The 115,343-nt window shown below is 64.7% G+C and carries 93 protein-coding genes and 2 pseudogenes (1 of these 95 only partly in view); 42 read left to right on the plus strand and 53 right to left on the minus strand.

Annotated elements, in window-relative coordinates; genetic code table 11:
• The first annotated feature begins 13 nt into the window (after positions 1 to 13).
• The 7 genes and pseudogenes from urtC (at position 14) to HAP41_RS45520 (ending at position 8,849) form a co-directional block, all read left to right on the plus strand.
• Positions 14 to 1,114 (plus strand): annotated as a pseudogene (gene urtC / locus HAP41_RS45490) (urea ABC transporter permease subunit UrtC).
• Between the two features lie 64 nt (positions 1,115 to 1,178).
• Positions 1,179 to 1,934, plus strand: a complete 756-nt coding sequence (urtD, locus tag HAP41_RS45495; protein ID WP_085404023.1) for an urea ABC transporter ATP-binding protein UrtD — start codon at positions 1,179 to 1,181, stop codon at positions 1,932 to 1,934.
• 12 nt (positions 1,935 to 1,946) lie between these two features.
• Positions 1,947 to 2,636 (plus strand): urea ABC transporter ATP-binding subunit UrtE, encoded by a 690-nt coding sequence (gene urtE, locus HAP41_RS45500; RefSeq protein ID WP_166071789.1) that lies wholly within the window; start codon positions 1,947 to 1,949, stop codon positions 2,634 to 2,636.
• A 28-nt stretch (positions 2,637 to 2,664) separates the two neighbouring features.
• Entirely contained in the window at positions 2,665 to 3,894 is a 1,230-nt protein-coding gene (gene fmdA / locus HAP41_RS45505; RefSeq protein ID WP_166071782.1) for a formamidase, read from the plus strand.
• Positions 3,895 to 3,988: 94 nt separating this feature from the next.
• Positions 3,989 to 4,366, plus strand: coding sequence for an FmdB family zinc ribbon protein (locus HAP41_RS45510; RefSeq protein WP_085404020.1), 378 nt, complete (start codon positions 3,989 to 3,991; stop codon positions 4,364 to 4,366).
• Positions 4,367 to 4,421: 55 nt separating this feature from the next.
• Positions 4,422 to 5,462 (plus strand): aliphatic amidase, encoded by a 1,041-nt coding sequence (locus HAP41_RS45515; RefSeq protein WP_063979998.1) that lies wholly within the window; start codon positions 4,422 to 4,424, stop codon positions 5,460 to 5,462.
• A gap of 393 nt (positions 5,463 to 5,855) precedes the next feature.
• Entirely contained in the window at positions 5,856 to 8,849 is a 2,994-nt protein-coding gene (locus tag HAP41_RS45520; protein WP_166071755.1) for an autotransporter outer membrane beta-barrel domain-containing protein, read from the plus strand.
• Positions 8,850 to 8,852: 3 nt separating this feature from the next.
• Here the strand turns inward: HAP41_RS45520 and HAP41_RS45525 are convergent, their stop codons facing one another.
• The 5 genes from HAP41_RS45525 to HAP41_RS45545 form a co-directional block, all read right to left on the minus strand.
• Positions 8,853 to 9,683, minus strand: a complete 831-nt coding sequence (locus tag HAP41_RS45525; protein WP_166071699.1) for an MlaD family protein — start codon at positions 9,681 to 9,683, stop codon at positions 8,853 to 8,855.
• A 144-nt stretch (positions 9,684 to 9,827) separates the two neighbouring features.
• Positions 9,828 to 12,047 (minus strand): acetate--CoA ligase family protein, encoded by a 2,220-nt coding sequence (locus HAP41_RS45530; protein WP_166071679.1) that lies wholly within the window; start codon positions 12,045 to 12,047, stop codon positions 9,828 to 9,830.
• A 209-nt stretch (positions 12,048 to 12,256) separates the two neighbouring features.
• Positions 12,257 to 13,249, minus strand: coding sequence for a glycosyltransferase family 2 protein (locus HAP41_RS45535; protein ID WP_166071627.1), 993 nt, complete (start codon positions 13,247 to 13,249; stop codon positions 12,257 to 12,259).
• 153 nt (positions 13,250 to 13,402) lie between these two features.
• Complete coding sequence (locus tag HAP41_RS45540) at positions 13,403 to 13,972, minus strand: class GN sortase (RefSeq protein ID WP_166071612.1); 570 nt, start codon at positions 13,970 to 13,972, stop codon at positions 13,403 to 13,405.
• Between the two features lie 181 nt (positions 13,973 to 14,153).
• Positions 14,154 to 16,418 (minus strand): marine proteobacterial sortase target protein, encoded by a 2,265-nt coding sequence (locus tag HAP41_RS45545; protein WP_166071588.1) that lies wholly within the window; start codon positions 16,416 to 16,418, stop codon positions 14,154 to 14,156.
• Positions 16,419 to 16,605: 187 nt separating this feature from the next.
• On the opposite strand from HAP41_RS45545, the gene HAP41_RS45550 reads away from it, so the two are divergent.
• The gene (locus tag HAP41_RS45550) at positions 16,606 to 17,376 is read left to right on the plus strand and encodes a helix-turn-helix transcriptional regulator (protein ID WP_166071581.1); all 771 of its coding nucleotides are present in this window, start codon (positions 16,606 to 16,608) and stop codon (positions 17,374 to 17,376) included.
• Between the two features lie 48 nt (positions 17,377 to 17,424).
• The gene (locus tag HAP41_RS45555; RefSeq protein WP_166071569.1) at positions 17,425 to 18,915 is read left to right on the plus strand and encodes a glycosyltransferase family 2 protein; all 1,491 of its coding nucleotides are present in this window, start codon (positions 17,425 to 17,427) and stop codon (positions 18,913 to 18,915) included.
• Here the strand turns inward: HAP41_RS45555 and HAP41_RS45560 are convergent.
• Entirely contained in the window at positions 18,912 to 20,132 is a 1,221-nt protein-coding gene (locus HAP41_RS45560; protein ID WP_166071544.1) for an ABC transporter substrate-binding protein, read from the minus strand. The two genes, HAP41_RS45555 and HAP41_RS45560, sit on opposite strands and share 4 nt — an antisense overlap.
• A gap of 88 nt (positions 20,133 to 20,220) precedes the next feature.
• Positions 20,221 to 21,771, minus strand: a complete 1,551-nt coding sequence (locus tag HAP41_RS45565) for an acyl-CoA synthetase (RefSeq protein WP_166071542.1) — start codon at positions 21,769 to 21,771, stop codon at positions 20,221 to 20,223.
• 267 nt (positions 21,772 to 22,038) lie between these two features.
• Here HAP41_RS45565 and HAP41_RS45570 point away from each other — a divergent pair, with 267 nt between their 5' ends.
• The 8 genes from HAP41_RS45570 (at position 22,039) to HAP41_RS45605 (ending at position 31,947) form a co-directional block, all read left to right on the plus strand.
• Positions 22,039 to 23,175 carry an acyl-CoA dehydrogenase family protein gene (locus HAP41_RS45570; protein ID WP_166071535.1) on the plus strand — a complete coding sequence of 379 codons (1,137 nt, stop codon included), beginning with the start codon at positions 22,039 to 22,041 and terminating at the stop codon, positions 23,173 to 23,175.
• Positions 23,176 to 23,308: 133 nt separating this feature from the next.
• Positions 23,309 to 24,472, plus strand: a complete 1,164-nt coding sequence (locus tag HAP41_RS45575; RefSeq protein WP_166071512.1) for an acyl-CoA dehydrogenase family protein — start codon at positions 23,309 to 23,311, stop codon at positions 24,470 to 24,472.
• Entirely contained in the window at positions 24,472 to 25,128 is a 657-nt protein-coding gene (locus HAP41_RS45580) for a glutathione S-transferase family protein (RefSeq protein WP_166071508.1), read from the plus strand. Before HAP41_RS45575 ends, HAP41_RS45580 begins: the two co-directional genes overlap by 1 nt.
• 175 nt (positions 25,129 to 25,303) lie before the next feature.
• A complete protein-coding gene (locus tag HAP41_RS45585) occupies positions 25,304 to 26,104 on the plus strand; it encodes a helix-turn-helix domain-containing protein (protein ID WP_166071478.1) in 801 nt (266 codons plus the stop codon).
• 193 nt (positions 26,105 to 26,297) lie between these two features.
• Positions 26,298 to 27,164 carry a beta-keto acid cleavage family enzyme gene (locus HAP41_RS45590; protein ID WP_166071472.1) on the plus strand — a complete coding sequence of 289 codons (867 nt, stop codon included), beginning with the start codon at positions 26,298 to 26,300 and terminating at the stop codon, positions 27,162 to 27,164.
• Between the two features lie 114 nt (positions 27,165 to 27,278).
• Positions 27,279 to 28,895 carry an acyl-CoA carboxylase subunit beta gene (locus tag HAP41_RS45595; RefSeq protein ID WP_166071465.1) on the plus strand — a complete coding sequence of 539 codons (1,617 nt, stop codon included), beginning with the start codon at positions 27,279 to 27,281 and terminating at the stop codon, positions 28,893 to 28,895.
• The gene (locus HAP41_RS45600) at positions 28,892 to 30,868 is read left to right on the plus strand and encodes an acetyl/propionyl/methylcrotonyl-CoA carboxylase subunit alpha (protein WP_166071449.1); all 1,977 of its coding nucleotides are present in this window, start codon (positions 28,892 to 28,894) and stop codon (positions 30,866 to 30,868) included. The genes HAP41_RS45595 and HAP41_RS45600 overlap by 4 nt, the downstream gene beginning before the upstream one ends.
• Positions 30,869 to 31,134: 266 nt before the next feature.
• Positions 31,135 to 31,947 (plus strand): hypothetical protein, encoded by an 813-nt coding sequence (locus HAP41_RS45605; protein WP_166071437.1) that lies wholly within the window; start codon positions 31,135 to 31,137, stop codon positions 31,945 to 31,947.
• Here the strand turns inward: HAP41_RS45605 and HAP41_RS45610 are convergent.
• The 8 genes from HAP41_RS45610 to HAP41_RS45645 form a co-directional block, all read right to left on the minus strand.
• A complete protein-coding gene (locus HAP41_RS45610; RefSeq protein ID WP_166071397.1) occupies positions 31,919 to 32,905 on the minus strand; it encodes an ABC transporter ATP-binding protein in 987 nt (328 codons plus the stop codon). The genes HAP41_RS45605 and HAP41_RS45610 overlap by 29 nt on opposite strands.
• The gene (locus HAP41_RS45615; RefSeq protein WP_166071369.1) at positions 32,902 to 33,909 is read right to left on the minus strand and encodes an ABC transporter ATP-binding protein; all 1,008 of its coding nucleotides are present in this window, start codon (positions 33,907 to 33,909) and stop codon (positions 32,902 to 32,904) included. Before HAP41_RS45615 ends, HAP41_RS45610 begins: the two co-directional genes overlap by 4 nt.
• Complete coding sequence (locus tag HAP41_RS45620) at positions 33,909 to 34,802, minus strand: ABC transporter permease (RefSeq protein WP_063979980.1); 894 nt, start codon at positions 34,800 to 34,802, stop codon at positions 33,909 to 33,911. Before HAP41_RS45620 ends, HAP41_RS45615 begins: the two co-directional genes overlap by 1 nt.
• Before the next feature lie 9 nt (positions 34,803 to 34,811).
• Positions 34,812 to 35,759: an ABC transporter permease gene (locus tag HAP41_RS45625; RefSeq protein WP_166071321.1), complete on the minus strand. Its 948-nt coding sequence runs from the start codon at positions 35,757 to 35,759 to the stop codon at positions 34,812 to 34,814.
• 35 nt (positions 35,760 to 35,794) lie between these two features.
• A complete protein-coding gene (locus tag HAP41_RS45630; protein WP_166071280.1) occupies positions 35,795 to 37,393 on the minus strand; it encodes an ABC transporter substrate-binding protein in 1,599 nt (532 codons plus the stop codon).
• Between the two features lie 264 nt (positions 37,394 to 37,657).
• Positions 37,658 to 38,590 carry an IS110 family RNA-guided transposase gene (locus HAP41_RS45635; protein WP_166065194.1) on the minus strand — a complete coding sequence of 311 codons (933 nt, stop codon included), beginning with the start codon at positions 38,588 to 38,590 and terminating at the stop codon, positions 37,658 to 37,660.
• A 284-nt stretch (positions 38,591 to 38,874) separates the two neighbouring features.
• Positions 38,875 to 40,425: an AMP-binding protein gene (locus tag HAP41_RS45640; RefSeq protein ID WP_166071251.1), complete on the minus strand. Its 1,551-nt coding sequence runs from the start codon at positions 40,423 to 40,425 to the stop codon at positions 38,875 to 38,877.
• 18 nt (positions 40,426 to 40,443) lie between these two features.
• The gene (locus HAP41_RS45645) at positions 40,444 to 41,598 is read right to left on the minus strand and encodes an iron-containing alcohol dehydrogenase (RefSeq protein WP_166071230.1); all 1,155 of its coding nucleotides are present in this window, start codon (positions 41,596 to 41,598) and stop codon (positions 40,444 to 40,446) included.
• Positions 41,599 to 42,095: 497 nt separating this feature from the next.
• On the opposite strand from HAP41_RS45645, the gene HAP41_RS45650 reads away from it, so the two are divergent.
• The 3 genes from HAP41_RS45650 to HAP41_RS45660 all read left to right on the plus strand — a co-directional run bounded on the left by HAP41_RS45650 (position 42,096) and on the right by HAP41_RS45660 (position 47,960).
• On the plus strand, positions 42,096 to 43,307 hold the full coding sequence (locus HAP41_RS45650; RefSeq protein WP_166071220.1) for an efflux RND transporter periplasmic adaptor subunit: 1,212 nt from the start codon (positions 42,096 to 42,098) through the stop codon (positions 43,305 to 43,307).
• The gene (locus HAP41_RS45655) at positions 43,304 to 46,474 is read left to right on the plus strand and encodes an efflux RND transporter permease subunit (RefSeq protein WP_166071217.1); all 3,171 of its coding nucleotides are present in this window, start codon (positions 43,304 to 43,306) and stop codon (positions 46,472 to 46,474) included. The genes HAP41_RS45650 and HAP41_RS45655 overlap by 4 nt, the downstream gene beginning before the upstream one ends.
• A gap of 292 nt (positions 46,475 to 46,766) precedes the next feature.
• Positions 46,767 to 47,960, plus strand: a complete 1,194-nt coding sequence (locus HAP41_RS45660; protein WP_071909074.1) for an ABC transporter substrate-binding protein — start codon at positions 46,767 to 46,769, stop codon at positions 47,958 to 47,960.
• Between the two features lie 235 nt (positions 47,961 to 48,195).
• Here the strand turns inward: HAP41_RS45660 and HAP41_RS45665 are convergent, their stop codons facing one another.
• The 4 genes from HAP41_RS45665 to HAP41_RS45680 are packed head-to-tail and all read right to left on the minus strand — an operon-like array spanning position 48,196 to position 52,794.
• A complete protein-coding gene (locus tag HAP41_RS45665; protein WP_166071156.1) occupies positions 48,196 to 48,582 on the minus strand; it encodes an MAPEG family protein in 387 nt (128 codons plus the stop codon).
• A gap of 27 nt (positions 48,583 to 48,609) precedes the next feature.
• Positions 48,610 to 49,692 carry a lipocalin-like domain-containing protein gene (locus HAP41_RS45670; protein ID WP_166071123.1) on the minus strand — a complete coding sequence of 361 codons (1,083 nt, stop codon included), beginning with the start codon at positions 49,690 to 49,692 and terminating at the stop codon, positions 48,610 to 48,612.
• Positions 49,682 to 52,144: an FtsX-like permease family protein gene (locus tag HAP41_RS45675; RefSeq protein ID WP_166071099.1), complete on the minus strand. Its 2,463-nt coding sequence runs from the start codon at positions 52,142 to 52,144 to the stop codon at positions 49,682 to 49,684. The genes HAP41_RS45670 and HAP41_RS45675 overlap by 11 nt, the downstream gene beginning before the upstream one ends.
• The gene (locus HAP41_RS45680; protein WP_166071076.1) at positions 52,141 to 52,794 is read right to left on the minus strand and encodes an ABC transporter ATP-binding protein; all 654 of its coding nucleotides are present in this window, start codon (positions 52,792 to 52,794) and stop codon (positions 52,141 to 52,143) included. Before HAP41_RS45680 ends, HAP41_RS45675 begins: the two co-directional genes overlap by 4 nt.
• 146 nt (positions 52,795 to 52,940) lie before the next feature.
• On the opposite strand from HAP41_RS45680, the gene HAP41_RS45685 reads away from it, so the two are divergent.
• Entirely contained in the window at positions 52,941 to 54,278 is a 1,338-nt protein-coding gene (locus HAP41_RS45685) for an MFS transporter (RefSeq protein WP_166071069.1), read from the plus strand.
• A gap of 201 nt (positions 54,279 to 54,479) precedes the next feature.
• On the opposite strand, the gene HAP41_RS45690 is transcribed toward HAP41_RS45685, so the two are convergent.
• The 11 genes from HAP41_RS45690 to soxX all read right to left on the minus strand — a co-directional run bounded on the left by HAP41_RS45690 (position 54,480) and on the right by soxX (position 63,929).
• Entirely contained in the window at positions 54,480 to 56,198 is a 1,719-nt protein-coding gene (locus HAP41_RS45690) for an N-acyl-D-amino-acid deacylase family protein (RefSeq protein ID WP_166071064.1), read from the minus strand.
• 188 nt (positions 56,199 to 56,386) lie between these two features.
• Complete coding sequence (locus tag HAP41_RS45695) at positions 56,387 to 57,595, minus strand: MFS transporter (protein WP_166071045.1); 1,209 nt, start codon at positions 57,593 to 57,595, stop codon at positions 56,387 to 56,389.
• Between the two features lie 172 nt (positions 57,596 to 57,767).
• Positions 57,768 to 57,935 (minus strand): hypothetical protein, encoded by a 168-nt coding sequence (locus HAP41_RS45700; protein WP_166071036.1) that lies wholly within the window; start codon positions 57,933 to 57,935, stop codon positions 57,768 to 57,770.
• A gap of 81 nt (positions 57,936 to 58,016) precedes the next feature.
• Positions 58,017 to 59,054: an MBL fold metallo-hydrolase gene (locus HAP41_RS45705; protein WP_166071018.1), complete on the minus strand. Its 1,038-nt coding sequence runs from the start codon at positions 59,052 to 59,054 to the stop codon at positions 58,017 to 58,019.
• Between the two features lie 248 nt (positions 59,055 to 59,302).
• Positions 59,303 to 59,761 (minus strand): DsrE family protein, encoded by a 459-nt coding sequence (locus HAP41_RS45710; RefSeq protein WP_166070981.1) that lies wholly within the window; start codon positions 59,759 to 59,761, stop codon positions 59,303 to 59,305.
• Positions 59,758 to 61,509 (minus strand): thiosulfohydrolase SoxB, encoded by a 1,752-nt coding sequence (gene soxB / locus HAP41_RS45715; RefSeq protein WP_166070960.1) that lies wholly within the window; start codon positions 61,507 to 61,509, stop codon positions 59,758 to 59,760. Before soxB ends, HAP41_RS45710 begins: the two co-directional genes overlap by 4 nt.
• Positions 61,510 to 61,565: 56 nt before the next feature.
• A complete protein-coding gene (locus HAP41_RS45720; RefSeq protein WP_028151965.1) occupies positions 61,566 to 61,871 on the minus strand; it encodes a hypothetical protein in 306 nt (101 codons plus the stop codon).
• Complete coding sequence (gene soxA, locus HAP41_RS45725; RefSeq protein WP_166070898.1) at positions 61,868 to 62,728, minus strand: sulfur oxidation c-type cytochrome SoxA; 861 nt, start codon at positions 62,726 to 62,728, stop codon at positions 61,868 to 61,870. Before soxA ends, HAP41_RS45720 begins: the two co-directional genes overlap by 4 nt.
• Complete coding sequence (gene soxZ, locus HAP41_RS45730) at positions 62,728 to 63,039, minus strand: thiosulfate oxidation carrier complex protein SoxZ (protein WP_166070872.1); 312 nt, start codon at positions 63,037 to 63,039, stop codon at positions 62,728 to 62,730. Before soxZ ends, soxA begins: the two co-directional genes overlap by 1 nt.
• Positions 63,040 to 63,049: 10 nt before the next feature.
• Positions 63,050 to 63,535, minus strand: coding sequence for a thiosulfate oxidation carrier protein SoxY (soxY, locus tag HAP41_RS45735; protein ID WP_166070850.1), 486 nt, complete (start codon positions 63,533 to 63,535; stop codon positions 63,050 to 63,052).
• A gap of 37 nt (positions 63,536 to 63,572) precedes the next feature.
• On the minus strand, positions 63,573 to 63,929 hold the full coding sequence (soxX, locus tag HAP41_RS45740) for a sulfur oxidation c-type cytochrome SoxX (RefSeq protein ID WP_166070841.1): 357 nt from the start codon (positions 63,927 to 63,929) through the stop codon (positions 63,573 to 63,575).
• Between the two features lie 246 nt (positions 63,930 to 64,175).
• Here soxX and HAP41_RS45745 point away from each other — a divergent pair, with 246 nt between their 5' ends.
• On the plus strand, positions 64,176 to 64,850 hold the full coding sequence (locus HAP41_RS45745) for a DUF938 domain-containing protein (RefSeq protein WP_085403988.1): 675 nt from the start codon (positions 64,176 to 64,178) through the stop codon (positions 64,848 to 64,850).
• A 121-nt stretch (positions 64,851 to 64,971) separates the two neighbouring features.
• Here the strand turns inward: HAP41_RS45745 and HAP41_RS45750 are convergent, their stop codons facing one another.
• Positions 64,972 to 67,038 carry a prolyl oligopeptidase family serine peptidase gene (locus tag HAP41_RS45750; RefSeq protein ID WP_166070807.1) on the minus strand — a complete coding sequence of 689 codons (2,067 nt, stop codon included), beginning with the start codon at positions 67,036 to 67,038 and terminating at the stop codon, positions 64,972 to 64,974.
• Positions 67,039 to 67,224: 186 nt separating this feature from the next.
• On the opposite strand from HAP41_RS45750, the gene HAP41_RS45755 reads away from it, so the two are divergent.
• Complete coding sequence (locus HAP41_RS45755) at positions 67,225 to 68,472, plus strand: MFS transporter (RefSeq protein ID WP_038942180.1); 1,248 nt, start codon at positions 67,225 to 67,227, stop codon at positions 68,470 to 68,472.
• A 176-nt stretch (positions 68,473 to 68,648) separates the two neighbouring features.
• Positions 68,649 to 69,884: an MFS transporter gene (locus HAP41_RS45760; protein ID WP_166070803.1), complete on the plus strand. Its 1,236-nt coding sequence runs from the start codon at positions 68,649 to 68,651 to the stop codon at positions 69,882 to 69,884.
• A gap of 129 nt (positions 69,885 to 70,013) precedes the next feature.
• On the opposite strand, the gene HAP41_RS45765 is transcribed toward HAP41_RS45760, so the two are convergent.
• On the minus strand, positions 70,014 to 70,508 hold the full coding sequence (locus HAP41_RS45765) for a VOC family protein (RefSeq protein ID WP_166070760.1): 495 nt from the start codon (positions 70,506 to 70,508) through the stop codon (positions 70,014 to 70,016).
• Between the two features lie 90 nt (positions 70,509 to 70,598).
• Positions 70,599 to 71,144 (minus strand): carboxymuconolactone decarboxylase family protein, encoded by a 546-nt coding sequence (locus HAP41_RS45770; protein ID WP_166070722.1) that lies wholly within the window; start codon positions 71,142 to 71,144, stop codon positions 70,599 to 70,601.
• A gap of 137 nt (positions 71,145 to 71,281) precedes the next feature.
• Between HAP41_RS45770 and HAP41_RS45775 the strand changes: the two genes are divergently transcribed.
• From HAP41_RS45775 to HAP41_RS45785, 3 genes are all read left to right on the plus strand, one after another.
• A complete protein-coding gene (locus tag HAP41_RS45775) occupies positions 71,282 to 72,481 on the plus strand; it encodes an acyl-CoA dehydrogenase family protein (protein WP_166070708.1) in 1,200 nt (399 codons plus the stop codon).
• Between the two features lie 204 nt (positions 72,482 to 72,685).
• On the plus strand, positions 72,686 to 73,825 hold the full coding sequence (locus HAP41_RS45780; protein WP_166070706.1) for an acyl-CoA dehydrogenase family protein: 1,140 nt from the start codon (positions 72,686 to 72,688) through the stop codon (positions 73,823 to 73,825).
• A 435-nt stretch (positions 73,826 to 74,260) separates the two neighbouring features.
• A protein-coding gene (locus tag HAP41_RS45785) for an IS630 family transposase (RefSeq protein ID WP_166055883.1) occupies positions 74,261 to 75,207 on the plus strand; the annotation gives its coding sequence in 2 pieces (ribosomal slippage) (positions 74,261 to 74,600 and positions 74,600 to 75,207; 948 coding nt in all).
• A gap of 112 nt (positions 75,208 to 75,319) precedes the next feature.
• Here the strand turns inward: HAP41_RS45785 and HAP41_RS45790 are convergent.
• The 10 genes and pseudogenes from HAP41_RS45790 to HAP41_RS45835 form a co-directional block, all read right to left on the minus strand.
• Complete coding sequence (locus HAP41_RS45790) at positions 75,320 to 76,357, minus strand: amino acid ABC transporter substrate-binding protein (protein WP_166070697.1); 1,038 nt, start codon at positions 76,355 to 76,357, stop codon at positions 75,320 to 75,322.
• Between the two features lie 55 nt (positions 76,358 to 76,412).
• Positions 76,413 to 77,006, minus strand: a complete 594-nt coding sequence (locus tag HAP41_RS45795; RefSeq protein ID WP_028151979.1) for a L,D-transpeptidase — start codon at positions 77,004 to 77,006, stop codon at positions 76,413 to 76,415.
• Positions 77,007 to 77,317: 311 nt separating this feature from the next.
• Positions 77,318 to 78,292, minus strand: a complete 975-nt coding sequence (locus HAP41_RS45800; protein WP_166070678.1) for a hypothetical protein — start codon at positions 78,290 to 78,292, stop codon at positions 77,318 to 77,320.
• An 84-nt stretch (positions 78,293 to 78,376) separates the two neighbouring features.
• A complete protein-coding gene (locus HAP41_RS45805) occupies positions 78,377 to 78,940 on the minus strand; it encodes a thioredoxin family protein (protein WP_166070651.1) in 564 nt (187 codons plus the stop codon).
• Positions 78,941 to 78,971: 31 nt separating this feature from the next.
• Entirely contained in the window at positions 78,972 to 79,670 is a 699-nt protein-coding gene (locus HAP41_RS45810) for a cytochrome c biogenesis CcdA family protein (RefSeq protein ID WP_166070586.1), read from the minus strand.
• A 552-nt stretch (positions 79,671 to 80,222) separates the two neighbouring features.
• On the minus strand, positions 80,223 to 80,834 hold the full coding sequence (locus HAP41_RS45815) for a sigma-70 family RNA polymerase sigma factor (protein WP_028151983.1): 612 nt from the start codon (positions 80,832 to 80,834) through the stop codon (positions 80,223 to 80,225).
• Positions 80,835 to 81,156: 322 nt separating this feature from the next.
• A complete protein-coding gene (locus HAP41_RS45820; RefSeq protein ID WP_028151984.1) occupies positions 81,157 to 81,888 on the minus strand; it encodes a response regulator in 732 nt (243 codons plus the stop codon).
• Positions 81,889 to 81,912: 24 nt separating this feature from the next.
• Positions 81,913 to 83,658, minus strand: a complete 1,746-nt coding sequence (locus HAP41_RS45825; RefSeq protein WP_166070568.1) for an ATP-binding response regulator — start codon at positions 83,656 to 83,658, stop codon at positions 81,913 to 81,915.
• A complete protein-coding gene (locus tag HAP41_RS45830) occupies positions 83,628 to 85,628 on the minus strand; it encodes a sensor histidine kinase (protein ID WP_224580972.1) in 2,001 nt (666 codons plus the stop codon). The genes HAP41_RS45825 and HAP41_RS45830 overlap by 31 nt, the downstream gene beginning before the upstream one ends.
• Before the next feature lie 83 nt (positions 85,629 to 85,711).
• A pseudogene (locus HAP41_RS45835) lies at positions 85,712 to 86,708 on the minus strand (TRAP transporter substrate-binding protein).
• 255 nt (positions 86,709 to 86,963) lie between these two features.
• On the opposite strand from HAP41_RS45835, the gene ugpB reads away from it, so the two are divergent.
• From ugpB to HAP41_RS45885, 10 genes are all read left to right on the plus strand, one after another.
• Positions 86,964 to 88,235, plus strand: a complete 1,272-nt coding sequence (gene ugpB / locus HAP41_RS45840) for a sn-glycerol-3-phosphate ABC transporter substrate-binding protein UgpB (RefSeq protein WP_248577256.1) — start codon at positions 86,964 to 86,966, stop codon at positions 88,233 to 88,235.
• A 137-nt stretch (positions 88,236 to 88,372) separates the two neighbouring features.
• A complete protein-coding gene (locus tag HAP41_RS45845) occupies positions 88,373 to 89,335 on the plus strand; it encodes an aminoglycoside phosphotransferase family protein (RefSeq protein WP_414643275.1) in 963 nt (320 codons plus the stop codon).
• 259 nt (positions 89,336 to 89,594) lie between these two features.
• Positions 89,595 to 91,217 carry an ABC transporter substrate-binding protein gene (locus tag HAP41_RS45850; protein ID WP_166070544.1) on the plus strand — a complete coding sequence of 541 codons (1,623 nt, stop codon included), beginning with the start codon at positions 89,595 to 89,597 and terminating at the stop codon, positions 91,215 to 91,217.
• A 236-nt stretch (positions 91,218 to 91,453) separates the two neighbouring features.
• Positions 91,454 to 92,467, plus strand: coding sequence for an ABC transporter permease (locus tag HAP41_RS45855; RefSeq protein ID WP_166070493.1), 1,014 nt, complete (start codon positions 91,454 to 91,456; stop codon positions 92,465 to 92,467).
• A 3-nt stretch (positions 92,468 to 92,470) separates the two neighbouring features.
• Entirely contained in the window at positions 92,471 to 93,370 is a 900-nt protein-coding gene (locus HAP41_RS45860) for an ABC transporter permease (RefSeq protein WP_166070490.1), read from the plus strand.
• Between the two features lie 289 nt (positions 93,371 to 93,659).
• Positions 93,660 to 95,390, plus strand: coding sequence for a dipeptide ABC transporter ATP-binding protein (locus tag HAP41_RS45865; protein ID WP_166070437.1), 1,731 nt, complete (start codon positions 93,660 to 93,662; stop codon positions 95,388 to 95,390).
• 19 nt (positions 95,391 to 95,409) lie between these two features.
• On the plus strand, positions 95,410 to 95,589 hold the full coding sequence (locus tag HAP41_RS45870) for a DUF4089 domain-containing protein (protein ID WP_028148078.1): 180 nt from the start codon (positions 95,410 to 95,412) through the stop codon (positions 95,587 to 95,589).
• 7 nt (positions 95,590 to 95,596) lie between these two features.
• The gene (locus HAP41_RS45875) at positions 95,597 to 96,991 is read left to right on the plus strand and encodes an AtzE family amidohydrolase (protein ID WP_166070406.1); all 1,395 of its coding nucleotides are present in this window, start codon (positions 95,597 to 95,599) and stop codon (positions 96,989 to 96,991) included.
• Between the two features lie 11 nt (positions 96,992 to 97,002).
• Entirely contained in the window at positions 97,003 to 97,395 is a 393-nt protein-coding gene (hpxZ, locus tag HAP41_RS45880) for an oxalurate catabolism protein HpxZ (RefSeq protein ID WP_166070373.1), read from the plus strand.
• Positions 97,396 to 97,399: 4 nt separating this feature from the next.
• Positions 97,400 to 98,122, plus strand: a complete 723-nt coding sequence (locus HAP41_RS45885; RefSeq protein WP_014491242.1) for a GntR family transcriptional regulator — start codon at positions 97,400 to 97,402, stop codon at positions 98,120 to 98,122.
• 111 nt (positions 98,123 to 98,233) lie between these two features.
• Here HAP41_RS45885 and atzF read toward each other — a convergent pair whose 3' ends face one another.
• Complete coding sequence (gene atzF / locus HAP41_RS45890) at positions 98,234 to 100,039, minus strand: allophanate hydrolase (protein ID WP_166070295.1); 1,806 nt, start codon at positions 100,037 to 100,039, stop codon at positions 98,234 to 98,236.
• A gap of 192 nt (positions 100,040 to 100,231) precedes the next feature.
• Complete coding sequence (locus HAP41_RS45895) at positions 100,232 to 100,738, minus strand: MarR family winged helix-turn-helix transcriptional regulator (RefSeq protein ID WP_166070234.1); 507 nt, start codon at positions 100,736 to 100,738, stop codon at positions 100,232 to 100,234.
• A 148-nt stretch (positions 100,739 to 100,886) separates the two neighbouring features.
• Here HAP41_RS45895 and HAP41_RS45900 point away from each other — a divergent pair, with 148 nt between their 5' ends.
• Complete coding sequence (locus tag HAP41_RS45900) at positions 100,887 to 102,737, plus strand: feruloyl-CoA synthase (protein WP_166070221.1); 1,851 nt, start codon at positions 100,887 to 100,889, stop codon at positions 102,735 to 102,737.
• Positions 102,738 to 103,089: 352 nt separating this feature from the next.
• On the opposite strand, the gene HAP41_RS45905 is transcribed toward HAP41_RS45900, so the two are convergent.
• Positions 103,090 to 103,596 (minus strand): MarR family winged helix-turn-helix transcriptional regulator, encoded by a 507-nt coding sequence (locus HAP41_RS45905; protein WP_166070191.1) that lies wholly within the window; start codon positions 103,594 to 103,596, stop codon positions 103,090 to 103,092.
• An 83-nt stretch (positions 103,597 to 103,679) separates the two neighbouring features.
• On the opposite strand from HAP41_RS45905, the gene HAP41_RS45910 reads away from it, so the two are divergent.
• From HAP41_RS45910 to HAP41_RS45920, 3 genes are read left to right on the plus strand one after another with little or no spacing between them, the layout of a single operon-like run.
• Positions 103,680 to 104,888 carry a cytochrome P450 gene (locus HAP41_RS45910; protein WP_166070186.1) on the plus strand — a complete coding sequence of 403 codons (1,209 nt, stop codon included), beginning with the start codon at positions 103,680 to 103,682 and terminating at the stop codon, positions 104,886 to 104,888.
• Positions 104,889 to 104,900: 12 nt separating this feature from the next.
• Positions 104,901 to 105,224 (plus strand): 2Fe-2S iron-sulfur cluster-binding protein, encoded by a 324-nt coding sequence (locus HAP41_RS45915; RefSeq protein WP_166070176.1) that lies wholly within the window; start codon positions 104,901 to 104,903, stop codon positions 105,222 to 105,224.
• A gap of 51 nt (positions 105,225 to 105,275) precedes the next feature.
• The gene (locus HAP41_RS45920; RefSeq protein WP_166070172.1) at positions 105,276 to 106,487 is read left to right on the plus strand and encodes an ABC transporter substrate-binding protein; all 1,212 of its coding nucleotides are present in this window, start codon (positions 105,276 to 105,278) and stop codon (positions 106,485 to 106,487) included.
• 164 nt (positions 106,488 to 106,651) lie between these two features.
• Here HAP41_RS45920 and HAP41_RS45925 read toward each other — a convergent pair whose 3' ends face one another.
• Positions 106,652 to 107,914: an NAD(P)/FAD-dependent oxidoreductase gene (locus tag HAP41_RS45925; RefSeq protein ID WP_166070130.1), complete on the minus strand. Its 1,263-nt coding sequence runs from the start codon at positions 107,912 to 107,914 to the stop codon at positions 106,652 to 106,654.
• 299 nt (positions 107,915 to 108,213) lie between these two features.
• On the opposite strand from HAP41_RS45925, the gene HAP41_RS45930 reads away from it, so the two are divergent.
• Entirely contained in the window at positions 108,214 to 109,386 is a 1,173-nt protein-coding gene (locus HAP41_RS45930) for an ABC transporter substrate-binding protein (protein WP_166070126.1), read from the plus strand.
• A gap of 288 nt (positions 109,387 to 109,674) precedes the next feature.
• On the opposite strand, the gene HAP41_RS45935 is transcribed toward HAP41_RS45930, so the two are convergent.
• The 6 genes from HAP41_RS45935 to HAP41_RS45960 all read right to left on the minus strand — a co-directional run.
• On the minus strand, positions 109,675 to 111,546 hold the full coding sequence (locus HAP41_RS45935) for a bifunctional sugar phosphate isomerase/epimerase/4-hydroxyphenylpyruvate dioxygenase family protein (RefSeq protein WP_166070110.1): 1,872 nt from the start codon (positions 111,544 to 111,546) through the stop codon (positions 109,675 to 109,677).
• Positions 111,543 to 112,280: an ABC transporter ATP-binding protein gene (locus HAP41_RS45940; RefSeq protein ID WP_166070028.1), complete on the minus strand. Its 738-nt coding sequence runs from the start codon at positions 112,278 to 112,280 to the stop codon at positions 111,543 to 111,545. Before HAP41_RS45940 ends, HAP41_RS45935 begins: the two co-directional genes overlap by 4 nt.
• Positions 112,281 to 112,289: 9 nt before the next feature.
• Positions 112,290 to 113,033 carry an ABC transporter ATP-binding protein gene (locus HAP41_RS45945; protein ID WP_166069992.1) on the minus strand — a complete coding sequence of 248 codons (744 nt, stop codon included), beginning with the start codon at positions 113,031 to 113,033 and terminating at the stop codon, positions 112,290 to 112,292.
• On the minus strand, positions 113,030 to 114,028 hold the full coding sequence (locus HAP41_RS45950) for a branched-chain amino acid ABC transporter permease (RefSeq protein ID WP_166069982.1): 999 nt from the start codon (positions 114,026 to 114,028) through the stop codon (positions 113,030 to 113,032). Before HAP41_RS45950 ends, HAP41_RS45945 begins: the two co-directional genes overlap by 4 nt.
• Positions 114,025 to 114,900, minus strand: a complete 876-nt coding sequence (locus HAP41_RS45955; RefSeq protein ID WP_063979909.1) for a branched-chain amino acid ABC transporter permease — start codon at positions 114,898 to 114,900, stop codon at positions 114,025 to 114,027. Before HAP41_RS45955 ends, HAP41_RS45950 begins: the two co-directional genes overlap by 4 nt.
• A 231-nt stretch (positions 114,901 to 115,131) precedes the next feature.
• On the minus strand, positions 115,132 to 115,343 hold the 3' portion of the coding sequence (locus HAP41_RS45960; protein WP_166069916.1) for an ABC transporter substrate-binding protein. 919 nt of this gene lie beyond the right edge of the window; only the last 212 of its 1,131 coding nucleotides appear in the window; its start codon lies beyond the right edge, outside the window; it ends in the stop codon at positions 115,132 to 115,134.

The following is a 115,343-nucleotide window of genomic DNA, read 5'->3' on the forward strand; positions in this document are numbered from 1 at the left end:
TGGGGCTGATGCAATGACCGACAATCGCTTCTTCAATCGATCGGAGTTCATCGGAATTCTGGTGCTCGCGGTCTTCCTGGTGGTAGTTCTGCCGCTTACGCTCGACGTCTTCAGGCTCAATCTGGTCGCGAAATACCTGACCTATGCCTTCGTCGCGCTGGGGCTGGTGATCTGCTGGGGTTATGGCGGCATTCTGAGCCTCGGTCAGGGCGTGTTCTTCGGGCTCGGCGGCTACTGCATGGCGATGTTCCTCAAGCTCGAGGCATCGAGCGTGGAGAACACCAAGATCCAGTCGACGCCGGGTATCCCCGATTTCATGGACTGGAATCAGATCACCGCGCTGCCGCTGTTCTGGAAGCCATTCAGCAGCCTCACCTTCACGATCGCCGCCATCATTCTCGTGCCTGGCATCTTCGCCCTCATCATCGGCACCGCGATGTTCAAGCGCCGGGTCGGCGGCACCTACTTCGCCATCATCACCCAGGCGGTCGCGGCCATCCTCACGATTCTGATCGTGGGACAGCAGGGCTATACCGGCGGCATCAACGGCATGACCGATCTGCGGACGTTGAAGGGCTGGACATCCGGCCCGACCATGCCAAGATCGTGCTGTACTTCTTCGAAGTGGGACTGCTGTTCGTCTGCATCATGATCGCGCAGTTCGTCCGGCACTCCAAGCTCGGGCGCATCCTGGTCGCGATGCGCGAGAAGGAGGACCGGGTCCGTTTCTCTCGCTGCCGTGTTCGCCGCGATCGGCGGCGCCATGTTCGCGCTCAATGTCGGTTTCATGTCGCCGTCCTTCGTCGGCATCGTGCCGTCGATCGAAATGGTGATCTACACCGCGGTCGGCGGCCGACTTTCGATCCTTGGCGCGGTCTACGGCACGCTGCTGGTCAACTTCGCCAAGACCAGCCTGTCGGAAACTTTTCCCGAATTGTGGCTGTTCGGCCTCGGCGGGTTGTTCATCGCCGTGGTCCTGGCCTTCCCGAACGGTCTCGCCGGGATCTGGGGCGACTACGTGCAGCCGCGCATCGATCGCCTGATCTCGTCGCGCAAACCGAAACCTGAAGGGTGGACCGACAGCTCGGTCGCCGACGGCGCCCCGGCGGAGTGAGGAGATCATCATGCTCGTAGGTCACCACGATGCCGATGCCACGCTGGCAGTGAGGAGATAGATCATGCTCGTCGGTCATCAGCCCAAGGAATTCCTGCTCGCCGTTGAGGCGCTGACCGTGTCGTTCGACGGGTTCAAGGCGGTCAACGATCTCTCGTTCTACGTCGACGAGAACGAGATCCGCGTCATCATCGGCCCCAACGGCGCCGGCAAGACCACCGTGCTCGACCTGATCTGCGGCAAGACCAAAGCAACGTCGGGTTCGATCCAGTTCCGTGGCAAGGAGCTGACGCGGATGAAGGAGAACGAGATCGTCAAGACGGGCGTCGGCCGCAAATTCCAGAACCCCTCGATCTACGACGATCTCACGGTGTTCGAGAATCTGGAGATCTCCTATCCGCGCGGCCGCTCGGTATTCGGCGCACTGACCTTCACCCGCGACGCCGCCGTGCGCGACCGGGTGCACGAAGTCGCCGAAATGATCTTCCTGAAGGACCGGCTCAACGTGAACGCCGATCTGCTCAGCCACGGCCAGAAGCAGTGGCTCGAGATCGGCATGCTGCTGATCCAGGATCCGGATCTGCTGATGCTGGACGAGCCCGTCGCCGGCATGAGCGTGTCCGAGCGTACCAAGACCGCCGAGCTGCTCAACCGTATCATCAAGAACCGCTCGGTGCTGGTGATCGAGCACGACATGAAGTTCGTCGAGGACATCGCGCACAAGGTCACCGTGCTTCACCAGGGCCAGATCCTCTCGGAGGGCACCATGGAGAAGGTGAAGAACGACCCCAAGGTCGTCGAAGTCTATCTGGGCCATTAAGGAGACGCGACGATGCTGGCTATTTCCGATCTTCACGTCGCCTACGGCCAGAGCGAGGTGCTGCACGGGCTCAACGTCAAGGTCGCGCCCAACGAGATCGTTGCGATCATGGGCCGCAACGGCATGGGCAAGACCACGCTGATGAAGTCGCTGATGGGCATCCTCCCCGCCAAAAGCGGCTCGGTGACCATGGACGGTGCCGAGCTCGGCGGCTTGCCGAGCTACGAGCGCGTCGCCAAGGGCCTCTCCTATGTGCCGCAGGGCCGCATGATCTTCTCGACCATGACGGTGAAGGAGAACATCGAGACCGGCCTCGTCGTCTCCGGCGGGACCGAAGTGCCGGCCGACATCTACGAATTGTTCCCGGTGCTGCTGGAAATGAAGGGCCGCCGCGGCGGCAATCTCTCCGGCGGCCAGCAGCAACAGCTCGCCATCGCCCGCGCGCTCGCGACCAAGCCGAAGGTGTTGCTGCTGGACGAACCGACCGAAGGCATCCAGCCGTCGATCATCAAGGACATGGCGCGCACCCTGAAGCGCATCCGCGACGAAAAGGGGCTCTCGATCGTGGTGTCGGAGCAGGTCTTGAGCTTCGCGCTCGACATCGCCGACCGCGTGCTGGTGATCGAGAACGGCGAGATCGTGCGCGACGATCCGCGCGACGCCGTCGATGCCGCGCAAGTCTCGAAATATCTGTCCGTCTAACCAACCGCAGTAAAAGGGGAGCATCTCGATGCCAGAGACACTGATCAAGGTCGATCTCACCAAATCGGCTTACGATAATGACATGGTGCACAACCGCTGGCACCCCGACATCCCGATCGTGGCCTGGGTCAATCCCGGCGACGACTTCATCATCGAGACCTATGACTGGACCGGCGGCTTCATCAAGAACAACGATTCCGCCGACGACGTGCGCGACATCGATCTCTCGATCGTGCATTTCCTGTCCGGCCCGATCGGTGTCAAGGGCGCCGAGCCCGGTGATCTCCTCGTCGTCGATCTGCTCGACGTCGGCCCGATGAAGGAGAACCTGTGGGGCTTCAACGGCTTCTTCTCCAAACAGAACGGCGGCGGCTTCCTGACCGATCATTTCCCGCTGGCGCAGAAGTCGATCTGGGACATCAAGGGTCTCTACACCTCGTCGCGTCACGTGCCCGGCGTCAACTTCGCCGGCCTGATCCATCCCGGCCTGATCGGCTGTCTGCCCGATCCGAAGATGCTGGAGACCTGGAACAAGCGTGAGGCCGAGCTGATCTCGACCAACCCGACCCGCGTGCCGGGCCTCGCCAATCCGCCATTCGCGCCGACCGCTCATGGCGGCCGCGCCAAGGGCGACGTCAAAGCCAAGATCGGCGCCGAAGGCGCGCGCACCGTGCCGCCGCGCGAACACGGCGGCAACTGCGACATCAAGGACCTCTCGCGCGGTTCGAAAATCTACTTCCCTGTCTACGTGCCGGGCGCCGGCCTCTCGATGGGTGACCTGCACTTCAGCCAGGGCGACGGCGAGATCACCTTCTGTGGCGCCATCGAGATGGCCGGCTGGCTGCATCTGAAGGTCGAGGTGATCAAGGACGGCATGGCGAAGTACGGCATCAAGAACCCGATCTTCAAGCCGTCGCCGATCACGCCGAACTACAAGGACTATCTGATCTTCGAGGGCATCTCGGTCGACGAGCAGGGCAAGCAGCACTATCTCGACGTCCACATCGCCTATCGCCAGGCCTGCCTCAACGCGATCGAGTATCTGAAGAAGTTCGGCTACTCCGGCGCCCAGGCCTATTCGATCCTCGGCACCGCGCCGTGCCAGGGCCACATCTCCGGCGTGGTCGACGTTCCCAATGCCTGCGCCACGCTATGGCTGCCGACCGAGATCTTCGACTTCGACGTGAAGCCGTCGGCGGCAGGACCCATCAAGCACATCACCGGCGATATCCAGATGCCGATCTCGCCGGACAAATAGTCTCCCTGCGCGACGGGATGCGGGACGGCGCGACTTTGCCGCCCCGCATCCGCCGCGGGAATTCTCTCACAGGCAACAGCGTAGGGATGATGCGATGCCGGTCTATGAATATCTCTGTGACGATTGCGGGCCGTTCAAGGACCTGCGCCCGATGGCGGAATGCGATGATCCGCAAAGCTGTCCGCACTGCGAGACGATGGCGCCGCGGGTGATCCTGACCGCGCCGAATTTCTTCTGCATGCCCGCGGAGAAGCGCAAGGCTCACGCCGTCAACGAGCGCAGCACGCATGCGCCGCAGACGCTCGCGCAATACAAGGCCTCGCACGGTCCCGGCTGCGGCTGCTGTTCGTCGGGCAAGACCGTGAAGGACAAGAGCTCGACGGACAAGACAAAGCCCGCGCGGCTGATGACCAAGACCAGGAGCGGCGCCAAGGGCTTTCCGACCGCGCGGCCCTGGATGATCAGCCACTGACTCAGTCGCTTGATCGGTCGAAACCTCAAACAAATAAAAGTCAGGAGCGCTCAACATGCTTCACGGTGACATTTCCAGCAGCAACGACACCGTCGGCGTCGCGGTGGTCAACTACAAGATGCCCCGCCTGCACACCAAGGCCGAGGTGCTCGACAACGCGCGCAAGATCGCGGACATGCTGGTGGGCATGAAGGCCGGCCTGCCCGGCATGGACCTGGTGATCTTCCCGGAATACTCGACCCAGGGCATCATGTACGACTCCAAGGAGATGTACGAGACGGCCTCGGCGGTGCCCGGTGAAGAGACCGCGATCTTCGCGGAGGCCTGCCGCAAGGCCAAGGTCTGGGGCGTGTTCTCGCTGACCGGTGAACGCCACGAGGAGCATCCGCACAAGGCGCCCTACAACACCTTGATCCTGATGAACGACAAGGGTGAGATCGTCCAGAAGTACCGCAAGATCATGCCATGGGTGCCGATCGAGGGCTGGTATCCCGGCAATTGCACCTATGTCTCCGACGGCCCGAAAGGGATGAAGGTCAGCCTGATCATCTGCGACGACGGCAATTTTCCGGAGATCTGGCGCGACTGCGCCATGAAGGGCGCCGAGCTGATCGTGCGCTGCCAGGGCTACATGTATCCGGCCAAGGAGCAGCAGGTCATGATCTCCAAGGCGATGGCGTGGGCCAACAACGTCTATGTCGCCGTCGCCAACGCCGCCGGATTCGACGGCGTCTATTCCTATTTCGGTCACTCCGCGATCATCGGCTTCGACGGCCGGACGCTCGGCGAGTGCGGCGAGGAGGACTACGGCATCCAATATGCCCAGCTGTCGAAACATCTGATCCGCGATGCGCGCCGCAACGGCCAGTCGCAGAACCATCTCTACAAGCTGGTCCACCGCGGCTACACCGGCATGATCAATTCCGGCGAAAGCCCGCGCGGCGTGGCGGCCTGCCCCTATGATTTCTACAAGAACTGGATCGCCGATCCGGAAGGGACGCGGGACATGGTCGAGGCGATGACCCGCTCGACGCCGGGGACGGAGGAATGTCCGATCGACGGCATCCCGAATGGGTCGGCGGCGAGCAATTACTGAGCTATTGCGGACGGCGCGCTTGCCATTCATGCGAATGCGCCGAGGAATGGGGGCACGGGGCGCGGCCCTGGATGATCAGCCAAGATGTGAACAGCTGTACATGGAACGGACATTCTGACGCATGGGCGCATGCGCGGGGTAGGAATTGAGCCCGGCAAAACCGTGGCTCGGTTGCAACATGAGTTGTTGAATCTGCCCAAGTTGCGGTCCCGTTGGCTGATTCTCGAGGAACCGTAGTTCTACCGGCCAGCCTCATGGCCTAAGTTCCTCGCGGCGCCGCTGGGGAGCGCCGCGGGTGAGGGGAAGAGCGTGGGGGCTTGGTTGCCATCGAGCGGGCGGGGTTGCTCGCGTCGTGCCACCGCTGTTCGCGCGGCATTCTGGATCGGCCTCGCCTTGAGCGCGGCGGCGGCGGCGAGCCCCGCAGCAGCGCAGCAAATCTTCAACGGGTCGCAGACCACGCCGAACGGCGCCGTCAACGGCGGAGGCGGCGTCTGGGACGCCACCACCACGAATTGGACGGACGTCTTCGGTTCGACCAGCACTGCTTACGATCCCTCGTCAGTCGGCACGGTGTTCGGCTACTCGGGAGTCTCGACGCCGGCAAGCGGTGGCACGGTGACGGTTACGCCAGGCGGCGTGCAGCTCACCAGCCTCGTGGGCTTCGACCTCACCGGCGACGGTTCTGTCTACACCATTCAGGGCGGCGATCTCAGGCTAGCCTCCGGGGGGACGACGTTCTTCACCAACGATGTCACCGGCACGACAGACCCATCGGCCGTCATCGCCTCGCGCATCACCGGCAGTGGTGGCATCTCCGTGCAGGGACCCGGCATCCTGGCGCTGCTCGGCGCCAACACCTATACCGGCGACACTTTCATCTGTTCGTGCGCAGCGCTGCAACTCGGTGACGCCACCCACACCGCGAGCATCATTGGCGCCGTCAACAACGAGGGCCTCTTCAATATCGTCAATGCCGATACGTCGGGAATTACATCGCTCCTGAACGCTGTCTCCGGCACGACGATGTTCCTCAACGCGACCTCCGCCAGCTCTATGGTGATCACCAATAACGGCCAGCTGCTGTTCGGTGATCCGTTGGGGAGCGGGACCGACACTGCCACCGCCGGCCGGGCGACCATCACCAATGATGGGGGCTTGATCGGCTTCTTTGGCCGAACCAATGCTGGCTCCGCCACCATCACCAACCAGAACGGCGGCATCACCGCGTTCATCGATCAAGCCTCGGCCGGCTCAGCGACCATCGTCAACAAAGATTTTGGCGGCACCACGTTTGGCGCGTTTGGCGGAAGCACCGCGACCGCCGAAAACGCAACAATTATCAACGAGGCCGACGGCCAGACCGCTTTCGGCTCGTTCACGACCGCGGGCAACGCCACGATCATCACCAAGGATGGCGGCGAGACCAAGTTCGCCGACAATTCCACTGGCGGCAACGCACGCTTCATCACCACAGGGACAGGCATCGTCGATTTCGGGGGCGGTACCGGCCCGGCCGGCGATGGCCGCATTACCGCCGGTTCGATCGAAGGCAGCGGCACCTATTATATTGGTGGCGGCAACACACTCGTCGTTGGCGGTAACAATTTGTCGACGGAGGTCAGTGGTGTCATCGGCGACTATGATCCCTGCGGTTGCGGCGCAATCGGCTCCGGCTCGCTGGAAAAGGTCGGCAGCGGAACGCTGATCCTCTCCGGCACAAACACTTACACCGGTACGACGAAGGTGAATGGCGGCATCCTGCGGGTTGATGGCGACATCTCGCAATCGAGCCTGACCACCGTGAATGCCGGCGGTGCGTTGTTCGGCGCCGGGATTGTCGGCAACACCGTTATCGCCACCGGTGGCATCTATGCGCCCGGCGACGGCGGCCCGGGCTCAAGCATGCAGGTCCAGGGCGATCTCACCTTGCAGCCCGGTTCGGTCTATGTTGTGCAGGCCGGTAGTGGATTCAGCACGAGCCATGCGCTCGTCAGCGGCAACGTCACGCTGGACGGGACCGTGGGTGTCGCGCTGTATCCCGGCAGCAAGATAATGCAGCACTACTCGATCATGCAGTTTTTCGGCAGCGCCACCGGTAATTTCGCCGGCGTTGCCGCGCCGGGTGGCCTAGTCGGCACCACGACGGTCGGGTCAAACGAAGTGCTCCTCGATTTCACGCTGAACTATGGCGCGAAATACGCGCTCAACATCAACCAGCAGAACGTCGCCACGACGCTTCAGAATTTCTTCAACGCCAATGGCTTCCTTCAAGCCGAATTCGCGGGCCTCGGCCCCAACGGCCTCACCCAGGCCTCCGGCGAACCGGCAACGGGTTCGCAGCAGACGACCTTCAATGCGATGAACCTGTTCCTTGGCCTCTTGACCGATGTGTTCGGCTCGGGACGCAGCGGCACATCAGGTGCGACGCCCTATGCCGACGAGCCGGGCGCGAATGCCTATGCCGCGACCGGCAAGGGCGGGCGTGACAAGAACGCGCGCGACGCCTTCGCCTCGATCTACCGCAAGGCACCGGCCGCAACCTTCGAGCAGCGCTGGGATGTGTGGGCGGCCGGCTATGGCGGCTCGCAGACCACCGACGGCAATGTCGGTCTCGGTTCGAACAACACCACCAGCAGCGTCTATGGCACCGCCGTCGGCCTCGACTATCGCTTCTCGCCGTCGACGATCGCCGGCTTTGCGCTTGCCGGCGGTGGGACCGGCTTCAACGTCAACGGGCTCGGCTGGGGCCGCTCCGACCTGTTCCAGGCCGGCGCCTTCGTTCGTCACACGGCAGGACCTGCCTACATCACCGCTGCGCTGGCCTATGGCTGGCAGGACGTCACGACCAACCGCATCGTCACGGCCGCCGGCGTCGATCAGCTGCGGGCGCAGTTCAACGCCAACGCGCTCTCGGGCCGTGTCGAGGGCGGTTACCGCTACGCTACGCAGTGGATCGGCCTCACGCCCTATGCGGCGGCCCAGGCCACCATGTTCAGCCTTCCGAACTATTCGGAGTTCGCGGTGGTCGGCAACAGCACCTTCGCGCTCAACTACGCCGCCAAGGACGTGACCAGCACCCGTACCGAGCTCGGCCTGCGCGCCGACAAATCATTCGCCGCGGCCGGTGGCCTGATGACCCTGCGCGGCCGCGTCGCCTGGGCGCATGATTACAATCCGGACCGCACCGTCGGCGCGGTGTTCCAGACCCTGCCGGGCTCGGCCTTCGTCGTGAACGGTGCAGCGCTGGCGCGCGATTCCGCGCTGACCACGGCGGCGGTGCAGATGAACTGGATGAACGGCTGGTCTGCGTCGGCGACCTTCGAGGGCGAGTTCTCGAACGTCACCCGCTCCTACGCCGGCAAGGGCGTCGTGCGCTACGCGTGGTAGGCTCTACTGCTTCTTCTGCGGAGGCTTGTGCGGCGGGCGCGGGGCGGCGGCGGGCGAGGGTGTGCCAGCCATCTTGCTGGCGGCTTCGCTGACGTCGAGCAGCGAGCGGCGGATGTCCTCGACGTAAGCAGCCGACTTCTTCTTCATGGCATCGGCGAGCTCGTGCAGTCCCCTGATCTTCTCGAACAGCTCGTCGGCCTTGCCGTCGACGAAGCCGGGGACCACGCCTTCGATCTTGGTGACCGCCTTGTCGAAGCCTGCGAAGGCGCTGTCGACCTTGGCCATGACGGAGTCGATTTCGCCGCCCTTGCTTCTGAGATCGGCGGTGTAGTTCTCGAACGTGCGCAGGCCGTCCTTGATCGCAGGGGCATTGCTGACGATCGTGCGATCGACGCTGTGCAGGGTGTCGACGATGGATTCGGCGTCGCTGAGATCGGCGATCAGCATAGGGACGCCGTCCGTATCCAGCGGTACCGGCGGCGCGGAGGGCGCGCCGCCGATCAACGAGATCGCGGCAACGCCGGTGAGACCCAGGAACTCGATGCCCGCAACCGTGTCCTTGCGGATCGGCGCGCTGTTGTCGAGCATCACCAGCGCCACGATCTTGCGCGGATTATCCAACTTGATCGACAGGATCTGGCCCGCGGGAACACCGTCGAAATTGACCGGCCCGCCGCGGCGCAGGCCGCTGGCGGAGCCGCCCTCGAACACCACGCGCAACTGGCTCCGGCTCTGGGCGGTGCGCCATTTCTGCACGCCGAGCACGCCGCCGAACGCCACGGCGATGACCGCCAGCGTCGCCGTTCCGATTACGAGGTTGCTCGCGCGTGCCATGCAGGGCGATTTTACGGCCAAAGCGGGATGGTTGGAAGGACGATGCTGCGGCCGCAATACTAGAGCGGGCGGGTTAACGACTTGTCCGCCGTAGCTCGAAGAGCGAAGGCGGAAGCGTAACCCGCCAATCCGCCTTACGCGACATCAATGCCCGGCCGCGCGTTTTGCCGCAGCATTGTTCAATACGATCAGGGCGTCGACGGCGACGCCCGTTTTGGTGTTGATCAGGAACGGGTTGACGTCGATCGAAGCGATCCGGTCGCCGGCATCTGCGATCAAATTGGACAGGCCGACCAGCGCTTTCACCGCGGAGGCCTCGTGCAAGGCCGGCTTGCCGCGATAGCCGCGCATCTTGATGCCGGCCTTGGTGCGGCCGATCAGGAGCCGGGCCTCGGCCTCGTCGAGCGGTGCGCCGGCGAGTGCGACGTCCTTCATCAGCTCGATGTCGATGCCGCCGGTGCCGAACAGCACGACCGGGCCCATCTCGGCATCGAGCGAGGCGCCGACCACGAGCTCGAGATCGGCCTTGACCTGCTGCGCGATCAGGATGCCGTCGAGCTTCGGCTTGCCCTTCAGCTTCGCCACCCGCGCGGTGATGTCGGCGAATGCCTTCTTCACCTCCGCTGCGCTGGCGAGGTTCAGCACCACGCCGCCGATGTCGGATTTGTGCAGGATCTCGGCGCTGACGACTTTTGCAACGACCGGGAAACCGATCTGCTTCGCGATCTTCGCGGCGTCCGTCGCCGTCTGTGCGATCGCCTCCTTCGAGGTCGGGATGCCATAGGCCTTCAGCAGCTTCTTCGAGGCGACCTCGTCGAGCGCGGCACCGCTCGCCGATTTCAGAGCCTTCTCCAGCACGGCGCGGGCGGCAAGCTTCGAGCTCGAGGCGATGTCGGGCACTGCCTTGCGCAGCTTCGCATAGTCGAGCAGCGACTTGATCGCGGTCACCGCGCGGTCCATGCCCTGCATGACCGCGAGATGCGGCAGCGATTTGCGCAAGCCTTTGGTGAATTCGGTGAAGCCGACCGACATCGCGCTGATGTAGATCACCGGCTTGCCGGCCCGGCTCGCCATCCCATCGACGATGCGCAGATTGCGCTCGCGCAACTCGTGCGGCGCCTTGGGCAGTTCGGCATCGATGATGACGATGTCGATATCGGGGTCGTCGATCATCAGCTCGATCGACTTCATGTAGACGGAGGGATCGACCACCGCGGCAAAGCCGGCATCGAGCGGATTGCCCACGATCGAGCCCGGCCCAAGCATCTTCGCCAGTTCGGAGCCGACGTGCGGGCTCAGCGGCGCAAAGTTCAGGCCTTCGGCATAGAAGGCGTCAAGCAGCACGCCACGCTTGCCGCCTGATAGTGTGACCGCGGCGAGCCGGTCGCCCTTGGGCACGGCCGCGTGAACGAAGCATTCGGTGGTCTCGATCAGTTCGTCGAGTCCGCCAACCCGGATCACGCCTTCACGGGTCGCGATGGCGTCGAACGTCTCGATTGAGCCCGCGAGCGCACCGGTATGCGCCATCGCCGCCGCGCGGCCGCCCTCGGACGAACCGAGCTTGAGCGCGATCACCGGCTTGCTTGCGGCGCGCGCGGCCTTGCAGGCGTCGCGAAACGCCTTCGTGTTGCGCACGCCTTCGAGGTAGACCACGATCACCTTGATGCTCGGATCCTCGGCGAAATAGCGCATCAGGTCCGGCGTCTCGAGCCCGGCCTCGTTGCCGGTCGTCACCATGTAGCCGACCCCGACGCCGCGATCGTCCAGCGCCTGCCGGATCGCCATCACGATGGCGCCGGATTGCCCGGCGATCGCCACCGCACCCTGTTCCATGGTGACGACGCGGTCGTCGATATTGGTGAAGAGCTTTTCGCCCGCGCTCAGATTGCCGAGGCAGTTCGGGCCGGTGACGGCGAGCCCCGTTTCGCGTATCGCGGCTTGCAATTCGGCAGCGAGCTTCTGGCTCTCCTCATCCTGCAACTCGCTGAAGCCCGAGGTGACGATGGTGGCCGAGCGCGCGCCGGCCGCGGCGGCGTCGCGGATCACCTGCACGGCAAAGCGCGCGGGCACCAGCACCAGCACGTGATCGGGCTTTTCCGGGAGGCTCGCGAAATCCTTGTAGCAGGGCACGCCCCAGACGGTGTCGCGCTTGGCGTTGACCGGATAGAGCCCGCCCTCGTAGCCGTACTTGACGAGGTTGTTCCAGATGCGCTCGGCATAATTGCCGGGCTTGTCGGTCGCGCCCACCAGCACGATGTTGTGCGGGTGCAGCATGGCGTGGATGCCCTTGACGACATCGCTGGCATCGGGCGCTGAAGACCATGGACGCGGAGAAATAGACGCAGCAGGTACCTGGGCTTCCATGGCGCTTTACCTCTTGTTGCAGCGCCCTGTCTTGCGCCGGCGTCTGGTGGGGCTGATCGTGATGGCTCCATGCCGCGTGGCGGAATGGTGCGTGCTTCGCGACAAGGCTAGCATCACCAGACTTTTGGCGAAAGTGCGAACGATCGGACGACGTGCCACGACTGCGTGACGCGCATTCTTTCAAATGGTGATCACGCCTCTGCTATCGTTCAGTAACGCAGCAGGCGCAGCTTGTAGGCGTAGTGATAGCCCAATTGCTTCGCGAGATAGGAAGCGATGGCGCGCCGGATCTGCATCTGCGTCGGATCGAAGCCGAGAACGCGGCGCCGCAGGATGCCCATCTCCCTGACGCCGAGCGCGTAGGTCGAAGCCGTCTTCTGTGCATCGTGGATGCGGAAGCAGGCGAGAAATCGCGGCAGGCGCACGAATTTGAATTCCGCGGCTTGCGCCCGCAGGATGAAATCCCAATCCATCGCGTAGTGGAGGCTCTCGTCGATGGGCCCGATCCTGTCCCACACGCGCTTGCGCCAGAACATCGTCTCCTGCGGGATGTAGTCGGCATATTGCAAAGCCTTGCCGTCATGCGGCGGCAGCACAGCGCGTCCAACCTCGAGCCCCTCGCGGTCGACGAAGACGCGATGGCCGTAGACGACGTCGACATCGGGATGCGCCATGAAGTAGTCGGCGACATAGGCGAGCGCTCCGGGCAGCAGCATGTCATCGCTGTTGAGATAGGCCATGATCTCGCAATCGGCACCGGCGAAGCCGAGATTGATGGCGTTCGACTGCCCCTTGTCCGGCTCGCTCGCCCAGCTGATGCTCTCACCTCGGCTCTTCAGGAGATCGATCGTGCCGTCGATCGAGGCGCCGTCCTGCACGTGATAAGTCAGCTTCGGATAGTTCTGACTGACGATGCTCTCGATCGTGGCGCCGAGATATTGCGCGTGATTGTAGCTCGGCGTGACCATCGTGATCCGCGGCGCATTCGCCGGGATCGCGGGCGCAGGCGGGAAGGCAGTCAGGTTGAGCAGGCGCGGCGGATATTGCTCGAAGGTCCACATCGGCGGGCGTCGCCAGAGGCTCCGCAGCGAGGATCGTCTCTGTCCGGCAGCAATGAGGTCCTGATTCCGTTCAAGGAGCGCGACACGATTTTCGAGTTGCTCCAGCCGCTGTTCGAGGCGCTGCCTGAACTCGTCGTCCATTACAGGTTGTCCTGAAAATTACAGCGTCAAAAGATCAATCGGCTGTTCTTACAGGTCTATAGGAGACGACGCCAGTTCAGCGGCCCGATCAAGCGCGGTTCCCCGGCTGTTCGGCGCGGTCTCTATCGATCCCGGATGGCCGATTGCGAACCGCTATTCACCTGTTTCGATCAAGGTGGCATGCAGGGTGTAGCGCTCGGGTCCGGGCGTGACGGCGTCGAAGGGCCAGCAGGTTGTGAGCACCAGTTCGACATCTTGCGCCGCGGGATCGATGCCGGACTCATCGAAGCGAACCACAGCGGAGGAATCCGCCCGATAGCGAAAGTGCTTTCCGTCACGGCGTGTGACATCGATTACGTCACCAATGGCGACATTCCGCAGGAAGCGGAAATGTGTATCGCGGTGCGCAGCATATACGGCAATGCCGCGCTCGCCGGCATCAGCCGTTTGGTGGATATGGCCGGGTCCGAACGCGAGGGCCTGGCCGCTGGTGCCTTCCAGCACGATCGCGCTGGCGCCGATCCGCTTCACCTCGATCCGCGCGACCGGCCAGGTGTCGGCCCATGACCACGGCTTGACCGGCTCGCCGGTCGCAACGCTCCTGTCGAACGCGCGCTCCAGCAGCACCTGCGCGAGCCATGCCTTGGCATGGATGTAGGCGCCGTCACCGAACAGGATGAGGCCGACAAGTGCAAGAGCGAGAGGAGAGATGAAGCGGGGCATGATGGTCCTTCCCCCGTCATTGCGAGCGAAGCGAAGCAATCCAGATTGTCTCCGTGGCGGCAGTCTGGATTGATTCGTCGCTTCGCTCCTCGCAATGACGGCTGATAAAAAGGCGCGCGCGGCCGTTGGTATGGGACGGGCAGCCGCGCGCGCTAACAGAGGAGTTCGGGGGGCTCCTCTCTCAAACGGCGTCAGTGAGCAAGGGCTGACGCCGGTTGAACACGTACAGGATCAGGGCGAGCACGATCAGGATGAAACCTGCGATCATCTTGAGCTCGGCTGAGGTCGCGGTCTTCGGTAGGCGGATCGCATCCGGCGCGGCGGGCGTCGGCCGCCTCGTCGTCGGCTGGTTGCGCGCATCTGCATGGCGTTCGCGCAATTGTGTGGGCGTCAGGTGCGGTCGCTCACCAAAGACCTTCTCGAAATCCCAGCCGGCCGGCAGGTTGAGCGGCAGCTCGCTGAGCTTGAGCGGCGCGCCCTCGGGGCGGCTCGGCGTCTTGTCGACCGCGACGAGGCTGGTGAGCCGCGTGACGATCTGGTGGTCGAGCGCCAGCGCCAGGATCGCCTTGTCGGAGTCTTCGGGCGTCATCTCGCGCATGGTGCGCGCAACTTCGGCGTCGCCGATCTTGCGCTTGGCCCAGAGTTTTGACAGGCCCTTGCCTTCGGCGGCGTTTTGCAGCGGCAGCGTCACCGACCACGGGCGGTCGCCGACGCGTCCCTTGATCTCGAGCGAGCCGGCGAGCTTGTCGAGCTTTGCCGCCAGCACCAGCGGCTCGTCGCGATAGACGTCAGGAATGATCGCAGGCGTCACGTCCGCCTTGGCGTCGGAGAACTTTACGCTGAGGCCGGTCACGGCCGGGTTTTCCAGCTTGGCGAACAGGCCGCGCATGCGCTCCTCGACCTGCTCGACGGAGCCGATATGGGTGAAGGCGCCGCGGCCGAGCTCGGCGGCGCGCGTCATCAGATAGGTATTGGGCGCGGATCCGATGCCGACCATGAACACGCGGGAGCGGCCCCTCATCGCAGTGATCGTTTCGAACAATTGCTGCTCGTTGCCGATCGCGCCGTCGGTCAGGAACACCACCTGGCGGACCATGCTGGTGTCGCCAGCCTTGTCGGTCAGAGCCGCGCGCATCGCCGGCACCATCTCGGTGCCGCCGCGGGCCTGCAAGGCACTGACGAACGACGTGGCTTCACCGACATGCGTGGCGTCGGCCGGCACGGAGGCCGGGAACAGCACGTCCATGGTGTCGTCGAAGCGGATGACGTTGAAGCGGTCGCTCGGTTGAAGGCGAGAGAGCGCGTAAGTCAGGCTGGCCTTGGCCTGAACGATCGACGTACCGCCCATCGAGCCCGAATTGTCGATCACGAACACGACCTCGCGCGGCAGCGGCTTTTGCGTCGCCTGCTCGGCACCGGGCGGGGTGACGAAGGCGAGCAAATAATCGGCATCGCCGATACGCTCGCGGAACAGCCCAACGGACGGTGCCTTCTCCGCAGCCGGCTTCCAGGTCAGCTCGAAATCGCGGTCGGCGGCCACGGCGCCGTCAGCGAGCGTGACGATTCGCGTCGCATTGTCCGGGCTCTCGACCTTGACGTTATGGTGGTGACTCCTGACCTCGCCGAGCGCGAAGCCTGCCTTCAGGCGCACGGTGATGCTGGTCGGATTGACCGGCGCGTTCCTGGCGGGATCCAGCACCGGCGGCGAGATGCGGTCGCGGTCCGGCACCGGCTCCGAATTGGTCACGCCCCAGCCCGAGCCGTCCTTGCGGAAGTCGACGCTCTGCACGATCGGCGCCGGATTGTAGCGCGGCCCGACCACCAGCGGCAGCCGCAGCGAATACTCATTGCCGGATTGATGCACCGGCTCCTGATATTCGATCTGCACCAGCACGGTTTCGCCGGGACCGATATTGGCGACCGAATTGGTGAAGATGTTCGGCCGCTCCTGCTCCGTGAGCGCAGCCTTCTGGCCGGCGCGCTTCGCCTGCTCGTAGATCACGCGTGCCTGCTGCCGCTCCTTGATGTCGCCGATGATGACGCGGTCGCCGACCACCATCTTCAGCGTGTCGACGGCGCCGCCGGCGGGAAGCGGATAAACGTAGGTCGCCTCGACCCAGTCCTTGGTCGGATTGCGGAAGACCTGGGTAACGCGGGCGTGCAGCGTCGGGCCTGATACCGTGATGTCGACGTCGATGCCGAGGCGGATCGCCTCCGTGGTGGCACCGTCCTCCTTCAGGAGAAGGGTGCCGGATTTGGCATCGCCGGGCTGGAGCAGGCTGGCCTGCTCCGTCGTCGCCGACCATCCGGGCTCAAGACTCACGAGCAGGGCCACGAAGGCGACCAGCATCACCGCGATGCCCTGCACCAGAAGAAACAATCCGAGCTTGATCAGCCGCCCCAGCATGGGGTGCTCGTCGCTGTCGGCTGTGTCGTAGCTATCCATTTCGCCTGCTCCCGAAGGGTGTTCGCTGGCTCGGAGCATCCGTCGGGAGCGCCTGAATGCGCGAGCAGAATGATCGGCAATGTTCCGCCGCGGCCGGCCCCGGCAGGCCAAGGCCGGGATCGCCATGTACGGTTTTGTGCTGGCTTGTCCGCCCTGCTAGACTTGCGTCCGTGGAGCAGGGTTGACGATGCAGACGCAGGATAAAGTCACCGACAGGCAGCTTTCGGACGAGCAGAGCCGCGAGATCGCGGAGACCATTCGCGAGGAACTCGCCAGGCGCCGGATTTCCCGGCAAGCGTTGGCCGAGCAGGCCAAGCTCAGCCTGTCGACGCTGGAGAAGGTGCTCGGTGGCCGGCGGCCGTTCACGCTGGCAACGACCGTGCGACTGGAGCAGGCGCTGGGCGTCTCCTTGCGTAAAAGCGCCGCCGTGGTGACGCCTCCGGCCGCAAACGATGTCGCGCCCGACAGCCTCGGCTCTTATGCGCATCGCGCGGTGACCTGGCTCGAGGACGTCTACATCACGCTGCGGCCGTCCTTCGGCGACAAGGATGCGATCTTCGCTTATCGCACCGAGATCGTCTGGGAGCCGAAGGTGTCTTCGCTGGTGTTCCGTGAGGGCGAGCGGACCGATGCCGCCTATGAGCACACCGGCGAGGTTGCGGTGCCGCATCAGTCCGGCTTCATCTATCTCGTCATCATCAAGCACGGCCAGCACCGCGTGATCACGGTGTCGCGGCCGACGGTTGCCGGCGAGATGTACGGCATCATCTCGACGCTCCGCGCCGGACCCGGCTCGCAATTGACGCCGATCGCAGCGCCGATCGCCTATGTGCCGCTCCGCAACGTCGCGAAGCCGTCCCTGGGACGGGTCGGCCCCGACGATGCCAACCACGCATTGTATGGAAAGCATCTGCGCCGAACGGTGGAGGAATCGTTCGCGTTGTTTCTGTCGGTATAGTCCGCGAGAAAGAGTCCGGAATGGCGTCGCGTGCGTCTATAAGGGAACATGCAGGACGTGCCCGCACCATACGGCGGTGAATTTCCGCTGTTCTCCATCATCATCCCGCTGGAACATCACCGCGGGCAGTGGGAGCTGTCCTGGCTCGGCTGGACGTCGCAGACCGCCGACAAATCGCTTTACGAAATCATCCTGGTGGTGCCGCCTGATTTCGAGGCACTCAACGAGCTGAAGGCGCTGGCCGGCGGCAAAGCGCGCCTCGAATTCACCAATTCGGACCATGACATCGGGCTCTGCGCCTTCGGCGCCGCCAAGGCCCGCGGCAAATATCTGTTCTTTACGGAGTCGCATTGCCGGCCCGAGCCTGACGTGATGGAGGCCTGCATCCGCGCGATCGGCGCGCGTCCCGACTGGGCTGGGTTCTCCTGTCAGTCGGTGCCGATCTGCCATAACCGGCTGTCCGTGGCGGAGGCCGCCATGTACCAGGCCGACATCGAGTTCGGCATGAAGCAGCATCCCTGGCGCAAGGTGCTGGACCAGTGCTTCGTGACGCGGCGCGACGCCTATTGGGAATGCGGCGGCCTGCGTGAGGAGCTCGGTCATTTCGCCGAATGGGTGCTCGCCGCCGCGTATCACGCGAGGGGCCATACGATCGGCTATCTCGAGGAGGCGCGCTTCCATCACTACTATATCGGCGAAATCGGCGAGCTGAAGACATTCACGCTCGATTTCGTGCGGGGCGAGATCCGCTATCTCAGCGAAGCGCGCAACGATCCCGGCAGCGAGCTGCTCGAAACTCCGGTCGAGTGGAGCAGCCGCGGCGATTTCAAAGTCGCGCTGGCGCGCAGCGCCCTTGGTGCACGGATGCGCGCCGGCCGCGTGACAAGCGAAGGCCTGCAGGCGATCGGGCGTTGGGGCGCGATCGCACTGGCCGGCGACCGCCTTGCGCTTGGTCTTGCACGTTTGGCGGCAGGCTATGCGCGCTGCAGCCTGACCCTGCTCACCATGGGCGGCTCTCGCGGCAGCATCGCGCGCTGGCTGAAGCGTTATATCGCCGCGCTGATCCACTATCAGCGCCTCCATTCTATCCGTGGCATTCGGGGGAGCCTTGGCGGAGCTGCGCAGAGTCTCGGCGATCAGATGGTCGCACAGGCCGGCTTCCATGCCTGGGAGGTCTGGCAGAGCCGCAGCTTCCGCTGGAGCGAGCCGGAAGCCGCCTTGCGGATCGAGGCGCCGCCTGGGCGCACCATCATTCGCATCGCGTCGCCGGAGATTCGCGGGCCGCTGGATCGGATCGGCGTGCAGTTCTATCTCGACGGCGTGCGCGTTGCGGATACCGCGACCGCGATCGACGCGGGTGCCTTCGTTCTTCAGCTCGATCTGCCGCCATCGGGCAGGGCGATCCTGGCATGGGCCTGTCCGCGCTTTGCGGCCATCGATGACCCGCGCCGGCTCGGCCTGCCGGTCGCGGGGATCGACGTCAGTGCAGGCGAAGACGTCAGCTGCACGTCTCCGCCCGTTGCTGCGATGCGTGGCTAGCCGCCCGTTTCGGCGCTGATGATGTCGCCGAACAGCTCCCACTGGCCCTTCTTGAACCGCCACATCTTGAGCTGCTCGATCGGCGCGAAGTCGGTAGATGAGGTGTTGATCTTGATCCCCGGGATCAGCGTATCAGGGACGAAGTCCTTCAGGCTCGCGGCCTGCTTCATCACGTTCTCACGGGTCAGATTATCGCCCGACTGCTTCAGCACCTGCACCATCGTTTGGGCTGCGGCATAGGCGTACACCAGATTGGCGTCCGAGATGTTCGCACCGGGCATGTACTTGTCGATGAAGGTCATGAACTTCTTCATGCCCTCGTCGTCCTTCCACTGCGGATCCGACGCATCCTTCAGATAACCGGCCGACAACACGCCTTCGGATGCCTCGAGGCCGGCCGGCTTCATCACCGCGCCGATCGAGACCGAGACGTCGGTCATCAGGTGCATCGGCTTCCACTCCAGCTCGGCGATCTTCTTGATGGCCTGGGCCGCGAATTTCGGGGTCGCGATGTTCACGAAGACATCGGCACCGGTGCCCTTGAGCTTGACGATGTGGGCATCGATCGACGGCTCCGAGGTCTCGTAGCTCTCTTCGGCCACGATCAGCTTCGACGCCTTTTCGCCGAACACGTCCTTGATGCCGGCGAGGTAGTCTTTGCCGAAATCGTCGTTGGCATAGAAGATCGCGACCTTCGCGTCCGGCTTCTCCTTCAGAATGTATTTTGCGAAGATTTGTGCCTCGACCCGGTAGCTGGGCTGGAAGCCCATGGTCCAGGGAAAGTTCTTCGGGTCGTTCCACTTGCTGGCGCCGGTGGCGAGGAAGAGCTGCGGCACCTTCTTTGAATTGTGATACTTCTGCACGGCGGTCTGGGTCGGCGTGCCCAGCGCGTTGAACACCAGGAAAACCTCGTCGCTCTCGATCAGCTTGCGGATCTGCTCCACGGTCTTCGGCGGCGAGTAGCCGTCATCATAGGAAATCCAGTTGATCTTGCGGCCGTTGATGCCGCCCTGGTCGTTGATCATCTTGAAATAGGCTTCCTCGGTCTTGCCGATGATGCCGTAGGCGGACGCGGGACCGGAATAGGCCTCGACATTGCCGATCCTGATCTCGGTGTCGGTGACGCCGGTGTCGTACGCCTTCTGCGCATATGCGGACGGGGTCGCAAGCAGCGTCAACGCCGTTGCTGCGGCAAGCAGGGAGAGTTTCTTGTTCATGAAAATTCCTTGGGGTTTTCTTTGCGGTTTCTTCTGGGTTGGAGCAGGCACGTCAGAAACGAAGAAGCGCCCGCAAGGGGCGCTTTGATCAGGCGTTGGCGACTTTCTTGTCGACTTCGGACGCCACCGAGAATTCTTTCCGCAAGGTCGGCTTGTGGATCTTGCCGGTGGCGTTGCGCGGCAGCGCATCGACGAAGCGCACCTGTCGCGGGCATTTGAAGCGCGCGAGATTGGCCGCGCAGTGCGCAAAGACATCCGCCTCGGTCAGCCGCTGACCGGGCTTGGCTGCGACGATGGCGAGCCCTACTTCGCCCCATTGCGGATCGGGAATGCCGATCACGGCGGCTTCCGCGATCGCGGTGAGCTGATGCAGGACGTTCTCGACCTCGGCCGGATAGACGTTCTCGCCGCCCGAGATGTACATGTCCTTCCAGCGGTCGACGATATAGTAGAAGCCTTCCTCGTCGACGCGCGTCGCATCGCCCGTGTGGAGCCAGCCGTCGGTGAAGGACGTCTTGTTCGCCTCCGGCCGGTTCCAGTAGCCCGGCGTGATGTTGGGTCCCTTCACCCAGAGCTCGCCGAGCTCACCGATAGCGGCATCGCTGCCGTCGGGGCGCACGATCCGCACCTCGGTGTGCAGCACCGGCTTGCCGGCCGAACCCGCCTTGCGTGCCGCATCCTCGCGATCCAGCACCAGCACGGCCGGCGAGGTCTCGGTCATGCCGTAGCCCTGCTGCAGCGCGACGCCGCGCGCCTCCCAGACTTTGAGCAGCGGCACCGGCATCGGTGCGCCGCCGACACCGCAGACGATCAACCGGGTCAGGTCGGTCGTCGCGAAGGCCGGATGCTGTGCCATGAACTGGTAGATCGCGGGCACACCGAAGAACACGTTGATGCCCTGCGCGGGATCGTTGATCAGGCAGAGCGCCGTGCCGGGATCGAAGGCGCGCATGATCATCACGGTGCCGCCGGCATGCAGCACCGGGTTGGTGTAGCAATTGAGCCCGCCGGTGTGGAACAGCGGCAATACGGTCAGCAGCACCGAGGCCGGCCCGATGCAGGCCGGGCCGCCGAGATTGACGCAATTCCAGAAGGTCATGCCATGGGTGATGGTCGCGCCCTTGGGATGGCCCGTGGTGCCCGACGTGTACATGATGGTCGAGACGTCATCGAGCGTGACCTCCTCGGCGCGGGCGAGCGGCTTGGCGGACGCGATGCCGGTCTCGTAAGCGCCGCCGGGGCCGAGCAGCAGGCTGGTCGCGACGTTGCAGAGCTTTGCGACGGCGAGCGCGGTCTCGGCGAGATCAGTGTCGTGGATCATCACCTTCGGCGCGCAATCGTCGGTGATGAACTGGAGCTCGGGAACGGTGAGGCGGGTGTTCAGCGGCACGAAGACCGCGCCGAGCCGCCCGCAGGCGAACTGCACCTCCAGCGTATCGGTCGTGTTCAGCGCCAGCACCGCGACGCGGTCGCCGCGCGACACCTTGAGCGCGTCACGGAGAAATCCGGCCAGGCGCGAGACGCGGGCATCGAGCTGTGAATAGGTGAAGCGGCGCTCGCTCGCGAGGTCGATGACCGCGACCTTGTCAGGCGTACGGCGGCCGTGATGGACGATCCAGTCGTAATAACGAACGGCCAAAAATCCCTCCCTCGGCGGTCTTGTGCCGCCTGTGTCCCTATTTGCCGGGCACCATGCCCGGCGTGGCCCTGGGGCCAGCCGGAGTTTGTGCGCCACGTCTTTTTTTGCCCCGGAGTTGGCCTGCGAGCGGCGAAAATCGTCTTGCGTTGAGTTGCTAGGCCTTAGGCTGCGTGGAGCGGTTCCCCCGGTCAGCCACTCTGCGCAAGTGAGCGGCAGATGTTCCGGCCATGGTGGACAACACGAATCCGCCAGCAGGGCGAGACGACGATGACGAGTCCGTTCTATACCGCCGAGCATGACGCCTTCCGCGAGGTGATGCGCCGCTTTGTCGAGAAGGAGATCACGCCCTTTGCCCATGAATGGGACGAGGCTGGCGAATTTCCCCGTGTGCTCTATCGCAAGGCGGCCGAGATTGGCCTGTTGGGGCTCGGATTCCCCGAGGAATATGGCGGGATCGCCGCCGACCAGTTCATGAAGATCGTGGCGAGCCAGGAATTGGCGCGCGCCGGCGCCGGCGGGGTCAGCGCCAGCCTGATGAGCCACACCATCGGCTCGCCGCCGATCGCGCGGGCGGCGCGCCCGGAGGTCAAGGCACGCGTGCTGCCGCAAGTGCTGTCGGGCGAGAAGATCTCCGCGTTGGCGATTACCGAGCCGGGTGGCGGCTCGGATGTGGCGAACCTCCGCACCAGGGCGCGGCGCGATGGCGATCACTACGTCGTGACCGGCGAGAAGACCTTCATCACCTCGGGCGTGCGCGCCGATTATCTGACCGTTGCGGTGCGTACAGGCGGCGAGGGCGCCGGCGGCGTCAGCCTGCTCCTGATCGAGGGTGACACGCCCGGCCTGTCGCGCACAAAACTGAAGAAGATGGGATGGTGGGCCTCCGACACCGCGACGCTGCATTTCGACGACTGCCGCGTGCCGGCCGAAAATCTGATCGGCGAGGAAGGCCAGGGCTTCAAGATCATCATGCGGAATTTCAACAGCGAGCGCATGGGCATGGCGGCGGGCTGCACCGCCTTCGCGCGGGTCTGCCTCGACGAAGCGATCGCCTATGCCAAGGAGCGCAAGACTTTTGGCAAGCCGCTCGCCCAGCACCAGGTCATCCGTCACAAGATCGTCGACATGGCGCAGAAGGTCGCGGCATCCCAGTCGATGCTGGAATTACTGGCCTGGCGGCTGGAGCAGGGCGAGAGCCCGGTCGCCGAGATCTGCATGATGAAGAACCAGGCCACGCAAACCATGGCGTTCTGCGCCTCGGAAGCCGTACAGATCTTCGGCGGGGCCGGCTTCATGCGCGGCATCAAGGCCGAGCGCATCTACCGCGAGGTCAAGGTCAACGCCATCGGCGGCGGGACGGAGGAGATCATGAAGGATCTGGCGTCGCGGCAGATGGGATTATAGCCGCTTTCTCCGTCATGCCCGGGCTCGTCCCGGGCATCCACGTTCTTGCTGCCGGGTGACGAAGACGTGGATGGCCGGGACAAGCCCGGCCATGACGAGCACATTAGAGATACCGAGAGCTGAGCTGACAAAAATGCCATTCACCGCCGACCACGACGACATCCGCCGTTCCCTGCAAAAATTCATCGCCAACGAGATCAATCCTCATGTCGATGACTGGGAGAAGGCCGACATTTTCCCGGCGCATGAGCTGTTCAAGAAGATGGGCAGCCTCGGCTTCCTCGGCTTGAACAAGCCGGTCGCGTTCGGCGGCTCCGGCCTCGACTATTCCTACGCCCTGATGATGGCGGAGGAGCTTGGCGCCATCACCTGCGGCGGCGTGCCGATGGCGATCGGGGTGCAGACCGACATGGCGACGCCGGCGCTGGCGCGGTTCGGCTCGGACGAGGTGCGGCGCGAATTCCTCAGCCCCTCGATATCAGGCGATTACGTCGCCTGCATCGGCGTTTCCGAGCCCGGCGCGGGTTCGGACGTTGCCTCGATCAAGACCAATGCGCGCTCTGACGGCGACGACTACGTCATCAATGGCGGCAAGATGTGGATCACCAACGGCACCCAGGCCGACTGGATCTGTCTGCTCGCCAACACCGGCGATGGGCCGGTTCACCGCAACAAGTCGCTGATCTGCGTGCCCATGAAGAGCAGGGGCGTCACGGTGGCGCGAAAGCTCGACAAGATGGGCATGCGCTCGTCAGACACCGCGCAGATCTTCTTCGACAATGTCCGCGTGCCCAAGCGCAATCGGATCGGCGAGGAGGGCAAGGGCTTTACCTACCAGATGATCCAGTTCCAGGAGGAGCGGCTCTGGGGCGCGGCGGCCTGCCTGAAGGCGCATGAATACATCATCAACGAAACCATCGAGTACACCCGCAACCGCAAGGCCTTCGGGAAGCCGATCCTCGACAACCAGGTCGTGCACTTCAAGCTCGCAGAGATGCAGACCGAAGTCGAGCTGTTGCGCGCGCTGATCTATCGCGCAGCCGAGCAGCTCGTGGCCGGCGAGGACGTGACCAAGCTTGCGACCATGGCCAAGCTCAAAGCCGGCCGGCTCGGCCGCGAGCTCACCGACGCCTGCTTGCAATATTGGGGCGGAATGGGCTTTACCAACGAGACGCCGGTCAGCCGTGCCTATCGCGACAGCCGCCTGACCTCGATCGGCGGCGGTGCCGACGAGGTCATGCTGATGGTCCTGTGCAAGATGATGGGCACGCTGCCCGGCAGTAAAGGTATTTCCTGATGATCACGCTCTATCACTGCGACGCCGCGCGCTCGTTCCGTCCGCTCTGGATGCTGGAGGAGATGGAGCTTCCGTATGAATTGAAGATGCTGCCGTTCCCGCCGCGGGTCTTCGCCAAGGAGTACCTTGCGCTCAATCCGCTCGGCACCATTCCCTTCATGGTCGACGGCGAGACGAAGATGACCGAGTCCTCCGGCATCTGCCATTACCTCGGCATCAAGCACGGGCCGACGCCGTTGATGGTCGGACCCGAAGATCCCGCCTATGGCGCCTTCCTGAACTGGATGTATTTCAGCGATGCCACGTTAACCTTCCCGCAGACGCTGGTGCTCCGGTACACCCAGCTCGAGCCGGAGGAGCGCCGCAATCCGCAGGTCGCCGGGGACTATGCAAAATGGTTCTTGGGGCGCCTGCGCGCGGTCGAGGCGGCGACGGCCAATGCCGAAACATTGTGCGCAGGCCGCTTCACCGCCGCTGACATTGTCATCGGCTACGCGCTCCGCCTCGCCAACAACGTCGGGCTCGCCAAGGATTTCGGGCCAAATGTCGCAGCGTATTGGGCGCGTTTGCAGCAACGCGACGGATTCAAGCGCGCGGTTGCTGCGGAGCAGAAGGCCGGCGTCGAGCAGAATGTTGCGCCGCGCGTGAGGGCGTAAGCATTCCGTAGGATGGGACTGCGGTCTCATCGCGGTTCCGGGACGACTGATCATCGTCCCGGAATGGTAATCTTTTGCGCGCCATGACAGCGCTATCGCGCCGTGACAGCGCCCAAATTTCCGCTAAGGTGACCTCCGTCCGCAGCGGCCAAAGAGCCGCGCGAGGAGGATCCCAATGGAAGATAACGGTCGCGAATCCGACCATCTGATGCTGATCACGCCGGAGCGGGTATTCTATGCCGGCCTGCTCGGCCGCCCCCGCAAGCGCACCCCCGGCTGCTGCCACGTCTATGTCGCGGTGAAGGGCAGCCTGCATCTGACGATCGACGACGTTCTCGCCACCGGCGAGCTGTTCGTGACCCTGCCGAACCAGCGGCATTCCATCGCCAGCGACTACCGCACTGCAATCAGCGTGACGCTCGAGCCGGAAAGCATGCCGGACGGCGTAATCGAGGCCCTGGCCGAGCGGCTGACCGGACCTGACCGGGCCGTCTATGCCCGCAAGATCCTCGCCGCCTACACGCTGCTGCGCCAGCGCCGCTATGGCGACATCACCACCGCCGAATTCGACGAGATGTGCTTTGGCGAGGCGTTGCCGCGTCGCGTGCTCGATCCGCGCGTGATGCGCGCCGTCGCCCGCATCGGCCGCTTCTCCGGCGAGCCGGTGACGGCGGATACGTGCGCCGCCGAAGCGGGGCTCTCGGCCTCGCGCTTCCTGCATCTGTTCAAGGAGGAGACCGGCATCTCGTTCCGCTCCTTCCGCGCCTGGAAGCGCGCACGGCATTTGCTGCACTTCGCCAACCAGGACCTCAACCTCGCCCATCTCGCGCAGGACATCGGCTATCCCGACTCGACCCATTTCAGCCATTCGATCCGTCGCTTCTATGGCTTGAAGCCGCGCGCGATCTTCGTCGGCTCGCGCGACCTCGCGATCTACCGCAGCACCGAGACGGTGAGGCTCGGGGAGGCGAGCTAGTTCTTCGTAGGGTGGATTAGCCGAAGGCGTAATCCACCATTTCTGTCTCCGCGGAAGCTAAAGAGGTGGGTTACGCCTTCGGCTAACCCACCCTACGGCATCTCGCCTTCCAGCTTCTCCGCGCAAGAAGCCGCATGCCCGCGCGTCCCATGATCGCAAGCGTTGAATTCTCAACGTGCGAGACAATAGTGGCATGAGCGACAAGGCCGTCATCACCTGCGCGCTGAACGGCGTGCTCACCGACCCGAAGCAGCACAACGTGCCTGTGACGCCCGAGCAGATGGCACGCGAAGCCAAGGCTGCGTTCGATGCCGGCGCCAGCATCATGCACATCCATCTGCGCCAGCAGGCGCCGGACAAGGGACATCTGCCGTCCTGGGACGTGAGTGTCAGCAAGGAGATTCAGCAGGCCATCCGCGAGGCCTGCCCCGGCGTCATCATCAATCACACCTCGGGCGTCTCAGGGCCGAACTACAGCGGCGCGCTCGATTGCATCCGCGAGACCAGGCCCGAGATCGCGGCCTGCAACGCCGGCTCGCTGAACTATCTGAAGGTGAAAGCTGACAACACCTGGGCCTGGCCGCCGATGATGTTCGACAACGCGGTCGAGAAGGTGAAGGACTATCTCGACGTCATGAACGCGGTCGGCACCATCCCCGAGTTCGAATGTTTCGACGTCGGCATCGTCCGCTGCGTCGGCATGTACCATCAGGTCGGCATGTACAAAGGTCCGCTCGAATATAACTTCGTGATGGGCGTTGCCTCCGGCATGCCGTCCGATCCTGATCTGCTGCCGATCCTGATCAAGCTGAAACGGCCCGAGGCGCATTTCCAGGTCACCGCGATCGGTCGCGAAGAGATCTGGCCGCTGCACCAGCGCTGTGCCGAACTCGGCGGCCATCTCCGCACCGGTCTGGAGGACGCCTTCTATCTCGCCGACGGCAAGAAGGTGACGTCGAACGGCCAGTTGATCGAGGCCATCGCCGCCTGCGCCCGCCGTGTGGGCCGCGAGATCGCAAGCCCCGCCGAGGCGCGGAAGATCTTTGGGACGAATAGGTAAGGTATCGCCTCAACCGTCATTGCGAGCGAAGCGAAGCAATCCAGGGTCTTTCCGCGGTGACGGTCTGGATTGCTTCGTCGCTTCGCTCCTCGCAATGACGAGCAGGATAGAGTTATGTCCATTCTCGACAACACCATTTCCCCCGGCAGCGCCGCCTACCACGCCAACCGCGACGGCATGCTCGCGCTGATCGACCGCATGCGCGCGCTGGAAGAGCGCACGCGTGCGGCGTCGGCGGCGGCAAAGGATCGCTTCCACAAGCGCGGCCAGCTGCTGCCGCGCGAACGCGTCGCGCTGGTGCTCGATCCCGGCGCGCCCTTCATCGAGCTGTCGACGCTCGCCGGCTACATGTTCGACGTATCAGATGCGAACAAGAGCGTGCCCGGCGGCGGCGTCATCTCCGGCATCGGCTTCGTCTCCGGCGTCCGCTGCATGGTCAGCGCCAATGACGCCGGCATCGATGCGGGCGCGCTCCAGCCTTACGGTCTCGACAAGACGCTGCGGGTGCAGGAGCTTGCGCTGGAGAACAAGCTGCCTTACGTCCAGCTCGTCGAAAGCGCCGGGGCCAATCTGCTGCGCTACCGCGTCGAGGACTTTGTCCGTGGCGGCAACATCTTTCGCAATCTCGCGCGGCTTTCGGCGGCGGGGCTGCCGGTCGTCACCGTCACGCACGGTTCGTCGACCGCGGGCGGCGCCTACCAGACCGGCCTGTCCGACTACATCGTCATGGTGCGCGGCCGCACCCGCGCCTTCCTTGCCGGGCCGCCGCTGCTGAAGGCGGCGACAGGCGAGATCGCGACCGAGGAAGAACTCGGCGGCGCCGAGATGCACACGCAGGTCTCCGGCCTTGGCGATTACCTCGCGGAGGACGACCGCGATGCGTTGCGCATCGCGCGCGAGATCATGGCGGCGCTGGAATGGGAGCGGCCGGGCCGAGCGGATTCACAGTTCAAACCGCCACGCTACGACCAGGACGAGCTGCTCGGCATCATGCCAATGGACCACAAGCGCACCGTCGACATGAAGCAGGTGATCGCGCGCATCGTCGACGATTCCGACTTCACCGAGATGGCGCCCAATTACGGCCCCGCCACCGTCTGCGGTCACGCCCGCATCGAGGGCCAGGCGATCGGCATCATCACCAACAACGGTCCGCTTGATCCCGCCGGCGCCAACAAGGCGACGCATTTCATCCAGGCCTGCTGCCAGACCCGTACGCCGATTCTCTATCTCAACAACACCACCGGCTACATGGTCGGCAAGGCCTATGAAGAAGCCGGCATGATCAAGCACGGCTCAAAGATGATCCAGGCGGTGACGTCGGCGACGGTGCCGCAGATCACCATCTATTGCGGTGCCTCGTTCGGCGCTGGCAATTACGGCATGTGTGGACGCGGCTTCCATCCGCGCTTCTGCTTCTCCTGGCCCAACGCCAAGACCGCCGTGATGGGTGGCGAGCAGGCCGCCGAGACCATGGCGATCGTGACCGAGGCCGCCGCCGCGCGCCGCGGCAAGCCGGTCGAGAAAGAAAAGCTCGACGCGATGAAGGCGCAAATCATCGGCGTGTTCGACGGCCAGATGGACGTGTTCTCGACCAGCGCGCGCGTGCTCGACGACGGTGTGATCGATCCGCGCGACACCCGTGCGGTGCTGTCCGAGGTGCTCGCGATCTGCCGCGAGGGCGATGCGCGCACGCCCCAGCGCATGCAGTTTTCGGTGGCCCGCCCATGAGGAACGGATCAGTGCAGCACCGGCCGTTCTTCAAGGTTTTGGTTGCCAATCGCGGCGAGATCGCGCTGCGGGTGATGCGCAGCGCGCGGCAGCTCGGCCTCGGCGTCGTTGCGGTCTATTCGGATGCCGATCGCGATGCGCTCCATGTGCGGCAGGCGGACCAGGCCGTGCGCATCGGCGAAGCCCTGCCGGCGCAATCCTATCTCAACATTCCCGCGATCATCGCCGCGGCCAAGGTGAGCGGCGCGGATGCCGTCCATCCCGGCTACGGCTTCCTCGCCGAGAACGAGGACTTTGCGCAGGCCTGCAAGGAGGCCGGCCTCGTCTTCATTGGCCCCTCGCCGCAGGCGATCGAGGCCATGGGCAACAAGGCCGGCGCCAAGGAGATCATGAAGAAGGCCGGCGTGCCCTGCGTGCCCGGCTATCAATGTGCCGACCAGGGCGACGAGGTCATGCTCACGGAAGCCAGGAAGATCGGCTTCCCCGTGATGATCAAGGCGGTTGCGGGCGGCGGCGGACGCGGCATGCGGCTCGTCACCGATGCCGCATCCTTCCCCGACGCGCTGCGCAGCGCGCGGTCGGAGGCGAACGCCGCGTTCGGAGATCCCACGGTCATCCTCGAACGCGCCATCCAGAATCCCCGCCACATCGAGATCCAGGTGTTCGGCGACAGCCACGGCAACGCCATCCATCTCGGCGAGCGCGACTGCTCGGTGCAGCGGCGACATCAAAAGCTGATCGAGGAGGCGCCATCGCCGGCGGTCACGCCGGAGCTGCGCGCGAAAATGGGCGAGGTCGCTGTCGCCGCGGTGAGGGCATTGCGTTACGAGGGCGCCGGCACGCTGGAATTCCTGCTCGACGCCAGCGGCGAGTTCTACTTCATGGAGATGAACACGCGCCTCCAGGTCGAGCATCCCGTCACCGAAGCCATCACCGGGCTCGATCTCGTCGAGCTGCAGCTGCGTGTCGCCCGTGGCGAGCCTCTGCCGGTGAAGCAGCAGGACATCAAATTCTCAGGCCACGCCATCGAGGTGCGGCTGTGCTCAGAAGATGCCGCGCAGGATTTCATGCCGCAGTCCGGCCGCATGGCGCGCTGGCAGGTACCTGACAGCATCCGCGTCGAGCACGCGCTGCGATCGGGTGCGGAGATTCCGCCGTTCTACGATTCCATGATCGCCAAGGTGATCAGCCATGGCGCGACACGGGAGGAGGCGAGGGGGCGGCTGATCGTCGGCCTGGAGCAACTCACTGCATTTGGCGTGACCACCAATCAGGCGTTCCTGATGTCCTGCCTGCGCCATCCCGGATTTGCCAGGGGCGAGGCGACGACAGCCTTCATCGGCGCACATCGCGACGAACTGTTGGCGCCTCCGGCGAATGCTGCATTCGATACGGCGCTGGCTGGCCTGCTGCTCTATGTCACCAATCCGCGCGCGCCGTCATGGCAAGGTGGCCGAAGCTTGGCGGCAACATTCCCGCTGCCGGCGAAAGTCGAGATCGCCGGCCACACCCACGAGCTCGAAGTCACGCGTGAGCGCGATGGCGGCTACATCGTCGCCGCAGACGGCCGTCAGGACAAGTTCGAGATCGACCAGCTCGATCCTGACGCCATCCGCTTCCGCCACGACGGCGTGATGGACAGCGCAAAATTCCTGCGCGATGGCGACCGGCTTTACCTCCAGCATCGCGGCATCCCGCTTGCTGTCACCGATCTCACCCTCGCCGCGCCAAAGGCGGCTGCGAGCAATGGCGGCGATGGCAAAGTCCGCGCCGCCATGAACGGCCGCATCGTCGCCGTGCTGGTCAAGCCCGGCGATCGCGTCACCGCCGGTCAACCAGTGATGACCTTGGAAGCAATGAAGATGGAGCACGTCCACAAGGCCGGCATCGACGGCGTGGTCGCCGCGATCGACGTCGCCGAAGGCGAGCAGGTCACGACGGGCAGGATCGTCGCGGAGATCGCGGCGGGTTAGCCTCTCTCCGTCATTGCGAGCGAAGCGAAGCAATCCAGTCTGCATCCGCAGAAGCACTCTGGATTGCTTCGCTGCGCTCGCAATGACGATGGGGAGAGATGCCGTCTCAAACTCGACTCGCCGCCGTGGCAGCACGCGGGCGTCCGAATAAATCCAAATAATTCCAATATGATATTGCCTGTTTGATCTCGCTCACGATTATTATTGAACATTGTTCAATCCTGGGCTACTAATAATGAGCGATGTCAAATCATGTGGAGGCCTGCATGTTGCGCGCAAATCACCACGCCCGAGAGACCGATGCCCTGCTGCCGTCAGTGTCCCGCCGGTTCTCGTTCGCGCCGCCGCAAGTTCGCGAAAAATATCTGATCGGCGCACTCTTCGTCCTGACGCTCGTGGCGCTCCTCGCGCCGGCGTTGCCCGCCTCCGCCTGGCACATCCCGCAATTCGTCGACACTCGCACCTGGCTGGGCGTGCCCAACGCCGGCGACGTGCTGAGCAATCTTGCCTTCCTGGCGATGGGCGCTTGGGGCTTGCTGCGCCTGCGTGCCCACCCTGATGCGCCCGCGGGTGCAGGTTGCCTCTTCGTGGGTCTGATCCTCACTTGCATAGGATCGTGCATCTATCATCTGGATCCCGACGCGCCGCAGCGGCTGGTGGCCGATCGTCTCGGTATGGCGGTGGCGTTCGCGGGCTTTCTGGGCATCGCGGCCAGCGAGCGCATCAGCGTGCGTGCCGGTCAGGCGGTGGTGGTGCTGGTGACGGTTGCGGGCCTGCTCGCGGCCTGGGTGGCACGCGAGAATCTCACGCCATGGGTGGTCGTGCAGTTCGGCGGCATGGCGTTGGCCGTGGGACTGGCGTTGACACGGCCCCGGCCCGGTGCGCTTGGCGTGTCTCTGGGCGGCGTGATCTTCTTTTACGCGCTGGCCAAGCTTTTCGAGCTGGGTGACGTGACCATATTTGAAGCGACAGGCCACATTGTCTCGGGCCACACGCTCAAGCATCTGGCCGCCGCGCTGGCGGCGTGGCCGGTGATCCGGGCGTTGCGGCCTACTGGCTCCGTCCCGTCCCCTCGTTGAGCAGGCACGCCACCTGATGTCCGCCGCCTGCGTCCACCAGCGCCGGCCGCTCCGTCTTGCACCGCTCGATCGCAAACCGGCAGCGGGTGTGAAATGCGCAGCCGGAGGGCGGATTGACCGGACTCGGCACGTCGCCGTCGACCAGCGGCGCGAGCTTCTTGGCAAACGGGTTTGCAACCGGCACTGACGCGAGCAGGGCCTGCGTGTAGGGATGGCGCGGATTGCGGAACAGCTCGTCCTTGCCGGCGATCTCGACGATGCGGCCGAGATACATCACGGCGACGCGGTGGCTGATATGGGCGACCACGGCGAGGTCATGCGCGATGAAGAGATAGGAGAAGCCGTGCGCCTTCTGCAGGTCGATCAGGAGATTGATCACCTGCGCCTGGATCGAGACGTCGAGCGCGGAGACCGGCTCGTCGCAGACGATCAGGCGTGGACCCAGCGCAAGCGCCCGTGCGATGCAGATGCGCTGGCGCTGGCCGCCGGAGAATTGATGCGGGAAGTTGCGCATCTGATCGGGCCGCAGGCCCACCTGCTCGAACAGTCTTGCGGTACGCGCTTCCAGCTCCTTGCCGCTTGCGAGCCCATGCACGGCGAGCGGCTCGCCGACGATGTCGCCGGCGGTCATGCGCGGATTGAGCGAAGCAAAGGGATCTTGAAACACGATCTGCATTGAGCGGCGATGCGGCCGCAGCGCGGTCTTGGAGAGACGGGTGATGTCCTCTCCATCAAGGCGGATCTGACCCGAGGTCGGCTCGACCAGCCGCAGCACGCTGCGCGCCACCGTCGACTTGCCGCAGCCGGATTCACCGACCAGGCCGAGCGTCTCGCCGGTATGAACCGAGAACGAGACGCCGTCGACCGCATGCACGGTGCCGACCTGCCGCCGCAACACGCCGGCGCGCACCGCGTAGTGCTTCTTGAGATCGGTGACTTCGAGCAGCGCTTCGGTCATGCCACCTCCGCCACTTCGGCCGCGCGCCAGCACGCCGCGAGATGGCCGCCGCCCCAGTCCTCCAGCGGCGGATATTCGGCCTCGCAACGCTTGATCGCGAGCTTGCAGCGCGGCGCGAAGGCGCAGCCTTTCGGCAGCCGCACCAGCGACGGCACGGTGCCGGGAATTTCGTTGAGCCGCGCCTGCACCGGCATGCCGGACGCCGGCACGGCCGGGATCGAGGCCATCAGCCCGCGGGTGTAGGGGTGCTTGGGATCGGCGAACAGCGCTTCCACCGTTGCCTCCTCCACCTTCTTCCCCGCATACATCACGATCACCCGCTGCGCGGTCTGCGCGACGACGCCGAGATCATGCGTGATCAGCACGAGGCCGGTGCCGAGCTCCTTCTGAAGGTCGAGGATCAGCGCCAGGATCTGTGCCTGGATGGTGACGTCGAGCGCGGTGGTCGGCTCGTCCGCGATCAGCAGCGCCGGACGGCAGGCCAGCGCCATCGCGATCATCGCGCGCTGGCGCATGCCGCCGGAAAGCTGATGCGGATACTCCCGCGCGCGCCGCGCCGGTTCGGGAATGCGGACCAGCCGCAGCATCTCGACCGCGATGTCGCGCGCTTCTCTGGCCGGCATCGCCCGGTGCAACCGGACCGCCTCGACGATCTGGTCACCGATCCGCATCACCGGATTGAGCGAGGTCATCGGCTCCTGGAAGATCATGGAGATGCGATTGCCCCTGACGGCGCGCATCTCGGATTCATCCAGCGCCAGCAGTTCGGTGCCTTCGAGCGAGACCGACCCGCCGACGATGCGGCCGGGCGGATCGGGCACCAGCCGCATCAGGGACAACGCGGTGACGCTCTTGCCGCAGCCGGATTCGCCGACGATTGCGAGCGTCTCCCCGCGCCTCACGGTGAAGGAGACATCGTCGACGGCTTTGAACAGGCCGGAGTTGGTGAAGAACACCGTCTTCAGGTTCTTCACATCGAGCACGAGATCGGATTTGTTTGCCATCAGCCGCGCTGCCGGGGATCGAGGATGTCGCGCAGGGCGTCGCCGAACAGGTTGGCGCCGAACACGGCAAGGCTGATCGCGATGCCCGGGAAGATCACCAGCCATGGCGCGGTACGGACATACTCGGCGGCGGATTCCGAGAGCATGCGGCCCCACGATGGATAGGGCTCGGGAATGCCGAGGCCGAGGAAGGACAGCGAGGCTTCGGTCAGGATGGTCGAGCCGAGCTGCGCGGTCGCGAGCACGATCAGCGGCGCCAGCGTGTTCGGCAACACGTGGCGCAGCGCGATCCGCACCTCGCTCATGCCGATCGACTTGGCGGCTTCGATAAAGGGCAGCTCGCGCAGCGCCAGCGTGTTGGCGCGAATGACGCGCGACACCGTCGGGATCAGCGGAATGGCGATGGCGATGATGACGTTCGGCAGGGACGGACCGAGCGCCGCCGTCATGATCAGAGCCAGGACCAGCAGTGGAAGCGCTTGAAGAATGTCGGAGACGCGCTGGAATACGAGGTCGACCCAGCCGGAGAGATAGCCGGAGGTGAGGCCAACGATGACGCCGATCGTGCCGCCAAGTGCGGTCGAGCCGATGCCGACCGCGAGCGAGATCCGCGCGCCGTGGATGATGCGGCTGAACACGTCGCGGCCGAAGGAATCCGTGCCCATCCAGTGCGCCAGGCTCGGGCGCGCCAGCGCGCGGGCGGCGTCGATAGTCAGGGGATCGTAGCGCGCGATGAAGTCGGCAAAGATCGCCGTGAGCACGAACAGCGTCATGATGATCAGCCCGGCCGCGCCCAGCACATGCCGCTGCGCCAAATACAGTACGCGCCGCCAGCCGCCGGTCGCATGCGCGCCGGCCCGCCTCAGTTCGAGATCATAGTCGATCGCGGCCAAGCTGATCTCCTAATCCGTATACCGGATGCGCGGATCGAACACCGCGTAGAGCATGTCGACGATGAAGTTCGCGCTCACCACCACGATCGCAATCAGCATCACGAGGTTCTGCACAATCGGATAGTCGCGCCAGCGGATCGCTTCGACCAGGAAGCGTGCGACGCCGGGGATGTTGAACACGGTCTCGGTCACGATCAGGCCGCCGATCAGGAACGCGGCCTCGATGCCGATCACGGTGATGACGGGCAGGATCGCGTTCTTCAGCGCATGCTTATAGTTGACGGCGGCGTCGGAGGCGCCCTTGGCGCGCGCGGTGCGGATATAGTCCTGCCGCAGCACCTCCAGCATCGAGGATCGCGTGATGCGCATGGTCAGCGCGGCGCTGCGGAAGCCGACGGCGGCCGCCGGCACGGCGTAGGTCGCGAACGCCTCGAGCCAGGTCTGCGGATTGGGATTGAAGATCGGCATCTGGTTGAACATCGCCACCGACGCGGTGAGGATCAGCAGACCGAGCCAGAACGAGGGCAGCGACAATCCGCTGAGGCTGACGACGCGCAACGCGTAGTCGAGCCGTGTTCCTTGCTTCACCGCGCTGATGACGCCGAGCGGAATGCCGATCGACGCCGAGAACAACAGCGCCAGCCCGGCGAGCCGCGCGGTGATCGGGATCCGCGGCAGGATCTCCTGAAGCGCGGGCTTCTCCGAAACATAGGAGTAGCCGAAATCGCCGCGCAGAAAGCCGCTGATCCAGTGCCAGTACTGCACGACCAGCGGCTGGTCGATGCCGAGTTCCTTCTCCAGATTGGCCTTGTCGGCGGGATCGACGTAGCCCGCCGCGGCAAACAGGATGTCGACGATGTTGCCGGGCACGACGCGCAGCAGGAAGAAGATGACGACCGAGATCCCGAACAGGGTCACGAGCATCAGGAACAGTCGCCGCACCAGATAGGCAAACATGCATCGCCTCCTGTCGAAACCGTCAGCCGCCTGCGCTACTTGTCCATCCAGACGTCCTCGTAGCGATACCCATTATAGGAGCTGTTCGACATCACCGTTACGCCCTTGACATAGGGCTGCCAGCAGGAGCCGGTGCACGCGTGGAAGATGATCGGGCGGGCGACGTCCTCCTGCAGCTTCTTGTCGATGTCCCACACCAGCTTCTTGCGCTTGTTGACGTCGGTCTCCTGCGACTGCACGTCGAACAGCTTCTCGATCTCCTTGTTGCAGTAATTGGTGTAGTTGCGCTCGGAGCCGCAGGAATAGTTCTCGTAGAACGACTGGTCGGGATCGTCGACGGCGTTGCCGGTCAGGTTGAGCCCGAGCATGTAGTCCTTGCGTGCGATCTTCGGGAACCAGTTCGCGGTCTCGACCACGTCGAGCTCGCCGTCGATATAGATGCTCTTGAGCTGGTCGATCAGGATCACCGCGGGATCGCGGTAGACCGGGATGTTGCGGGTCGAGACCTTGACGGCGAGATGCTTGTCCGGCCCGTAGCCGGCCTTCTGCATCAGCTTCCTGGCTTCCTCGCGGTTGGCGTTCACATCGGGGCCATAGCCGGGAATGGTCTCGAGCATCTCCTTCGGCATGCCCCACAGCCCGTTCGGCGGCGGCAGCATGGTGCCGCCGACATCGCCCTGGCCCTCGAACATGATCGAGATGAACGCCTTGCGGTCGAGCGACAGCGCCATGGCGCGGCGGATGTCGATATTGTCGAACGGTGGCGCGGAGGAATTGACGATGATGTTGGTGGCGACATTGTTGGGCTCGACCACGCAGACCGCTTTCGGCGCCTGCGATTTGACGTCCTTCAATAGCGGAATGCTCACTTCGGTCGGGAACGCCATGTCGAATTTGCCGGCGACGAAGGCGAGGATCGCGGTCGAACGGTTCGGGATGATGGTGAACTCGATGCCGTCGAGATAGGGCCGCCCCTCGCGCCAATAGTCGGGATTGCGGGTCAGCTTGATCGATTCATTGGCCTTGAACTCGACGAATTTGAACGGGCCGGTCCCGATCGGGTGCGTGCGCATGTCGCCGGGCGAGACGTGACAGGGATAGACCGGCGTGTAGCCCGAGGCGAGCAGGGCCAGCAGCGACGCCTGCGGCCGCTTCAAGTTGAAGGAAACTTCGAGGTCGCCGTTGGTGGAGACGTCGTTGACCTGTTCGTACCAGGTCTTGCGCGGATTCTGCCGGAACTTCTGCTGCGACTTGCCCATCAGCATGTCGAAGGTGCATTTGACATCCGCGGAGGTGAACGGCTTGCCGTCATGCCATTTCACGCCCGGGCGCAGCTTGAAGGTCAGCGTCTTGTTGTCGTTGACCCAGGCCCAGCTCTCGGCGAGTTCCGGAATGATGTTGTCCATCCTGTTCTGCGCCTCGTCCTGCTTGTAGATGACGAGGTTGTTGAACACAGGCATGAAGGGAACATTGAGCGAATAGGTCGCGCCTTCATGGATCGAGGCATTGCCGGGGCTGTCGCGGTGGTACATCCGCAGGATTCCGCCCTGCTTGGGCCCGCCGGCGAGCGTGGTCGTCGAGGCCGTCAGCACAGATAGCGCCGCCACTGCGGCGAGCGCCCACACGCTCCGCATGCTCATCCTCCCTGGACATTAGTCTTTAGTCTTTTGGGCCTTTGCGGCCTGTTTGTCAGACGATAGCGACGCACGTGCAGCGAGGCAACCGGCAAGGCCGCTCGCCGCCTCGACAATTCGGATGACGGAAGGCCGCAGGCGTTCACACTCTCTTCATGTGAGAGTGCAGGTGCGAAGGGATGGTTCCTGTGCAGATGTTGCGGGCAGCTGCCTCAACAAACTCCGCCGTCGTCCCGGACAAGCGAAGCGCAGATCCGGCAACTGTTATGTCGGCTTGACGTTCAGGTAGGGCTTCCTGTCGCGCATCATGGCGTTGAGGACCGTCAGCAGCTTCCTGGCGACGGCAATGAGGGCGAGTTTGGCTGGTTTGCCGGCCTGTCGCAATCGTACGTAAAAGACCTTGAACGGATCGGCCCGGCGGACCGCGTTGAGAGCAGCCATGTAAAGGGCATCACGGACGCGCTTTCGGCCCCCGGCGATCTTACGTTTGCCACGGTAAGCCACGTTGAAGGGAGCCAGGCCGGCTAGCGCTGCCACCTGCTTCGGTCCCACTTTTCCGAGTTCCGGCATCTGCGCGATCAGTTGCATGCAGGTTACGGGACCCACGCCAGGAAGTGAACGTATCAACTGCGCATCGCCCGAGATCTCCGGCTCGGTCTTGATCAGCGTGCTGATGTCGGCCTCGATCTCGGCGATCTCGCCGTCGAGGACCTCGATGAGACGGCCGATACGATCGGCCATGGCACGGTCGTCGGCCTCGCTGCGCCGGTTCTTCTCCTGCGCACGCATGAGGACCAGCTGATCCCGCCGTTTTGCGAGCCTCGCCAAGGCATTGCGGGCGGGATTGGCAATTTGCTCGGTGGCTGGCTTCAGGGCCCGCGCAAAGGCCGCCAGCATCCTCGCATCGATCGGGTCGGTCTTGGCGAGCTGGCCGCTGGCGCGCGCAAAGTCGCGAGCCCGGGCCGGGTTGATCCGCGCGAAGCGGATACCGGCCTGACCCAGCGCCTCGCGAAGTTCGAGATCATAGACACCCGTTGCCTCGAAGACGACCAGCACGTCGCATCGCCAACGCGCCACGATCTGTGTGATGGCCTGCGGCGCGTTGGCGATGCGCTCCGGCACACCCAAGCCCTCATCGAAGATATCGAGATGTTGTTTGGAGACGTCGATTCCGACGTAACGAAGGGGTATGATCACGGTGCCTGTCCCTGTGATGCGAGGTCTGTTGCCGCAGCCTCGTGCAACTGTTCAGGTTGATAGATGGAACGGGCGGGAGACCGGGCCGGATCACGGCGTCAAGCGCCAAGGACCCAACGGCTTCCCGCCCACTCCATCATGACAGGCTTCCAAGACACAGGGATCCATAACCACAGGAAGTCGTTTGATGAAGACTCGCAGTTACCTGCTCGCGTGACGACTCCTGTCGGTGGTTATGGGTCCCGGGTTCGCGACTTCGTCGCGCCCCGGGACGACAGTGGGGCTCACACGATCCGTGACGTCTTGTTCCCCCAATAGCGGTCCCGCAGCAGCCGCTTGTACAGCTTGCCCGTTGGCAGCCGCGGCAGTTCCTTCTCGAAATCGACCGAGCGCGGCACCTTCTGCCGCGACAGCGATTGGCCGCAGAAGGCGATCAGTTCTTCGGCGAGCGTCTCGCCCGGCACGATGCCGGGCATCGGCTGCACCACCGCCTTCACCTCTTCGCCGAGATCGGGATTGGGCACGCCGAACACCGCGGCATCGGCGACCTTCGGATGGGTAATGAGCAGGTTCTCGCATTCCTGCGGATAGATGTTCACCCCGCCGGAGATGATCATAAAGGTCGCACGGTCGGTTAAATAGAGGAAACGATCTTCATCGACATAGCCGACGTCGCCGACCGTGCTCATGCTGCCGTCGGCCGAGCGCGCCTCCCTGGTCTTCTCGGGGTCGTTGAAATATTCGAACGACGATGCCGTCTTGAACCAGACCTGGCCCGGCGTGCCGGTCGGGCACGCCCTCATGTTCTCGTCGAGAATGTGGAGGTCGCCGAGCAGCACCTTGCCGACGGTGCCGCGGTGGCTAAGCCATTCCTCGCTGTTGCAGGCGGTGAAGCCGAGGCCTTCGGTCGCGCCGTAATATTCGTGGATGATCGGCCCCCACCATTTGATGATGTCGTCCTTGACCAATGCCGGGCAGGGCGCTGCGGCGTGGATCGCAATCTCCAGCGACGACAGGTCGTAGCGGTCGCGCACCTCCTCCGGCAGCTTCAGCATGCGCGAGAACATCGTCGGCACCAGCTGGGTGTGGGTGATACCCCATTGCTGGACCAGCTGGAGATAACGTTCGGGATCGAACGTCTCCTTGATGATCACGGTGCCGCCCATGCGGATCGTGAGGTTCACCGCGGCTTGCGGCGCGGAGTGATAGAGCGGGGCAGGCGAGAGATAGACCATGCCCTCGCGGTAGCGCCAAAGCTTTGTCAGGAAATCGAACAGCGGCAGATTGTGCTTCGGCGGCTCCTCCGGCAGCGGGCGCAGGATGCCTTTCGGCCGTCCGGTCGTGCCGGATGAATAGAGCATGGCGGTGCCGAGCCATTCATCGGCGATCGGAGCCTCGGGCAGGTCGGCGGTCACCTCGGCGAGGCCGACGATGCGGTCGCTCTCGCCGGGGCCGTCGGCGACGATGCAGAGCTTGATGTCCGGACAGGCCTTGATCGCCTCGCGGGCGATGTCGAGTTTCGCAACGGACGTGATCAGGATCTTCGACTGGCTGTTGACGAGAAGATAGGCGAGCTCGCCCGGCGTCAGGAACGAGTTGATGCAGGTGTAGTACAGCCCGGAGCGCTCGCCCGCGCCGCAGGCTTCGAGGTAGCGCGAATTGTTCTCCATGAAGATCGAATAATGTTCGAGCCGCTTCAAGCCGTGCTCGCGGAACAGATGCGCCAGGCGGTTGCTGCGCGCATCGAGCTCGCGATAGGTGACGGCCTCGCCGGTTGCAGCCATGATGAAGGCGGGTTGGAGCGGGCGTAGACGAGCATGCTGACCTGGATACATCAGTCCTCCGGCTTGAAATTATGCGGCGAGAAGCAGGATTTCGCGAATGTCGGCGGGGCCGTCGATCTTGCGCGGGTTGCGCGGGATCCAGTTCGTGCGCATCGCCTGTTCGGCGATGGCGTCGAAATGCTCAGGCGAGACGCGGACGTCGGCGAGGCTGTGCGGCATGCCGAGCGAGCGGATGAAGGCATCGAGCACGTCGCCGGCGTTGTGGCCGGGAAAACCCATCGCGGCGGCGACGATCATCTGGCGCTCGGCGTTGTCGCGCGCATTCCAGCGCATCACCGCAGGGAGCATGATGCAGGAGGTGTAGCCGTGCGGCACGTCGAAGGCCGCACCCAGCACATAGCCGATGCCGTGGCTCGCGCCCATCGGCACGCCGGCGGCGAGCGCGCCCATCGACAGCCAGGTGCCGATCTGCGCATCCATGCGGGCGTCGAGGTCGGCAGGGTCGGCCTTCACCCGCGGCAGCGCGTCGGCGAGCATGGCCAGCCCCTTCACCGACTGCGCATCGGCATAAGGGTGCGTCTCGCGCGAGCAGATCGCCTCGACGCAATGGTCGACGGCGCGGATGCCGGTGGAGAGAAACAGCCATTCCGGCGTGTGCACGGTGATGGCGGGATCGAGGATGGTCGCACGCGGCACCGTGAGCGGATGCCGCAGCATCTGCTTCACATGCGTGACGCGGTCGGTGACGCCGGCGATCGCGCTGAACTCGCCGCCGGCGATCGTGGTCGGCACACTGATCTGCCGCACGTCAGGGGCGGTCATCTCGGGCGCGACGCCCTTGTGGACGCGGATGCGCTCGATCCCGTCGACGTCGTCGATGCCGTTGGCAAGGCAGAGCTGCACCGCCTTGGCACCGTCGGTGATCGAGCCGCCGCCCACGGTGACGATCAGGTCGGCGTTCACTTCGCGCGCCGCATTGGTCGCCGCGATCACCGCCTCGCGCGGCGTGTGCGCCGGCATGGCGTCGAACAGGCCGGCGCATCGCGCGCCGAGCGCGTCTTTGATCTTCGTGATTTCGTCGGTCTGACGGTTCAGCGTGCCCGAGACCATCAGGAAGGCGCGGTGCGTCCCCAGTCGGTCCATCTGTGCGACAATGGCTGCGGCCGCGGGATGGCCGAACACAACCTCCTCGATCGCGCCGTAAACGACACGTCCCTGGTGCACGCCTGTCCTCCCCGGACAATTCGGCTTTGTTTTTCTGGGAGTAATCTAGCCGAGCGGACGGTGTCCGTCATGTGCGAAGACGCTGGCGGCCTTCTCACCCTCCCCTGGAGGGGGAGGGTCGATCGCGCGTAGCGCGAGCGGGGTGGGGTGATCTCTCAACACGGGCATTGCTCAACGCGGAGAGACCATCACCCCACCCCGTCTCATGTCTGGCTTCGCTCAACATGAGCCGACCCTCGGGCGAGCTACGCTCGTCCCGGACCTCTCCAGGGGAGGGTGGCGAGCGCCGCGTCTTGATTGCTGACCTTACGCCGACGCGCATCAGCTGCCGCTTGTCATCATCTCTCTCGCTGTCAACCCGTCATCCGGCTAGGGCATCCTCCCAAGCGTTGCGCGCGCTTTCGTCTTGAAGATTTCATCATTGAAACCCATCTTGTGTCGCCCGCGGGTAGGCGAGTACGCTGCTTTTGCTGCGGCAAATGTGCGAGGGACTTGGGATGAGCGGACCGGACCGAAACGAGCATTTTGTCAAAACGCACGATTTCGTCCTACTTCGACTTTGCGCAATTGCCGGGCTCCTCGCCGCGACGTTCGCTCTCGCTGGTTGCGGACAACCGGCCTCGCAGGCCGCCGCCCCACCGCCGCCGCCGGTGACCGTCGCCCAGCCGGTCAAGCGCACCGTCACCGATTGGGACGAGTTCACCGGCCGCTTCGAGGCGGTCGAGGAGGTGCAGGTGCGTCCCCGCGTCGGCGGCTTCGTCAACTCCGTCGAGTTCCAGGACGGCGCGATCGTGCATCAGGGCGACCTGCTCTACGTCATCGACCCGCGCCCGTTCGAGGCGGTGGCCGAGCAGGCGGACGGCCAGTTGTCCGACGCGCGTGCCAAGGTGGAGCTTGCCAAGCGCGAGCTCGACCGTGGCCTGAATCTGGTCCAGACCAGCGCGGTCTCCGAGCAGGCCGTCGACCAGCGCCGCCAGGCCCTGCAGGCGGCGCATGCCGCGGAGACGCAGGCCGCAGGTGCGCTGAAGGCCGCCCGGCTCAATATCGAGTTCACCCATGTGACCGCGCCGCTCACCGGCCGCGTCAGCCGCCATCTCGTCAGCCCTGGCAATCTCGTGCAGGGCAGCGATACCGGCACCTCGACGCTGCTCACCTCGATCGTCGCGCTCGACCCGATCTACGTCTATTTCGACATGGATGAGGCGACGTTCATCAAATACAGCAAGCTGTGGTTCGAAGGCCGCCGCCCGAGCTCGCGCGACACCGCGAACCCGGTGCAGGTGACGCTCGCCGGCGAGACCAAGCCGTCGCATGAGGGCACCATCAACTTCCTCGACAACCGCCTCGATGTCTCAACCGGCACGCTGCGCAGCCGGGCCGTGATCAAGAACACCGATCTCTCGATCCTGCCGGGCCAGTTCGGCCGCGTCCGGCTGATCGGCAGCGCGCCCTATGAGGCGCTGCTGATTCCCGACGTCGCGGTCGCGACCGACCAGTCCCGCAAGATCGTGTTCGTCGTGAAGCCGGACGACACCGTAGAGGCCCGCCCCGTGGTGCTCGGTCCGCTCGATGAGGGCCTGCGCGTGATCCGCGAGGGGCTGAAGGCGGAGGACCGCGTCATCGTCAACGGCATCCAGCGCGCCCGCGTCGGCGCCAAGGTCGCTCCGTCTCCCGCGCCAGCGCCGGCCAAGTCCGGTGACAAGTCATGAACCTTGGCCGTCTCTCCATCAACCAGCCCATCCTGGCGATGGTGCTGTCGATCGTGCTGCTGATCGTCGGCGCGCTCGCCTATACCACGCTGCCGGTCTCCGAATATCCGCAAGTGGTGCCGCCGACGGTCGTCGTCACCACGCAATATCCGGGCGCCTCGGCGCAGACCGTGTCCGACACGGTCGCAGCTCCCATCGAGCAGCAGATCAACGGCGTCGAGGACATGCTGTATCTCTACAGCCAGGCGACCTCGAACGGGCAATTGACGATCACCGTCACCTTCAAGCTCGGGACCGACCTCGACAAGGCGCAGGTGCTGGTGCAGAACCGCGTCGCGATCGCACAGCCGCAGCTGCCGGACGAAGTGCAGCGCAACGGCGTCGTCACGCGCAAGAACTCGCCCGACATCCTGATGGTCGTGTTCATGCTGTCGCCGGACGATACGTTCGACCAGCTCTACATCTCCAATTACGCGCTGCTCCAGGTCCGTGACCAGCTGCTGCGGATCGACGGCGTCGGCGACATCCAGATCTTCGGCGCACGCGACTATTCGATGCGGCTCTGGCTCGATCCTGACCGCATCGCCAATCTCGGCCTGACCTCGACCGAGGTGCTGGCCGCGATCCGTGCCCAGAACGTCCAGATCGCGGGCGGCCAGATCGCCGAGCCGCCGATCGCCGATCGGGCCTTCCAGCCAAACCTCGTTTTCACCGGGCGCCTGAAGGACCAGAAGCAGTTCGAGGACATCCTGATCAAGGCCGGCTCCGACGGCCGCACGGTGCGGCTGCGCGACGTCGCCCGCATCGAGCTCGGTGCTCTCGCCTACTCGACCAACAGCTTCTTGCTGCGCAAATCGGCGGGTGCCATGCTGGTGACGCAGCGGCCCGGGTCGAACGCCCTTGCGACGGCCAAGAGCATCTCCGACACCATGGTGAATCTCAAGGCGAGCTTCCCGAAAGGCCTCGACTACAATATCGGCTACAACCCGACCGAGTTCATCGCGCAGTCGGTCCATGAGCTGATCAAGACCATCTACGAGGCCATGCTGCTGGTGGTCATCGTGGTGCTGGTGTTCTTGCAGGGATGGCGGCCGGCGATCATTCCGATCATCGCTATACCGGTCTCGCTGGTCGGCACCTTCGCGGTGATGGCAGCGCTCGGCTTCTCCATCAACAATCTCACGCTGTTCGGCCTCGTGCTCGCTGTCGGCATCGTGGTCGACGACGCCATCGTCGTGGTCGAGAACGTCGAGCGGCATCTCGAGCACGGCTTGAGCCGGCGCGATGCCGCGCTCAAGACCATGGAGGAGGTCGGCGGCGCGCTGGTCTCGATCGCGCTGGTGCTGTGCGCGGTGTTCGTCCCGACGGCGTTCATAGGGGGGATTTCGGGCCAGTTCTTCCAGCAATTCGCCGTCACCATCGCGGTGGCGACCGCGATCTCCTGCTTCTGCTCGCTGACGCTGTCGCCGGCGCTGGCTTCGATGATCCTCACGCCGCACGAGGAAAAGCGACCGCCGGCCGCCTGGAATGTCATCGCGCGCGGCTGGAATGCCTTCACCGGCGTGTTCAACCGCGTGTTCGACCGGCTCGCGCATGGTTATGCTGGTCTCGCCAATTTCGTGATCCGCCATTCGGTGGTGATGATCCTGATCTATGTCGTGCTGATCGGCAGCGCCGGCTGGCTGATCGCGACCACGCCGCAGGGCTTCATTCCCGCGCAGGATCGCGGCTACGTCATCATCTCCGTGCAATTGCCGGGCGCGGCGTCGCTGGCGCGCACCACCGAAGTCGTGCGCGAGATCGAGCGGATCTCGCTGGACACGCCCGGCATCGTCCGCGTCGCCGCCTTCGCCGGCTTCTCGGGCGCCACCCGCACGCAGGCGGGCAATGCTGCGGCGTTGTTCCCGGTTTTCGACGAGCCCGAGGCGCGGATGAAGAAGGGATTGTCTGCGAACGCCATCACGGTCGAACTGCGCAAGCGCCTGGCCGCAATCCAGGGCGCCTTCATCATCGTGATTCCGCCGCCGGCCGTGCCCGGCATCGGCACCGGCGGCGGCTTCACCATCCGCGTCCAGGACCGCCAGGGCCGAGGACCTGAGCTGCTCGCCGCGGCCACCGACGAGCTTGTCGCCGCGGCGCGCAAATCGCCGTTGCTGCTCGGCCCCACGGTTTTCTCCCCGTTCTCGGCCAACACGCCGCAGCTCTTCGTCGACATCGACCGCACCAAGGCGCAGAAGCTCGGCGTGCCCATCGCCAGCATCAACGACACGATCCAGACCTACTTCGGATCGACCTACGTCAACGACTTCAACCTGTTCGGCCGCACCTATCACGTCACCGCGCAGGCTGACTTCCCGTTCCGAAAAGAGCCCAGCGACCTCTCGCGCCTGCGCACGCGCAACGCCTCCGGCGACATGGTGATGCTCGGCAGCGTGGTCGAGTTCAAGGACGTCTCCGGCCCCGACCGCGTCGCGCGCTACAATCTCTATGCTGCGTCCGAGCTCCAAGGCGAGCCGGCGCCGGGCACCAGCTCGACCACCGCGCTCAACACCATCAAGAAGCTCGCGGACGACATCTTGCCCAGCGGCTTCACCTTCGAATGGACCGATCTGTCCTATCAGCAGGTCACCGGCGGCAATGCGGGCCTGCTCGTGTTCCCGATCTGCGTGCTGTTCGTCTATCTCGTGCTCGCCGCGCAATATGGCAGCTGGACGCTTCCATTCGCGGTGATCCTGATCGTGCCGATGTGCCTGTTGGCCGCCACGATCGGCGTGCGCATCATGGGGCAGGACGTCAACATCCTCACCCAGATCGGATTCGTCGTTCTGGTGGGGTTAGCTGCAAAGAACGCGATCCTGATCGTCGAGTTCGCACGCGACATCGAGAAGGAAGGCAAGCCGCGGCTGGAGGCCGTCATCGACGCCTGCCGCCTGCGCCTGCGGCCGATCCTGATGACCTCCTTCGCCTTCATCCTCGGCGTGCTGCCGCTGGTGATATCGTCCGGCTCGGGCTCGGAGATGCGGCAGGCGGTCGGCGTTGCCGTGTTCTTCGGCATGATCGGCGTCACCCTGTTCGGCCTGCTGTTCACCCCGATCTTCTATGTGGTGGTGCGGAACCTGGCGGAAGGGCGGAACGAGGGGAAGAAGCCGGAGGTGGCTGCTTCTTAGTCGTTGCGGGTGGCCACTGGCGTATCCACACCCTCGCTGTCGTCCCCGCGTAAGCGGGAACCCATACCCCCAGGGGGAAGTTGCGGCGCGAGACAGGTAACTCCGAGCCTTCGCAAAGCTTCTCCCTGTGGTTATGGGTCCCGGGCTCGCGCTACGCGCGCCCCGGGACGACAGCGGTGGTTGGCGCGCAGAATCCCATACTAACGGCCTACGCCGAAATGGATGGGCAGGCGCGGGGTTCTTCACTAGTATCCGCGCGATTTCAAAACAGAAAACTGCTGGGAGCCAACATATGAAATCAGCACTTTTGGCCGCTGTCGCAACGTCTGCTCTGTTGCTCGCTGCGCCGGCCTCCGCCCAAGGCGTCAAGATCGGCATTCTCAACGATCAGTCCGGCGTCTATGCCGACTACGGCGGCAAATACTCGGTCGAAGCCGCCAAGATGGCGATCGAGGATTTCGGCGGCGAGGTGCTTGGCCAGAAGATCGAGATGGTCACCGCCGATCACCAGAACAAGCCGGATCTTGCCACGTCGATCGCGCGGCGCTGGTACGACGTCGAGAACGTGGACATGATCACGGAGCTGACGACCTCCTCGGTCGCGCTCGCGATCCACGAGCTCTCCAAGGAAAAGAAGAAGATCGACATCGTCGTCGGCGCCGCGACCTCGCGCCTCACCGGCGATGCCTGCCAGCCCTACGGCTTCCACTGGGCCTATGATACCCGTGCGCTCGGCGTCGGCACCGGCGGCGCGCTGACGAAAGCCGGCGGCGACACCTGGTTCTTCCTCACGGCCGACTATGCCTTCGGCTACGCGCTGGAGAAGGACACCAGCGAGATCGTCACCGCCAATGGCGGCAAGGTGGCCGGCTCGGTCCGCGTGCCGCTCAACTCGTCGGACTTCTCCTCCTTCCTGCTCCAGGCGCAGAGCTCGAAGGCGAAGATCGTCGGCCTCGCCAATGCCGGCCTCGACACCACCAACTCGATCAAGCAGGCGGCCGAGTTCGGCATCGTCTCCGGTGGCCAGAAGCTCGCCGGCCTCCTGATGACGCTCGCCGAGGTGAATGGTCTCGGCTTGCAGGCCGCGCAAGGCCTGGTGCTGACCGAGGGCTATTACTGGGACCTCAACGACCGCACCCGCCATTTCGGCGAACGCTTCTTCAAGCGCACCAGCCGGATGCCGAACATGATCCAGGCCGGCACCTATTCGGCGACGCTGAGCTATCTCAAGGCGGTCAAGGCCGCCGGCACCAAGGACCCCGACGCGGTCGCCAAGAAGCTGAAGGAGCTGCCGGTCGACGACGACTTTGCTCAGGGCGGCAAGGTGCTCGAGAACGGCCGCATGGTCCACGACATGTATCTGTTCGAGGTCAAGAAGCCGTCGGAATCGAAGAAGCCGTGGGACTATTACAAGCTGCTCGCAACCGTCCCCGGCGACAAGGCGTTCTTCGCCGCCAAGGACAGCGGCTGCCCGCTGACGAAGTAAGGGAAGGGGCACAGCGAGCGCCACATTTCTCGCTGTCGTCCCGGACAAGCGTAGCCCTTGGCAACGCGTAGCGTTGTCGAGGGCGGAGCGCCGATCCGGGACCCATAACCACAGGCAGACGTGGTTACGGGGACTCGGAGTTATCAACTTGCGCCACACTGCTCCCTGTGGTTATGGGTCCCGGATCGGCGCTGCGCTTGTCCGGGACGACGGCGGAGTTTGTGGCCGCCGCGCCTCACACCATCCGCAACACCACCGCCCCCAATGCCCCCGCCCACAGCGCAATCGCCGCAATGCCCTGGATCGCAAAGCCCGGGCCGCGCTTTGCCGCCGCCTGCGAATAGCCGATGAAGTAGACGATGCGGCCGATGATCCAAACCGCGCCGATTCCCGCTGCACTGGCATCGCCGATATAGATCGCGAACAGCCAGAGCGCCGGCAGGAAGACCGGCATCCATTCCAGCGTGTTCGCCTGAATGCGGAAGGCGCGCTCGAAGTCCGGATGGCCCGACATCGCCGGCGCCTTGACTCCGGTCTTGGTGCGCGAGCGCGAGACGTTGATGCAGGTGAACATGTAAAGTGCGATCGCCAGCAGCGTGACGAGGGCGGTGAGATGATACATCACTGTTTTCCTTGAAGAGACCGCGCCTCAATAGCCGGTCAGCTCGAGATAGCCAACGCCGTCATGCGTGCCGGCAAAGCTGATCGGCCCTTCCCAATAGGAGAAGCCGGTCCCCATCCAGGCTTTTGGGTTAAGCGGCTTGCAGGCAATCGAGAGCGATCGCGAGGGGATCGTGATCTGCCATTCCACCGGCAGCTTGCGCCCCGCGATCTCGGCGGTCGCTTTCGGACTCATCTGGATATCGCCACCCGCGATCATCTGCGTGTCACCCGCGGCGCTGATCCAGTTGCCGAACGGATACTCCTGGCCGTCCTTCTGCCGCAGCCGGTACAGCATCAGCTTGTCGCCGGATGCGAGATGTAGCGACAGCCAGTCCCAGCCGGTCTGGTCGGCATCGAGCGGCTGGCTGCTCCACTCGCGATCCATCCAGGCCTGGCCCGAGACATCGACGGATTTGTCGTCGATCGTGAGGCTGCCGCGGGCGCGGTAGAACGGCTGGCTGTAATAGTAGGACGCCTGCCCGCGCTCGGACTTGCGGCTGAAACCGTGATCGCCCTGCAGCACTACGGGACGATCGGCCTCCAGTGTGAGCGAATAACTGAAATCGGTCCCCGAAGCCTTCAGCGTCAGCGGCGCCAATGTGCGATCGTCGGTACGCTCGGACCCTTTCATCTCCCAATCATCGATCCACGCCGCAAATGGCTTTGCGGTGACGCCGGCCTGTCCAATGCCGCCGCGTGCAAACACCTCGTTGAAGCGGTGGGTGTCGGCGCGCGTCACCGCCGCATGCGCCATCCAGATCTGCTGATTGGCCCAGCCCTCGCCCTGCGGGCCCGGCTGCGCGGCCTGGCGGAACAGCGTCCATTGCAGGCCGCAAGCCGCGCCGGTGCCATCGACGAGGTTCGCGGTGAGATACCACCATTCGATGCGAAACTCCGGATGCGGGCCGTGATCGGCCGGAAAGCTGAACGTCTTTCCCGGCGTCACCTTCGCAAAGCCGTCGGCGGTCTCGCCGAGCCCGGCATAGCCCTGCGCGCCAGCGCGGCGGGCAGCCGCGAGTGCGGCGATGCCGCCGGCGAAGGCGCGCCGCGTGATTTTATCAGCGCTCATTGGCAAACACCTTGACGAGGCTCGCCGGCTGCATCCGCGCCAGTCGTATCATCGGCAGCAGCGCGGCAAGCAGCGAAGCGATCAGCGCGACCGCGACCAGCTCCACCAGCTGCAGCGGAAACACGTGGAACGGCAGCCGCCAGCCGAACGCCTTCACATTGACGATCGCGATCAGGCACCACGCCACCAGCAATCCGAGCGGCACGGCCAGCAGCGCCGTGAACAGCGCAACCGACAATGTCTTGGTCAGTTCGATCGCGGCAAGGCGCGGCCGGGTGATGCCGATCGCCCACAGCGGCGCGAGCTGTGGCAGGCGGGAATTCGCCAGCGTCAGCAGGCTGGTCAAGAGCGCAATGCCGGCTACGCCTAGCGTGAAGGCATTCAGCGCCGACGTTACCGCAAAGGTGCGGTTGAAGATGCGGATCGATTCCGCCTTCACCGTCGCCTGGTCGGCGACGCTGCGGTCGTCGAGCGCGAATTGCTTCTGCAACGCCGCGATCAGGCCGGGGATATTTTCCTTCGCGACGATCAGGCCGATGCGCGTCTGCGGCGTCTGCGGAAAGTGCCGGATCAGCGCCGCGACGTTGACGGCGAGCTGTCCCTTGGGGTTGCCGTAGTCGGCATAGATCCCGGCGATGTCGAGTTCCCAGGTACCGCCGGGCGCCGGCACCTCGATGACATCGCCGACGCGGACGTTGAGGCGGCGGCTCAGCTGCTCGCTGATGAAAGCGGCATTGCCCGGCACGAGCTGGGTCCAGGCGCGCGGCGCGGTCTCCAGCAGCGGCCAGCGCTCGCGATAGAGTGCGTGATCGGGCAGGCCGAGCAGCTCGACCGGCTGCCCCTGAACCTGCGTATCGGCGCGTCCGCCCGACAGGATCGCCTGCACGTCGCTGCGCTCCTTCAGCCAGCTCCGGATCGCCACGCCTTGCGCATTGTCGGAGGCGCTGATGTAGACGTCGGCGGCAAGCCGCCCGTTGAGCCAGCCGACGAAGGTGCGGCTGAAGGTCTCCACCATGGTGGACACCCCGACATTGACGGCCAGCGCAAGCAGCAGCGCCATCAGGGCCAGCGACAAGCCGGAGAGCTGTTGCCGGCTGTCCGCCCAGAACCACAGCGCGAGCGGCCCCTTCGCCCAGCGCTGGCCCACGAGCAGGATGATCTCGAGGAAAGCAGGCAGGATCAGCGCCGCGCCCAGCATCAGCGCCCCGAGCACGCCGAATCCCGCAATCAGCGATTGCCCGTAGTGCAGCAGCAATAGCGCGACCGCGAACACGGCGCAGGCCGCGCCGCTCTGCAGGACCAGCCAGCGGCGCTGCCGCTGCTGCCTGGCGTACGGCTGTGCGGTCGCCAGCACCGGCATCCTGATCGCCTTGATCAGGCTGGTCGCCGCCGCCACGATCGCGCCGGCGATGCTGATGCCGATACCGGCGAGCCACCATTCGGAGCGCAGTGTGAGCTGTCCCGGGATCTGCGCGCCATACAGCCCGCGCAGCGACGCCGCGACATCGGGCAACAGCGCGGCCGCGATGAAATAGCCGCAGACGAGCCCGATCAGTCCTGCGACCAGCGCCAGCGCCACCAGCTCGACCACCAGCACCGTGTTGACCAACCGCGCCGAGGCACCGCAGGCCCGCAACGTGCGCAGCATCGGCAGCCGCTGCTCGAAGGCGAGGCCGACGGCCGAGTTGACGATGAAGAGGCCGACGAAGAACGACAGCAGGCCGAAGGCGGTCAGGTTGAGATGGAAGCTGTCGGTGAGGCGCTCCAGCTCCGTCTCCGCATTCGGCTCGACCCGCCGCAACTGCTCGCCGACGATACTGGCCAGCGGCGCCGGCTTGCCCTTCGGCTTGCCGATCAAAAGCCGCGACACCTGGTCCGGCTTGTTCAGCAGCCGCTGCGCGACGCCGATGTCGACGACGAGCACGCCGGACACGAGCTGCGGCAGCACGCGCAGCGGCGGCAGTTTTGCGCCGTTGCTGATTGGCGGTGCCGCGCCTTCCTGTTCCTGCAGATCGGTCAGCGTCTCCCGCGCCACCAATGTCTGGCCGGGCGGCGCAACAAAACTGCTCAAATCCGAGGCGCCAAGGCGTGGCGCGTTGCCGACATCGGCCGGCATCGTCACCGGCTCGATGCCGAGCAGCCGCACCGAACGCCCGTTAACCTGGACGCGGCCTTCCAGCACCGGCGAGACCGGCCAGCCCGCGCGGCGAAGTTTTATGAACAGCTCCTGCGAAAAGGTCGCGGCATCAGGCGCCACCAGCATCGCCGTGCGCACGCCGCCGAAGGTCGCCGCCGCGCGGTCATAGGCATTGCGGGCCTGCTGGTTGATCGCCTGCACGCCGCTCCACAGCGCGGTCGCCGCGATCAGCCCGATCAGGAGCGTCGCGAACTGCATCTTGTGCCGTCGCCAGTGGCTCAGGAGCACCGCGAGGACCCACAGCGCGCGCCTCATGCGATCCGCCCCGCATGCAAGGTGACGTGGCGGTCGAGCGTGCCGGCGAGATGCAGGCTGTGCGTCACCATCAGGAAGCCGCAGCCGGTGCGCGTGACGAGGTCGCGCGTCAGCGCCAGCACGTCGTCGGCGGTATCCTCGTCGAGATTGCCGGTCGGCTCGTCCGCGAGCAGCAGTGAGGGCTTTGTCGCCAGCGCCCGGCCGATCGCGACCCGTTGCTGCTGGCCGCCTGATAATTGCTCTGGATAACGCTTGAGCAGATTGCCGAGCCCGAGCCGTTCGACCAGCTCCTTTGACCATGCCGCATCGTGACGGCCGGCGATCCGCGCCTGGAAGGCGAGATTGTCCGCGACCGACAGGCTCGGGATCAGGTTGTACTGCTGGAACACGAGGCCGATCCGGTCGCGCCGCAGCTCGGCCCGGCCCGCGTCCGAGAGCTTGGTGACCTCGGTGTCCTCCAGGCGAATTGCGCCGCTGTCGGCGGCATCGAGACCCGCAATCAGGTGCAACAGCGTGCTCTTGCCGCTGCCGGACTCGCCGGTCAGCGCGACGCGCTCGCCGGCCTTGAGGTCGAGGTCGACACCGCGCAGCACATGGACCGGCTCGCCGGCCGAGGAGAAGGTCTTTGAGAGGTTTCGGATGCTCAGCAAGGTCAATGCGCCCGACGGAATTAACTCAATGCTGCGTAGCACACTTGCCGTGGAAATGCCGGGGTTGCGTTGGCCTTGAAGCCGTTGTTAGCTCCCAAAACGGCCAAATCAAAAACGTGCCGACAAAAAGACATACGGGGAGATTGATGAGCGCTCAGGGAACGCCCGACGTTGCGGGCAGGACGGCAGGGGAAACCAAGGCAACGCCGAAGGGCGCCTGGACCGTCACTTTTCTCCTCTTTCTCTTCATGGTGGTGAACTTCGCGGACAAGATCGTCGTCGGTCTCGCCGGCGTGCCGATCATGACCGACCTGAAGCTCGATGCCGAGCAATTCGGCCTGCTCGGCTCCTCGTTCTTCTTCCTGTTCTCGATCTCGGCCATCGTGGTCGGCTTCATCGTCAACAAGGTGCCGACGCGCTGGGTGCTGCTGACGCTGGCGGTGATCTGGGCGCTGGCGCAGTTCCCGATGGTCGGCACCGTCTCGTTCACCACGCTCCTGATCTGCCGCATCGTGCTCGGCGCGGGCGAGGGACCTGCCTTCTCGGTCGCAGCGCACGCCATCTACAAATGGTTCCCCGACGAGAAGCGCACGCTGCCGACCGCGATCCTGTCGCAAGACTCGGCCTTCGGCGTCATCCTCGCCGTGCCGGCGTTGAACTGGGTCATCGTCAATCATTCCTGGCACTACGCCTTCGGCGCGCTTGGCGTCGTCGGCCTGCTCTGGGTCTGCGCCTGGCTGACGTTCGGCAAGGAAGGACCGCTCGAGGACACGCAGGTTCTCGCCGTCACCGAGCCGAAAATCCCCTATGTGCAGCTGCTGACCTCGCGCACCTTCCTCGGCTGCGTGATCGCGACCTTCGGCGCCTATTGGGCGCTGTCGCTCGGCCTCACCTGGTTCACGCCCTTCATCGTCAAGGGCCTGGGCTTCTCGCAGAGCCAGGCCGGCTACGTCTCGATCCTGCCCTGGGTGTTCGGCGCCACCATCGTCATCCTCACGGGGTGGGTCTCGCAGGTGATGATGGCGCGCGGCTACACGACGCGCATCTCGCGCGGCGTGCTCGGCTCGGTGCCGCTGATCATCGGCGGCCTGATCCTGGCGATGATGGCGCATGTGCAGGGTGCTGGCCTGCAGATCGCGCTGCTCGTCGTCGGCTCCGGCCTGTGCGGGGCGATCTACGTCGTCTGCCCGCCGATGCTCGGCGAGTTCACCCCGGCGTCGCAGCGCGGCGCGGTCATCGCGATCTACGGCGCGCTGTACACGCTGTCGGGCATCATCGCGCCGAGCGTGATGGGCGCCGTGATCCAGCGCGCCGGCAACATGGTCGACGGCTACCTGACCGGCTTCACCATCAACGCGGTGGTGATGGTCGGCTCCGGCGTCATCGGCTTGCTGCTGCTGTGGCCGAACACGGAAAAGGCCAGGCTGACCCGCGGTGCGGCCCCGCAGGCCGCGGCACTGAAGGGCGCGGTGTCGCCGACGTAAGGGGCGCGATTGCTCCAGGCACACTGTCATCCCGGGGCGCGCGAAGCGCGAGCCCGGGACCCATAACCACAGGGAGTGGTTTGGGGTGAGTAGGTAACTCTGAGCCTTCGCAAAACGATTGCTGCTGCGTATGGGTCCCCGCCTTCGCGGGGACGACAGCGAGAGTGAGGCGCGGCTTTCGCGCCTCAGACTCGGTCTTCGCTAGCTCGCCATCCCCTGCGCACCCCGGATCAACTTCCCCGGTCGCCTTCCCGTGGCCTCGCCGTGCCGCCGCGTCACCACGCCCGACACGATTGTCGCGTCATAGCCGTCGACATCCTGCAACAGCCGCCGCCCGCCGACCGGCAGATCGTAATGCACCTTCGGCGGATGCAGATGCAGCCGATCGTAGTCGATCACGTTGACATCGGCTTTATAGCCGGGCGCAATGAGCCCGCGATCGGTGAGGCCGACCGAGAGCGCGGTCTTGCGCGACTGCGCGGCGACCACGAACGGAATCGTGAGCTTCTCGCCGCGCGTGCGGTCACGGGTCCAGTGCGTCAGCAGATAGGTCGGGAAGCTGGCGTCGCAGATGATACCGCAATGCGCGCCGCCGTCGGAGAGGCCCGGCACCGATTGCGGATCGATCAGCATCTCGCGCGTCGCGTCGAGATTGCCGTCGGCATAGTTGAGGAAGGGCACGTAGAGCATGCCCTTGCCCTCATCCGACAGCATCGCATCGTAAGCGAGCTCTTCCGGCTGGCGGCCCTGCTTGCGCGCCTGCGGCTCCAGCGCGTTCTCCGGCGGCTGCTCGTAATCGGGGGGATCGCCGAGCAAGAACATCTTGTCGTAGTTGGGCCGGAAGAACAGCGGATCATCGGTCGCGGTCGCCGTCTCGCTCAGGATCGCCTTGCGTACCTCCGGCTGATGCAGCCGCGCCAGGCGCTCACTGAGCGGCAGATGCGCGATCGCCTTGTAGCTCGGATGGGTCTGGAACGGATTGCGCGACAGTTCCAGCCCGAGCAGCAGGCCGACCGGGCGCGCCGCGATCTGCGCGGTGATGGAAAGGCCGCGCCTGGCGGCCGCGTTGATCTCGTCCAGCGTCTGGCGCCAGCGGTTTGGCGCCTTGTCGTTCTGCGTGATCGAGAACGAGATCGGGCACTTTGTGCTGTCGGCCACCCGCAGCATCATCGGCAGATCTTCGTGGAGGGTGGAGAGGTCGAGCACGAATTGCAGCACGCTGCGGCCCTGGCTGTGCATCGCGCCGGCAATGGCGGTGAGCTCGTCCTCGCCGGCCTTCAGCGTCGGTGTGAAATCGCCGGTCGAGGTGCGGTGGTTGAGCGTGCGTGAGGTCGAGAAGCCCAGCGCGCCCGAGCGCACCGCCTCGCCCGCGAGCTTCGCCATCGCGGCATTGTCTTCCGCAGTCGAGGGATCGCGGCGCGCGCCGCGTTCGCCCATGACATAGACGCGCAGCGCCGCATGCGGCAGCTGCGCGCCGACGTCGATGTCGAAATCGCGCTTCGACAGCCAGTTCATGTAGTCCGGAAAGCTTTCCCACGCCCAGGGAATGCCGGCGCTCAGCACCGGCTCGGGAATATCCTCGACGCCCTCCATCAGCTGGATCAGGCGGATGTGGTCGGCGGGCTTGCACGGCGCGAAGCCGACGCCGCAATTGCCCATGATCGCGGTGGTGACGCCGTTCTGCGACGACGGCGTGATGTCCTGGCTCCAGGTGACCTGGCCGTCATAATGCGTGTGCACGTCGACGAAGCCCGGCGTGACGAGCTTGCCGCGCGCGTCGATCTCTTCCTCTCCCTTCGCGGAGATCTTCCCGACCTCGGTGATCTTGCCGGCAGTGATGGCGACATCCGCCTCGAACAATTCGCCGCCGCTTCCATCCGCGACGGTGCCGCCGCGGATCACGAGATCAGGGGTGCGCATGATGTTTCTTCCCAGTTTGTTGTTTTGCGTTTCTCTATCCATCGTCCCGGACAAGCGAAGCGCAGATCCGGGACCGATAACCACAGGGAGTAGTGTCGCGAAGACTCGGAGTGACCAGCTTCGCGCGACGATTGCTCCCTGTGGTTATGGGTCCCTGCTTTTAGCAGGGACGACGACTGAATTCTTGGCTATGCCTTGGCTTGCGGCTTCCGCTCCGTGAACGGCGACAGCACCACGGTTGCGACCATGAAGATCACGGACGCCCCGAACACCCAGTGCGGCGCGCTCTGGTCCATGATCCAGCCGAACAGCAGCGGGCTGACGATGCCGCCGAGATTAAAGCCGGTGGAGACGATGCCGAAGGCGCGACCCGCGGCGCCAGGAGGCGCGGCGTTGCGCACCAGCATGTCCCGCGAGGGCGCGATCACACCGGAGAGGAAGCCCGCCATCATCATCGCGGCGGTCAGCATCCAGCCGGGCAGCGTGACCAGCGCGATCAGCAGCACGATCGCTGCGTTCGCGGCAAAGCAGGCGGCTGCGACATAGCCGTGGCGCGCGGTGCGGTCGGCGAGGAGGCCGCCGGCGAGCACGCCTGCGGCGCTGGAGCCGAGAAACGCCGTCAGCGCCACGTTCGCGGCGGAGTAGGACGCGCCGTAGCCGCTCATCAGCGCCACCACGCCGAAATTGTTGATGCCGGCGACCGACAGGCTGAGCAGCATGAACAGCGCGGTGAGCGTGATCAGCGCCGGCGTGATGACGGCCTGTCTCGGCGCGTTTTCGTTGCCCGGCTTGGTCTTGTGCGCGCCGGCATCGGGAATGTTCATGACGACCAGCAGCAGGGCCACCAGCACGGCGATCGCGCCCGACGCGATCAGCGCACCCGTGCCGCCGGAGACGGTGACGAGCGCCGCGACGATCGCCGGCGCCACGGCGCCGCCGAGATAGCCGGCAAAGGTGTGGACCGAGAAGGCGCGGCCCATCCGCGCCTCATCCATGTGCTCGGCCAGGATGGCGTAGTCGGCGGGGTGGTAGACGCTGTTGGCGAGACCCAGCAGCACCGCGCAGGCAATCAGCGAGGCATAGCTGAGGTGCAGGCCGAGCAGGATCAGCGCGAAGCCGCCGAGCGCGAGCCCGCCCAGCAGGATTCTGCGCGCGCCAAAATGGTCGACGAGATAGCCGGTCGGCGCCTGCGTCAGGCCGGATACGACTGCTGATACGGTGAGCGCGAAGCCGAGTTCGATGTAGCCGACGCCGAGCTGGCTCTTCAGGAACGGAAACAGCATCGGCAGGACCAGCAGATGGAAATGGCTGACCCAATGCGCGATCGAAATCCCGGTCAGCGTGCGTAGCGCGCTGTCCGCCTTGCCTTGTTGCGGTGCGGCGAGAACGTCGACCATTGCAGTTCCGTTTCACTCCCTAAAGCGAGCGCAAACTATCGGGGAGAGCGGTTATTTGTCCATGAACGCAGGCGCATGGCAGGTAGCGCGGGTGGGGCTTCCATCCATGCGTTCGCAGGGACGACATGGGAGGGTGTCGCGTCAGTGCGCGTCAAAGCCGAGCCTCACCCCCTCACAACGGCTCGTCATCCGAACCGTAGCGGTCGCGTTTCGGCGTCGCGATGTCGCCGTCGTCGTAATCGTCGTCGTCGAGCGGAGGCGAGGGCTTCTTCGCCTTGTCGTCCGCTTGCTTGTTATCAGCGACTTTGGGCGGCTTGCGCGGCTTGGCGGTCTTGGCCATGGGTGATCCCGGATGGTGATGCGTCATCCGCTTCTACCCCAAAAATATGTGCGGTTCCTGACTTACCGCAAGAAGGGGGCATCAGTGCACCACAGGCCCGCCGGCCTTCTTCCAGGCATCGATGCCGCCGGCGATGTGGGCAGTGTTGGAAAGGCCGGCTTCCTTGGCGGCGGCGACAGCCATCGCCGAGCGTTCGCCGAAGGCGCAGAAGAACACGACGCGGCGGCCGGTGGCGGCCGCGACCTCGCGCAGCATGCCGCCGGGCTTCAAGCTGTCTTCAACGGACGGGTAGGGCGTATGCAGCGCGCCTTCGAGCATACCGTGCTTCATCCGCTCATTGGTCTCGCGCAGATCGACCAGCAGGATATCGGGACGGCCGAGTGAGCGGATCGCCTCGACGGCGCTGACTGCGCGGCCCTCTTTCTCCAGCTCCTCCTGATGCAGGCCGACATGCATGTTGGCGGGCACCGCGACGTCCATCATCTTCGGATTGGGCAGCTTCAGGTTCGCCATCAGCTCGATATATTCGTCGACCGAACGCACCTGGAGCCGCGGATTGTAGCGCTTCTCCTCACCAATGGTGGAGACGGTGTCGCCCTTGTAGTCATGCGCCGGGAACACCATCGTCTCGTCCGGCAGCTTGAGCAGGCGATTGAAGATCGAATCGTATTGCGCTCGCGACGAGCCGTTCTGAAAATCGGTGCGGCCGGTGCCGCGGATCAGAAGCGTGTCGCCGGTGAAGACGCGGTCGCCCATCAGATAGGAGTAGGAATCGTCGGTGTGGCCGGGCGTGTACATCACGTCGAGCGACAGGCCCTCGATCGTCACCTTGTCGCCGTCGGCGACCCGCATCGCCACAACGTCGGCCTTGGTCTGGTCGCCCATCACGGTCATGCAATGGGTGCGGTCGCGCAGTTCGCCGAGGCCGGTGACGTGATCGGCATGCAGATGGGTGTCGACGGCTTTCACCAGCTTGAGATCAAGCTCGCGCAGCAGCTGGCAATAGCGATCGACCTTCTCCAGCACGGGATCGAGGATCAGCGCCTCGCCGCCGGGGCGGCTGGCGAGGACATAGCTGTAGGTGCCCGAAACGCTGTCGAAGAGCTGGCGAAAGATCATGGCAAGACCCGGCGTGGATTGGTTTCCAGTTCTTACTACGCCACGGGTCAAAAAGAGAAGCAAGTCACTGTGTAGGGAGTAAAACAGGAAATATTATTTTACGTAGCTGTTCCGCGGCGTCATGGCCGGGCTTGTCCCGGCCATCCACGGCTAGCCACGCGGCACGAAGAACGTGGATGCCCGGGACAAGCCCGGGCATGACGACCACTCGTGAATGCCTGCGATTGCCCTCCATATGACGGGAGCGCTTACGGCCGCACCACCGTGTACCCATTCTCCGCCAGGAACAGGATCTGCCCGACCCCGACCTGCACCGGCGTCGCAGCGGGGATGAACTCCGGTCGTCGTCCGGTCTCCCGCTCGATCGTGTCGACCGTGTTGAGGCAGATATCGAAGCGCACGCCCTGCACGATCAGGCTTTCGACCTGCTTGCGGCGCTCGCTGCCGGTGAACAGAAGATCAATGCCGGGGCCGAACACAACCACCTCGATCGCGACCTTGTCGGGATCGTAGGCCTTCAGGAGATTGTTGGCGACGCTCAGCACCAGCGCGTGCTTCTTCGCATCGCCGTCGGAGAGCTGAAGCACGATCTTGTGCTCGGCGAACGGCTTGTCCTGGAGCGCCACTTGCTGCGCCGAGGCCCATGGCGTGGCGGCGAAGGCGAGCGCCGCTAGCAGCATCGCGCGACAGATTTGCGACCGCATCATCCCTGTCCTGCAATGCCTGGATTGCCCTCGACGCCCTTCAGCGTCACGCCGGAGCCGAGCCGCTCCTGAAACATCCGGCCCGAGCGCAGATATTTGGCGACGACATCCCACACCGGTGCGCCCTGCTGGCCGTTGACCGAGGCCCAGCCCGCGACCTTGTAGCGGTTGCTCGCGCTGAGCGCCTTGCCGCCATTGAGCTTCAGTTCGGAGATGCGGCTGCCGATCGCAGCCGTCGGCGTGCAGGTGTAGCTGAGCCCGCCGGCGCGCACCATGTCGCCGCCCTGCTGGTAATAGGGATCGGGGTTGAAGAGGTTGTCGCAGATGTCTTCCAGCACCTCCTTGATCTGGGCGCCGGTCATCTCCTGCACATAGGTCTCGGGATAGGTGATCGCGGTTTCCGCGAGCACGTCCTCCATGGTCAGCGGCTGGCCTGACAGTGCGGTGACGCCCCAGCGGAAGCCCGGCGACAGCGCGATCTCGGCATCGAGCTCGCTGCGCAGCGCGGTGCAGATCAGCTCGTCGACGGGGCCGGCGAAATTGTCGCGGCGATACAGCAGGCGGTCTGGCGTTGCGATCTTTTCCGACCAGTCGGTCACATGCGGCGCGCGCACCCGCCCGATCAGCTCGGCCATGCCGGGGTCGGGCTTCAGCAGCTCGGAATAAACCGGCAGCAGATGGTACCTGACATCGCCGACCTTGCCCTTGTCGAGCGCGAGATCGAGGACACCCAGAAATTTTCCGTTGGAGCCGGCATTGGTGACGAGCGTCGTGCCGCTCGCGTTCTTCACTGCGATTGGCTGCGGGATCGCATCATGGGTATGGCCGCCGAGGATGACGTCGATGCCGGTGACGCGGCTCGCGAGCTTGAGGTCGACGTCCATGCCGTTGTGCGACAGCAGGATGACCGCATCGACCTTCTCAGCGCCGCGCAAGGCATCGACATGCTTCTGCAACTCCTCCTCGCGGATGCCAAAAGTCCAGTCCGGCGTGAACCGCTTGGGATGCGCGATCGGCACATAGGGGAAGGCCTGGCCGATGATCGCAACGCGATGGCCGCCGAGCTCCTTGATCATCGAAGGCTTGAACACGCGCCCGCTCGCCTTGTCGAAGGCGGGGGCGTCGTTGAACGCGGCCTCCTCGGTCAGGAAGACGTTCTGCGCCAGAAACTCGCCCTTGAAGCGCTCGAGATTGTCGCGCAGCGCCTGCTCGCCATAGGTGAATTCCCAGTGCCCGGTCATCGCCTCGATGCCGAGCAGATTGGCGACCTCGACCATGTCGCGGCCCTGCATGATGTTGGCAAGACCCGTGCCCTGCCAGAGGTCGCCGCCGTCGACGAGCACGGAGTGCTTTTCGCCGGCATCGCCGCGCAAGCGATCGATCAGTGTCTTCAGATGGGCGAAGCCGCCGAGCTTGCCGAAGCGGCCCGCCGACTTCTCGAACTCGAAGCAGCTGAAGGCATAGGCATCGGCGCTGTCGGAGCGGATACCGAACCGTTCGAGGAAAGCGCGGCCAACCAGATGCGGCGGCCGTCCCGCCATCTCGCCGATGCCGATATTGACGCTGGGCTCGCGGACATAGACCGGGTTGAGCTGCGCATGCGTGTCGGTGGTGTGCAGGATGCGCGCATTGCCGAACCGCTCAAGGTCGTAAATGCTCGCGGTCTCGGCGCCGCGCGCGAGCCGCGGCAGGCTGAGCGATGTGGCGACAGCAGCGGTGCTCTTCAGGAAATCGCGGCGGCGGATGGCCATCCAGAAATTCTCCGCGCCTCTCAACGGCAATTCGACGGTTCCACGAGATTTTTAGTCTAGCGGATTTCCATCGCCTTCCACGCCTCTTTTTCTGACGTCGCCTGGAAGATCGAGGCCTTCGCCAGCGCCTCGGCCTCCTTCGAAGCGGCAACCGCGCGGTCGAAATCGCCGCCGTCGGCCGCCTTCTTGGCTGCCGCCAGCGCAGATACGGTCACGGTCCACTGGTTGCGCATGCCGGCTGCCTCCTTGGAGGCGGCCTCCGCAGCGGCATAGGCCGCCTTGTAGTCCGCCTCGTTTGCCGCGCGCGCTGCTGGCGCGAGGCTCAATGCGAGCAACATGGCGAGAGGAAGTGACAGCTTCATGGCCGCGCTCCCGGCCCTGAAATCGGCAGGCCGTTGGCGACGTAGGACAGGAAATATTCGACGTCGCGATATTCATCGGCCTGCGGCTCCAGCGGAACCGCGCGGGTCTGGCTGTTGCAGGTGACGAAGCGGCGGCTGGTCGTGCCCATGCCGCTCCATTCGGAGCGGTAGATCGGCATCGCGTTCAGAATGCCGAGCGCCGGCGCCAGGATCTCGGCGCGGATGCGCTCGCCCGGGCTCTGCACATGGCAGCTCGCGCAGGAGAAATTCATCTGGCCGCGGCGCGTGTAGAAGTAGCGCTTGCCGTTCTCGTACGCGGCGAGCGCGCGCGGGTCGTCGGGAATCTTGATGTCCATCGGCTTGCCGCGCGAGGTGAACGCCATGTAGGCGGTGAGCGAAGCCATCTCGTCCTTGACGTAGGAATAGGGCGCCTCGCCATTGGCCTCGCGGCAGCGGTTGAGCGCGAGCTCCAGCGTGACGACCTTGCCTTCCCCAGTGTCGAAGTAAGGATAGTTCTGGCGGATGCCGATGCCGCCGTTCGGGAAGCAGTCGGCATAGGTCTTGCCGTTCCTGAACGGGGTCGCGAACATCTCCTTGCCGGCGTCGAGCGCGAACTCGTAGGGCGGGAATTCCTCCTTCTCCTGCCACTGCCGCTTCATGTCCTCGTTCATCGAATAAGGACCGTTGACGAAATCCTCGTGCTTCACGGTCGGAAACTTCTGGAAGAAGAAGTTCTGGAACGCCTTCGCATCGGCAACGGGATCGACCTTGTCGGCCGCGATCACGCGCGGAGAGGTGAGGGCGAACGCGACCAGCGCGGCGCTCAACGAACCAAGGAGAAAGAAGCGGGCATTCATCACGAAATCTTCGCAGTGGTCGTGTCCGACCCGCCCTTGTTGTCGGTCCAGGAGACCTTGAGGTCGTCGCCCTTCTTGGCGCCCTTGAAGCTGAACTTGACGTAGGGGTCCTTGGAGACCGCGGTGCCCCAATCGGCGACGAACACGTCCTTGCCGTTACATTCGAACTTCAGTCGCTGGATGAAGTGCGCCGGAATCACCTCACCCTTGGCGTCCTTGACCAAGCCGGTGTCCATGGGGTGCGGGATCAGCACCTGCACCTCGGTGATGTCGCCGTTGGCGGTGGCGCGGACGCGAATGCTGGATGCCATCTAAATTCTCCTAACCGCCGCAGCCGCCGACTGTGACTTTGACTTCCTTGGTCGCGCTGTAGAGCTTGCCGTCGGCTTCCACGATCGCGGTCACGTTGGTGGTCTTGGCCATCTTCAGGCGGTTGGCGACAGCGGGGATCGTGCCATCGGGAATCTTGTAGCTCGCCGCGAGCGCGCTCGGATTCTCGGCCACGAAGAACGAGATCGAGGTGACCTTGTCGAGCGTCGTCGTCACCGAGATCGGCACCACGCCGCCGTTCTCGGCGATCTCGGGTGCGTCGAGCTTGACCTTGTCGGACGGCTCGGCGGTCTTGCCGTAGAGCGCCTTGATCGCGTCCGCCTCGCTCTTCTGCTTGAATCCTTCTTCCGGATATTTGTCGTTGGCCGCTGCACGCGCGGGCGCGAACGGCAGGTCGCCGAGGCCGAGCAGCACGACGCCGGCTGCGCCCTGGAGGATCAGGCGCCGCGTCGGATGAGGGCCGGTGGTGATGGTCATCTCAAATCTCCTGGACATTCTCTTGGCGTGCCGGTGGTCACAGGGTCTGGAGGAAATCAACGATCGCGTTGATCTCCTGCTCGGTCAAAATCCGGTTCCGGCCGAACGGCGGCATCATGGTCTGCGGATTGCGCTTGGTCTCGTCGAAGATGATCGCGACCAGCTCGTTGCGATCAGGGTATCTTGATTTGATGTCCTTCAGCTCCGGCCCGATCGTGCCCGGCAGGTCGCCGCCCTTGATGACGTGGCAGGTCAGGCAATTGCCCTTGCCGCGGTCGAAGGCGAGCTTTTGGCCGTCGGCCACGGCGGATTGCGCCCGCGCGGGGCCTGCGGCAAGGCCGGCGGCGATCGCCAGCAGGACGTAAAGGACGGGCGTCCGTGGAAAGGCGGTCAAGGCGTCATTCCGAGGCGTTATGTCGATGATCTCGTTCGCGGAAATATAGTGTTCCAAAGCACAAAGGGCATCGGCTGACAATCAAGACTATGCGCGCGGCAAAATGGAGTTAATATCTTCCGCATTGCAACTAAAGAGCTTATTTGTCCGGCGGATTCGGGCCAGGGGTGCTGGCCGGCTGTTTTCGGGGCGTTTGGGCGCCCATCGTGTTTTTTTCCCGTTCTCGTTTTTTCAAGGGGACCTCAATTGGCAGAATATGTCGTCGAATTTGGCAGGGACGGCGGACGGGTGGAGTCGGATGGGCGGCTCGATGCACCGGCATTTCATCGCAATCACGAGCCGCTCTGGGCGGCGCTGGAAAAGCATCTCGCAGGCCTGACCGGCAATGTCGTCGAGCTCGGCAGCGGAACCGGCCAGCACGTGGTCCATTTCGCGCAGCACACGCCCGGCCTGATCTGGTGGCCGAGCGACCTCAACCAGCGCCACCTCAAGAGCATCGAGGCCTGGCGCGTTCATTCGGGCCTGCAAAACATCCGCTCGCCCCTGCGGATCGATCTCACCGACCCCGACTGGTGTCCGGAGATGCGAAGCGGGCAGGGCCCGACGAGTCTTGCCGCATTGTTCTGCGCCAACGTCATCCACATCGCACCATGGAGCGTGGCCGAGGGCCTGTTCGCCGGCGCCGGCCGTTACTTGCGGGCCGACGGCAAGCTGTTCCTCTACGGCCCGTTCAAGCGCGACGGCAAGCACACCGCGCTCAGCAATGCCGTGTTCGACACCTCGTTGCGCGAAGGCAATCCCGAATGGGGCGTGCGTGATATCAGCGACGTCGAGACGCTCGCACGCGGAGCCAGCCTTCGCCTCGTCGACACGATCGAGATGCCGGCGAACAATCTTACGCTGGTGTTTTCGCGGAGCTAATTCGGGTCGTCGTCATGCCCGGGCCTGTCCCGGGCATCCACGTTCTTCGAGTAGCAAGGCAAGGCGTGGATGGCCGGGGCAAGCCCGGCCATGACGATGTGGAGGCGTCAGCGTCCAAGCGCTAGCCTTCATCCTTCCACTCGATCCTGTCCTTCAAGAACCGGAAGCCGATCACCTCGAAGCCGGCGCGCTCCTTGTTGTCCTTGCCGTAGCCGTGGCCGCCGGCTTCCGGTTCGTAGAACCAGGCCTCGTAGCCCATCGCCTGCAGCTTGGCGGCCATCTTGCGCGCGTGGCCGGGATGAACGCGGTCGTCGCGCCGTGTCGTGGCGATCAGGATCGGCGGATAGGACTGGCCGGCCTTCACGTTGTGATAGGCCGAGTAGGTCTTCAGCCACTCCCACTCTTCGGGTTTGTCAGGGTCGCCATATTCCGCAATCCAGCTCGCGCCCGCGAGCAGTTTGGTGTAGCGGCGCATGTCGATCAGCGGGATGGTGCAGAACAGCGCACCAAAACGCTCGGGGTAGCGCACCAGCATGTTGGTGATGAGGATGCCGCCGTTCGACCCGCCTTGTGCTGCGATCCGCTTTGGCTTGGTCACGCCGCGTCGCACGAGATCGGCGGCAACGGCCGCGAAATCGTCGTGCGAGAGTTTCTTGCCGGCGAGCCGGCCGGCATCGTGCCAGCGGGTGCCGAACTCGCCGCCGCCGCGCAAATTCGCCTGCACGATGGTGCCGCCGCGCTCGAGCCACAGCTTGCCGAGCGAGGGGTTGTAGTACGGCTTCACCGCATGGGCGAAGCCGCCATAGGCGCTCATATAGACCGGCGCATCGCCGGTCTCCCCGGCGGGGCCGGTCTGCACATAGGGAATGCGCTCGCCGTCGATCGAGATCGCCTCGTGCTGTGTGACCACGAGGCCGTCGGCGGTGAACGTCTTCGGCGCCTGCTTCAGTACGGTCGGGCTTGCGACGCCGCGCTCCAGCAACAGCAGCGACGGCGGCGTCAGCGGGTCCTGCACATTGGCGAGCAGGTCGCCATTGCTCTCGGACGGATGGCGATCGAGCGGCCAGATGTCGACGACGCCGATTTGCGGGAGGCCGGGAAGCGTCTCGCGGCTCCAGTCGCCGGCGGATGGTGTGAAGATCTCGAAGCGCGGCTGCAGCTCGTCGAGGATCGACAGCACCAACTTTCCCGCCGCCCAGAACAGACCTTGCAGGGCCTGCCGCGGCCCGGGTTCGAACAGGACGATGAACTCGCGGCTGCCGGCGAGGAATGCCGAGAGCGAGATGCCGAGCACGGTGTCGGTGGCGTAGGTCCGCCCCTCGACCGTCCAGTCCTTGCGCAGCTTCATCGCGAACCAGTCGCCATGCGCCTGCAGCCAGATGCCGGTCGGCAGATCGAGCTTCGTCGTCGTGCCGGCCGCATCGCGCAGCCAGATCGCATGATTGAAGAAATCGATCTGGTCGACGATCCAGACCCGCGGCGCCGGTCCCGTGTCGTCGGCCATGCCTGACATCGCCATGTGATCGGCCGTGGTCTCGAGGATCGTTTGCGCCTGATCGACAGGCTGGCCGCGCCGCCACACGCGAACGGTCCGCGAATATCCGGAAGTAGTCGCCATGCCCTCGCCATGGGCGCTCGACAGCAGCAGCGTATCGGCATCGATCCAGTCCACGCCGCCCTTGGCTTCCGGCAGCACAAAACCGTCCGCGACGAAGCTTTTCGTGTCGAGGTCGAATTCCCGCAGGGTGACGGCGTCGCTGCCGCCGCGCGACAGGCTCAGAATCGCCCGCGAGCGTCCCGGCATCGTGGCGATCCCGCTCAGCAGCCAGTCCTCGCCTTCGCTCGCCGCGAGCTGGTCGATGTCCAGCATGATCTCCCACGCCGGATGCGCTTTGCGAAATTCCGCCAGCGTGGTTCGCCGCCACAGGCCGCGCGGGTTGGCGGCATCCTTCCAGAGATTGTGTAGATCGCCGCCGCGCCGGCTGACATAGGGGATGTTGTCGGGACGATCGTAGATCGCCGCGAGGACATCGCGGTCGCGCTCGAAGGCCGCGCCCCCGAACGCGGCGAGCGTCAGCTGATTCTGCCGCGCGACGAAATCGAGCGCCTGCTTGCCTTCGATCTCCTCCAGCCAGAGCCAGGGATCGTCGTCGGGAGCGCTGAGCGTGGGCCGGTCGTCGACAGACATGAACGAAACTCCCAGAGATCGCTGCGGATAGGATTTGATCGAGCGCAAGCCGTCAAGTGCGCGGCCCGCTATCATCCGCCCGATTGCGTCAGAGGCATGGCCTGCGCCCGTTTGCGCCGGTTGCCCGCCCTCCCACGCCCCTCCATAGTGCCGGGAATCAACAAGTCCTCTCGGGCGGAAATGCCGATGTTAGACGTGACTACAGCCCACGAAATCGCTGCCGACGCCCGCGTGCGTGCCAATGTGGTGCGCCTTGCCGCGGCGCAAGCGCTGACCGGCGCCAACTCGGCGGTGATCTTCGCCACCGGCTCGATCGTCGGCGCCACGCTCGCGCCCGACATGTCGTTCGCGACCGTGCCGATCTCGATGTATGTGCTGGGGCTCGCCGCCGGCACGCTGCCGACTGGCGCAATCTCGCGCCGCTTCGGCCGCCGCGCGGCCTTTATCGTCGGCACGGGTCTGGGCACGCTCACCGGCCTGTGCGGCTCGTTCGCGATTTTGCATGCGTCGTTCGCGCTGTTCTGCGTCGCGACCTTCCTCGGCGGGCTCTATGGCGCGGTGGCGCAATCCTATCGCTTCGCCGCCGCCGACGGCGCGAGCGCGGCCTACCGGCCGAAAGCTGTGTCCTGGGTGATGGCCGGCGGCGTGTTCGCCGGCGTGCTCGGTCCGCAGCTCGTGCAATGGACCATGGACGTCTGGTCGCCCTATCTGTTCGCCTTCAGCTTCCTGGTGCAGGCTGCGGTGGCGCTGGTCGCGATGGGCATCGTCGCCGGCGTCGATATGCCCAAGCCGGCACCGGCAGATCTGCACGGCGGCCGGCCGCTGCTCGACATCGTGACCCAGCCGCGCTTCATCGCGGCCGCGCTGTGCGGCGTCATCTCCTATCCCATGATGAATTTGGTGATGACCTCGGCGCCGCTCGCCATGAAGATGTGCGGCCTCAGTGTCAGCGATTCCAATTTCGGCATTCAATGGCACATCGTTGCCATGTACGGGCCGAGTTTCTTCACCGGCGCGCTCATTGCGCGTTTCGGCGCGCCCAAGATCGTCGCCGCCGGCCTGCTGCTGGAGGCCGTGGCCGCCGGCATCGGTCTCTCCGGCCTCACCGCGATGCACTTCTGGGCCACGCTGATCGTGCTCGGTGTCGGCTGGAATTTCTCCTTCATCGGCGCCTCCGCGCTGGTGCTCGAGACGCACCGTCCGCAAGAGCGCAACAAGGTGCAGGCCTTCAACGATTTCCTGGTGTTCGGCATGATGGCGATCGGCTCGTTCTCCTCCGGCCAGTTGCTGGCGAATTACGGCTGGTCGGCGGTGAACATGGTGGTGTTCCCGCCGGTGGTGCTCGGCCTCGCCGTGCTCTCGCTGGCGTCCTGGGCCCGCCGCCGCAAGGCGCGGCTGGACGCGGCGATGGGCGAGTTCCCGGATGCGATCTGAGTTGGCAGGAGGCTGTCAGCAGCGTCGATACTTCGATCTGCGTCGAAGTGATTTTCGAGTGAGAGTTAATTAGATGTCGTCATGGCCGGGCTTGTCCCGGCCATCCACGTCTTTGCTACGTCGAAGGAAGAACGTGGATGCCCGGGACACGCCCGGGCATGACGGAGTAAGCGGCAATGCTCGATAATCCTCAACACGCCCCCATCGACGAATCCTCCCTCCGTTACGAAGGCTGGCGCATCGTCGCGGTCTGCTTCCTGCTCGCGACCTTCGGCTGGGGGCTCGGCTTTTACGGCCAGAGCGTCTATGTCGCCGAGCTCCAGCGCGCGCGGGGCTGGCCGGCTTCGCTGATCTCCTCGGGCACGACGTTCTTCTATCTGTTCGGCGCGCTGCTCGTCGTCTTCGTTGGCGAGGCCGTCAGAAAATATGGCCCGCGGCTCTGCCTGATCGCCGGCACGCTGGCGATGGCGGCGGCCGCGGTCGCGATCGGCGCGGTCCGCGAACCCTGGCAGCTCTATCTCGCCGATGCCGTGCTCGCCTTCGGCTGGGCCGGCACCAGTCTCGCCATGATCACCAACACGATCAGCCTGTGGTTCGACCAGAAGCGCGGCATGGCGATCAGCCTGGCGCTGAACGGCGCCAGTTTCGGTGGCATCGTCGGCGTGCCGCTGCTGGTGACCCTGATCGGCCACATCGGCTTTGCCAGCGCGATGTACGCCGCCGCCGGCGCCATGCTGGTGTTGCTGCTGCCGGTGATCCTCCTTCTCGTCGGCCGGCCGCCCGATCTTCACGGCTGGCACGCGACGGCGAAGGCCAGGCCGCAATCGTCGACGGAGATCCGCGCATGGGCGTTGCGCGACGTCGGCTTCCTCACGGTGACGATTGCGTTCGCTCTCGTGCTGTTCGCGCAGGTCGGCTTCATCGTGCACCTGATCTCGTTCCTCGATCCCGTGATTGGCCGCGAGCGCGCAGCCGTGGCGGTCGCGGTGCTGACCGCGATGGCGGTGATCGGCCGGGTGCTGTTCTCGATGGTGATCGACCGCCTCAACCAGCGGCTGGCGTCGGCGCTGTCGTTTCTGAGCCAGGCCGCGGCGCTGTGCGTCGTCATCAATTTGCACAACGACTATGTGCTGATCGCGGCTTGCGCGGTGTTCGGTTTTTCGGTCGGCAATCTCATCACGCTGCCGTCGCTGATCGTGCAGCAGGAATTCGACTCCGCCTCGTTCGGCGTGCTGATCAGCCTGAATACGGCGATCAACCAGGTGACCTATGCGTTCGGCCCCGGCGTCGTCGGCTTCCTGCGCGATTTCTCCGGCGGCTACGCGCTGCCGTTCTATCTGTGTATCGCGCTGGAGGTGGCGGCGGCGGCGCTGATCATGGTGCGGGGGAAGCCGCGAGCGAAGCTCTCGTAGGGTGGGCAAAGGCGCGAAGCGCCGTGCCCACCATCGACCTCTCAACGTGCCTCGCGAGAGGTGGTGGGCACGCTTCCGCCTTCGCTCTTCGAGCTACGGCGGACAAGTCGCTTTGCCCACCCTACGAGACTACCCCTCGCGCTGCTTCAGCAGCCCCTCGACATCCAGCCGCTTCGTGAACATCGCAAGCTTGCCATCCGGCCCGAGCGGCCATTGCTCTTTCGGCTTGTCCCAATACAGCTCCACGCCGTTCTCGTCGGGATCGCGCAGATACAGCGCCTCGCTGACGCCGTGATCGCTGGCGCCGTCGAGCGCAATGCCGGCCGTGAGCACGCGATGCAGCGCATCCGCCAGCGCGGGCCGCGTCGGATAGAGGATCGCGGTGTGGAACAGGCCCGTCGTGCCCGGCGGCGGCGGCGAGCCGCCCTTGCTCTCCCAGGTGTTGAGCCCGATGTGGTGATGATAGCCGCCGGCCGAGATGAACGCCGCGCCCGAGCCCATGCGCTGCATCAGCTCGAAGCCGAGCACGCCGCAATAGAAGCCGAGCGCGCGATCGAGATCGGCGACCTTGAGGTGAACGTGGCCGATCCTTGTGCCGGCATTGACGGCTGGGCTTTGCGACATGGTGCTGCTCCGTTGACCAACTCCAGATAAGGCCGGCTCCGGGACAGTGCTACCTGCCTATCCCGAAACCCATCGTTTCCAGATACGAAACTATGAGAGCTCCGGCGCCTCGCCCTCCGGCAGCTCGAACTCGAACGTGTTCAGCGTCATCGACACCATTGTGTAATAGCCGCACAGCCCGATCACCTCGACCACGCCGCGCTCGCTGAGGACCTTCACCGCTGCATCGTAGAGGCCCTTCTCGACGCCATGGCCTTCATGCAGCGACTTCGCGACGTCGTAGATCATCTTTCCCTTGGGATCGTCGAAGACAGGCGTGCGGCGGTCGCGGATCGAGTCGATGATATCAGGATCCATGCCGCCCTGGAGCGCCAGGCGCTTATGCGCATACCATTCGTAATGCGCAGTCCAGTGCCGCGCCGTCACCAGGATCGCGATCTCCGAAAGCTTGGCGGGGAATATCGTGTCGTAGCGCAGCACTTCGCCGAGCCGCGTGGCGTGACGGGCCATGTCGGGGCTGTTGAGCCAGGCCATCATCGGCGCCGGCGGCTTGCCGCGCTTGCCGGCAATCGATTCGTCATAGGTCTGCCGCTGGCTCTCGTTCATTTCGCCAGGCGAAAGGAGTTTCAGGCGCATTGTTGTTTCCTCTTTGTTTTCAAGCCTCGCCATCGCTCCGACTATAGCCGAATGCAGCGCCACGGAAGTGGTTGAATTCCACGGTGCGATGGCTCAGAGTCGCGCCCAACAAGTCTTTTTGATTGATGGAAACGACCATGAGCGAATCTGAAGCCGCCGATCTCGAACAATTCCGCGAGCAAACGCGCGCCTGGCTGGAAGCCAACTGCCCGCCGGAGATGCGCAAGCCCGTGACCTCGGACAGCGACGTGTTCTGGGGCGGGCGCAATACGAAATTCGCGTCCGAGCCGCAGCGCCTCTGGTTCGAGCGCATGCGCGACAAGGGCTGGACCGTGCCGGACTGGCCTAGGGAATATGGCGGCGGTGGCCTCAGCGCTGCCGAGCACAAAGTGCTGCGCGCCGAGATGGCCAGGATGGGCGCGCGTCCGCCGCTGTCGAGCTTCGGCATCTGGATGCTGGGGCCGGCGCTGCTCAAATACGGCAACGAGGCGCAGAAGAAGGAGCACCTGCCTGACATCGCGGCGGGCCTGATCCGCTGGTGCCAGGGCTATTCCGAGCCGAACGCCGGCTCTGATCTCGCCTCGCTCCAGACCCGCGCCGAAAGCGACGGCGACGATTTCGTCATCACGGGCTCTAAGATCTGGACGTCCTATGCCAACTACGCCGACTGGATCTTCTGCCTGGTCCGCACCGATCCCGCGGCGAAGAAGCATGACGGCATCAGCTTCATCCTGTTCGACATGGCCTCGAAGGGCGTGACGACCAAGCCGATCCTGCTGATCTCGGGCTATTCGCCGTTCTGCGAAACCTTCTTCGACGGTGTTCGCGTGCCGAAGTCGCAATCGGTCGGCACGGTCGACCGCGGTTGGGACGTCGCAAAATATCTGCTCCAGCATGAGCGCGCGATGATATCAGGCATGGGCGAGCGCGGCGTCGGCCGGCCGCTCGGCCAGATCGCGGCGGATTCCGTCGGCACCGATGCACAAGGCAAGCTCGACGATTCCATGCTGCGTGGCCGGATCGCGAGCTTCGACGTCGACGAGGCCGCGCTCGCCGCTTGCGCCGAACGTGCGGTCGATCTCGCCAAGGCCGGCCAGGCGCATCCGGCGTTCTCGTCCGCGATGAAGTACTACGGCACCGAGCTCAACAAGCGCCGCCACGAGATCCTGATGTCGGCCGGTGGCGTCAACGCGCTGGAATGGGAGAGCGAGCGCTCCAGGCAGGGCGCCCGCCCGCGCGCCTGGCTGCGCACCAAGGCCAACTCGATCGAGGGCGGCACGACGGAGGTGATGCTCGGCATCGTCGCCAAGCGCATCCTGGATTTGCCGGGAGCGTGAGGCACGCTCTCACCACACGTCATTCCGGGGCGCGCGACTTGTCCGCCGAAGCTCGAAGAGCGAAGGCGGAAGCGTGAGCTAAGATGCGCAATTGCGCATCTGAGAATCCATAACCACCAATCGGGAGTATGGATTCCGGGCCTGGCCCTTCGGGCCATCCCGGAATGACGCAGACAAAATAGATTTCGCATCGGAAACACGCACATGGCCCTCGTCCTCACCGAAGAACAATCGATGCTCCGCGACTCAGCGCGCGGGCTGATCAGCGACAAGGCGCCGGTGTCGCACCTGCGATCCCTGCGCGACGCCAAGGATCCCACCGGCTTCTCCAAGGAGCTGTGGCATTCCTTCGCCGAGATGGGCTTTGCCGGCCTCCTGGTGCCGGAAGAGTTCGGCGGCAGCGGCCTTGGCTTCATGGAGGCCGGCATCGTGATGGAGGAGATCGGCCGCACCTTGATGCCGTCGCCGTTCCTCGCCACCAGCGTGGTCGCGGCCTCGGCCCTGAACCGCGGCGGCAATGCCGCGCAGAAGTCGGAGCACCTGCCGAAAATTTCCAACGGCTCGCTGCTCGCGACGCTCGCGATCGACGAAGGCGCCAAGCATCGCCCGCTCCAGACCAGCCTGCAGGCGGTGCGCGCCGGCAACGGCTTCAAGCTCAGCGGCGCCAAGGCGCTGGTCGTCGACGGTCACGTCGCGGACCTGTTCATCGTCGCGGCGCGTACCGCTGGCGCCGCCGGCGAGCGTGAAGGGCTGACGCTGTTCCTGGTCAACCCCAAGGCCAAGGGCGTTGCGATCGAGCGCACCATCATGGTCGATGCGCACAACGCGGCACGGATCGAGCTTGCCAATGTCGAGGTCAACGCCGATAGCGTGCTCGGCGAGGTCGATCAGGGTGCAGCGCTGCTCGACGGCGTGCTCGACATCGGCCGCGGCGCGGTCGCCGCCGAGATGGTGGGCCTGAGCGAAGAAGTCTTCAACCGCACCGTCGAGTACCTCAAGAACAGAAAGCAGTTCGGCAAGCTGATCGGCGAATTCCAGGCGCTGCAGCACCGCGCCGCCGAGCTCTATGTCGACATCGAGATAACCCGCGCCGCCACGATGAAGGCGCTGCAGGCACTGGATGCCGACGTCGCCAAGGCCGCATCAAGCGTCGCCGTGGCCAAGGCCCGCGCCGGCGCCACCGCCACGCGCGCGGTGCAGGAGGGCGTGCAGATGCATGGCGGCATGGGCATGACCGACCAGTTCGACATCGGCTTCTTCATGAAGCGTGCACGCGTGTGCGAGGAGCTGTTCGGCGATGCGAACTACCACACCGAGCAGCTGGCAAGGGCGCGCGGGTATTGATCTCTAACCCCACATGGTGAGGAGCCGCGCGCTTGCGCGGCGTCTCGAACCATGAAGGCCCCCGCTGCTGCATCTCGGCCTTTCATCCTTCGAGACGCGCGCAAGGCGCGTTCCTCAGGATGAGGGGAGAGGGCGCTCATCCGGGGCTACGGACTTCATGTGAAGCGCGAGGACGTGCGCCTCGCCCTCGGTGTCGTCGCCCGGCATGACCGGGCGACCCAGTACGCCGCGGCCCCTCCGGATACGATTAACGTCTCGGAATACTGGATCGCCCGGTCAAGCCGGGCGATGACAGTTGAGTGTGTGGAGAAAGTTTGCCCCAAGCTCCGTCATGGCCGGGCTAGAGCATTTTCCGACCGGAAAGAATCGGGTGGGGATTCCCAAAACGGCGCGAGTCAGATTCAAGCTGCATGCTGGCGAGGGAGGCCAGCATGTATGGCCAGGGCGCTTTCGGTTGATCTTCGCCAAAGGGTGGTAGCCGCGATTGACGGTGGCATGTCCTGTCGACAGGCTGCTGAGCGCTTTGGTGTCAGCGCGGCCAGTGCGATCCGCTGGCGCGCTCGCCTCAAGAAAGTTGGCGACATCGTTCCTAAACGCCAGGGCGGTGACCGCAAATCGCAGCGCATCGAAGCGCATTCGCAATTGATTCTGGAGGCGGTGACAGCGAGGCCGGATATCACGCTTGCCGAGTTGCGAGAACTGTTGAAACGTCATGGAATATCGACTGGCATCGCGTCGCTCTGGCGTTTTTTCCAGCGCAGAAAGATCACACTTAAAAAAAGACAGCGCACGCCGCCGAGCAACGGCGCGGCGATATAAATGCCGCACGTGAGGAGTGGTTCGAAGGGCAAATCGACCTTGACCCTGAGCGTCTCGTCTTCATCGACGAAACCAGCGCCAACACCAAAATGGCGCGGCGTTACGGGCGCTCGCCACGCGGCGAGCGATGTCGTGCAGCTATCCCACACGGACATTGGAAGACGACGACGTTCACCGCTGGATTGCGCTCCGACGGTCTGATCGCGCCGCTTGTTCTGGACGGTCCAATGGATGGCGACGCTTTCCTGGCCTACGTCGAGCAATTGCTCGCCCCATCGCTGCGGCCGGGCGATACCGTTATCATGGACAACTTGCCCGCTCACAAGGTCCATGGCGTTCGAGAGGCCATCCAGGCGGTCGGAGCTAGCCTGCTCTATCTTCCGCCCTACAGTCCAGACTTCAACCCGATTGAAATGGCCTTCTCCAAACTGAAAGCGCTGTTGCGGGCCGCCGCAGCCCGCACCATGCCCGATCTCTGGCAAGCAATCGCCAACGCTCTCAAACGCTTCTCACCCGAGGAATGTCAAAATTATCTCGTCGCGGCTGGTTACGACGCAACGTGATCGGAAAACGCTCTAGTCCCGGCCATCCACGTTCTTGCGGTGCCTCAAAAACGTAGATGCCCGGGACTAGCCCGGGCATGACGATTGAGAGCGTGGCTGCAACCGAAGTCTATTACCGCATCGGCGGCGCGTACTGCACGCCGCCGGCATTCCACAGCTGGTTCATGCCGCGCGGGATCTTCAGCTTGGACTTCTCGCCGATGTTGCGCTCGTACATCTCGCCGTAATTGCCGACGTTGCGGATGATGCGGACAACCCAGTCCTTGGTGAGGCCGAGCTGCTCGCCGTAATTGCCCTCGGTGCCGACCAGGCGCATCACTTCCGGCTTCTTCGACTTCAGCGCCTCGTCGATGTTCTCCGAGCTCACGCCGAGCTCTTCGGCGTTGATCATCGCGTAGAGCGTCCACTTCACGATCATCATCCAGTCGTCGTCGCGCTGGCGCACCACGGGTGCGAGCGGCTCCTTGGAGATCATGTCCGGCAGGATCATATGGTCGCCGGGCTTGGAGAGATTGAGCCGCAGCGCGTAGAGCTGCGAGACGTCGGCGGAGAGCGTGTCGCACTTGCCGGTGTCGTAGGCCTTCACGACCTCGTCCAGCTTGTCGAACTTCACCTCTTCATACTTCATGTTGTTGGCACGGAAGTAGTCGGCGACGTTGAGCAGCGTTGTCGTGCCAGCCTGCACGCAGACCTTGCTGCCGGTCAGGTCCAGCGACGTCTCCTTGTTGCGTGAACGCGGCAGCATGAAGCCGGCGCCGTCGTAGTAGGCCACCGCTGGGAAATAGAGGTCATAGTCGAGCTCGCGCGCCATGCTCCAGGTCGAGTTGCGCGAGAGGATGTCCACCTTGCGGCTCTGCAATTCCTTGAAGCGCTCGCTGGCGTCGAGTGGAACGAACTTGGCCTTGCCGGGATCGTTGAAGATGGCGGCTGCCACCGCGCGACAGAAATCGACGTCGAATCCGGTCCAGTTGCCCTTGTCATCGGGGATCGAGAAGCCCGGCAGGCCCTTGTTGACGCCGCACAGCACCTCGCCGCGGCGAACGGTGCGCTTCAGGGTGCGGGTATCGTAGAACTCATAGATCACCGCGAGGGCGCCGACCAGTACGGCAACGGCGAGCCCGATCAGCAGGCCGCCTCGAAAAGTGCGCATCATGTTGCTCTCTCGAAATAATCGGGAAAAGGAATATTCGCTAAGGCGAGGAAGATCAGAGTTCGGGCTTCTGTCGGATGACCACCTTGGTGCCAACCGGGACGCGATCGTAGAGATCGGCGACGTCATGGTTGACGAGACGGAAGCAGCCCGAGGATACCTTGGTGCCGATCGTATCAGGACGGTTGGTGCCGTGGATGCGGTAGACGGTGGTGCCGAGATACATGGCGCGGGCACCGAGCGGATTGCCGGGGCCGCCGGCCATGAAGCGCGGCAAATAGGGCTGTCGCTGGATCATCTCCGGCGGCGGCGTCCAGTCCGGCCACTCCTTCTTGTTGGTGATGTTCACCAGCCCCTGCCACTGGAAGCCGTCGCGGCCGACGCCGATGCCGTAACGGATCGCGCGCCCGCCCGGCTGCACCAGGTAGAGGTGGCGCTCAGCGGTCGAGATGATGATGGTGCCCGGCGTCTCGGTGGTGCGGAAGTAGACCACCTGCTTCTGCCATTCCGGCTCGAGCTGATAGGCGTCGTCGGCGACCAGCCCCGGCTCATCGCCGCGGTCGGGCTGTTGGGCGGAGGCGTATGAGGTGGTCAGGACCAGGCCCAGCGCCGCGATGAACGCCCCGGTCAGGCGACGATAATCCGTCATTTCAAGCTCTCCCCGCTGCCACAGCGTAAATCATTCGGACCATCTGAACTCAGGGGCAGCTTCGTGGCAAGTTCATGGCGCGCCCGGCTGGTATGTCACGAGAATGCTTTGGTTTTTTGACGAGGCCGGGCAATGCCACAAACAGGGGATGGCGCGAAAAGCAGTGCCGGCGCCATCCTCCGGGCGGCGGGCTGTCAAATCTGCATCCGTCAGGCCCGGGCTTGTCTCGGGCATCCACGTTCTTCGTGCCCTGGGTAAAGACGTGGATGGCCGGGACAAGCCCGGCCATGACGATGTGGACGTAGCGCGCTCTAAATCTTGTTGTTCTCCGGCGCGATCTCGAGACGCCGGACGATTTCGGTCCCCACCGCGCGGGCCTCGATCCGGGACCCGATTCGTGGGCTGCGAAAGCGTCGCCCTGAGCGCAACCGGATCGTGACGATGCAGTGCTCGTCCTCGGACCGGCCGCGGCGGTCGACGGTGATCGTCTTCACGTCGTGCCCCTCGATATGGTCGGCGCGTGGCGTGCCGTCGCCCCACAGGCGTTCGACGCGGATATCGCTCTCGCGGATGATCCAGAACGCGCCGGTCACGAGGTTGGCGTATCGGTAAACCGCGAATGCGGCGATCGCGCCGAGCGGCAGCAGCAGGATGTCGACATGGCTGGGCGGCCATCCACGCCAGAGCTTGTAGGCGTAGGGAACGGCGGACAAGGCGACGGCGATCAGCGCGACGATCCTTATGTCCCGCGCGGAAAACGCCTCGAGCGGCTCGCCGAGACGCATCTCGGGATTGCTGGCATCGAGCGGATTGACGGGTGACTCGACGTCGGGGACATCGAACTGCGCGGCGATCCGCGCGACGGTGTCGCGTACATGCGTGACGTCGGAGATCGGCGGGGACGTCAGGCGCTCCCCCGAGGCCAGCGTGAAGGCCAGCTGGAAACGGGCCTTCGCCCGCTTGCTGCCGGGAACCTGTAATCCCCTGATGTCGTCCTTCGCGACGATCCTGGTCCGGAGCTTTCCAAACGGACGCTGTTGCCCGATCAGGATCTCGTTCGGCGTGATGATCCACACCACCGCCGGCGCCAGCATGATGCCGACGACGAACGCAGCTCCCACGAGCAGCGCGGCCACCGAGACGATCACTTCCAACGTGTCGTGCGTGAACAGGCCCGGCGTGAAGCACAGCGCCACGGCGGCCGCGAAGCCGGACATGACCAGCCGCTGCGCGATCGAGGCGCCTTCGCGAAGGCGAATGTCGGTGCTGGTGGTCGCGTCGTCCATTGCGGGCGCTGATTCCGTCGCTCGGGAAACTCCACGGACGGGTCCGTGGAGTCAAGCAACAACGGCGGCCGCGGCGATCCGGTCTCAGCTGTTGGCGTTCAGCAGCTTTGCCACGGTGCGGTCGATCTCGTCATAGCGGCCCTCGCCCTCGTGCTGGAACACGATCTTGCCGTTCTGGTCGATGATGTATTGCGCCGGCCAATACTGGTTCTGGTAGGCGTTCCAGGTCCTGGAATCATTGTCCTGCGCCACCGGATAGGTGATGCCGTGGCGCTTCAGTGCGGCCTGCACATTGGCGGCGGAGCGCTCGAATGGGAATTCCGGCGTGTGCACGCCGACCACGACGAGGCCCTTGTCCTTGTACTTGGCGTAGAGGTCGGTGACGTGCGGCAGCGTGTTGACGCAGTTCACGCAGCCATAGGTCCAGAAGTCGACCAGCACGACCTTGCCGCGGAGGTCGGCGATGCTGAGCGGTTTCGAGTTGAACCAGGTGTTGATGCCGGTGAAGTCGGGCGCAGCCTGCTGGCTTGCGGCAGCGGTGACGACGGGGGTGGCGCGCGCGGCCTCGTCGCAGATGCCGGGGATGACGGCGCCTGTCACGGCCATGCCGATCAGTGCGGCGGAGACGGCGAGCAGTTTGAAAGTCATGGAAGCGTCCTCCGGTGAAGATGAGGGATGATCACAGGCCGATCTGGCCGGTGGGATAGAATCCGGTGAGCCACGCCACGATCAGCGTGTCGTATTGGAAATAGGCCGCGACCGCGAAGGCGATCACGACGACACCAAAGCCCTGCTGCAGCCGCGGGGAGATCCGCGCGAGGCTGCGCACGCGCGTGGTCGCAGCCTGTCCGCCATAGGCGATCGCGAGCATCGGGATCGCCGCGCCGATGGCATAGGCAATCAACAGCACGCCGGCCCAGCTGGCGTTCTTCGACGTCGCGACCAGCGTCAGGATCGAGCCGAGCACGGGACCGGCGCAGGGCGTCCAGACCAGGCCGAGTGTGGTGCCGAGCACGAGGCCGCCAAGCGCGCCCTCGCGCTGCACGGCGCCGGCATTGCCGAGATCGAGCCAGCCGTTGAGCCGGATCGACAGCCATTCGAACGGCGCCGGCCGCAGCATCAACAGGCCGAAGCCGAGCAGCAGGATCGACGCGGCCTCGCGCAGCACGTTCGGATCGAAATCGAACAGCCGTGTGATCGCACCCAACAGCAGCGCGGTCGCCGAGAACGAGACGACGAAGCCGAGCGCGATCATCGCAGGCCGCAGATGCCCCGCCCGCCCGATCGAGGCGCCGAGCAGGATCGGCAGCATCGGCAGCGTGCAGGGCGCGGCGATGGTGAGGATGCCGGCAAGGACGGCGAAGACAAGTTCGAGCATCGGGCACTCGTGAGGGAGGTCACGAGGGCAGTTCGGGATGGATGCGCGCGTTGTTACGTGGCGTCACACGTTCGTGAGAGGCGGGTGTCTGGTGTGGGGCGCACCGGGCGGCATTGCGAGGCAGTCCTGCCGGCCGCAGCGACGGTGCGCTCCCTCCCCCCTTGCGGGGGAGGGCGGGGAGAGGGGTAGCCCCGGGAAAGGTCTGTCGAGCCTCGATCGTGCCGCGCACGACAAATCGAGGGAGTCCCCGTGCGGTACCCCTCTCCCTGCCCCTCCCCCGCAAGGGGGGAGGGAATGATGGAGCGGTGCCCGCCTCACTTGGGTGGCGAGAATGGGCCTCAGCCCGCCAAACACAAAACGACCCGGAGGGGGGCATCCCGTCCGGGTCGCTGGAAGTCTTGGGAGGTTTAACGAAACCGTATGTGAGCTTTATAGGAGGGAAGTTTTTCCGCCTGATGTTGTGCTTTGTTTCAATTATTTCGTCGGCGGTAACACTTCCGTGTCCGGGGACAGGGCCGAAAGTTCGGTCCTATCCCATTGAAATCCTTGGTCTTAGGCGGCGAAACGGTCGACGCCGGCGCCCTTAAGCAAATCGGCCAGTTGCTTGCGCGCATAGAACATCCGGGTCTTCACCGTGCTCTGCGGGATGCCGATGATCTGACCGACCTCCTCCACCGACTTCTCATGGTAGTAGACGAGGTTGATGATCTCGCGATGCGCGGGCGACAGTTTTTGCACGCAGGCGCGCAGGATGGCGCTGGTGTCGTTGCGGTCGAGCGAGGTCTCGGGCGTCTCGGCATCGTCAGGAATCTGGCGCACGTCGTCCTGGTCGATGTCCTCGAAGCGGCGCTGGCGCATCGCGGTCAGCGCTTTGAAGCGTGCGATCGAGAGCAGCCAGGTCGAGACCTGCGAGCGGCCCTGGAACTGGCCTGCGGTGCGCCACACGTCGAGGAACACCTGGCTGACCAGGTCTTCCGCCGTGGTCGCGTCACGCACGATGCGCAGGATGAAGCGATAAACCCGCACATTGTGCCGGCAATAGAGGATGTGCATGGACGTCCGGTTGCCGTCCGCAATGCTCTCCAGGAGCATGTCGTCCGAGGTCGCCTGAGCGGCAATGATGCTCTGGCTGGCTTGGGCGTTGATGGCGATGACGTTCGGCATTGACTTAGCTCCCCGTAGCGCCGCAACCGAGCGGCGTTTCCTTGGACCAAAGTGTTAATCAGCGAACGTTTCGGGACGTCTGCACGAAAAGCGAAAAATGGTTTCGTGCGCCGCCAAATTGTTTCGTCGGACAGGCCGCGACGAAACATTCGGGGCGAAAAGCCATGGAATTTCAATGTACGGAAAATACGGGGGTGGGGATTGGGGAGCGCCCGGGGCAGCCGGGAACGAAATTCCGGGCTTTGCGTTCGGTCGCGCCGCCCACGTCGTCATTCCGGGGCGCGAAGCGAGCCCGGGACGACAGCGGTAGGTGCCGCGCGACTTACGCCTTCTCGCCCGCGGGCGAGAACAGATAGCCGCCGCCGCGGATGGTGCGGATCACGGCTGGCTTGGTCGGGTCGGGCTCGATCTTGCGGCGGATGCGCATGATGCGCAGATCCACCGCGCGGTCGAAGGCTTCGGCGTCGCGCGCATTGGCCAGTTCGAGCAGGCGCTCGCGCGACAGCACGCGCTTCGGATTGGCCGCAAACACCTTGAGCAGCCCGAACTCGGACGCGGTGAGCGGGTGCTCGTTGCCTTCGTCGTCGCGCAAGGCCTGAGCTTCGAGGTCGAGCCATTTGGTGCCGAAGCGCACCAATTGATCCTTGTCCGATTTGGCGGGCGCGGTCTCGGCCGCCTTCACCGGCGTGCTTCGCCGCAACACCGAGCGGATGCGCGCCATCAGCTCGCGCAGCTCGCAGGGCTTTGCCACGTAATCGTCGGCGCCGAGCTCGAGACCGACGACACGGTCGATCGGGCTCGCGGTCGCCGTCAGCATGATCACGGGCACGTTGATGCGGCTCTTGAGGTCGCGGATGATCGAGAGGCCGTCTTCCTCGGGCATGTTGAGGTCGAGCACAACGAGGTCGGGCATGCTGCCGTCGATCGCGGTGCGCAAGCTCTTGCCGCCGTCGCACAGCGTCACGGTGAAGCCGTGCATCTTGAGGTAATCACCGACCATCTCCCGGGCCGGGGCCTCGTCGTCGACGATCATGATGTGCTGGCTTTGGGTCATATCACTCAGATCTCGGTACTCGAATCACGGCAACTCGGTCGCGGGCAGGGTGATGGTGAAGGTCGATCCCGTGCCGGGACCGTCGCTCTCGGCCGTCACCTCGCCGCCATGCATGTCGATAATACGCTTGACGATGGAAAGCCCAAGCCCCGTCGAGCTCTCGCCCGCGGTCGGTTTGGCCGACAGCCGCTGGAACCGGCCGAACAGGCGGCCGAGATCCTCCGGCGACAGGCCGGCGCCCTCGTCGCTGACGCGGACGACGGTATCGCTGGCCTCATGGGTGACGGCGACGATGATCTTGCCGCCGATCGGGCTGTATTTGATGGCGTTGCTGATCAGATTGTCGATCGCCTCGCGGATGCGGTCGGTGTCGCACATGGTGACGATGTTGGGTGGCGCCGTGACGCTGATTGCCTGCTGCTTGTTGACCGCGAGCGGGTGGTTGGCATCGGCGACCTCTTTCACCAGCGCAGCGACGTCGACCGGCTCGCGGCGGATGGTGATGTCGAAGGCATCGGCCATCGCGTCGGAGATCAGATGATCGACCATCGTGGTCAGGCGCTTCGTGGCATCGCGGATGTGATCGACCTGGGCGACCACGCCGTCGGACGAGGCGCCGGTCGAGATCAGCTCCTTCAGCATCTCGGTGCGGCCGAGGATGACGCCCAGCGGGTTCTTGAGGTCGTGGGCGACGGTGCCGAGAATCTCGTTCTTGAAGCCGTTGGCGCGCTGCAGCCGCAGCCATTGCGCCGAGAGGCGGCGGTTGGCCTGCATCAGCGCGCGGGTACGCTGGGCGACGCGGTCCTCGAGCTGCGTGTTGGCGTCTTGGAGCTGCTGGTAGAGGATGACGTTGTCGAAGGCGATCGAGAGCCGGCTGGAGAAGATCTCGACCAGCGAGCGGTCGGTCTCGGACAGCTCGCGCTCGGCCTGCAGCAGCACCACCACCTCGCGGCCGGAGCCGGTCCGCAGATAGATCACGCTGCGGTGGTCGGCGAATTCGTTCTTGCGGCCCTGGAACGCGGCTTCCACCATCGTCCGCAGATCGGGGTCGAGCGCCTTCGACGAGGTCGTGCCGATGAAGCGGCTGTAGCAGCCGCTGCCGGCGAGCACGGAGAGCTCGGGGTCCACGCCGCCATTGTCGCGCAGCACCAGTATGCCGGCGCAATCGACATTGAGCAGCGAGGCGAGCTGGGTCAGCACGCCCTCGGCGAGCCGCTGCATCGACTTGAAGTCGTACAGCGTCGAGGCGGCGTCGATGATGATCTCGAGCCCGCGCCGGGTCTGCACCATGCGCTCGAGCTGCTGATAGGAGCGCAGCGCCGCGGTCAGCGAGGTGAACAGCTTGTCGGCGGTGAGCTCGGTCTTGGCCTTGTAGTCGTTGATGTCGTACTGGACGATCACGCGCCGCTCCGGCGCCTGGCCAGGCTGTCCCGTGCGCAGGATGATACGTACGGTCTCGTTCTTGAGCTCGTTGCGGATGAACTCGACCAGCTCGAGGCCGGCGACATCGGTCTCCATGATGACGTCGAGCAGCACGGCGGCGATATCGCCATGCGCGGCCATCAGCTTGCGACCTTCCGCCGCGGAATGGGCGGAGAGGATCTCCAGCCCCTGGCCGTTGAGGCTGTAGTCGGACAGCGCGAAGCGGGTGCCGTCGTGCACGGCCGGATCGTCGTCGATGACGGCGATCTTCCACTTCCGTGCGTTCTGGTCCTCCGGTGCGGTACCGGTATCGTCGATCAGGTGGAGGACATCGTCCTGTTCGGCCATTGAGAAGTCCCGTCAGTCTCTGTGCTTTGCGCGCCGCCCTTGGCGACCCGGGGCATGATAATGCGAAAAGTAGTGCCTTGTCCCAGCTTGGATTCCAGCATCATGCGCCCGCCGAGCTGCTGGGTGACAAGGTTATAGACGATATGCAAGCCGAGTCCCGTACCGCCTTCATTGCGCCGGGTGGTAAAGAATGGGTCAAAGGCCTGGCGCTGCACGTCAGGGGTCATGCCGGCCCCGTCATCGGCGAAGATGATCTCGATGTCGTCGGTCCCGCGCGGCCGCGCCGAGATCGTGATGGTGCCGGCGCGGCCGTCGGCAAAGGCGTGGTTGGCGGCGTTGAGGAAGAGGTTGGTCAGGATCTGGCCGTAGGAGCCGGGATAGCCGTCGAGCAGGAGCCCCTCGGGCACGTCGGCCTGGAGCGTGATCGGCGAGCGCTTGAGGACCGGACGCAGGCTGGCGATGATCTGGTCGGTAGCTTCGCTGAGTGAGAACTGCCGCCGCTCGGCATGCGAGCGGTCGACCGCGACCTGCTTGAACGACTGGATCAGCTCGCCGGCGCGGGTGAGGTTGGCGACGAGCTGCTGCGAGGCGTCGCGCGAGGACTGCACGAACTCCTCCAGCTGCGAGCGCCGCAGGCCGCCGTCGCCCTTGAGCTGGGCCTCGAAGATCTCGGTGCGCCGGGCGAAGCTGGAAGCGACGGTCAGGCTGATGCCGATCGGGTTGTTGACCTCGTGCGCGACGCCGGCGACGAGGCCGCCGAGCGCCGCCAGCCGTTCGGCGTCGATCAAATTCTGCTGCGCGGTGTTGAGCTCGAGCAGCGCGCTCTCGGCCTTCTCCTTGGACGCGCGCAGCTCGTCCTCGGTCTCGCGTTTCGCGATCGCGTTCTCGCGGAACACATCGACGGCGCGCGCCATGGCGCCGACCTCGTCGCGTGCCTTGGTGCCCTGCACTTCGCGGTCGAGGTCGCCGAGCGTGATCGCGCGCATCGCGGTCATGATCTGCTGCAGCGGCAGGCGGATCGACAGCGCGATCAGCACGCCGGCGGTGAGGATGATGCCGAGGAAGATCACCGCGATCGACAGCACCCGCCGCGAGATATCGGCGAGGGTGCGATCAAACGTCTCCTGCGCCTTCTGCTCGCGCTGGCGCATCTTGGTGGAGAGGTCGTCGATGGCGCCGATCGCCTCGGCCTGGCTGGCGTCGATGGTGTTGCGCAGCAATTCGGTGCGGCTCGTCAGCTGCTCGGAGAGTTTGGCGAAACCCTCGCGCAGCGCCATGGTGCGGGTCCCGAGCCGTTGCAGCGCCATGCGCTGCAGGTCGTTGTCGGCGAGATCGATCATGACCGGAATGGTCTTCTCGATCGTCTCGGTGTTGCGGCGCGCGTCGTCGGCGGCGCCCGGCGAGAGCGACAGATAGTAGGAGTTGGCGGCCACCAGCATCGCGGTGAAGGCCTCGCGGGACTTGCCGAGCGAGGGCCAGATCAGGGCGTCGCGATGACCGGTGGCACCTTCGATGATGGAATAGAGCCCGGCCATGTCCCGGGCCGGGCCCTGCACCTGCTCCTCATAGGTCTTGGCGATGGTCGCCTGCACGCCGCGCAGTTCGCCGAAGCCGTTGAGGAAGCGGTCGGTGGTGCGCTCCAGCTCCTCGACTGAGCCCGACAGCATCGGGTCCTTGGCGGCACGGTCGGTGAGCGTGCCCAGCACCGCCTCGCGCAGCAGCAGGATCTCGGCAAACAGGTCCGGGCTCGGCTGGTTGATGTAGCGGTGGATCAGATTGTGCAGGCGCCCGGTCTCGCTCTCGAGCAGCGCCAGGATGCGGTCGGACTCGCGCACCTGGCGGACGTCGCCCCAGGCCGAGCCCAGCACCTGCGTGCCGTTCCAGATCAGCCCCACCAGCACCACGACCACGGCCGAGTTCAGCGCCGCGATCGACAGGATGCGCCAGCGGATCGGCACCGCGCGGAGCATCCCGACCAGGCGTGCGCGCAGCCGCCCGAGCGGGCCGGGCGGCCTGTCTGCGTGCTCGCTGTGTCCAAGTGCAGCCAAGCGGCTCACTCCACCTTGCGAATGCGTTCGATCAGCGCGGCCGCGGCGGGATCGCGCCCCGCCTTGGCATAGATCGCAGCCATCGCGTCCTCGAACGGCTTGCGGTCGATATCCCTGGCGACGGTGATGCCGGCGGCTTCAGCCTTGTGCTGCGACTGCTCCTCGAGGTCGCGCCACTTCTCGCGCATGAACCGGCTGGAGCGAGCCGCGGCCTCGCGGAATATCTGCTGGTCGTCCGCCGACAGGCTTTTCCAGGCCTTCAGCGAGATCACCAGCACTTCCGGGCTCATCGTGTGCTCGGTGAGCGCGAGGTGGCCGGCCTGTTTGTAATGGTCTGTCGTCACGAAAGATGGCCAGTTGTTTTCGGCGCCGTCGATCAGATGGTTGGCAAGCCCGGTGAGCACCTGCCCGTAGGGCATCTCCACCGGCTCGGCGCCGAGCGAGCGAATCATCTCGCTCATCAACTCCGACTGCTGCACCCGGATCCGCAATCCCCTGAGGTCGGCGACACTCCGTATCGGACGGACACCGTTGTAGATCGACCGCGCGCCGGAATCGTAGAAGGCGAGCCCGACGAAGCCGTAGGGCTCGAAACTGCCGAGGATCTCGCTGCCGATCGGCCCGTCCAGCACCTTCTGCATGTGCTCGATGGACCGGAACAGGAACGGCATGGCGAGCACGTTCATCGCCGGGACGAAGTTGCCGATCAGCGCCACATTGGTCCGGTTGAGGTCGATCGCGCCGACCCTGGTCTGCTCGATGGTCTCCTTCTCTTCGCCGAGCTGACGGGAGTGGAACACCTTGATCTCGTGCCGGCCGCCGGTGCGCTCGGCAATCAGCGCGCCCAATGTAGCGCAGCGCCTGGACGGTCGGGTAATCCTCGGCCTGGGTGTCGGCGGCGCGGAATTCGCGCGCAGCTGCGCTCGTCGCGCAGACCGCGAGCAGAAGCGCGACGAAGATCAACCCGGTCCGCGAGAGTTCGGCACGGTTCAGCACTGGCACACTCAACCCCTCAGTGGTGGAGTCTATGGCGAAGCCAAAAGGTTCAACGCAATCTAGCAGATGGTTGAGGGAAGGCCATCCCGCCGCACCCGGCGGCGCGATTGTGCGGCGCGGCCGCCGTTCATTCCCGGTTGAAACAGGAAATGCCGCGCCTTAAGCAGGTATGGTCGCCTTTTGCCGCGCGACACGGGAAGAGCCATCGTGATTTCAGCATCGAGTCTTTTGCGGATCGTCGCCGCTTTCATCGTCCTCGCAATGCCTCTTCAGGCGCGCGCCGCCACCGACATCGCGCTGTGGCACGCCATGTCCGGCGAGCTTGGCCGGCAGCTCGAGAAGCTCGCCGCCGACTTCAACGCCTCGCAGTCCGATTACCGCATCGTGCCTGCTTACAAGGGCAACTACACCGAGACGGTGACGGCGGCGATCTTCGCCTTCCGCTCGCGCAGCCAGCCGGCGATCGTCCAGGTCAACGAGGTCGCGACCGCCACCATGACCGCGGCCAAGGGCGCGATCTATCCCGTGTTCACCATGATGCGGGACATGAACGAGCCGTTCTCGCTGGGCGATTACCTTCCCGCAGTCTCCGGCTATTACACCGATGCGGCCGGCAATCTGTTGTCCTTCCCGTTCAATTCCTCGACGCCGATCCTCTATTACAACAAGACCATGTTCCGCGACGCGGGCCTCGATCCGGAGACGCCGCCGAAGACATGGCCCGAGCTTGGGCTTGCCGCAAAACGCCTGCGCGAGCGCGGCGCTGTGTGCGGCTTCACCACCTCCTGGCCGTCCTGGATCCACATCGAGAATTTCTCCGCCTTCCACAATCTGCCGCTCGCGACACGGACCAATGGCTTTGCGGGGCTGGATGCCGAGCTGACCATCAACAACCCGGTCGTCGTGCAACACATCGCCCAGCTCGCCGAGTGGCAGAAGGACAAGGTGTTCGACTACGGCGGCCGCGGGCAGTTGGCCGAGCCGCGCTTCCAGAAGGGCGAATGCGGCATCTTCATCGGCTCCTCGGCGACGCGGGCCGACATCAAGGCGAATTCGAAGTTCGACATCGGCTACGGCATGATGCCGTACTGGCCCGATGTGAAGAACGCGCCGCAGAACTCGATCATCGGCGGTGCCACGCTGTGGGTGCTGCGCGACCGCCCGCGCGCGGAATACAAGGGCGTGGCACGGTTCTTCGCCTATCTGTCGCAGCCCGGCGTGCAAGCCGCCTGGCACCAGAACACCGGTTATCTGCCGATCACCCGCGCCGCCTTCGAGCTGACGCGCGCGCAGGGCTTTTACGAGCGCAATCCGGGCTCCGCGATCTCGTTCGAGGAGATCACGCTGCATCAGCCGACGGAGAACTCGAAGGGCATCCGGCTCGGCTCCTTCGTGCTGATCCGCGGCGCAATCGAGGACGAGCTGGAGCAGGCCTTTACCGGCCAGAAGGGCGCACAGGCCGCGCTCGATGCCGCGGTCGAGCGCGGCAACAAGCTGCTGCGCCAGTTCGAGCGCGCCAGCCCGGACCGTTAGCGATGGGAAGCTTGGCGTTGGTTGGAGCGCGAGACCCTTCCACGTCGTCATGGCCGGGCTTGTCCCGGCCATCCACGCCTTGGCCGCAGCACGAAGAACGTGGATGCCCGGGACAAGCCCGGGCATGACGGACTCAAATGATTAAGCTCGTGATGTCGATGACACTTCCTCAATTCGCCGACGCTGAAGCCTTTCGCGCCTTCCGCTCCGATTCGTCTCGATGGCTGCCGATCGCGCTCGACATCGCGCGCAGCCACGGTCTCGATGTCAGCGCGCCGCATGTGTTCGTAACAGGCACCAATCTCGTCGTCGGCCTCGGCGACAAGCTGATCCTGAAAATCTTCCCGCCGCACTTGCGCGCACAGTTCGTCTCCGAGCGCGGATCGCTGATGCAGCTTGCCGGCCGTCTTCATCTGCCGATCCCCGAGATCGTCGCGGAAGGGGAGCGTGATGGCTGGCCTTATCTCGTCATGACGCGCCTTGCCGGCACGCTCGGCTCGGAGGTCTGGCCGCAGCTTGCGGAAGACCAGAAGGAACGCCTGCTGCGCCAGATCGGCGAGACCATCGCCGCCGTGCAGCGCGCGCCGCTCGGACCGCTCGCGCAAATCCAGCCGCACTGGGACGAGTTCATGTGCGCGCAGATGCGGGGCTGCAAGGCGCGGCACTCGCGCCTCGGCCTTGCACCGAAATTCCTCGAAGGCCTCGACGATCTCCTGCGCGACGCGGCCGAGCTGATTCCGATGGATGCGCCGCCGGTGATCCTGGTCGGCGAATATATCCCCCAGAACTTCCTGCTCGCCTGCCACGACGATCAATGGTCGCTCGCCGGCCTGTTCGACTTCGGCGACGTGCTGACGGGATGGCGCGACTACGATCTGCTCGGCCCCGGCGCCTTCATGGCGGCGGGCCGGCCGGGGAGGGTGCGCAGTCTGCTCGAGGGCTTTGGCTATGCAAAGCCGGACTATGCGCTCAAGCGCCGGCTGATGGCGCTGATGCTGCTGCACCGCGCCAGTGACCTCAATAGCCACGTCTGTATCGAGGGCTGGCAGGACAGGGCGAACGATCTCGTCGAGTTGCAGGATCTGATCTGGGCGGGCTGAACCCGCCTGGCCATCTGCGAAGTGGGCGCCGCGACGTCCTGCTCAATCCGGCAGCGCTCAATCTTTCAGCTTATTTTTAGAGCAGAATCGCATCTTTGTATGCAATTGATCGGCTTGATCAAAGCGCGATCAATCGCCGAAATATCAAAAAGATTATTCAGAATCAGTATCTTATGTGGAAATTAAGGCGTCGTTAAGCGCTGGCACGAACCTTGCGAATCCCTGTTCCAACCAGAAACTTTGCGTTGGAGCATTTTCCATGAAGCGCCGCGATTTTCTCAAGTCCGTGTCCGGATTGGCCGCAGGCGCGGCGCTTCCGGCGATCCCACAGGTCGTCTCCACCGCCTACGCCGATGCGCGCTCGGAGACGTTGTTGATCGTCTCGGAAGGTGGCCCGAACAATCTCGACATCCACGGCGTCGGCACCAACGTGCCCGGCTACGAAGTGTCCTGGAATTGCTACGACCGCCTGATCAGCCACGAGATGAAGACCGGCCCCGGCGGCGTGCCCTATTACGACCGCGACAAGTTCAAGGGCGAGCTCGCCGAGGAGATGAAGATCGACGACATGTCGGTCACCTTCAAGCTGCGCAAGAACGCCAAATTCCACGACGGCACGCCCGTCACCGCCAAGGACGTCAAGTGGTCGCTCGACCGCGCCGTCAGCGTCGGCGGCTTCCCGACCTTCCAGATGAGCGCTGGCTCTCTCACCAAGCCAGAGCAGTTCGTCGTGATCGACGACTACACTGTTCGCGTCGATTTCTTGAAGAAGGACAAGCTCACGATCCCCGATCTCGCGGTCATCGTGCCCTGCATCGTCAACTCCGAGCTGGTGAAGAAGAACGCCAGTGAGAAGGACCCCTGGGGTCTCGAATTCACCAAGCAGCAGACCGCGGGCTCCGGCGCCTACAAGGTGACGAAGTGGACCGCCGGCACCGAAGTCATCATGGAGCGCAACGAGGATTGGGTCTGCGGTCCCCTGCCGAAGATCAAGCGCGTGATCTGGCGCATGGTGCCGCAGGCCGGCAACCGCCGCGCGCTGCTGGAGCGCGGCGACGCCGACATCTCCTACGAGCTGCCCAACAAGGATTTTCAGGAGATGAAGGCGAACGGCAAGCTCAACGTCGTGTCGCTGCCGTTCTCCAACGGCATCCAGTACATCGGCATGAACGTCACCAAGCCGCCCTTCGACAATCCCAAGGTGCGTCAGGCGGTCGCCTACGCGCTGCCCTATCAGAAGATCATGGACGCGGTGATGTTTGGCCTCGCCAACCCGATGTTCGGCGCGCCGAAGGACAAGCCGACCGAAGTCGCCTGGCCGCAGCCGCACAAATACAACACCGACATCGAGAAGGCGAAAGCGCTGATGGCGGAGGCGGGCCTCGCCAACGGCTTCGAGACCACGATCTCGTTCGACTTGAATTTTGCCGGCGTCAACGAGCCGCTCTGCGTGCTGGTGCAGGAGTCACTCGCGCAGATCGGCATCAAGACGACCATCAACAAGGTGCCCGGCGCCAACTGGCGCACCGAGCTGAACAAGAAGGAGATGCCGCTCTTCACCAACGTGTTCTCGGGCTGGCTCGATTACCCCGAGTACTTCTTCTACTGGTGCTATCACGGCAACAATTCCGTCTTCAACACCATGAGCTACAAGTCGGCGGAGATGGACAAGCTGATCGACGGCGCGCGCACCGCCGCCGCCACCGGCGACACCGCGACCTACGACACCGACGTGAAGGGTTTTGTCGATCTCGCCTACACCGACATCCCGCGCATCCCGCTGTACCAGCCCTTCGTCAACGTCGCGATGCAGAAGAACATCAGCGGCTACCAATACTGGTTCCACCGGAGGCTGGATTACCGCGCGCTGGTGAAGGGGTGAGCCGTCATGCTGATCGTCGGCGACGCATCCGCATGTGGTGGTCTTCCGGACTCGAGTAAGGTGGCCACCGCCCTCTCATTCCCTCCCCCCTTGCGGGGGAGGGTCGGGGAGAGGGGTAGCCACGAACTCCGACCTCTCCCGGGGCTACCCCTCTCCCTAGCCCTCCCCCGCAAGGGGGGAGGGAACGCAGCGGAGCAAGCCTGCTCACAATTGCCAAGCAGAAGGAGAGCGCTCCCATGCTGACCATGATCGGCAAGCACCTGATGTTCGCGATTCCCTCGCTGATCGGGGTCGTCATCGTCACCTTCCTGCTGACGCGCGCGTTGCCCGGTGATCCCGCCGCGTACTTCGCCGGTCCCGCAGCGACCAAGGAAGCCGTTGAGCAGATCCGCAAGAAACTCGGCCTCGACAAGCCGCTGATCGAGCAGTTCTTCCGCTACACCAACGACCTCGCCCATGGCGATTTCGGCAACTCGCTCACCACGGGACAGCCGGTCGCGGCCGAGATCCGCAACCGCCTGCCGGCTTCCGCCGAGCTGACGCTGCTCGGCCTCATCGTCTCTGTCGTGATCGCCATTCCGCTCGGCGTGCTCGCGGCGACACGACCAGGATCATGGGTCGACCACCTCTGCCGTGTCACGACGACGGCCGGCGTGTCGTTACCCGTGTTCTTCACCGGCCTGGTGCTGGTCTATGTCTTCTACTTCAGGCTCGGCTGGTCACCCGCGCCGCTCGGCCGCCTCGATGTGTTCTACAGCGCGCCGCCGACGGTGACCGGCTTCTATCTGATCGACACCCTGATCGCGCGCGACTTCGAGGCGTTCCGCTCCGCGCTGAGCCAGCTCATTTTGCCGGCGACGACGCTCGCGATCTTCTCGCTGGCGCCGATCGCGCGCATGACGCGTGCCTCGATGCTGGCGGTGTTGTCGTCGGAGTTCGTCCGCACCGCGCGCGCCAGCGGCCTGTCGCCGGCAACGGTCATCATCACCTACGCGTTTCGCAATGCGATGCTGCCCGTGATCACCACGCTCAGCATGGTGTTCTCGTTCCTGTTAGGGGCCAACGTGCTGGTGGAAAAAGTGTTCGCCTGGCCCGGCATCGGCTCCTACGCGGTGGAAGCGCTGATCTCGTCCGACTTCGCGCCGGTACAAGGTTTTGTGCTGACCATGGCGGTCAAGTACGTGCTGCTCAATCTCGTGATCGACATTCTCTACGGCGTGATCGATCCGCGTGTCAGGTTGGAGGGCTAAATCATGAGCTCCGTTGCGCCTGCTGTTGAACCCGTCGGTCCCGCGCGGACATCAGGGCTCGTCGCGATCCTCGAACAGACCCGCTACGTTCTCGGCGAGAACAAGGTCACGGGTTTCGCCTTCGCGCTGCTCATCGTGATCCTCATCGCGGCGATCTTCGGCCCCTATGTGGTGCCGTATGATCCACTCGCTTCCGATACCGCCGCGGCGCTGAAGCCGCCGTCGATGGCGCATTGGTTCGGCACCGACCAGCTCGGCCGCGACATCTTCAGCCGCGTCATCGTGGCGACGCGGCTCGATACGTTCATCGCCGTCGCCTCCGTCGTGCTGGTGTTCCTGATGGGCGGCCTCGCCGGCATCGCGGCCGGCTATTTCGGCGGCTGGACCGATCGCATCGTCGGCCGTATCGCCGACACCATCATGGCGTTCCCGCTGTTCGTGCTGGCGATGGGCATCGTTGCCGCGCTTGGCAACACCGTGCAGAACATCATCTTGGCCACGGCCATCGTGAACTTCCCGCTCTATGCCCGCGTCGCGCGCGCCGAAGCCAATGTCCGCCGCAATGCCGGCTTCGTTCAGGCCGCGCGCCTGTCCGGCAACGGCGAATTCCGCATCCTGCTGGTGCACATCTTGCCGAACATCATGCCGATCATGAGCGTGCAGATGTCGCTGACCATGGGCTACGCCATCCTCAACGCCGCGGGCCTCTCCTTCATCGGCCTCGGCGTCCGCCCGCCGACCGCCGAATGGGGCATCATGGTCGCGGAAGGCGCGGGCTTCATGGTGTCGGGCGAATGGTGGATCGCGCTATTCCCGGGCCTCGCTCTGATGATCGCCGTGTTCTGCTTCAACCTCCTCGGCGACGGCCTCCGCGACATCGTCGACCCCCAGCGGAGGACGTGATGATTGTTGGCCTTGAGTGCGAGCAGCGGAGCGCCAAGCTAACAAGTGAGGTGGCCACTGCTCTCTCATTCCCTCCCCCCTTGCGGGGGAGGGGCAGGGAGAGGGGTAGCCACGAACTCCGACCTCTCCCGGGGCCACCCCTCTCCCCAACCCTCCCCCGCAAGGGGGGAGGGAGCGAGAGGCCGGTGCCCGCCTCACACGCAAATTTCCCGCCGAAATTCCCCAATGATTCCAACCCCGTTCTACTGTGCATGGGGTTGTTTTCGACATTTTTGATCGGGAGGCCCTCATGACCGTCCAGCCCCTGCTCGACGTCCAGGATCTCACGGTCGAATTCACCACCCGCCGCGGCATCGTCAAAGCCGTGCAGCACGTCAACATCTCCGTTGCCAAGGGCGAGACGCTCGCCATCGTCGGCGAGTCCGGCTCGGGCAAGTCGGTGACGTCCTATGCAGTGATGCGCATCCTCGATCGCGCCGGGCGGATCGCCGAGGGCTCGGTGATGTTTTCCGGCATCGACGTGAAGGCCGCCACCGAAGACCAGATGCGCGACCTGCGCGGTCGCGAAGTCTCGATGATCTTCCAGAACCCGCGCGCCGCGCTGAATCCGATCCGCAAGGTCGGTGATCAGATCGAGGACGTGCTGCGCACCCATGTGCAGCAGGCGCAGGTTGCTGACCACGGCGAAAAGGCGATCGAGGCGCTGGAGCAGGTCAAGATCGCCCGCCCGCGCGAGCGCTACCACGCCTATCCGTTCGAACTGTCCGGCGGCATGTGCCAGCGCGTCGTCATCGCGCTCGCGCTCGCCTGCAATCCGCAGCTCCTGATCGCGGACGAGCCGACCACCGGCCTCGATGTCACCACCCAGAAGGCGGTGATGGACCTGATCGTCGAGCTGACCAAGCGCAAGGCGATGTCGACCATCCTGATCACCCACGACCTCGGCCTTGCGGCTGCCTATTGCGACCGCGTCGTCGTGATGGAAAAGGGCCGCGTCGTCGAGACCGCCAAGGCCGCCGACATTTTTGCCAACCCGCAGCACCCCTATACGAAGAAGCTGATGCGCGCGACGCCGCGGCTCGGGGTGAGCTTGCGGGATCTGTTGCCGGAGGAGGAGGGCGCGGCCGCCGCGGCCGCGAGCCCAGCATCCGCCCCGACCGCCGCAGCAGGCACGGAGAGCCAAAAGCCTCTCCTCCTCATCGAAAAGCTCGTCAAGGAATACCCCCGCCAGGGCGCCACGGCGACGCTCGGAAAACTGTTCGGCCGGAAGCCTCCTGTGGAGCCGGACGTCTTCCGCGCCGTCGACGGCATCAGCCTCTCCATCGGTCATGGCGAGAGCGTCGGCCTGGTCGGTGAGTCCGGCTGCGGCAAATCGACCACGTCGATGATGGTCATGCGTCTGCTCGACCAGACCTCGGGCCTGATCCAGTTCGACGGCGAGGACATCGGCGCCATCGCGCCTGCCTCCTTCGCCCGGCTGCCGCAGCGCAGCCGCATCCAGATGGTGTTCCAGGACCCGACCGACAGCCTCAACCCGCGTTTCACCGCCGCCCGCGCCATCGCCGACCCCATCATGCAGCTCGGCGACATCAGGGGCCGCGATGCGCTGCGAACGCGCTGCGAGGAGCTGGCGACCATGGTCGGCCTGCCGCACAATCTGCTGGATCGGTTTCCGCACCAGCTGTCCGGCGGGCAGAAGGCCCGCGTAGGCATCGCGCGCGCCATCGCGCTGCATCCAAAACTCGTCATCCTGGACGAGCCGACCGCGGCGCTGGACGTCTCGGTGCAGGCCGTGGTCCTCAATCTGCTTCAGGACCTGAAAGCGCGCTTAGGTATGAGTTATCTGTTCGTCTCGCATGATTTGAACGTAGTGCGCTTGTTGTGCGATCGTGTCATTGTCATGCGGACAGGTCGAATCGTCGAAGAGGGCTCTTCCGAAAAAGTCCTCAGCGATCCGCAGGACGACTATACCAAGGAGCTGTTGACGGCGATCCCGCATCCGCCGTTGCCGGTTCACTGAGAGATTGTTTGGGAGCGTGATGGCCGAGCCGCTGGACGATTATATCGACGCCGTATCGAAAGCGCTGGCGCTGCCGGTCGAGGAGGCCTGGAGGCCGGCGGTGCGCGCCAATCTCGAAGTCTCGCTGCGGCTTGGCCGACTGGTCGACGAATTCGCGCTGCCGGACGAGACCGAGCCGGCGCCGATCTTCACGGTCTGACCCCGCCATGACCGCCAAGCCAGAGATGACGGCTGCGGACATCGCCAAGGCTGTGGCCGGCGGCAAGATGTCGGCACTCGATGCCACCGAAGCAGCGCTTGCGCGCATCAAGCAGCACGATGGCGTCCTCAATTCCTTCACCGACGTCACCGCCGATCGCGCCCGTGCGAAAGCGCGTGCGATCGACGCCGACATTGCTGCCGGCAAGGAGGTTGGCCCACTCGCCGGCGTTCCCTTCGCGGTGAAGAACCTGTTTGACGTCGCGGGGCTTCCGACACGCGCCGGCTCGAAGATCAACCGCGACCTCGCGCCTGCCAAGCGCGACGCCACGCTGATCGAGCGGATGGAAGCCGCAGGTGCCGTGCTCGTCGGCGCGCTCAACATGGGCGAATACGCCTACGACTTCACCGGCGAGAACGTCCATGACGGTCCCTCGCGCAATCCGCATGACACGACCCGGATGACCGGCGGCTCGTCCGGTGGTTCCGGCAGCGCCGTCGGCGGCGCGCTGGTGCCGATCGCGCTCGGCTCGGACACCAACGGCTCGATCCGCGTGCCGTCCTCGTTTTGCGGCATCTTTGGCTTGAAGCCGACCTATGGCCGGCTGTCGCGGGCGCGCTCGTTCCCGTTCGTCGCGAGCCTCGATCATCTCGGCCCGTTCGCGCGCTCGGCGACCGATCTCGCGCTCGCCTATGACGCGATGCAGGGACCGGATGCGGATGATGCTGCCTGCACCACGCGCGGTCTGGAGCCGACGCTGCCGCTGCTCGCCAATCCGGTGTCGGACCTGCGCATCGCGATTGCCGGCGGGCACTTTCAGAAGAACGTGTTTCCCGAGGCCGTCGAAGCGGTGAGCCGCATCGCCAAGGCGCTCGGCGCGACGAAGATCGTTGACGTGCCCGAAGCCTCGCGCGCCCGCGCGGCGGCCTATGTCATCACCACCACCGAAGGCGCCTCGCTGCATCTGGATCGCCTGCGCAAGCGTCCGAACGATTTCGATCCCGCCGTGCGCGACCGGCTGATTGCCGGCGCGATGGTGCCGGCGCCGCTGGTCGACCGCGCGCAGAAATTCCGCCGCTGGTATCGCGCGCAGCTCGCCGAGATCTTCAAATCCGTCGACGTGCTGATTGCACCGGCCACGCCCTGCACCGCGCCGAAGCTTGGCCAGGTGAATTTCACGCTCGACGGCGTCGAGTTGCCGGTTCGCGCCAATATCGGCATCCACACCCAACCGATCTCGTTCATCGGGTTGCCGGTGGTCGCCGTGCCGGTGCCGCTCGAGCCGCTGCCGATCGGCGTGCAGATCATCGCCGCGCCCTGGCGCGAGGACATCGCGCTGCGCGTCGCGCACGCATTGGAGAAGATGGGCGTGGTATCCGCGCCGTCGCCGAGGGGACTTTGAGAGGATTTAAAATGGAGATCGATCTCCCCGAGGTGATCGCGGAAGTGAAGGCCGCATTCGAGCGCTATGAGCAGGCTCTCGTCACCAACGACGTCGCCGTGCTCGGCGAACTCTTTCGCAACGATCCCCGCACGCTGCGCTACGGCATCGGCGAGAACCTGTACGGCTATGAGGCGATCTCCGGCTTCCGCGCTGGCCGCTCGCCGGTCGGCCTGAACCGCCGCACCGCGAAAACCGTGATCACCAGCTATGGCCGTGACACGGCCGTGGCCTCCACCCTGTTCTATCGCGACACGGCTCCCGGCAAGGTCGGCCGGCAGATGCAGACCTGGATTCGCTTCCCGGAGGGCTGGCGCGTCGTCGCCGCCCATGTCAGCATCATCGACGAGTCGAAAGAGACCTGATCGTATGACGCTTGACGATCTTCCGCCCGGAACATTGCCGGCCGAGCCGGTGGTGCCGCGCGTCGACCGGGCGCAGCCCAGCGTGCACAAGATCACGCGCGCCGAGGAACTGCGGCTTCAACTCGCCGACGAGATCGTACGCGGAACCCTGGCCCCCGGCGCGCCGCTTGATGAAACCGACATCGCGCGGCGCTTCAGCGTCTCGCGCACGCCGGTCCGCGAGGCGCTGCGCCAGCTGGTGGCGAGCGGCCTCGTCGAATCGCGCGCCCATCGTGGCGCGGTGGTGGCGCAGCCCTCGGTCGAGCGTCTCAAGAGCATGTTCGAGGCCATGGCGGAGCTCGAAGCGCTGTGCGCCGGCCTTGCCGCCGAGCGCATGTCGGCGGCCGAGCGCCACGGTCTCGAAGCCATCCATGAAGAGCTGCGCGTGCTCAGCTACGCCGGCAATCCCGATCGTTTCCACGAGGTCAACGAGCGCTTCCACAACGCGATCTATGCGGGATCGCAGAACGGCTACATCGCCGAGATCACGCTGGCGACGCGCGTCCGCGTGCAACCGTTCCGCCGCGCCCAGTTCCGCAACCTCGGCCGATTGGCAAAGTCGCAAGCCGAGCACGACCGCGTCGTCGTCGCGATCATGCGCGGCGACAAGCAGGGCGCCGCCGCCGCCATGCGCGCGCATATCGAGCTGGTGCGTGGGGAATATGAGATTTACGCGGTGTCGGTTTAGGGCGGCAAACGCGGTACCGTAGGGTGGGCAAAGGCGCAAAGCGCCGTGCCCACCATCTATCCTAACTAATCCTGTTGGTGGGCACGCTACGCTTTGCCCACCCTACGGCAGCTACGCCTTCGCAGCTTCCGCCATAAACTTCCGCCAGCCGCCATACGCCGTGATGTCTCGCGCCTCGCCCAGCACCTCCGGCTCGACGAGAAACCCTTTCACGCTGCGGCCGTCCGCAAGCCTGATTGTGCCGATTGCCATCGGTGCCGGAATCGCATTCACGAACTTGCCGAATGCCGACGACGACAGCGACCAGATCTCCAGCTCGATCGACGCGCCCGTGCCAGCCTCGACGCGCAGCATACCCGGCTTCGAGGGCGTGGTCTTGAGTGCGTAGAGCTTGTAGTCGGGCGCGGTCCTGGTCGCTTCGATCAGCTTTCCGTTGAGCGCCGTCAATTCGCCGTTCAGCGCCATACCGGAGAGATGCGCGCCGACGACCGCGATCGGAATCTCGTCGTTGCCGCTTGCGGCAAGCGGCGCCAGCGGTGCCTGCGCAACGCCCTTCGCTCCAACGGTCAGTTTCGTATCCGCATGGAATACACGGCCGATGCTCGCAAGCAGCGCATCGCGCCCCGCAGGCGCGAGCAGCGTGATGCCGAACGGAATGCCATCCGCGCGCATCGATGCAGGCACCGCAAGACCACAGAGATCGAGCAGGTTGACGAAATTGGTGTAGGTGCCGAGCCGGCTGTTGAGCTCGATCGGATTGGCCAGCACCTGCAGTGTCGTATACGCGGTCGGCGCGGTCGGCAGCACCAGCGCGTCGATATTGGCAAACGTCCGCTCGGCAACCTTGCGCAGGCCCTGCAAACGGTAGAGCGCAGAGAAGGTTTCCGCAGCGGTCAGCCGCGCGCCGGCCGCGGTGATCTCGCGCGTCACCGGGTGAATCGAATCAGGCGCGGACGCCAGCAGATCCTTGATCACGAGATAACGCTCGGCGACCCACGGCCCCTCATAGAGCAGCCGCGCCGTCTCGTAGAACGGCTCGAGGTCGAACTCGACCAGCTTAGCGCCGAGCGCGGTCCAGCGCTTCAGCGCATCGCCGTAAGCGGCTTCCGCCTTCCTGTCGCCGAAGAAGATCAGCTGTCCGTTGCGCGGCACGCCGAGGCGCAAATTCGCGGAGAACGGCGTGATCGCGCCCAGCGGCCGGTCGCGCGAGAACGGGTCGGCCTGGTCCGGCCCCGCCATCACGGAGAGCGCCAGCGCGGCGTCGTCGACGGTCAATGCGAACACCGAGATGCAGTCGAGCGTGCGGCACGCCGGCACCAGGCCAGCAGTCGAGATCATGCCGAGGCTCGGCTTCAGCCCGACGATGTTGTTGAGCATCGCCGGCACCCGGCCGCTGCCGGCGGTGTCCGTGCCCAGCGACAGCGGCACCAGTCCGGCACCCACCGCGACCGCCGAGCCAGAGCTCGAGCCGCAGGGAATGAGATCTTCGCGGATCGAATTCTTGGGGATGCCATAAGGCGAACGCACGCCGACGAGGCCGGTTGCGAACTGGTCGAGATTGGTCTTGCCGATGATGATCGCGCCGGCCGCGCGCAGGCGTTCCACCGCGGTCGAATCACGCGTCGGCGTATACGAGAAGGCCGGGCAGGCCGCGGTGGTCGGAAATCCCAGCGCGTCGATATTGTCCTTCACCGCGACCGGCACGCCGTAGAGCGGCAGGCTGGTGGCATCCCTTGCGGCAAGCTTCTCGGCTTCCGCGATCGCGTCCTTCTCGTCGCGCAGGCTGATGAAGATTGCGGGATCGTTGTGATCGCGGATGCGATGATAGGTTCGCGCGACGGTCTGCGCAGGCGTGATCGTGCCCGCGCGATGCGCGGCCACAATCGCGGCGATCGTTTCAGGCTGCTCAGCCCCCATGGTGACAAAACTCCGGCAACAGGTCGTACCCGGATTGAAGCAAGCGATGTGCCATTGTGTACACAATCCGGGCAGGCGCAATGTCTCGGATATTATCGAGGGATCAGTGGCTTGTCGGATATTTCGAGGACTGATGGGCCGTCGTGCCAGCGCCCTGATACGGGCATTTGCGTAAATATTGGGCGGCGCCGATCAGGTGAAGCCGGCAAGGATCTGGAGCAGCCGCTCCCGGTTCTCCTTGCCGATCTTCTCCACGACATGCCGCTCGTGCTCGGCGGCGAGGCGCTTGAATTTGGCAAGCGCCGTCTCCCCCGGTGCGGTGAGGTGCAGCGCATGGGAGCGGCGGTCCGCCTTCGACTTGACCCGCTTCACCAGCTTGCGCTGTTCGAGGCTGTCGAGCAGATGCACCAGCCGGGCGCGCTCGATGCCAAGACGCTTCGCCACCGCCATCTGCGACAGGCCCGGATTGGCGCCGATGACCGTCAGCACGGAATACTGCGTCGGCTTGATGTCGACCTCGCCGAGCGTCTTGATGAAGTCCTGAAAGATCCAGATCTGGAAGCGCCGCACTGCATAACCGGCGTGCCCGACCAGTGCGTCGAGGCCGATCTCGTCCGCGTCGTTCGGCCGCGCCGCGCCGTTGCCGGCACGTTTGCGTGGGGAGGGGCGGGCGTCGGCTCGGGCTGCGCTGGCTGTCACGTGATCTCTCCTGCCGTGCAACCTTAGCGCCCCGAAGGCCTCTACGGAAGATTGTTGTTGACGACAACAATTGTCGTGCCCAACAATATGGCCAAAGCTGCCCGGAACGAGGCTGTAGCCGATCCCTGATACGGGCGAGGAGGAAACCATGACAACCGCCGCACGCGGTGACGCTTCGAGCCTGTTCGCAACGCCCAAGACCGTCGCCGAGCATCGCCCCGACGGCAGCATCGTGCTGCGCTCGCCAGACCCCTTGCGCGACAGCGCGCGCTGCATCGGCGACTGGCTGGAGCAATGGGCGCGGCAGACGCCTGATGCGATCTTCCTCGCCGAGCGCGACAGCGCCGACACGCCCTGGGCCACCATGACCTACGCGGGCGCCCTGCGGCGGGTACGCGCAGCGGCGAGCTGGATTTTGGCGCAAGAGCTCAGCGCCGAGCGTCCCGTCGTCATCCTCTCCGACAACAGCATCGATCACGCGTTGCTTGCGCTGGCCGCCCAGCATGTCGGCGTTCCCTCGGCCGCGATCTCGCCGGCCTATTCGCTGATGTCGAAAGATTTCGACAAGCTCAAGAGCATGATTTCGCTGCTTCAGCCGGGCGCGATCTATGTCTCGGCGACAAAGCCGTTTGCCGCGGCGCTGGCCGCGATCGAGCCGCTGCACAAGGCGCAGATCATCAGTGGCAATGCCGGCGATGCCGATGCGCTGGCCTTCCGTGACATCGCGGCAACGCCCGAAAGCCCCGACGTCGCAAAAGCCTTCGCCGCGGTGACACCGGACACGATCGCAAAATTCCTGTTCACCTCGGGCTCGACCGGCACGCCGAAAGCCGTCATCAACACCCAGCGCATGCTGACCTCGAGCCAGCAGGCCAAGGCGCAAACTTGGACGTTCCTGGAGCAGGCTGCCAGCGATCTCGTCATTCTCGATTGGCTCCCCTGGAGCCACACGTTCGGCGCCAACCACAATTTCAATCTCGTGCTGCGCAACGGCGGGTCGCTCTATATCGACGGCGGCAAGCCCGCGCCCGGTCTCTTCGCAACGTCACTCGCCAATCTGAAAAGCGTGATGCCGACGGTCTATTTCAACGTGCCGCGCGGTTTCGACATGCTGATCGCAGCGCTGCGCGGCGACGAGGAGCTGCGCCGCCGCTTCTTCGGCGAGGTGAAATTCGCCTTCTATGCCGGCGCCGCGCTGCCGCAGAACCTCTGGGACGCGCTCGAACAGCTTTCGGTGGAGACTGTTGGTCGTCCGCTGCCGATGGTGTCGGCCTGGGGCTCGACCGAGACGTCACCGCTCGCGACCGATTGTCATTTTCTCGCGGAGCGCTCGGGCAATATCGGCGTGCCCATTCCCGGGACGGAACTGAAGCTCGTCACGTCCGGCGACAAGCTCGAGGTGCGGGTGCGCGGCCCCAATGTCACGCCGGGTTACTGGAAGGCGCCGAAGCTGACGAAGCAGGCTTTCGATGACGAGGGCTTCTATCTCATTGGCGATGCCGTGAAGCTTGCCGATGCGGAACGGCCTGAGCGCGGATTGTTCTTCGATGGTCGTGTTGCGGAAGACTTCAAGCTCAACTCCGGCACCTGGGTCAGTGTCGGCACGCTGCGCGTCGCCGGCATCGCGGCACTCGCGCCGCTGGCGCAGGACATCGTCGTTACCGGCCATGGCGGCGACGAGGTGCGCTTCCTGGTCTTCCCGAACATGGCTGCTTGCCGTGCCCATGCCGGCTTGCCCGAGACGGCAGGCGTGAACGATGTGCTCGCGCATGACAAGGTCAGGACTGCGATCACGCAGGGCCTGGCGAAGCTGAAACAGCAGGGTGCCAACTCCTCGGGCCACGCCACACGCGCGCTGCTGCTCGCCGAGCCGCCATCGGTCGACGGCGGCGAGATCACCGACAAGGGTTACATCAACCAGCGCGCCGTGCTGACGCGGCGTGCCGATGCGGTGGCGCGGGTGAATGATGATGCGTCGGGTGAGTGGATCGGTCTGTAGCCACGGGCAGATCAAGTCGGAGTGAGGCCACGCTCTGTCCATATCGTCATTGCGAGCGCAGCGAAGCAATCCAGAATCTTTCCCCGGTGGGGCTCTGGATTGCTTCGCTGCGCTCGCAATGACGGGGATGGGTCGAGCAGCTCGCAAAATACGCCAGCCATTCTGCCGCAATATCCTGCATGATTCTTTTGTTGCTTAAGCAACTAATTTGTGCGAACCGTTCCAGACAAGGATGACGGCGGGGGAACCGCTGCGCCTGATCCTGGAGGAAACGATGCTCGGCAGAGAGGGTGCCGCGGGCAAATGCCGGCGTATGCCTGAAGGCGGCGATGCCGCGCGCTTCACGCGCGCGTCAGGTGGTGCTGCTGCCGGTCACTGCGCCGAGATTTTCGTGCAGCCGGCGCAGCAGATCGATCAGCACCTCGCGCTCGTCCTTGCTCAGGCAGGACAGCAGCCGCCGCTCGCGATCGAACGCCGCGACGATCACCTTGTCATGGGTGGCGCGGCCCTTCGCTGTCAGCGAGATCGAATGGGTGCGGCCATCGTTCGGGTCGGTTCGAATCGAGACCAGTCCGCGCTTCTCGAGGCCGGCAAGCGTCCGGCTCACCGGCCCCTTGTCAAAACCGATGACGTGGCAGATGCGCGAGGCGGGAATACCGGGCTCGATCGCCAGCAGCGACATGATCCGCCATTCCATGACGTTGACGCCAAACTCGCGTTGGTAGAACGCGGTGGCGCTGTTCGAGAGCTTGTTGGCGATGAAGGTGATGAAAGCCGGGACATAACGATCGAGATCGAGCGTCGGCCCGGTTTCAGCGGGTGCGGGCCTTTGGCGGGCTCTGGTCGAAGACGGCGGCATATCGGTCTTTTGTCTCGCGGCGTGTCCGAAGACCTAAGGGCAAGCGCGGCCCTTTCACAAGATCAAAATGAGGGACGACTTCAATGAGCGCACCTGGCTCCGCCGTATCAGGCGTCCCGCATCTCGACGTCGATCCCTTCGACATGAATTTTTTCGCCGACCCCTATCCCACGCACGAGCTGCTGCGGGAGGCAGGTCCGGTCGTCTATCTCGACAAGTGGAACGTCTATGGCGTGGCACGCTATGCCGAGGTCCATGCCGTCCTGAACGATCCCGCGACGTTCTGCTCCAGCCGCGGCGTCGGCCTCTCCGATTTCAAGAAGGAGACGCCGTGGCGGCCGCCGAGCCTGATCCTCGAGGCCGATCCGCCCGCGCATACGCGGACCCGCGCCGTGCTCTCAAAGGTGCTGTCGCCGACCGTGATGAAGCAGGTGCGCGACCGCTTTTCCGCGGCGGCCGAGAAGCGGGTGGACGCGCTGATCGAAAGGCGCAGCTTCGACGCGATCGCCGACCTCGCGGAGGCCTATCCGCTCTCGATCTTCCCGGATGCGCTCGGGCTGAAATCCGAGGGGCGCGAGCATCTGATTCCCTACGCGAGCGTCGTGTTCAACGCATTCGGGCCGCCCAACGAGCTGCGCCGGGAGGCGATTGCGCGTTCGACGCCCCATCAAGCCTATGTTGCCGAGCAGTGCCAGCGCGAGAACCTTGCGCCCGGCGGCTTCGGCGCCTGCATTCATGCCCAGGTCGACGAGGGCGCGATCACGGCCACCGAAGCGCCGCTGCTGGTGCGCTCGCTGCTGTCGGCTGGTCTCGACACCACTGTCAACGGCATCGGCGCGGCCGTCTATTGCCTCGCGCGCTTCCCCGAGCAATGGCAGCGCCTGCGCGGCGATCTCACGCTCGCGCGTAGCGCCTTCGAGGAAGCGGTTCGTTTCGAAAGCCCGGTGCAGACCTTCTTCCGCACCACCACACGTGAGGTCGAGCTGTCAGGCGCGACGATCGGCGAAGGTGAGAAGGTGCTGATGTTCCTTGCCGCCGCCAATCGCGATCCGCGCCGCTGGGACAAGCCCGACAGCTACGACATCACGCGCCGCTCGTCCGGCCATGTCGGTTTCGGCTCCGGCATCCACATGTGCGTCGGCCAGCTCGTCGCGCGCCTCGAAGGCGAAGTGATGCTGACGGCGCTGGCGCGGCGTATCGCGAAGATCGAGATCACGTGCGAGCCGAAACGCCGCTTCAACAACACGCTGCGCGGGCTCGACAGCCTGCCGGTCACCATCACCCCGGCCTGACGAGGAGCCTTGATGCCCGCCATCACTTTCATTGATGCCGACGGCAAGTCCGATCGTGTCGAAACTTCAGGCGACGAAAGCGCCATGCAGGCCGCGACCCGCCATGGTCTCGACGGCATCCTGGCCGAGTGCGGTGGCAATGCCATGTGTGCGACCTGCCACGTCTATATCGACGCAGCCTGGCTCGCGCGCCTGCCCGCGATGGCTGATGACGAAGACGCGCTGCTCGACGGCACCGCCGCCGAGCGGCTGCCGAACAGCCGGCTGGCCTGCCAGATCATGATTACGCCCGCGCTCGACGGGCTGGTGCTGAGATTGCCGGAACGGCAGGTCTGATTCCAGAACGTGCCGGCGGCGACCGGCGCGACACACAAAGGGGAGGGAACGATGAAACACCTGAAATGGACGCTTGCGCTGGCGGCGAGCCTGATGAGCGGCGCGGCAAGCGCCGAGATCTCCGACAATGTCGTGCGCGTCGGCGTGCTCAACGACATCTCGGGCATCTTCCAGGACACCAACGGCATGGGCTCGGTCGAGGCCGCGCGGATGGCGGCCGAGGATTTCAACGGCGGCGGCAAGAACATCAAGGTCGAGATCGTCTATGCCGACCACCAGAACAAGGCCGATGTCGGCAACGCGATCGCGCGCAAATGGCTCGATGTCGAGGGTGTCGATGCCATCGTCGACGTGCCGAATTCGGCCGTCGGCCTCTCCATCAACACGCTGCTGCGCGACAGCCGCATGACCTTCCTGGCGTCGTCCACCGCAAGCTCGGATCTCACCGGCAAGGCCTGCTCGCCCAATACGATCCAATGGGTCAACGATGCCTGGGCGACCGGCAACACCACCGCGGCCGCGATGATGTCGCGCGGTGGCAAGGACTGGTATTTCCTCACGGTCGACTATGCGCTCGGCAAGGGCATCGAGGCGGAGGCGCAGAAATACATCGAGGCGCACGGCGGCAAGGTGCTCGGCTCCTCCAAGCACCCGCTCGGCACGTCGGACTTTGCCTCCTTCCTGTTGCAGGCGCAGGGCTCGAAAGCGCAGGTGATCGGCCTCGCCAATGCCGGCGGCGACACCATCAACGCCGTGAAGCAGGCTGCCGAGTTCGGCATCCAGCAAGGCGGGCAGAAGCTCGTCGCCTTCCTGCTCTTCATCAACGACGTCCATGGGATGGGCATCAAGGTCGCGCAGGGCCTCCAGCTCATGGAAGCGTTTTACTGGGACATGAACGACGACACCCGCGCCTTCGCCAAGCGATTTGCGGCGCGACCCGGCATGAACGGCAAGATGCCGAGCGGCAACCAGGCCGGTGTCTATGCCTCGACGCTCGCTTATCTGAACGCGGTCGCCGCGACCGGCAGCGACAATGCGAAGGACGCCGTGCCCGAGATGAAGAAGTTCAGGGGTAAGGACAAGCTGTGCGGCGACACCACGATCCGCCAGGACGGGCGCGTCGTGCATCCCATGTATCTGTTCGAGGTGAAGAAGCCGGAGGAGTCGAAATATCCGTACGACTATTACAAGCTGGTCTCGACGATTCCCGCGGAGCTGGCGTTTAGGCCGCTCGCGGAGGGCGGGTGCGAGTTGGTGAAGTAGTGCCGCGCGCGCCACTGCACCCTCTCCCCTTGTGGGAGAGGGGGGCTTCGCAAAGCGAAGCCGGGTGAGGGGTTCTCTCCTCACGAATGGTATTGCGAGTGGAGAGAACCCCTCATCCGGCGCTTCGCGCCACCTTCTCCCACAAGGGGAGAAGGAAGAAAGAGCTACGCCACCTTGCTACTCCCCTGCGTGATCAACCGCGCCGCGCGCTGGTCGCGGGCGTAGATCCAGAGCCAGCTCAGGGCGACGCTGAGGCGGTGGCGCAGCCCGATCAGGAAGTAGATGTGGGCGATGCCCCAGATCCACCATGCGATGGTGCCGCGCAGTTTGACCTTGCCGAAATCGATCACCGCGAGCCGCTTGCCGATCTGTGCGAGGCTACCGGAGTGCTTGTAACGGAATGCACCTTTGTTCTCGCCACGCAGGCGCGCCTTGATGGTCTCGGCGACGTGCCGGCCCTGCTGCTTGGCGGCCGGCGCGATGCCGGGCACCGGCTTCCCCTCCCAGGCGTTGATCACAACAGTGTCGCCGATCGCAAAGATTTCGGGATGACCAGGTATCGTCAGATCGTCTTGGACCTCCACGCGCCCGGCGCGATCGCTTGGTGCGCCCAGCCATTCGGCGGCGGGCGAAGCGCGCACGCCGGCGGCCCAGATCCGCGTCTTTGCTTCGAGCAGCTTGCCGCCGAACACGACGCCCTCTCGGTTGATCTCGGTGACGGCCTGGCCCAGCACGACCTCGACGCCGATCTTTTCCAGCGAGGCCTGCGCATAGGCCGAGAGATCATCGGGGAAGCCTGCGAGCACGCGTGGTCCGGCCTCGATCAGCACCACGCGTGCCTTGTGGGTGTCGATGTTGCGGAAGTCGGCGGGGAGCGTGTGGTGCGCCATCTCGGCGATGGTGCCGGCGAGCTCGACGCCGGTGGGGCCGGCGCCGACGATGACGAAGGTCAGCCGCGCCGCGCGTTTGGCCGGATCGGTCTCGCGCTCGGCGCGCTCGAATGCCACCAGGATGTGACGGCGCAGCGTGGTCGCGTCTTCCAGCGTCTTCAGGCCGGGGGCGAACTGCTCCCACTCGTCATGGCCGAAATAGGCATGGCGCGCGCCGGTGGCGAGCACCAGCGTGTCGTAGGGCACCTCGCTGCCGTCGTCGATCAACACGCAGCGCCGGTCGGCATCGACGCCGCTCACCGTCGCAAACAGGGTCGTCACCTCGCGCCGGTCGCGCATCAGGTGCCGGACCGGCCAGGCGATTTCGCTGGTCGCGAGCGAGGCGGTCGCGACCTGGTAGAGCAGCGGCTGGAACAGATGATGGTTGCGGCGGTCGATCAGCTTGATCTCGACCGGCGTGCCCGCAAGCCGGTAGGTCGCCTCCAGCCCGCCGAAGCCGGCTCCGACGATGACGACGCGGTGGGGATTTGCGGCCATGATACACCCTCGAATCTCGCTGCTGCTCTCCTCCATGTAAGTGCGCATTGGGCGCCGTAGTCCAATAGCCGTCATCAATCGCGGCATAGGCTGGGCGTATCGTCATCCCGCGAAAAAGCGCCGCAGCCTTGGTCGAAGTGAGTAGAATTATATTTCTTGCCATCCTCGATTGGGGCGAAATATGGTGCAGGGGCGGGCGCTGAGCCATTGGCGGCGCGACAGATTTTACGTTCAATAGAGACGACCCGGGGGCGGCGATCACCCCGTTTCCGGGATCAATAATAAGGAGGGGAGTGGTTATGAGGACGGCATTCTGGCTGGCGGGCGCAGCGGCGCTGGTGCTGGCAAATCAGGCTTTCGCCGGCGACACCATCAAGATCGGCTTCGTTTCGACCTTCAGCGGCCCGACCGCCGTGATCGGCAACGACATGCGCAATTCCTTCGAGCTCGCGCTCGACCACATCGGCCGCAAGATGGACGGCAAGCCGGTCGAGGTGATCTACGAGGACGACGGGCAGAAGCCCGATGTCGGCAAGCAGAAGACCGAGAAGCTGGTGCAGTCCGACAAGGTCGATTTCATCGTCGGCTACATCTGGTCGAACGTGCTCCTGGCCTCGCTCAAGACCGCGGTGGATACGCAGACTTTCCTGATCTCGGCCAATGCCGGTCCGTCGCAGCTCGCCGGCGAACTGTGCTCGCCTTACGTGTTCTCGACCTCCTGGCAGAACGACCAGACGCCCGCCGCCATGGGCCTCTACATGAACCAGAAGGGCGTCAAGAGCGTGTTCCTGATCGGGCCGAACTACGCGGCCGGCAAGGACATGCTCGCGGGCCTGAAGAGCACGTTCAAGGGTGAGGTCAAGGGCGAGGAGTACACGGTCTGGCCGAGCCAGCTCGATTTCTCCGCCGAGCTCTCCAAGGCGCGCGCCTCGGGCGCCGAGTCGATCTTCGTGTTCTATCCCGGTGCGGCCGGCGTGCAGTTCCTCAATCAATATGCGCAGGCCGGACTGAAGAGCACGATGCCGCTCTACACCGCCTTCACGGTCGACGAGCTGTCGCTGCCGCTCCAGAAGGAGAACGCGCTCGGCGTGCCCGGCGCGCAGGAATGGGTCAACGACCTCCCGAACGAGCAGAACAAGCGCTTCGTCGCCGACTACCGCAAGAACTACCCCAATCTGCGCCCGACCTATTACGGCGCCCAGGCCTATGACGCGGCCCAGCTCATCAACAGCGCGGTGGTCGCTGTGAAGGGCGACACCAGCAAGAAGGACGCGATGAAGGCCGAGATGGAGAAGGCCAACTTCAAGTCGCTGCGCGGCCCGTTCAAATACGGCAAGAACCACATCCCGGTGCAGAGCTTCTATCTCCAGGACGTGGTCAAGGACGGCGAAGGCCAGCTCTCGCTGAAGACGGTCGCGACGATCGTGGAGAACGACCAGGATCGCTTCCACGAAAAGTGCGCGATGAAGTGAGCTGATGCCTCTTCCCCTCTCCCCGCCTGCGGGGAGAGGGTGAGGGGGAGTCTCCGCGGGGACGGAGGTCGTTGTACTCCTCGATAGTCCCCACATCGTCATTGCGAGCGCAGCGAAGCAATCCAGACTGTCTCCGCGGAGGGACTCTGGATTGCTTCGCTGCGCTCGCAATGACGTGTTGAGAGAACGTTGCTCCTGGGGACATATCTCTCGCGGAGAGTCCCCCCTCACCCGGAATTTGCTGCCGCAGATTCCGGCCTCTCCCCGCAGGCGGGGAGAGGCGAAGACCTACACCCGCGGCATGCTCGCAGGCCTTACCTCGCGGGCCTGCGCCGCGAGCCTGATCCCGGCATTGGCTGCGCCAAATCCCTGATAGTCCCTTCGCTCGACGATCTCGAAGAAGAAACGCTCGTCGAAGATGTGGGTGTAGACCTGGAAGAACTCGCCGTCGCCTTCGCGGTCGTAGAGGATGTGGTTGGCGCGCAGCTGCGCCATCAGGTCGGGCGCGAGGTCGTATTTGGCTTCGATGTCGTCGTAGTAGTTATCGGGGATATCCAGGAAATCCGCGCCACGCTTGCGCATCGCGGCGACCGTCGCAAAAATGTCCCGGCAGGAGAACGCGACGTGCTGCACGCCCGAGCCGAAGAACTCCGAGATGAAACGCGCCGGCAGGGTGCGGTTGGCGGATGAGCCGTTGAGCACGAAGCGCAGGCTCTGGTCGGCGTTGATGACCGCCTGACTCTGCACGAGGCCGCGGGGGTCGGCGATCTCCATCTGCGGCAGCCGCCTCAGGTCGAGGATGCCGGTGTAGAACAGCAGCCAGGACAGCATCTCGTCATAGGGCATCGACTGCGCGATGTGATCGACGGCGAGCAGGGCGTCGGCGTTCGCGTCACTTGCGACCGGCTCGAAATCGGTATCCCAGTTCTTGCCGGCCTGATCGAGGAAGTAGAGCAGGCTGCCGCCGACGCCATGGATTGCGGGAATCTCCAGCTCGCCCGGCCCGACCGGCTGGTAGAAGGTGCGCGTCTTCAGCGCTTCGGCGCGCCGCATGGCAAGACCGGCATTGTCGACGTCGAGCGCAATCGCGCAGACGCCGGGGCCGTGCGTGACGTAATGCGAATGCGCAAAGCCGTCGGTCTCGCAATTGATCACGAGCTCGACCTTGCCCTGCGACCAGCGCTCCACGGCCTTGCTGCGATGCTTGCCGGTCTTGCGGAAGCCGAGCTGCGCGAACAGGCGGGCGAGGTCGACCGCCTTGGTCTCGTTGACGGCAAACTCGATGAAGCCGGTGCCGTGGCTCCTGGCCTTCGGCGCCAGCGGCTCGCCGACAAGCTTCGGCCAATCCGGCGCGAGCTGGTCCTCCAGCAGGATCAGCGAACGCAGGCCGTCGACCGCGGTCTGAGCGGACGAGCCGGCGCGGAACTGGTCGTTGAAGATTTCGAGCGATAGCGGCCCGACATAGCCGGTCGCCGCGATGGCCTGCATGAATTCACCGACCGGGAGGTCGCCCTGGCCGGGGAAGGAGCGGAAGTGCCGGCTCCATGAGAGGATGTCGAGCTCGAGCTTCGGCGCGTCGGCGAGTTGTACAAGAAAGATCTTGTCGCCGGGGATCGAGGCCATGGCGCGTACCGGAAAGCCGGGCGCGAGCGCGTGAAAACTGTCGAGGATGACACCGATCGCGGGATGATCGGCGCGCCGCACGATCTCCCAGGCGTCGCGGTAGTCGTTGACATGGCGGCCCCAGGCCAGCGCTTCATAGCCGACGCGCAAGCCGCGCTCGGCCGCGCGCCCGCCGAGCTCACGAAAATCATCCGCGGCGCGATCGATGCCGCCGAGCGAGGCGGGCGAGACGTTGGAGCAGATCAGCAGGAGGTCGGTGCCGAGCTCCTGCATCAGGTCGAACTTGCGCTCGGCGCGGGCAAAGTTGCGTGTCCGCTGCGGCTCCGGCATGCCCTCGAAATCGCGGAACGGCTGGAATGCGCAAATCTCGAGATTGAGGTCCTTGCACAGCTGCGCCACCTCGCGCGGGCCCGAGCCGAACGACAGCAGATCGTTCTCGAAAATCTCGACCGAGTCGAACCCGGCTGATGCGATGGCGCGGAGCTTCTCGTCCAGGCTGCCTGAGAGCGAGACGGTCGCGATCGAACGCTTGTTCATGCTGCGTTGTCCTCCATGGCGCCGCCGAGAAAGAGCTGGCCGATACGCGGATCGTTCAGAATGCGCTTTGCGCCGTCGACCATGCGGGTCTGGCCGAGTTCGAGCACGATGCCGATGTCGGAAATCTCCAGCGCCGAGCGCGCGTTCTGCTCGATCATCAGGATGGTGACGCCGCGGTCGCGCAAGCCTTTCAGGATGTCGAAGGTCTGCTGCACCATCAGCGGCGACAGGCCAATTGAGGGCTCGTCGATCAGCACGAGCTTCGGCTCGAGCAGCAGCGAGCGCGCGATCTCGAGCTGCTTCTGCTCGCCGCCGGAGAGCGTGGAGGCCTGCTGCGCCGACTTGCGGCGCAACGCGGGAAACAGGTCGAGCGCGGCTTCGATCCGTGCGGGCAGGTCGATGCCCTTGCCGGCCGAGACCCCACCAAGCTCGATATTGTGGCGCACCGACAGTTCGGGAAAGATGTTGCGGCCCTGTGGCACGTAGCAGATGCCGGCATTGAGCAGCGCGCGCTGGCTCAGATTCGTGACGTCGCGGCCGGCAAAGCTGATCTTGCCTTCGCGCAGCTTCAACAGGCCGAAGATCGCCTTGAACACCGTCGACTTGCCGGCACCGTTGGGGCCGATGATGGTGGTGATGGTGGCCTGCGGCACGGCGAAGGTGGTGCCGTTCAGGATCGTCATCTTGCCGTAGCCGCCGACGAGATTGTTAACCGAGAGGATCGGGTCGCTCATGATGGCTTCCTAATGTCCGAGATAGGCTTCGATCACGGCGGGATTTTTCCGCACTTCGTCCGGCCGCCCCATCGCCAGCACCTTGCCCTCCGCCATCACCATCACGCGCGAGCACAGTGACATCACGAATTCCATGTTGTGCTCGATCACGACGAAGGTCGCGTTCTTCTCGCGGTTGATCGCGACCAGGCGGTCCTTCAGGTCCGACAGCATCGACGGGTTGACGCCGCCGGCGGGCTCGTCGAGCAGCACGAGGCGCGGGCCGCCCATGAAGGCCATCGCGGCATCGAGCAGTTTTTGCTGGCCATAGGAGAGTCCGCCGGCCGGCTCGTCGGTGAGATGGTCGAGCTTGAAGAAGCCGATCATCTGGTTGGCGGTCTCAGTCAACCCGGCATCGGAGCGGCCGACCAGGCGCGAGGCCATATTGCCCTGGTGCTCCTGTCCCGCGAGGATCAGGTTCTCGCGCACCGAGAGCTTTGGGAACACCTGCAAGAGCTGGAAGGTGCGGCTGACCCCGAGCTTGTTGAGCTCGGCGGGACGCAGGCCCGTGACCACCTTGCCGTCGAGCTTCACCTCGCCGCCTGATGGTGTGAGCTGGCCGAGGATGCAGTTGAACAGGGTCGACTTGCCGCAGCCGTTCGGGCCGATCAGGCCGAGGATCTCGCCTTCGCGGACGTCGAATGAGACGCCATCGACCGCGCTGATGCCGCCGAAATTCTTCTTGATGCCGGTGACTTCCAGGACCGCGCTCATTGCACCGTCTCCAGCCGGGACTTTGCCACGGCGCGCAGCGCGGAGGCCGCCTTGGTGCGGCGCTCGGCGAGGTAGCGGTCGAGAATTCCCAGAATGCCGGTCGGCGACCAGATCAACAGCAGCATCACCGCGACCGCGTAGAGCATCAGATAATACCCTTCCGTGAAGCGCAGCCATTCCGGCAACAGCACCGCGATCATCGCGCCGAGGAAGGGGCCGAAATAGAAGCCGGCACCGCCGACGATCACCATCATCAAGAGGTCGAGCGAGAGCGACAGGTTGAACGGCACGGGATCGATATATTGCGTCAGCGGCGCATAGAGCGCGCCGGCGACGCCGCCGAGCGCCGAGCCGATCGCGAACGCCATCAGCGTATAGCGCCTTGTGTCGACGCCGAGCGACTGCGCGCGCAGCGGATTTTCGCGCAATGCCATGAAGGCGCGGCCCCAGGGCGAGCGGATCAGCCACCACACCGCCAGCGACACGATCGCAAGCGAGCCGAGGCAGACATAGTAGAACGGTAGCGGCTTGTTGGTCGCGATGCCGAAGATGTGCGGCCTCGGAATGTTGGAGATGCCGTAGATGCCGCCGGTGAGCCAGCTTTCGTTGCGGAACACCAGGAAGGCGAGGGTGGAGAAGGCGAGCGTGACGAAGGCGAGGTAATGGTGCTGCACGCGCAGCGCCGGATAGCCGAGCACCCAGCCGACCGCGAAGCTCAAGGCAATCGCGACCACGATCGCCGCCGGCAGCGGCCAGCCATGGGTGGTCATGATCGCGGCCGCATAGGCGCCGATGCCGACGAAGGCGCCTTGCGCCAGCGAGACCTGGCCGGCATAGCCGAGCGTCAAATTGAGCCCCATCGCGGCGATGCTCATCACCGCCCATTGGCTCAGGATGAACAGGCCGTAGCGGTTGAAATTCATGGGGATGATGATCAGGCCGGCAATGACGATGAGGCCGAGCGCGATCTTCAACGGTTTGGCGAAGCCGCTCATACGGTGCGCTCCTCGGCGCGGCCGAGCAAGCCCTGCGGCCGGAACAGGATGACGGCGATCAGGAAGATCATCGGCACGGCGGCGCGGTACTGCGTCGAGACATAGGCGGCGGCGAGATTGTCGAGCACGCCGATCAGGAGGCCGCCGGCGATGGCGCCGCGCACCTGGTTGAAGCCGCCGACGATCGCGGCGATGAAGGCGGCCTGGCCGAGCACCTCGCCGGAGGAGAATTTTGCGAGATAGATCGGCGTGATCAAAAGCGACGCCAGTGCGACCAGGAAGGCGTTGATCAGGAACGTCAGCAGGATCATGCGCTCGACCGGCACGCCGATGATGCGCGCTACCGTCGGATTCTGCGCCGCCGCCTGCATCTGGTGACCGAGCGACGTGCGGTTGAGAAGGCTCGTCAGGCCGAAGACGGCAAGAATGGCGAGGACGAGGACGCCGATGCTTTGCAGCGATACGGCATGTCCGAGAATGGAGATATCACCGGTCGGCACGATCGAGGGGAAGGGCGAGGCCTCCGCGCTGAAGAACTGCTTCACGGCCTCCTTGATGCCGATCGCGAGCGCCATCGTCGCGATCGCCAGCGGCAGCACGCCATGGCGCATCATCGGATCGACCAGCAGCATCTTGAAGGCGAGGCCCAGCAGGAGCATCGAGAGCAGGATGCCGAGGATGATCGCGAGCCAGAACGGCGCGCCCGCATGCATCGCCGCCAGCATCAGGAACGCCGGCAGCATCACGAACTCGCCTTGCGCGAAGTTGATGGTTTGCGAGGTCTGCCACAGCAGCGTGAAGCCGACCGCGACCAGCGCATAGATCGCACCGGTGGCAAGGCCTGCGACCAGAAGATCGAACAGATTGGACATTTTCCCCTCTCGTGTCCCTCGCCCAGCTCTGTCGTCTCCCTCGCCCCGTTCTTACGGGGAGAGGGCGGGGTGAGGGGCTCTATCCGCGAGCCCATCTCTCACCGTCCTTGCAGAAGCACCCCTCACCCCAACCCTCTCCCCGCGAAGAGCGGGGCGAGGGAGAAGAGAGACCCCCGCATCCGCCTTCGCTGAAGCTTCGGCGGGACGGGCGCGGGGAGAGGCGAAAAAGCCTCACTTCACCTTGGGTAGCACCTGCTTCACCACCTGCTTGCCTTCGACTACTTCGACCAGAAAGCTCTGCCGGTCGATGTCGCCGGTCTCGCTGAGGGTGACGTCCATCAGAATGCCCGGCTCGTCCGCGGCCTTGATGGTCAGGCCGTGCAGCGTGTCGGCGAATGCCTTGCTGTCGACCTTGCCCATCTTCTCGGTGGTGGCCTTCACCA

The sequence above is a fragment of the Bradyrhizobium barranii subsp. apii genome, assembly GCF_011516635.5.
In the GTDB taxonomy this organism is placed as follows: Bacteria; Pseudomonadota; Alphaproteobacteria; order Rhizobiales; family Xanthobacteraceae; genus Bradyrhizobium; species Bradyrhizobium barranii.

Excerpts from the sequence above, each read along its gene's own strand:
- urtD (WP_085404023.1), top strand. The coding sequence starts at position 1,179 with ATGCTCGTCGGTCATCAGCCCAAGGAATTCCTGCTCGCCGTTGAGGCG.
- urtE (WP_166071789.1), top strand. The coding sequence starts at position 1,947 with ATGCTGGCTATTTCCGATCTTCACGTCGCCTACGGCCAGAGCGAGGTG.
- fmdA (WP_166071782.1), top strand. The coding sequence starts at position 2,665 with ATGCCAGAGACACTGATCAAGGTCGATCTCACCAAATCGGCTTACGAT.
- HAP41_RS45510 (WP_085404020.1), top strand. The coding sequence starts at position 3,989 with ATGCCGGTCTATGAATATCTCTGTGACGATTGCGGGCCGTTCAAGGAC.
- HAP41_RS45515 (WP_063979998.1), top strand. The coding sequence starts at position 4,422 with ATGCTTCACGGTGACATTTCCAGCAGCAACGACACCGTCGGCGTCGCG.
- HAP41_RS45525 (WP_166071699.1), bottom strand. The coding sequence starts at position 9,683 with ATGGCACGCGCGAGCAACCTCGTAATCGGAACGGCGACGCTGGCGGTC.
- HAP41_RS45530 (WP_166071679.1), bottom strand. The coding sequence starts at position 12,047 with ATGGAAGCCCAGGTACCTGCTGCGTCTATTTCTCCGCGTCCATGGTCT.
- HAP41_RS45535 (WP_166071627.1), bottom strand. The coding sequence starts at position 13,249 with ATGGACGACGAGTTCAGGCAGCGCCTCGAACAGCGGCTGGAGCAACTC.
- HAP41_RS45540 (WP_166071612.1), bottom strand. The coding sequence starts at position 13,972 with ATGCCCCGCTTCATCTCTCCTCTCGCTCTTGCACTTGTCGGCCTCATC.
- HAP41_RS45545 (WP_166071588.1), bottom strand. The coding sequence starts at position 16,418 with ATGGATAGCTACGACACAGCCGACAGCGACGAGCACCCCATGCTGGGG.
- HAP41_RS45550 (WP_166071581.1), top strand. The coding sequence starts at position 16,606 with ATGCAGACGCAGGATAAAGTCACCGACAGGCAGCTTTCGGACGAGCAG.
- HAP41_RS45555 (WP_166071569.1), top strand. The coding sequence starts at position 17,425 with ATGCAGGACGTGCCCGCACCATACGGCGGTGAATTTCCGCTGTTCTCC.
- HAP41_RS45560 (WP_166071544.1), bottom strand. The coding sequence starts at position 20,132 with ATGAACAAGAAACTCTCCCTGCTTGCCGCAGCAACGGCGTTGACGCTG.
- HAP41_RS45570 (WP_166071535.1), top strand. The coding sequence starts at position 22,039 with ATGACGAGTCCGTTCTATACCGCCGAGCATGACGCCTTCCGCGAGGTG.
- HAP41_RS45575 (WP_166071512.1), top strand. The coding sequence starts at position 23,309 with ATGCCATTCACCGCCGACCACGACGACATCCGCCGTTCCCTGCAAAAA.
- HAP41_RS45580 (WP_166071508.1), top strand. The coding sequence starts at position 24,472 with ATGATCACGCTCTATCACTGCGACGCCGCGCGCTCGTTCCGTCCGCTC.
- HAP41_RS45585 (WP_166071478.1), top strand. The coding sequence starts at position 25,304 with ATGGAAGATAACGGTCGCGAATCCGACCATCTGATGCTGATCACGCCG.
- HAP41_RS45590 (WP_166071472.1), top strand. The coding sequence starts at position 26,298 with ATGAGCGACAAGGCCGTCATCACCTGCGCGCTGAACGGCGTGCTCACC.
- HAP41_RS45595 (WP_166071465.1), top strand. The coding sequence starts at position 27,279 with ATGTCCATTCTCGACAACACCATTTCCCCCGGCAGCGCCGCCTACCAC.
- HAP41_RS45600 (WP_166071449.1), top strand. The coding sequence starts at position 28,892 with ATGAGGAACGGATCAGTGCAGCACCGGCCGTTCTTCAAGGTTTTGGTT.
- HAP41_RS45605 (WP_166071437.1), top strand. The coding sequence starts at position 31,135 with ATGTTGCGCGCAAATCACCACGCCCGAGAGACCGATGCCCTGCTGCCG.
- HAP41_RS45610 (WP_166071397.1), bottom strand. The coding sequence starts at position 32,905 with ATGACCGAAGCGCTGCTCGAAGTCACCGATCTCAAGAAGCACTACGCG.
- HAP41_RS45615 (WP_166071369.1), bottom strand. The coding sequence starts at position 33,909 with ATGGCAAACAAATCCGATCTCGTGCTCGATGTGAAGAACCTGAAGACG.
- HAP41_RS45625 (WP_166071321.1), bottom strand. The coding sequence starts at position 35,759 with ATGTTTGCCTATCTGGTGCGGCGACTGTTCCTGATGCTCGTGACCCTG.
- HAP41_RS45630 (WP_166071280.1), bottom strand. The coding sequence starts at position 37,393 with ATGCGGAGCGTGTGGGCGCTCGCCGCAGTGGCGGCGCTATCTGTGCTG.
- HAP41_RS45640 (WP_166071251.1), bottom strand. The coding sequence starts at position 40,425 with ATGTATCCAGGTCAGCATGCTCGTCTACGCCCGCTCCAACCCGCCTTC.
- HAP41_RS45650 (WP_166071220.1), top strand. The coding sequence starts at position 42,096 with ATGAGCGGACCGGACCGAAACGAGCATTTTGTCAAAACGCACGATTTC.
- HAP41_RS45655 (WP_166071217.1), top strand. The coding sequence starts at position 43,304 with ATGAACCTTGGCCGTCTCTCCATCAACCAGCCCATCCTGGCGATGGTG.
- HAP41_RS45660 (WP_071909074.1), top strand. The coding sequence starts at position 46,767 with ATGAAATCAGCACTTTTGGCCGCTGTCGCAACGTCTGCTCTGTTGCTC.
- HAP41_RS45665 (WP_166071156.1), bottom strand. The coding sequence starts at position 48,582 with ATGTATCATCTCACCGCCCTCGTCACGCTGCTGGCGATCGCACTTTAC.
- HAP41_RS45670 (WP_166071123.1), bottom strand. The coding sequence starts at position 49,692 with ATGAGCGCTGATAAAATCACGCGGCGCGCCTTCGCCGGCGGCATCGCC.
- HAP41_RS45675 (WP_166071099.1), bottom strand. The coding sequence starts at position 52,144 with ATGAGGCGCGCGCTGTGGGTCCTCGCGGTGCTCCTGAGCCACTGGCGA.
- HAP41_RS45685 (WP_166071069.1), top strand. The coding sequence starts at position 52,941 with ATGAGCGCTCAGGGAACGCCCGACGTTGCGGGCAGGACGGCAGGGGAA.
- HAP41_RS45690 (WP_166071064.1), bottom strand. The coding sequence starts at position 56,198 with ATGCGCACCCCTGATCTCGTGATCCGCGGCGGCACCGTCGCGGATGGA.
- HAP41_RS45695 (WP_166071045.1), bottom strand. The coding sequence starts at position 57,595 with ATGGTCGACGTTCTCGCCGCACCGCAACAAGGCAAGGCGGACAGCGCG.
- HAP41_RS45700 (WP_166071036.1), bottom strand. The coding sequence starts at position 57,935 with ATGGCCAAGACCGCCAAGCCGCGCAAGCCGCCCAAAGTCGCTGATAAC.
- HAP41_RS45705 (WP_166071018.1), bottom strand. The coding sequence starts at position 59,054 with ATGATCTTTCGCCAGCTCTTCGACAGCGTTTCGGGCACCTACAGCTAT.
- HAP41_RS45710 (WP_166070981.1), bottom strand. The coding sequence starts at position 59,761 with ATGATGCGGTCGCAAATCTGTCGCGCGATGCTGCTAGCGGCGCTCGCC.
- soxB (WP_166070960.1), bottom strand. The coding sequence starts at position 61,509 with ATGGCCATCCGCCGCCGCGATTTCCTGAAGAGCACCGCTGCTGTCGCC.
- HAP41_RS45720 (WP_028151965.1), bottom strand. The coding sequence starts at position 61,871 with ATGAAGCTGTCACTTCCTCTCGCCATGTTGCTCGCATTGAGCCTCGCG.
- soxA (WP_166070898.1), bottom strand. The coding sequence starts at position 62,728 with ATGAATGCCCGCTTCTTTCTCCTTGGTTCGTTGAGCGCCGCGCTGGTC.
- soxZ (WP_166070872.1), bottom strand. The coding sequence starts at position 63,039 with ATGGCATCCAGCATTCGCGTCCGCGCCACCGCCAACGGCGACATCACC.
- soxY (WP_166070850.1), bottom strand. The coding sequence starts at position 63,535 with ATGACCATCACCACCGGCCCTCATCCGACGCGGCGCCTGATCCTCCAG.
- HAP41_RS45750 (WP_166070807.1), bottom strand. The coding sequence starts at position 67,038 with ATGTCTGTCGACGACCGGCCCACGCTCAGCGCTCCCGACGACGATCCC.
- HAP41_RS45755 (WP_038942180.1), top strand. The coding sequence starts at position 67,225 with ATGTTAGACGTGACTACAGCCCACGAAATCGCTGCCGACGCCCGCGTG.
- HAP41_RS45760 (WP_166070803.1), top strand. The coding sequence starts at position 68,649 with ATGCTCGATAATCCTCAACACGCCCCCATCGACGAATCCTCCCTCCGT.
- HAP41_RS45765 (WP_166070760.1), bottom strand. The coding sequence starts at position 70,508 with ATGTCGCAAAGCCCAGCCGTCAATGCCGGCACAAGGATCGGCCACGTT.
- HAP41_RS45770 (WP_166070722.1), bottom strand. The coding sequence starts at position 71,144 with ATGCGCCTGAAACTCCTTTCGCCTGGCGAAATGAACGAGAGCCAGCGG.
- HAP41_RS45775 (WP_166070708.1), top strand. The coding sequence starts at position 71,282 with ATGAGCGAATCTGAAGCCGCCGATCTCGAACAATTCCGCGAGCAAACG.
- HAP41_RS45780 (WP_166070706.1), top strand. The coding sequence starts at position 72,686 with ATGGCCCTCGTCCTCACCGAAGAACAATCGATGCTCCGCGACTCAGCG.
- HAP41_RS45790 (WP_166070697.1), bottom strand. The coding sequence starts at position 76,357 with ATGCGCACTTTTCGAGGCGGCCTGCTGATCGGGCTCGCCGTTGCCGTA.
- HAP41_RS45795 (WP_028151979.1), bottom strand. The coding sequence starts at position 77,006 with ATGACGGATTATCGTCGCCTGACCGGGGCGTTCATCGCGGCGCTGGGC.
- HAP41_RS45800 (WP_166070678.1), bottom strand. The coding sequence starts at position 78,292 with ATGGACGACGCGACCACCAGCACCGACATTCGCCTTCGCGAAGGCGCC.
- HAP41_RS45805 (WP_166070651.1), bottom strand. The coding sequence starts at position 78,940 with ATGACTTTCAAACTGCTCGCCGTCTCCGCCGCACTGATCGGCATGGCC.
- HAP41_RS45810 (WP_166070586.1), bottom strand. The coding sequence starts at position 79,670 with ATGCTCGAACTTGTCTTCGCCGTCCTTGCCGGCATCCTCACCATCGCC.
- HAP41_RS45815 (WP_028151983.1), bottom strand. The coding sequence starts at position 80,834 with ATGCCGAACGTCATCGCCATCAACGCCCAAGCCAGCCAGAGCATCATT.
- HAP41_RS45820 (WP_028151984.1), bottom strand. The coding sequence starts at position 81,888 with ATGACCCAAAGCCAGCACATCATGATCGTCGACGACGAGGCCCCGGCC.
- HAP41_RS45825 (WP_166070568.1), bottom strand. The coding sequence starts at position 83,658 with ATGGCCGAACAGGACGATGTCCTCCACCTGATCGACGATACCGGTACC.
- HAP41_RS45830 (WP_224580972.1), bottom strand. The coding sequence starts at position 85,628 with ATGCTCCGCGCGGTGCCGATCCGCTGGCGCATCCTGTCGATCGCGGCG.
- ugpB (WP_248577256.1), top strand. The coding sequence starts at position 86,964 with ATGCCTCTTCAGGCGCGCGCCGCCACCGACATCGCGCTGTGGCACGCC.
- HAP41_RS45845 (WP_414643275.1), top strand. The coding sequence starts at position 88,373 with ATGATTAAGCTCGTGATGTCGATGACACTTCCTCAATTCGCCGACGCT.
- HAP41_RS45850 (WP_166070544.1), top strand. The coding sequence starts at position 89,595 with ATGAAGCGCCGCGATTTTCTCAAGTCCGTGTCCGGATTGGCCGCAGGC.
- HAP41_RS45855 (WP_166070493.1), top strand. The coding sequence starts at position 91,454 with ATGCTGACCATGATCGGCAAGCACCTGATGTTCGCGATTCCCTCGCTG.
- HAP41_RS45860 (WP_166070490.1), top strand. The coding sequence starts at position 92,471 with ATGAGCTCCGTTGCGCCTGCTGTTGAACCCGTCGGTCCCGCGCGGACA.
- HAP41_RS45865 (WP_166070437.1), top strand. The coding sequence starts at position 93,660 with ATGACCGTCCAGCCCCTGCTCGACGTCCAGGATCTCACGGTCGAATTC.
- HAP41_RS45870 (WP_028148078.1), top strand. The coding sequence starts at position 95,410 with ATGGCCGAGCCGCTGGACGATTATATCGACGCCGTATCGAAAGCGCTG.
- HAP41_RS45875 (WP_166070406.1), top strand. The coding sequence starts at position 95,597 with ATGACCGCCAAGCCAGAGATGACGGCTGCGGACATCGCCAAGGCTGTG.
- hpxZ (WP_166070373.1), top strand. The coding sequence starts at position 97,003 with ATGGAGATCGATCTCCCCGAGGTGATCGCGGAAGTGAAGGCCGCATTC.
- HAP41_RS45885 (WP_014491242.1), top strand. The coding sequence starts at position 97,400 with ATGACGCTTGACGATCTTCCGCCCGGAACATTGCCGGCCGAGCCGGTG.
- atzF (WP_166070295.1), bottom strand. The coding sequence starts at position 100,039 with ATGGGGGCTGAGCAGCCTGAAACGATCGCCGCGATTGTGGCCGCGCAT.
- HAP41_RS45900 (WP_166070221.1), top strand. The coding sequence starts at position 100,887 with ATGACAACCGCCGCACGCGGTGACGCTTCGAGCCTGTTCGCAACGCCC.
- HAP41_RS45905 (WP_166070191.1), bottom strand. The coding sequence starts at position 103,596 with ATGCCGCCGTCTTCGACCAGAGCCCGCCAAAGGCCCGCACCCGCTGAA.
- HAP41_RS45910 (WP_166070186.1), top strand. The coding sequence starts at position 103,680 with ATGAGCGCACCTGGCTCCGCCGTATCAGGCGTCCCGCATCTCGACGTC.
- HAP41_RS45915 (WP_166070176.1), top strand. The coding sequence starts at position 104,901 with ATGCCCGCCATCACTTTCATTGATGCCGACGGCAAGTCCGATCGTGTC.
- HAP41_RS45920 (WP_166070172.1), top strand. The coding sequence starts at position 105,276 with ATGAAACACCTGAAATGGACGCTTGCGCTGGCGGCGAGCCTGATGAGC.
- HAP41_RS45925 (WP_166070130.1), bottom strand. The coding sequence starts at position 107,914 with ATGGCCGCAAATCCCCACCGCGTCGTCATCGTCGGAGCCGGCTTCGGC.
- HAP41_RS45930 (WP_166070126.1), top strand. The coding sequence starts at position 108,214 with ATGAGGACGGCATTCTGGCTGGCGGGCGCAGCGGCGCTGGTGCTGGCA.
- HAP41_RS45935 (WP_166070110.1), bottom strand. The coding sequence starts at position 111,546 with ATGAACAAGCGTTCGATCGCGACCGTCTCGCTCTCAGGCAGCCTGGAC.
- HAP41_RS45940 (WP_166070028.1), bottom strand. The coding sequence starts at position 112,280 with ATGAGCGACCCGATCCTCTCGGTTAACAATCTCGTCGGCGGCTACGGC.
- HAP41_RS45945 (WP_166069992.1), bottom strand. The coding sequence starts at position 113,033 with ATGAGCGCGGTCCTGGAAGTCACCGGCATCAAGAAGAATTTCGGCGGC.
- HAP41_RS45950 (WP_166069982.1), bottom strand. The coding sequence starts at position 114,028 with ATGAGCGGCTTCGCCAAACCGTTGAAGATCGCGCTCGGCCTCATCGTC.
- HAP41_RS45955 (WP_063979909.1), bottom strand. The coding sequence starts at position 114,900 with ATGTCCAATCTGTTCGATCTTCTGGTCGCAGGCCTTGCCACCGGTGCG.